Genomic DNA, 87018 nt, shown 5'->3' with positions numbered 1-87018 from the left:
CGTCAGGGACGCGCAGGGTCGGATGGCAGGCCGCCCGGCCAACGCCCCGGGTGCGGCGTTGCCTTACCCGGGCTACGGCGCTGTGTGTCGCGGCGCCGGTCGGCTGGAGTCGGCTCAGCCCGCCATCGCCCCCGGACGCGCCAGCCATGCTGCAATCACCAGCGCGCAGAACACGCCAGCGTTGATCCGCGGCGGCACGTAGGGCGAGAACAGGAACGCGATCGCGAGCCAGCCCAGCCCGGCCAGCAGCGCGAGCGCCAGCGGCGGCGTGGTCGCCAGCAGCGGCAGCGCGCGCGCCGCGACCATCAGCCCGAGCGCGCCGACCGCGACCTGACCCAGCGAGTACGCCGAGTGCAGGCCGTAGTACAGCAGCGTGGTCTGCGCACCGGGTGGATGCACGCCACGCACATGGTGCGAGACCACGTCGATCGCGAAATGCGCGATGCCGGTGAGCGTGAGCCAGCCGAAGGCGGTGTACACGAGCCACTTGTGCATGGACGTGCTCCGGTGCGGTCAGGCGTGCGTGACGTGGCGCAGGCGGGCGAACGGGGCGACGCCGCGCGCATCGGCGCCCTCGCGGGCCTCGTCGGCGACGCGCAGGCCGGTCAGCCGTTCCGACACTACCCACAGCCGCAGCGCGTGGCCCAGGTCCAGCGCGCGATCCGGCACGCGGGCCATGCTCGGCGCGCCGCGGGTCTCGCCGAAATAAGCGGGCCCGTAATACGCGCCGCCTTCGGCCTGCGGCGCGGTGGCCGCGAACAGCGTCGGCCAGGCGCCGTTGGCCGCGGGCTGGAACAGGAACCACAGCCAGCGCCGCGCGCGACCGGCCGCGCTGTCGGGGCCGGCGCCGTTGAGCAGCAGGTCGGTGCGCGAGATGCCGGGATGCGCGGCGATGCTGCGCAGGTTCCAGCCGAAGGCCTCGCTGCGGCGCTGCAGCTCCATCGCGAACACCAGGCAGGCGAGCTTGGACTGCGCATACGCGGCCATCGGCTGGTAGTCGCGTTCGCTCTGCAGGTCGTCGAAGTCGAAGCGGCCCTGGCGCGCGGCCACGCTCGACAGCGTCACCACGCGTGCGTCGGTGCTTCGCCGCAGCAGCGGAAGCAGCTGCGCGGTGAGCGCGAAGTGGCCGATGTGGTTGGTGCCGAACTGCAGCTCGAAGCCGTCCGCGGTGGTCCGGCGCTCGGGCGGGGTCATGACGCCGGCGTTGTTGACCAGCAGGTCGACGCTGTCGAGCGAGGCGCGCAGGCGCGCCGCGCAGGCCGCGACCGAGTCGAGGCGGGCGAGGTCGAGCGGGACGTAGTCGACGTCCGCGCCGGGCACGGCGTCGCGGATGCGGCGGGTGGCGTCTGCGCCCTTGCCCGCGTCGCGGCCGGCGACGGCGACGGTGGCACCGGCCTGTGCCAGCGCCAGCGCGGTCTCGAAGCCGAGGCCGCCGGTGCCGGTGACCACGGCGGTACGGCCGCGTTGCGAGGGAATGTCGTGTGGGGTCCAGCGGTCCATGGCGATGCTCCTGGGGGAAAGGTGAGGTCGCGCTCAGCGCGCGCCGGTGGGGAAGCGGGTGCCGGTCAGCTGCTCGGTGACCGCCCACAGGCGCGCGGCGACCTCGGCGTCCTGCGCCGCGGGCGGCACGGTGGCCAGGCCGAGCGGGCCGTTGACCTCCTGCGGACCGGTGGGGCCGTAGTACGCGCCGCCGACGGCCTCGGGCGCGGTCGCGGCGAACAGGGTCGGGATCGCGCCCTGCGCGGCGGTCTGGTAGTGCTCGCGCCGGCTGGCCCACTGCTGGCCCTGTTCGCTGTCCAGACCCGGCCCGCGCGCGACCAGTTCGGTCACCGCCACGCCCGGATGCGCGGCCAGGCTCTGCAGGCCCCAGCCGGCGGCGTCGCTGCGACGCTGCAGTTCGCGCGCGAACATCAGGCAGGCGAGCTTGGACTGCGCATAGGTCACCATCGGCTGGTAGCCGTTCTCGGCCTGCAGGTCGTCGAAGTCGATCCGCCCACGCAGCGCGGCGATGCTCGACAGCGTCACCACACGTGGGGCCTCGCTCCGCTGCAGCAGCGGCAGCAGTTCGGCGGTGAGCACGAAATGGCCGGCGTAGTTGATCGCGAACTGCGACTCCAGCCCGTCGGGCGAGCTGCCGCGCTCGGGCGGGGCCATGATCGCGGCGTTGTTGATCAGGCCGTCGACGCGCGGCAGCGATGCGCGCAGGCGTTCGCCCAGCGCACGCACCGTGGCCAGGTCGCCCAGGTCGACGGACTCGAACTGCACCTGCGCGTCCGGGTCTTCGGCGCGGATCTTCGCGATCGATTCGGCGCCGCGCTCGGGATTGCGGGCGACGATCACCACACGCGCGCCGGCGCCCGCCAGCGCCTTGGCGTCCTCGAAGCCCATGCCGCTGGTGCCGCCGGTGACGACGAAGATGCGACCGGCCTGCGACGGCATGTCGGCCGTCGACCAGTCGGGCTTTGGCGCGGCCTGTGCGCGGGCCGTGGTACTGGCGAACGCGGCCACGGCCACCAGGCTCAGTGCGGCCAGGCGCTGGCGCCACGCGGCGCCCGCATTGCGTGGCGCGCGCATGGCGAGGCGCTGATGCGCGGCGGAGAACGCGGGCGCGTGGCGCGCGAGGGTGGAGCGGGGGAAGGTCGGGGTCTGCATGTCGATGTCCTCGGGAACGGTGGGGAGGGGGCGCGGCGGGGCGCGTCAGGGATCGAGATGGAACTGGAGGAACGGCGCGATCCGGTCGATCGCCGGGTCGATGTAGTCGTCGCGGTGGTAGAGGTCGTAGTGGCCCGCGCCGGGGATCACCACCAGCGCCTTGTCCGGCCCGCGCGCGAGGCCGTACAGCGCCTGCCCGGTCTCGTACTGGCAGGTGCTGCCCTGGCGGCCGCCGACGATCACCATCAGCGGCTGCACCAGCAGGTCGGGCACCAGGTGGAAGGCGTCGAAACCGAGCATCGGCCCGACGCTGCGCAGCAGCAGCCGGTTGCTCGCGTTCGGGTGGCGGTGCGGCGATTCGCGGTAGAAGCGGATCGCCTCCAGCAGGTCGCGGTCGGTGATGCTTTCGCTGCCGGCGGCCTCGAGGCTGTCGGGGATCCAGCGCTCGCGCCGCTCGGCCGCGCCGCGTGCGGCGGCGGTGCGCGCGCGGCCCACCTCGGCCAGGCGCGCGTGCAGGCGGTCGCCGCGCAGCATCCGCCGGAACGCGCGGCCGACGTCGGTGCCGGCCACGGTCGCCACCGCCTTGAAGCGGTGCTCGGTCAGCGCCGCATTGACCGCGTACCCGCCGCCGGCGCAGACGCCGAGCACGGCGATGCGCGCCTCGTCGACGAACGGCAGCGTCACCAGGTGGTCGACCGCGCAGCGCAGGTCCTCGACCCGCATCGCCGGATCTTCCAGATCGCGCGGCTCGCCGCCGCTGCCGCCCTGGTGCGACGGATCGAACGTGATCGCGACGAAGCCGCGCGCGGCGAGCTTGCGCGCGTAGATGGCGCCGACCTGTTCCTTGACGCTGCTGCCGGGCGTGGAGAGAACGACCGCCGGCCAGCTGCGGTCCTGGTCGAAGTCCGGCGGCAGGTGCAGCTGCGCGGCGATGGCGGTCCCGCCGTTGCGGAAGCTGGCCTCGCGCATGTGGGTGGTCGCGGCGGCCATGTCAGAACCGCCGCCCGAAGCCGACGAACAGCCGGCCGCTGCGGTCGCTGTCGGGCTCCAGCAACGGGCTGGCGCGCAGTTCGGCGGGCAGGTGGGCGGCCTCGGCCGATGCGACCAGCTGCCAGGCCTCGCCCACCGGATGCATCCAGCTCACGCCGATGCGGTGCACGATCGCCGAGCCCGGCGCGTAGGCGGTCACGCCGCGTGCCACCTCCTCGTCGAGCGTGCCGTAGTAGTAGCCGGCGAGGTCGTCGGAGAGCAGGCTGCTGCCCAGGTTGGCGGTGAGCGCCGAGCGACCGATCAGCCAGGTGTAGCGGTAGTCGAGCGCGACTTCAAAGCCGTCGCTGGCATCGGTGACGTCGTGCACGGCCTGCAGCGACAGCGCGCCCCAGCCGCCGCCGTAGGTCGCGCGGACGCCGGCGTCGAGGCTGTCGTCGCGATCCTCGAGCAGCGTGGCGTCGACGCCGTTGGCCGCCAGTTCGCCGCGGCCGAGGTCGTCGATGTCGAAGCCGTCCAGGCGCAGCGAGACGATTGCGTCCAGCACGAACCCGCCCGACTGCACCAGGTGCACGCCGGCGGCGTCGCCGTGCACGAAGGCGCGCTGCCCTTCGTAGTCGAGCAGCGGCACCGGCCGCAGCCTTGAGCCCTCACCCGCATACGGGCTGTCGATGACGACGGCGCCGAGGCCCAGCGTCCATTCGCCGCGCGTGGACGGATCGGCGACGGGTGGCGCGGACTGGGCGGCCGCGGCCGCGGACAGGGCGAGGAGGACGAGGCCGGCGCTGCCGGCGATCGCGTGTCGGAACAGTGTCATGGGGAGTCCTGCAGTGGGGCCGCGGCGCCGCGCGTGCGGCGATGGGAGGCGGCGGGTGGGGGAAGCGGGGGAGCGGCGGCCGGAGCCGCGTGCCGCGCATGCGCGCGTCCGAGCCACAGGCCGAGCGCGGTCCAGGCGAAGGCCAGCGGCACGACCACGCCGACCAGCCCGCCGAGCGCGAAGCCCAGGCGCCCGAGCAGGCCTTCGACCTGCGCGCCCAGCACGTCGCCGCCGCGGTAGACGAAGGTGTCGATGGCGGCCTTGGCCTTGTAGGTGTCCTCGCGGTCGAGCACGGTGAACAGCGCCTCGCGCGCCGGCCGGGTGATGCCGCGCTGCATCGCGCGGTTGCCGGCCTCCAGCACGATCAGCACGACGAACGAGCCGTACGCCGCCAGTCCGACGAAGCCGACCGCGGTCGCGACCGGCAGCAGCGCCAGCGCGATGCCCAGGCCGAAGCGCTGGATCAGCCGGCCGGTCAGCGTGACCTGCAGCGCCAGCACCGCGATCTGGGTCCACATGTCGATGTTGCCGAGCACCGCGGCGCGCGCATCGGTATCGCCGGCCACCTCGGCGACCATCTGCAGCCGGGTGAAGTAGATGAAGGTCGCCATGACCGTCATCAGCAGCACGTAGCCGGCGATACCGGCGAGATAGGGCGAGCGGACAACCGCACGCAGCCCGGCCCAGGCGCTGCCGCCCACCGGTGCGTCGCGTTCGCTCGTCGAGGCGGCCTTGCGGTCGGGCAGCAGCCGCAGCAGCCACCACGCCAGCATCAGCGCCGCGAGCAGGAAGCCGCTGGCCACCAGCAGCAGCGCGGGCGTGCCCACTGCTTCGGCCAGGCGCGAGGTGAGCCACGGTCCGAAGATCGCGCCCAGGGTGCCGCCGACCGAGATCGGCGCGAACAGGCGCTTGCCCTGGTCGGCGTCGAAGCGTTCGGCCAGCAGCGCCCAGAACACCATGGTCGCGAACAGGTTGAACACGCTGAACCAGACGTAGAACGCCTGTCCGCTGCGCTCGCCGATCGCGCCGGGTGCGAACTGCAGCAGCGCCCAGAACGTGGCCAGCCCGATCGCGAAGAACCCGTAGGTCGCGCCCAGCAGCGGGAACCGGCGCAGCCGCGCGGCCAGCCACGCGAACACCGGATTGACCGCCAGCGTGACCACCGCGGTGCCGACGAACAGCCACCGCACCTGGTCCATGCCCTGCGCCATGCCCAGCGCGTCGCGCACCGGGCGCAGCAGCATCAGCGCGGTCAGCACGCAGAAGAAGAACAACGCCGCGACGGCCACGGCGGCCGCTTCGTCGCGGCGGATGTTCGCCAGCGACTGCAGCAGGCCGGTGCGCGCTGGCGATGACGGCGACGTCGCCATGTCAGTGCGACGCCCCGCGACGCACGGGATCCGATGCGGCGACTGCGGCGTGCGTGCATCGCGGGGTCGTGGCCGGATCGGTGGACGGATTCATCGTTGCGCTCCTCGATGCGTCAGTCGGCGGATGCGACCGTGGCGATGGAGTGCATGCTCGGCGCGGGCGATTAATTCGGGTTTAAGCGACACGCGGTTCGCACCCGCGGTCTTAAAACCGTTTTAATAGGCGCACCGCATGATTCCCGGCACCGCCTGCGCACAGCCCCCGATGGATGAGATCCTGCTGGTCGAAGACGACCATATGCTCGGGCGCGCGCTCACCGCGGCGCTGGCCCAGGAGGGCTGGCGCGTGGTGCATTGCGAGGACGCGAACGCCGCGCGTGCGGTGCTGATCGACCACGCCTTCGTCGCCGTGCTGCTCGACCTCGGCCTGCCGCAGGGCTCCGGGCTGGACGTGCTCGCCGCCATGCGCGCGCGCTACGACCCCACGCCGGTGATCGTTATCACCGCGCGCGACCAGCTCAGCGACCGCGTGCGCGGGCTTGATGCGGGCGCCGACGACTACATCGTCAAGCCGTTCCAGCGCGACGAGATGCTGGCGCGGCTGCGCGCGGTGCTGCGCCGCAGCCGCGGCGCGGTCACGCCGCTGCTGCACTGGCGCGACGTCGAGATCGACCCCGCCGCACGCGTGGTCACCCGCGCCGGCGAACGCGTCGCGCTGAGCGCGAACGAGCTGCGAATCCTGCTCACCCTGTTCGAGGCCCGCGGCCGCGTGCTCGGCCGCGAGCAGCTGCAGGCGCGGCTGTACGGCAGCGACGGCGGCGTGGGCAGCAACACGGTGGCCGTGTACGTGCACCAGCTGCGCCGCAAGCTGGGCGACGCGGTGGTGCTGACCGAGCACGGCCACGGCTACCGCGCGGGAGACGAAGCGTGATCCGCGCGCCACGGTCCCTGCGCACGCGGCTGCTGGCCGCGCTGGCGATCGTGCTGTTCACCGGCTGGGCCGGCTGGTTCGCGCTGCAGTACGTGCAGATGTCCAAGCGCCAGGTCGGCGACCTCGACGGCATGATCCGCAACGTCGCCGAGCAGATCCTGCAGTCGCTGCCCGAAGACATCACCGGTGCCGCGCAGCAGCCGCGACGTTTCGAGCTCGATCTCGAGGAGAAGACGGCGCTCGGCAAGTTCGACCTGCTCGCGTTCCAGGCCTGGGATCTGGATGCGCGCCGGCGGCTGGTGTCGTCGCGCTCGGCGCCCGCGCAGGCGATGGTGGACGATTTCGAGGACGGCTTCACCTCGCAGTCGATCGACGGCGTGCCGTGGCGCGTGTACTCGGTGCGCGACCTGCGCGGCGCCGTGCAGGTGCAGGTGGGTATTCCCGAGGCGGCGGTGCACCTCGAGATGCGCCGCTGGTTCCACACCAGCCTGGGCACCGCGCTGGCCCTGCTGCTGACGCTCGGCCTCGCGGTGTGGCTGGTGATCGAATGGTCGCTGCGGCCGGTGGCGCGGCTCGGCGAGGCGCTCAACACGCGCGCACCGCTGGATTTCGCCTCGCTGCCCGACGCCGGCCTGCCGAGCGAGGTCGTGCCGCTGGTGCAGGGCTTCAACCGGCTGCTCGAACGGCTGGCGCAGGCGCTGCAGCACGAGCGCGAGTTCCTCGGCGAGGCCGCGCACGAGCTGCGCACGCCGCTGGCCGCGCTGCTGGCGCAGGCGCAGGTGCTGCAGCACGCCGGCGACCGCGACGAGGCGCGTACCGCGCTGGCCGAACTGATCTCCGGCATCGAGCGCACCGCGCGGCTGGCGCAGCAGCTGCTGGACGCGGCGCGGGTGGAAGCCGGCGGCGGGGCGCGCGAGACGGACCTGGACCTGGCGCTGGTCGCCGGCATGGTCGCCGACGAGTTCGCGCAGGTCGCCACCCGCGAGGGCCGCGCACTGGAGCTCGACCTGCGCCACGCGCCGGTACGCGGCGACATCGACGACCTCGGCATCCTGGTGCGCAACCTGCTCGACAACGCGTTGCGTCATGGAGGGCCCGGTGCGCGCGTGCGCCTCACCACCGCGGTGGCGGTGGAAGAAGGAACGCGGATCGCCCTGCTGGCGGTGGCGGACGACGGCCCCGGCATCCCCGACGCGGACCGTGAGCGCGTGTTCGAACGCTTCTATCGCGGCGGCAACGGCCACCGCACGTCGGGCATCGGCATGGGCTTGTCGCTGGTGCAGCGCGTGGTCGCCGCGCATGGCGGCCAGGTGCGCTGCGTCGCCGGCATCGACGGGCGCGGCTGCGGCGTCGAGGTGCGGCTGCCGGTGCGCGCCGGGAGTTGAGGCGATCGGACTTCCGTATGCGCGCTGCAACGAGTTGACGGGGCGCGCACGCGATGGTGGGCAAGGTATCCCCGATGCCGAACCAGGTGGAGCCATGAAACGTTACATCGGCGCCGATGGCGACTCCGGCGTCGCCGCCTACGAGGCCGGACCCGGCTGGATCCTCGTGCGCTTCCACCACGGCGGCACCTACCGCTACGACGACACCCATCCCGGTCCCCTGCACGTGATGGAGATGCAGCGCCTCGCCGACGCCGGCGACGGCCTCAACACCTACATCAACCAGCACGTGCGCGACGACTACGCACAACGCATCGCGTAGCCCGGATAAGCCCGCAGGGCGCATCCGGGACGCGTCGCCCTGTCCGCGTCCGTCTCGCTTACTCCATCAACGCATCCAGCGCCCAGGTATCGAGGAACGCCACCACCCGCACGATCCTGCCGCCCTCGAGTTCCATGTGCCAGGCGTAGTGGTTGGTGTACGCGCTGCCGTCGTGCGCGCGGGCGGTGCCGCGCCAGACCACCACCACCGCGTCGCCCTGCGCCACCACGTGCTGCACCTCGGGCACGATCGGCGTGGCCAGGCGCGCGAGGATCGGGGCCACCGCGCGGTCCAGGAAGTCCTGCTTCGAGGTGTAGACGCCCGACACCGGGCTGCCGCCGGCCACCGTCCACTGCGCATCGTCGGCCAGCAGGTCGAACACGCTGCCGGTGCCGGCGCGCCAGGCGTCGAAGGCGGCGCGGATCGTTGCCTCGTTCTCCGCGGTGCGGGTGGTGGTGTCGCCTGGCGATGGTGCAACGGTGTTTGACGACGCAACGGTCGACGTTGTTCCGATGCGCTCAACCGGCTCCGCGTGGACTGAGGAGGCGAATGTGGACACCAGCAACGCGCCTGCCAGCAGCCATGCGCGCTGCACGCGCCCCCGTCCGCCTTCGGCACCTGTCCGGCCCGGTGCACCGCACCGGGCGTCCGGNNGACCTGCGCGGCAGTGCCGCGCAGGCAGGTCGCCCTCACCCCTCGTCAACGGGGTAAGGGAGAAGCCGAGTGTCGCGGCCTCGCCCCGCGCGCGCGCGGGCAAGGAACCATCGAAGACCGCTTCGCGGTGCAGCCCCCTCCCACGTTCACGGGTGATAGTTGGGGTGGGGGCCCGCCCGCCGCCACTCATGCCGGGCTCCTCACGTGGCGCACCACGATGTCGGTGGTGTCCACGTCCGCCGGCTGCGCGATCGCGTGCGCGATGGCGTTCGCGATCGCTTCGGGCTTCAGCGCGATCTGGCGGAACTCGTCGATCGCCTTCGCCGTCTCGGCGTGGGTGATGGTGCTGGCGAGTTCCGATTCCACCGCGCCCGGGTACACGCAGGTCACGCGCACGATGTCGCTTTCCATGCGCAGGCCTTCGGAGATCGCGCGCACCGCGTACTTGGTGGCGCAGTACACCGCCGCCGTCTTCATCACGAACAGGCCGGCGATCGAGGACACGTTCACCACGTGACCGCTGCCCTGGCGCTCCATCACCGGCAGCACCGCGGCGATGCCGTGCAGCACGCCGCGGATGTTCACGTCGATCATCGTGTCCCACTCGTCGGTCTTGAGCGCCGAGATCGGCGCCAGCGGCATCACGCCGGCGTTGTTCACCAGCACGTCGATGCGGCCGTAGCGCGCCAGCGCCACGTCGGCAAACGCCTGCACGTCATCGCGCGAGGTCACGTCCAGCGCACGCGCGAATGCCTTGCCGCCGTTTGCGTTGATCCCGGCGGCCAGTGCCTGCAGCCGGTCGGCGCGGCGCGCGCCCAGCACCACGGTGGCGCCGCGTTCGGCCAGCACGCGCGCCGTGGTCTCGCCGATGCCGCTGCTGGCGCCGGTGATCAGTACAACCTTGTCCTGTAGATCTTTCATCGTCGGTTCTCCTTCTTGTGTCGAGGAAGTCAGTGGCGGCGCGCGCACTGCGCGTCGCGCGGTGTATCGGCGTCGGCGCCGGTATCAGGTGTGGACCGGTGCCGCACCCTCCTGCCCGAGCGGCGCTCAGTCGGCGAGCACGCGATGGGCGTGCACCGATGGAAACGAGGGGTGAGCGCTCAGCGCGCGGTGCGAGGCGTCCCGGCGCCGGCGTCGCGTGGCGCGCCGGTGTCGGCATCGGGCGCCACCCGCCGCAGCACCATCCCGCCGTGGTGCAGCACGTCGGCCTCGACGAACACGCCGTCGGCGGTGAATCCGGTGTCGTCCACGTAGTCGATCCGGTTGCCGCTCACCGTGTAGCGGCCCTGGTAGGCGCTCTCGCGGGTGCCGCGCGCCTCGTCGTAGCGGCCGTTGGGCAGCAGTTCGTGGCGCACGTGCCGGTCCTCGGTGACCCACATGCCCACGTAGGGGTGCGGGGCCGAAGCGGGTTCGGCCGCGGAGGGTTCGGCGGCGCCCAACGCCCCGGCCAGCAGGGCCGAGACCACGGCGGCGGGGGTCTGGAAGTGCGGGGTGTTCGACATGGGGCTGTCTCCGTGGGGCGTGGAACACACCGTAGACAGCCACGACCGTCGAGAGAACCCGCCAAACGCTGGATGCATTGGTTAGACTCGCTAACCAATGGGCCCCGATCTCAACCTGCTGCGCATGTTCCTGGCCGTCGCCGAGACCGCCAGCTTCCGCGCCGCGGCCGATGCCCTGGGCGTCACCCGCTCGGCCGTCAGCCAAAGCATCCGCCGGCTCGAGGACGGCCTCGGCGTGGCCCTGGTGCAGCGCTCCACCCGCAGCGTGCGGCTGACCGAGGCCGGCGAGCGCCTGCACCGGCAGGTGGCCGGGCCGCTGCGCACCGTGGCCGGCGCACTGGAGGAAGCGGTGGACGACGGCCCGCCGCGTGGCCTTCTGCGGGTGCACGTGTCGTCGATCGCCGAGCGCTTCCTGTCCGGCCCGCTGGTGGCCGGCTTCGCGCAGGCGCATCCCGGCATCGTGCTCGACGTGACCGTCAGCGACGACCCGATCGACATCGTCGCCGCCGGCTTCGACGCCGGCGTGCGCCTGGGCGAGGTGATCGAACAGGACATGGTGGCCGTGCCGCTCACCGGCCCGCAGCGGCAGGTGGCCGTGGCCGCGCCCGCCTACGTCGAAGCGCACGGCATGCCCAAGCACCCGCGCGACCTCGTCCACCATCGCTGCATCGGCTGGCGCCCCGCGCCGGGCGTCGCGCCGTACCGATGGGAATTCAGCGAAGACGGCCGCGAGTACGACGTGGCCGTGGACCCGCAGGTCACCACCAACGACCTGCGCGTGATGCTGACCACCGCGCTGTCCGGCGGCGGCATCACCTTCGCCTTGGAGGAGAACGTGCGGCCGTGGGTGCAGTCGGGCCAGCTGCTGCCGATGCTGCAGGACTACCAGGCCCCGTTCGCCGGCTTCTTCCTGTACTTCCCCAGCCGCCACAACCAGCCGCGCAAGCTGCGCGCGCTGGTCAAACACGTGCGCAGCTTCCGCGAGCAGGAGTGACGGCAGACGGGAATTTGCCGTCTACGAAGGGATTCGCCGCTCAGGAAATGTCTGCCGCAGAATTTTCCTGAGAAAGCCGCCCCCGCCCGCTGCGCCTCATCGCGTCTGCGCACGCGCCGCGCGCACCCGCGCCTGCCGCTGCTGCTCGGCCACGCTCGCCCAGAACGCGAACCCGTGCAGCGAGGCGAAGCACAGCGCCAGCAGCGTCCAGGCCAGGTCGAGGTTGAGGTACACGTTCGCCGCCCGGTTGAGCCCGGCCCATTCCGACCGCCGCATTAGCCACGAGCCCTCGCCCAGCAGGCCATGCACCGCCTGCGCCACCGACGGCGAGCCCCAGCCGCCGCCCCGCACCAGCCCCACGACGCCCAGCCCCAGGCACGCGAAGAACGCCAGCGCCAGCGCGCCGCCCAGCCACGGCAGCACCGCGCCCATCCAGCGCGTGCGCGGCCACAGCTGCAGCGCGCCCAGTCCCCAGGCCAGCGCGAGCAGCAGCAAGGCGAACAGCAGGGACATCGGGACGCGGGCTCCATGGAACGCAGGCCCGACAGCATGGCGAGGCAGGGCGTGAGGCGGCATGAACGGCCGCGAGGCGCGAGCGAATCCGCGCATCACGCCCCCAAACAATTGCTGGTGCCCGAAAAGGGCATTATCCTGCCCGATATGGGCAACGGGCAAAAGGCAGGCATCAGCGAGGCGGCAGCGTTGTACGCCAGCGCCAGCTTGGCCGAAGCCCTGTTCACAGCCACCCAGCGCCGCGTGCTCGCCTGCCTGTTCGGCCAGGCGAGCCGCTCGTACAGCGTGAGCGAACTCATCCACACCACTGGGGCCGGCAGCGGCGCCGTGCAGCGCGAACTGGCGCGTCTGGCCGGCAGCGGCCTGCTCACGGTCGAGCGCGTCGGCAACCAGAAGCGCTACCGCGCCAACCCCGATTCACCGATCCACGACGAATTGGTGGCCATCACGCGCAAAACATTCGGCCTGGCCGAACCCCTGCGCGAAGCGCTGGCGCCGCTGCGCCCGCAGATCCGGGGCGCATTCGTCTACGGCTCGGTCGCCAAAGGCAGCGGTTCGGCCGGCAGCGACATCGACCTGCTGCTGGTCTCGGACGCGCTCACCTACGCCGATGCCATGGCCGCCTTGCACCCGCTGTCCGCGCAGCTGCGCCGCAGCGTCAACCCCACGCTCTACACCTGCGCCGACCTGCGCGAGCGCATCGAATCCGGCAACAGCTTCGTCACCCGCATGCTCGACCAGCCGCGCCTCTGGCTGATCGGAGGCGAGCATGACCTCGCCGCTTGAAAACCTCGCCGGCAGCGGCAAGTCGTTGTCCTTCGAGACGCCGGACGCGGCCGAGATCGCCGGCCTGCTGCGTTCCGGCCGCGCGCGCCTCGCCGACGCAGGCAACGCCGCCCTCTCGCTCGAAAGCCGTTTCGACCTGGCCTAGAAGCGCCGCCCATGCGCTGTGCCTGGCCGCCCTGCGCCCGCACGGCTATCGCGCGCAACATCGCTACATCGTGTTCCAGATGCTGCCGCACACGCTGGGACTGGGACTGGGACTGGGACTGGGACTGGGACTGGGACTGGGACCGGCGGTCTGGCGCGTCTTGGCCAAGGCCCACGACCAGCGCAACCTAGCCGAGGACGAGGGGCCACGTGGACATCGAACAGCGCCTGGTCGTCGACGTGAACGCGGCGTGCCAAGCCGTCGCCGCCCGGCTCGACGCGGCGCCCCACCCGCAGCCCTGAGCCTCAACGCCCCGGGTGGCCAGCCTGGCGCCGCTCCGCTGTACTTCCGCCCGGCCCGCCCGCGCGCTATGGTCGCCGCCACGCCTGACTGCCCACGCTGCGGCGTGGCGATGGTGGAGCGCACCAACCGATTCACCGCGGCGACGTTCTGGAGTTGTGCCAGCTTTCCCGTCTGTCGTCGGGCGTGTTGCCCACGTCGCAGCATGTCCATTCATCGCAGCCGTCAAGCGAATGGGAGCTGTGATGAAGACGCTGGCCATGCTGCTGGTCTTGGGCTTCGCAGGGTAAGGCAGGTACAGCCGCTTCCGTGCAAGCAGCGAACTTGCAGCGACGCCGATCGCTGCGACGGCATCATCTTGACTCGATCCGAGTATTCTCCACCTGCGCCTGCCGCCTTATCAGCTTTCGATGCCCACGGGGACATGCCTTCAGATCCCTTTCAGAACCGCCAGCCCGGCTCTCACTTCCTCGGGTCATCGGCGGCTCGCTCCCCCAGCACGCTGTCAACGGGTACCTCCCGCAGCTTGGGGGCCAAGTGCCGGCTTAATGCGGGCGCGAGGGTTCTCGCGAAAGTCGCCGTCATGTGGTGGGCATCACGCCAAGCGACAACATTTCCTACAATTGGGCTGCAGAACTCGCGATTACAGATTGCGTCTGACAGATCAATAAGCTTCACACTCGGATGGGCTTCTACCGCCAGGACCAGAGGATCAATCCTTCCAAATGCACGGCTTCTCTCGACCCGGCAATCCTCGGGAGACGATGTAGAACTCAGGCAGTCCGGCACCTGCACCGAGAATGAGGGAGTGTCCTTCAAAGCTACAACGTCGATTCCGATCTCCTCGAGTGACGCCCATACTCTGGTGAATGATGCTGCAAGCATTGCGCCACTCTGTTCCCGTGAGCCTGCGATCTTCGACAAAGAGGACTTAGAGTGAGCGAACAGCACAACGTCTGGCCTCTCGCGCCGCAACCACTCGATCACCTCCAACGACCAAGCCATGCAAGACCGATACTGTTCAAGGTCGTGATGGATCTCTAGATCGGTCACCGCACACGCCGATTTGGTGATCGCAACCAATCTGGCATCCGAATGCTCTGCGACGACTTGCAGCGCGGGAACCCAGTGAACGGCGTGGCTGTCGCCAACAATGACTAAGCGTGGGCCCTTCCTGTCCTGCCCATAAACGCATTCTTTCACCTCGTCTCTGAGAAGGCTCGCGATACAGCCGTCAGAGTATGGATCACCCTTGTCATCCTTCGCTAACAACGGATGAGGCCGCGGATCCGAGGCCTGAACGGTAAAGCCGTCTGTTAATGCCAGTGCCCCAGGATAGTTGCCCGCTTGCACCATTTTCGGAGGTCGCGATTTCTCATGCCTTTCGACTTGGTACTTGATAGACAGCCAGCAGAAAAGAGACAGCGCAATACATGCGGCAGCTAGCGCTACCGGCCTCCAGCGCCCACTAAGCACGTCCGGCCGGCGAAAAAAATCTTCAATAAGCTGCTTCGACTGATGTGCCAGCGCGAACGATACTCCTGCCACCACCACGCCATCGACCAAACCTAATGTTCGACCTACCATGGCCTGATAGAAGACAATCACTGGCCAGTGCCACAGGTATAGCGAATACGACAGATCGCCGATGTACTGCATCGGCCTGTTGGTCAACAGCCTCGACGACGACAAGATGCCATTCTGGCATCCCGCCGCAATCAACAGCGTGGCTCCCAATGTCGGCAAGAGTGCCGTGTAACCAGGAAAGGCGGTGTTCTCGTTGAAGGTAAAGGCGGCGGCTCCGATCATTGCCAGTCCCAGCCAGCCCAGAGCCACCCTGAGGCCTATCGTACCCCTCTCCCAGAAAGTGAAAACGGCGAGCGCTCCCCCTAGTGCTAGCTCCCATGCGCGGGTCGTCGTAGCAAAGTACGCTAACCCGGGAGACTTCGGAGTCAGGTATACCGAATAACAAAGCGAGGCAGCACCGATTACTACGATTATGGTGCGAAAAGTGACGCGAACAGTCGCTCTACTGCGGCGTAGCAGCGTGCCGAAAAGCAGAAAAAGAAGTGGCCATACGATGTAGTACTGTTCCTCGACGGACAAGGACCAGTAGTGCTGTAGAGGACTCGGTGCATTCTCGGCGGCGAGATAGTCGATGGCTTGTGCAGCAAGCCACCAGTTTTCAACGTACAGAGCGCTTGCGGCTATTTCGTTGGCGGCATCGTTCCACTGCGTCATCGGCAACAGTGAGATGCAGATCGCAACCGTCAAAAGAACGAGCGTCGCAGCTGGAAGGAGGCGCTTGATGCGTTTGGCGTAGAAGCCGAGGATGTCGATGCTGCCATGCTTCTCGGCCTGCCTGAGCAGGATACCAGTAATCAGAAATCCCGAGATTACGAAAAATACATCGACGCCAACGTATCCCCCTGGAAGCGCAGAGGGCCAGATGTGGAAAATAAGCACAGCCAGTACGGCAATCGCCCGGAGGCCTTGGATCTCCGGGCGGTAGTGGCTCACCTTCTTCTCAGGCTGGTAGCCAGCCAGATCTCTATTATTCATTCATTGCCTGCGTTAAATCTACCGAGAACCTGATCTCTCGCCTCTCCAGTCGCAGTTCGGCGTGGCGAGATCCCACCAGCATACTCATACGTTGATCCATTCCGCTCGAATGTTTCCCGAATTTGTTTCGTCAGAAGTTTCGTGACGGGCGGCTTAGCGCCGTGCTGGAACCGGATGATCGATCCGCGCACCATTAATGGACGTAACCGCCGACAGAACTGATTCCGACAATCTCTTCTTTCCATGCTGCATAGACCGGTTTGTCGGACAGGCAGATGGCTCGGCAGCCATACATGTCGGCTCGAACCAAAAACCAGTTACATCTGCAGCTCCCCAGATAATCTTTTGGCGTAGAGGCTAATTCAAACTGTTCGTTGTGCTCGCCATATATAGATTCTCCCCGACCGTCGGCACAGATTTTCGGCCAACGCCGAGACACGACAGCACCGTAAACTTCAGGCGTACGCGAGGATCCCCACCAAGGCAATTAGTACCGGCCAGCTGTGTCTGATCTACCCAAGGAAGAAGCCAAGGCAGGTCACCTTGAGTTTAACAGTTCAGTCAAGTCCATGAACTCTATCCCTTGACAGAGATGCTCCATCACCGTGTCCGTTGGGCTCACGCCGCCGCCGGCCGCACCTCGATCCCCAGCGCCGGCGCGATCATGCGCTTCGCCTCGTCCTCGCTCGACAGCGTCTTCCAGCCTGCGCGCGTCGGCCGGCCTCCCAGGTCCAAAGCTTGTGGCCGTTGATGCAGAGCTGCTTGTGCGTGGTCCCAAGCAGGGCGTCGGTCCGTGCGCGCGCAAGGAACGTCGCATCGGTCGGACCCTCGACGCCCCAGTCGATGCGCAGGTTGAAGCGCGCGGCTCGAGGCAGTCGATGGGCGCGCCCGGCTCGGCCTCCTCGATGTGGAAGCGGGATTTCCGGTCGATCACGTCATTCATGCGTCACACCGCGTCGACGTCACCGGCGTCGCCGCCGTCGCGCGCTTCCTGGAAAGCGTCGAACTGTTGCAGCGCCGCGTCCTCGTCGCCCGGGCTAATGACCAGGAGCAGTTGCCATACAGACGAAGGGGATGGGGGGAGTTGAGCCGACCTCGCGGATGGCGCGCTCCTGCATGCACAATGCATAGCCCCCGCACGATCAGGACGTGCCATGGACGTTGAAACTCTCCTCCGCGCAGCCCTTCGAGAAGCGGGCTACGGACCCGATGCCATCGGGTCGGCATTGCCGCGGATCATGCGCATCCTGCAGGCGGAGGATGTGCGCATCGAAGCCGGCCGCACGCTCTCGCGCAAGGAGCGCGAGTACGTGCGCGTGCAACTCGAGATGGGCGTCGACGTGTCGGAGATTGTGGCCGGCCTCAAGCGCTGAGCGTGTTGCCCGTCAGCCACCAGGCGTCACCTTCCGCGGTATGGCTCGCAGCCGATCCCATCGTTGTCGCGGTCCAGATGCGGCCCGTAACCCGGGTCCCCGCGATACACCGGCGCCGCGCCGGCCGCGCGGGCCTCGGTGCAGTTCGCAAAGGCGCGGCCCGCAGGCGCTTGCCCTGACGGGGCTGCCCGCGCAGGCGCGAAGGTGGCGGGCGCCACGTTCTGCCGCCGCGGCGCACTGGCGGCGGCGGGCCGGTGGCAGTGGTAATCGCCCGTCTTGCGGTTGGTGTGGCAGCCCTCGGCATTGAGGCCGCCACCATGCGCCCAGGCGGCGCCGGAACCGAGCAGCGCGATCAGCAGGGCCGCGGATGGCGCCGCGGCGCGCCCGTTACGGAATCTGGACACGTGCGCACGCATCGCAGCGCTTCGCCGGATCGACCTCGTAGGGCGCGGTCGGAATCGCCGGAGTCGCCATGGAGACCGGCTGCACCACGGGAACAGCGGTAGGCGCCGTCTGCGCGACGGCAGCCACGGGCTGCACGGCAGCCACCTGGTCGCCGCCGGGCGGGACATGGATCGCGATGCCGCTGCCCACCTTGACGAAAGTCGCGGCGCTGAAGCCCGATCCCCAGATGTGGCCGCCAGACGCGAACGCGTTGCCGAAGCCGACGCTGCCCGAATACTGGTCCTCCACACCCTGCAGCAGGATGCCGTTCGCGCCCAGGGCCGCGGCTTCGTCCCGAAGACGCTCGACCACCTTGTTGGTCTTCTGCTGCGAGGTGATCGCGAACGATGCGTTGTTGTTCGACTTCAGGACCGCGACGTTCTCGTAGACGGCCGGCGGCTGCAGGTACAGGCGCACTTCGCTGGGCGAGATGGCGGGGCGCTGCTGGCCGACCAGGATGTGCGAGCTGGTGCAACCGGACAGCGCGAGTAGCGCCAGCACGGCGATGGTGATGGACTTCATGGATCCTCCCCGGGATTCCGTTCCGCTGGCGAAGCCAGCGCCCCAGGTAACCAGCACGACTCGTGCCAGCCCGTTCAGGAACCGGGCGCACGTCGCCTGTAGGGCAAACTGCCCTGCGGGGGCACTAATGGTCGCGGCTGGGGGGAATGAAGGTTGCATCAGCCGAGTCGCGACATGTGTTGCAAGTGCGGGTTCGATGTGGGGCTTGTATGGGAGCCCCGACGATGACGCTCCGGTGGAGGAACCTGTCCGCTTTCTCCGGAACGAGCGATCGGAATAGACGCCACCGCGCAGCTTGAGCGACTCACGACAACTGATCCGGGCACTGCAAGCGTGTTCGCGCTGAACTCGGCACAGTCCGTTGGTCTATGACATCCGACACGTTCGCTAGAATGTTCGGCTTCGTCATCCTGTCCACCGCATTGTTCGAATGCAGTGAACCGCCTGAGAATCCGGAGCGCCAGCCTTGATCCATTCGTTGCTTTTCATCCGCCTCGTCTGCCTGTGCTGCCTCGCCTTCCTGAGCGGAGGCGCCTTCGCGCAATCTCCCGCGGTTCCGCCGAAGGACACGACCGCGTTCGTCCGCGTCAACGTGCTGCCGATGGATCGCGAACGCGTCCTGCGCGACCAGGTGGTGCTTGTCGAGGACGGGCACATCGCGGCGATCGGCCGCGCGCTGGCGGTGCCCGAAGGCGCGCGCATCGTCGATGGCGAAGGCAGCGCGTGGCTGCTGCCGGGACTGGCCGACATGCATAACCATGTCGACGGACTCCAGGATCTCGACCTGCAGCTCGCGCTCGGCATCACCACTACGCTGCACATGGGAGAGGCGCGCAACAGTTTCGTCGGCCGGACGCGCGCGGCGATCGCGAACGGCGAGCGGGCCGGGCCGAGGGCGTTCGTGGCGCTGGCGGTCGACGGTTCGCCGCGCTACGGCCATCTGGTGGTCGCGGACGTCGACGATGCCCGCGCCGCGGTGCGTGTCGCACGCAGCAACGGCTACGACTTCATCAAGGTCTACAACAACCTGCCTGCCGATGCATTCTCCGCCCTGCTCCAGGAGGCGCGCGTGCACGGCATTCCCGTGGTCGGGCACGGCGTCGCGGACGTCGGCCTGGAGCGCCAGCTGGAGTCCGGACAGGCGCTGGTGGCGCATGCGGAGGAGTTCTTCTATACGTTCTTCCCGCAGCCTGCCGGGGATGATCCGAACGCCGCACCGGACGACCGCGAGATCGAAGCGGCGATCGGGCTGCTGCGCCGGCACGGCACCGCCGTCGTGGCGGATCTCGTGACCTACGAGACCATCGCGCGCCAGTGGGGGCGACCGGACGTGGTGGATGCCTTCCTGCGGGCGCCGGAATCGCGCTATCTGCATCCGGCATTGCGCGTGTCGTGGCCGCTGCAGGGGTACGCGAGGCGCAGCGGCAGTCTCCAGGCGCGCGCGGGTTTCCTGCGGCGTTTCGTCAAGGCGATGGACGAAGCGGGCGTGCCGCTGCTGTCGGGCACCGATGCGCCGGATATCCCGGGACTGGTGCCCGGATTCGCGCTGCATCGCAACCTCGCCGCGCTGGTCGAGGCTGGGCTGAGCCCGCACGCCGCGCTGGCGACGGCCACGCGCGTTCCCGGCGACTTCATCCGCCGCACCAGGCCGGGGCTTCCAGCGTTCGGTGTCGTGGCCGAAGGCGCACGCGCCGATCTGCTGCTGGTGGCGGATGATCCGCTTGCGGACCTGTCGACGCTGGCATCCCCGATGGGGGTGATGGCGGATGGGCGCTGGTATCCGCGAGCCGATCTGGAGGCGCGCCGGGACAAGATCCGTGCTGCGTACGCGCAGGCGGCATCGACGGCACTCGATGCCTCGGCGGCGGATCGCTGAGGGGGAGGCTGTTTCCGGCCCCGATGTTCGACGACGGACGGGATCGATCCACGCGACGGGCGCCGCGGCGACGTCAGGCGTCCGCCGGCCGCACCTCGATCCCCAGCGCGGGGGCGATCGCGCGCATCGCCTCGTCGTCGCTCGACAGCGTCATCCAGCCGGCGCGCGCGTCGGTACCGGTCTCCCAGGTCCACAGCGTGTAGCCGTCGAGGCGCAGCTGCTCGTGCGCGGTCTCGAGCAGGGCGTCGATCGACACGCGCGCGAGGAAGGCCGCGTCGGTCGGATCCTCCACGCCCCAGTCGATGCGCAGGTTGAAGCGCGCGGCCAGCTCGACGAGGCAGTCGATCAGGGCGCCGGGCTCGCTCTCCTCGATGTGGAAGCCGGACTTCCAGTCGATCACGTCCTTCAGCAGCCACACCACGTCGACGTCCCCGGCATCGCCGCCGTCGAGCGCCTCCTGGAACGCGCCGAACTGCTGCAGCGCCGCGTCCTCGTCGCCGGGGTTGATGACCAGCAGCAGCTGCCACACCCAGGCCTCGTCGTTGGCATCGTCGTCGAGACCGGCGCGCTCGGGCTCGCCCGCGTAGTTGTCGTCGGGATCGAATTCTTCATCGGGCAGGGTCATGGCGTGCAGGTCCGCTGGGGTCTGGGATCGAAGGCCTGCCGGATCGGGCAGGCATGGGGTTGCGGCGCGCCCATGCTAAAGCGTCCGCCGCACGGACTCACCTCATGTGCGACGCACGCGTGTTCGATCTCGCTGGCCAGTCCGGGACGATCACCGCGCAGCGGATCATCCTGGATGCCGAGGCGTTCTTCCGCCCGCCCGAACAACGGATGGACCTGGGCACGGGGCAGTGGCTGGCGCAGCCGGTGAGTTGACCGGCAGAGGCCTGCCCACCCTGCGGCAGGCTGGAGACCGGGCGGTCCGACGGGAATGCGACCGCGACGCCCTGACGGACCGCCGGCGTTGTTATGCTGGCCGGCATCCGGCGATGGGGATCGCCCGGACGCACTCGGGGACATGTGGCATGCGAAGTGGGGGAATGCGCGTCGTGCTGCGCGCGGGCCTGGTGGTGTCCTGTCTGTTGGCGGGCTCTTACGCCGCCGCGCGAGAGGGCTCGCGGCTCGAGCAGGAGGTGGCCCATGTCGATAGCGCCACGGAAGCGGCCTACGTCGAGGTGCTGGCGCGCTACGCGCAGGCGACGGAGCCGGGTGCGGACGATGCGTCGCTGATCGTCGAGCGCTGCGAGTTCATCGAACGCTACTCCGATCCGGAAGCCGGGCGGTTCCTCGCCAGGAGCGAAGCCGATGCCGAAGCGTGCGAAGACAGCCTGGATGCGCTTGGGGACGCGCCCGAGGTCCTGGTCCATCGCTTCGAGCGCACCTGGGACGAGGACGCGCGGGAATCCGGAGAAGCCCTGCTGGCGCGTTCGGACACGTGGCCGATGCCGTTGCGGCGGCGGATGACCGCGGCTCTGGCCGAGCGTTACCGCTACGCGGACGACAAGCAGGGCCGGAGGGACGATCTGCTCGTCGCCGCTGCCGAGCTTGGCCACGGCGAACACGTCGGGCCGGCGGTGAAGGCGATGGTCGAGACCGGGGAGTATAGGCGTGCGACCGTCCTGCTCGAACGCGCCGGGCCTGCGACGGACGACTGGATCGCCTCGGAACGGGTGCGTGCGGCGCTGGCGATGCCGGACCGTGCAGTGTCGCTGCGCGAACTGCAACGCCACACGGCGGATGGTCGCGAGATCGTTCCCGCGTTGGCGGCGCTGGTCTACCTGCGCGCGGGCGACACGCAATCCGCCAAGGCCGCCATCGACGCGGCGAACGGTTTCGAGAACGAGGAACTGCGCGAGGCCAGGTTCAAGGTCGCGCTGGCCCGCGGGGACTTCGCCGCGGCCGCCGATGCCGTGCACATGAACGACATGGAACATCTCGCGCAGAATACCGGCCGGTTTCTCGCCTTGGTCCGGGTCTCGCCCGCGAGCGTGCTGCTGCCCGGCCTGTGGCTGTCGCTGGCGATCCTGTCTGCCTACCTGATCTTCTACCTGCTGTTACCCGGTCTGCTCCTGGTGCCGGTGCACTATCGGGGACTGGTTCGGCGCTGCGCCGGGCGTCCGCCGTCGCCGCTGTTCGAGCCGGTGGGGCTGCGTCACGCCTGGTTGGCGGCCATCGCATTCATGCTGGTACCGATGGTCGTGCTGGCCGTCATCGACCCCGAGGGCTTCGGCCCGGTGTTCGCGGAGGGCACCAATCCCGATCCTGCCCGACTGCTGCAATGGGTATCGATCTCGAATGCCGTCTCCCTCCTGTTGTTCGTTCCGATGTTCGCGACGTTGGCCCGGCTTGGGTGCTTCCATCCCGGAGCGCTGGCGACGGCGTGGTGGCGGATTCTCGTGGCGATCGCCGCGACGCTGGCGGTGGGCACCGCGCTGGCCGTCCTGCACCACGCGACCGGCGCGGACACCGTCACGCAGCAGGTCGAGATGGTGCAGCAGCTCGTCGACAGTGGCGACACGCCCTGGAAGGGCTCCTTCGCGCTGCTGGTGATCGCGGCTCTGGTGCCGATCTGGGAGGAATTCGCGTTCCGGGGCATGATCCTCGGTGGCATCGCACGACATATCGGTTTCGGCTGGGCCAACTTCCTGCAGGCGCTCGCGTTCGCCGCATGCCACATGGACTGGCCGCGCTTTCCCTACTACCTCGTCATGGGCCTCATGGCGGGCTGGCTGGTGAGATCAACCGGCAGCCTGGCCCCGGCCATTGCGATGCATATGGCGATCAACGCGCTGGCCTTCGCCCTGCAGCGCAGCTGATGACCACGTGGCGGCCTCGAACCGACATTGACATCGCACGAATCATTCACCAACATGGGTGAATGTTGAAACACGACGCCCGCGACAACGTGCTGATCGCCTTCGCCGATCCCACCCGGCGCGCGATCCTGGAGCGGCTCTCGCGCGGGGAGGCGCGGGTGACCGAGGTGGCGGCGCCGTTCGCGATCTCGCTCAATTCGGTGTCCAAGCACATCCGCATCCTGGAGCGGGCGCGGCTGGTGCGGCGCCGGCGGGTCGGCCGCGAGCACGTGCTGCGCATCAATCCGAAACCCATCGAGGACGCGGCGGCGTGGATGCGCACGCGCACCGAGCAATGGAGCGGCCGGCTGGAACGGCTGGCGCACCTCCTCGATGCCACCACCCCCGACTGAAGGAGTCCGCATGACCACGCCCATCCTGATCCGCGTGACCCACCGCTACGCGCATCCGCCCGAGCGCGTGTTCGATGCCTGGCTCGACCCCGCGACGACGGCGCGCTTCATGTTCTCCACCGACACCGGCACCCTGGTGCGCTGCGAGATCGACCCGCGCGTGGGCGGCCGTTTCGTGATGACCGACCGGCGCCCCGACGGCGATGTCGAGCACTGCGGGCGCTATCTCGAGATCGACCGCCCGCACCGGCTGGTGTTCACCTTCGGCATCCCCGCGGTGTCGCCGGACGAGGACCGCATCACCCTGGAGTTCCGCGCCGTCGACGGCGGCTGCGAGGTCACGCTCACCGACGAGATGGATCCGGCCTGGCGCGAGTACGAGGACAGCAGCCGCAAGGCCTGGGCGAAGATGCTGGCATCGCTGGAACAGACGCTGGACTGACGGATCCGGGGCCTGGCGCGATCAGACGCGTAGCCCGGATAAGGCCGCAGGCCGCATCCGGGGAGGCGGAGACATCGGAGCACGATCGAAGCACGATCGAAGGTCGCGTCGTTCTGCGGGCGGCGGCGCTCCGCTCTGCCGGAGCGGTGGCGCTCTTTGTGTGGCGTGGCAGCGGCACCCGGGTGCGCTTCGCTTACCCGGGCTACGGAACGGGCGCGCCTGGCCGGAACCCGAAGTCGCCGCATCCGGCAGGTGCGCCGTAAGGGTCCGCCTGTCGGTTCGTCGGCGCTTTTCGCGTTCAAGACGCCAGCACCCCGCACCTCGCGTGCCGTCCTGTTCCGGAGATCCCCGATGACGCACCTCCGCCCGCTGCGGCCCCTGTGGCTGCTTGCCCTGCTGGCCCCCTGCCTGTCCGTCGCCCAGCCGCCCGTGGCGAAGGTCGCGCCGGTGGTCGACGACTACTACGGCACGCAGGTCACCGACCCCTATCGCTGGATGGAGAGCGGCAAGGATCCGGACTGGCTGCCGTGGCTGAAGGCGCAGGGCGCGCATACGCAGTCGGTGTTCGCGGCGCTGCCGGGGCGGGCCTCGCTGCTGGCCGACGTGGCCGCGCGCTCGGGCGAACTGAGCAGCGTGGGCCGCAGCGAACTGGCAGGCGGCCGTGTGTTCCACGAGATCCGCGCCGCCGGCGAGCAGGACACCAAGCTGATGGTGCGCGAGGCCGACGGCAGCGTGCGCGTGCTGCTCGATCCCAGCCAGCTGCAGGGCGACGGCGAACAGGTACTCGACACCTGGTCGGCCGCACCCGACGGCATGCATGTGCTGGTGGCATTGTCGAAGCGCGGCACCGAGCATTCCACCCTGCGGGTGCTGGAGGTGGCCGGCGCGACCCTGCTGCCCGCGGCGATCCCGCATGCGATGGCGCTGGGCTGGACCGCGGACGGCCGCGCCTTCAGCTATCTCAAGTTCGTGGGCGAGCCGGGCACGCCCGGGTACTTCGTCGGCAACGAGCCGCGCCTGCACCGGCTGGGCGCGGACGCTACCGACGTGGTGCTGGCGCGCCGCGGCGAGGGCGGCATCGAGGCCGCGCCCACCCAGTTCCTGCCGGTGCTGTTCGATCCGGGCAGCGATACCGCGCTGGCGTTCGTGCGCGACGGCCGCAGCGAGATGGCCATGTACCGCGCCGATGCCGACGCGGCGATGACCGGCCAGGCGGAGTGGACCCGCTTCGCCGGATTCGATGACGTGGTGGTGGATGCCGTGCTGCACGGCGACCGCATGTTCCTACTCTCGAAGCGTGGCGCGTCCGGCGGCCGCGTGCTGGAGACCTCGGCTAGCGCGCCGGACCTGGCGCAGGCGCGCGCGCTGTCGCTGCCGGGAGATCCGGTGATCGAGTCGATCCTGCCCACCCGTGGCGGGCTGCTGGTGCGCACGCTGGAAGGCGCGGTGTCGGGCCTGTGGCGGATTGCCGAAGGGCAGGCGCCCGCGCGCATCGCCCTGCCGTTCGAAGGCCAGGTGTCGTGGCTGCGCGGCGACACGCAAGCAGGCCACGTGCTGGTGGCGATGACCGGCTGGTTCACGCCGCTCACCGTCTACCGCCTGGACCTGGACAGTGGGCGCATGGAAGACCTGTCCCTGGTGCCGGCGCCGCCGTTCGACACCGCGGGCTACGCCGCACGCCGCAGCGTGGCCACCGCGCGCGACGGCGTGCAGGTGCCCTACACGCTGGTCATGAAGAAAGTCGCCTCGCCCGATGCCGGCACGCCGGTACTGCTCGAGGCCTACGGCTCGTACGGCTATCCCGCCTCGCCGCGCTTCAACGCGCGCATGCTCGCCTTCCTCGATCGCGGCGGCGTGTACGCGGTGGCCAACGTGCGCGGCGGCGGCGAGTTCGGCCGCGACTGGCACTACGCTGGCAAGGCGGCGACAAAGGCCAACACCTGGCGCGATGCGATCGACGTGGCGGAGAAGCTGGTCGCCGATCGCATCGGATCATCCGCCACGATGACCCTGCTCGGCACCTCGGCCGGCGGCGTGATGCTGGGCGGCGCGATCAACGAACGGCCCGACCTGTTCAGCGGCGCGATCGCCAACGTCGGCTTCATGAATCCGATCCGCTACGTGTCCGAGCAGAACTACGCCGACATCGAGGAGTGGGGCGGGCCGATCGCCGATGCGCAGACGTTCCGCACCATGTTCGATCTCGATCCCTACCAGCACATCCGCGAAGGCGTGGACTATCCGGCGACGCTGGTGGTGAGCGGCCTCAACGATCCGCGCGCGGCCACCTTCCACAGCGCCAAGTACGCCGCACGCCTGGCCGCCGCCACCGCGAGCGACGAACCGGTCTTGCTGCGCATCGATTTCGAGGCCGGTCACGGCATGGGATCCAGCCGCAGCCAGCTCGACGAGGTGTGGACCGACATCTACGCGTTCGCGCTGTGGCAGGGCGGCCGGACCGAATTCCAGCCGCCTCCGGTTCGGGCGCCGTAGCGCGACGCGCGGCCTGCGAGGCTGGTGTGCCGCAGGCTGACGCAATCCCCGGATGCGGCCTGCGGCCTTATCCGGGCTACGCCGTGCGACGCCGTTGCGCGCATGGGCCGAACCGGCGTCGCGCCGGAATGCCCTCGGCGGCGGATCGCGGCGTGCCACCGAGGAGATCGTGCGGTTCGCGCACGTCGACCCTGGAACCCGGCGCGTCGGCGGACGCCGGTCAAGTCGTCAGTCGTCGACCGGCAGCGGCGCCCGCGGATCCACCAGCCCGGCCTCGCGCAGCTCGCGCCAGAAATCCGCGGGCACGGTTTCGGTGAGCGCGGCGCGGTCCTCGGCGATCCGGTCGGGCCGGCTGGCGCCGGGGATCACCGCTGCCACCGCCGGGTTGGCCAGCGCGAACTGCAGCCCGGCCGCCTTCATGCTGACGCCGTAGCGGTCGGCGATCGCCTTGATCCGCGCCACCTTGCCCAGGATGTGCGGCGGCGCGGGCGCGTATTCGAAGTTCGGGCCGCCCACCAGCACGCCGGAGCTGTAGGGGCCGCCCACCACGATGCCGAGCCCGCGTTCGGCCACTTTCGGCATCACCCGCTGCAGGGCGAGGTCGTGGTCGAGCAGGGTGTAGCGGCCGGCGAGCAGGAAGCCGTCGGGGCGCGGTTCGTCCAGGTCGAGCAGCAGTTCGATCGCCTCCACCTTGTTCACGCCCAGGCCCCAGGCCTGGATCACGCCTTCGTCGCGCAGCCGGTCGAGCGCGCGGAAGGCGCCGGTGCGGGCGCGTTCGAACTGGCCGATCCATTCGTCGCCGTAGAAATCCTGGGCCACGTCGTGCACCCAGGCGATCTCGATGCGGTCGGTGTGCAGGCGCTTGAGGCTGTCGTCGATCGAACGCAGGGTGGCGTCGTGCGAGTAGTCGTTGACCACGCGGTTGGGCCGGCCGTGTTCGAACAGGCCGCCCTTCTCGCCCTGGTCGCGCACGCCTTCTTCCGTCTCGTCCAGCACCAGCCGGCCAACCTTGGTGCTGATGACGTACTCGTCGCGCGGGCGCGCGGCCAGCATCTCGCCCAGGCGCAGTTCGGCCAGGCCGGCGCCGTAGAGGGGCGCGGTGTCGAAGTAGCGGATGCCGTCGTTCCAGGCGGCGTCGACCGTGGCGCGTGCTTCGTCTTCGGGAATGTCGCGGAACATGTTGCCCAGCGGCGCGGTACCGAAACCGATGCGCTGCGGCAGTAGGGTCTTGAGGGACATGGGGGGATCCTCGGACAGGGAGTGGAAAGAGGCGCTGGCACGCGCGCGATGCCGCCACGATGCCGCAACCGGCCTTCAGGCGATGTCATCGCGGGGCGGCGGGCTCCCTGACGGATCGCCTCAGGCGAACTCGCGCGCCGCCCAGTCGATGAAGGCGCGCAGCCGCGGCGACGGCAGGCGCGTGGGCGTATAGACGTGTCGACGGCGCCCTGCGCCAGCGTTCCATCGATTGTTCAGGAAACGCGAAGGGAGGAAGCGATCAACCGGATCCGTCAATGCGCTCGTCACCTGCCTCACCCGAGAGAAAACGCCGCAGCCAGTGCCGCCACCATGTGCGGTGCGGGCCGCCACGGACGACCCTGCCGGGCACGCGCAGTTCGACCTGGGTACCGGCGACGGCGCCGCGCCGGAACTCGAGCGTGGCGCCGATCCGCGTGGCGCGCTCGCGCATTCCAGACAGGCCCCAGTGGCCGGGTCGGAAGCCGACGGCGAGGATCTCCGGGTCCATGCCGCAGCCATCGTCGCGGATACAGAGCCGCAGTCCCTCGCCATGGCAGAGCTCGACATCGATCTGCCGCGCGCCCGCGTGGTGGAACGCATTGACGATCGCTTCGCGGGCGATGCCGAAGACCTCGTCGCGCACCAGCGGGTCGAGCGCTCTCGATTTCCCCTCGACGACGATGCGGAATGCTGGCATCGCATCGCCTCCGAGCCCGGCGCCAACCTCGGCGAGTGCGTGCGCGAGGTCGTCCACCGGCACGGCGGTGGCGCGCAGGCCCTGCACGCGGTCGCGGCCCTCCACCAGTACCTCGTCGGCCCGCTCGAGCGCGCGTTCCATGGCCAAGCGGGCCGGTTCGTGCGCCGGGAACCGTTCCATCGCCGACTGCACGCGCAGGATCAGGCCCTGGATGCCCTGCAGCAGCGTGTCGTGCAGTTCACGCGCGATCCGCTCGCGTTCCAGGTGTCGCTCTTCCAGGCGCGCCTGCAGGCGCGTCTCCATCACCCGCAGCCGGTACCGGTACAGCAGCCACAGCAGTCCGGCGCCCACGGCCATGCACAGCGCTATGAACCAGGCGGTCCGGTAGAACGGCGGCGGGATGCTGAAGTCGAGCGTGGCGCCTTCCTCGTTCCAGACGCCGTCCTCGTTGGCGGCGAGCACGTGGAACCGGTACTGCCCGGGACCCAGGTTGGTATAGACCGCCTCGCGGCGGGTGCCGGCGTCCTGCCAGTCTTCCTCGACGCCTTCGAGCCGGTAGCGGAACTTCACCCGTTCGGGAATCGACAGGCTCAAGGCGGTGTAGGCGATGCGCAGCTGGTGGGCGTCGACCGGGAGTTGCAGTGCCGGTCCGGGCGGCAGATGGCGGCCGTCCACGTCCACTGCGCGCAGCCGCACCGGTGGCGGAAGCGGGTTGCCGTGCAGGCGAGTCGGATCGATCCAGGCCAGGCCGTTGTCGGTGGCGAACCACAGCCGTCCGTCGCTGGCCTCCACTGCGGTGAAGCTCGGGCGATTCATCTGTGGCGCGCCGGGCAGGCCGTCCAGAAAGTCGAAACGGCGGTACTGCACGGCATGAGCGGGATCTGCGAGCAAGCGCCCGATCTCCGCGGCGGGAATGCGGACGACGCCTTGCGCCTCATTGAGCCACAGGTCTCCGGATGTGCTTTCCACCAGGCCGGAAATACTGCCGATCGGCTCGCTGCCGGCGGCAAGGACCGGATGGAAGCGCCCGCCGCGGAACAAGGCCAGCCCAAGCTCACCGCCGAACCACAGGTGTGGCCCTCGTCCGCCGATCACGGTCACACGGCCGATGCGCGGGCCAGTTCCGGGCGGGTAGGTGTATGCGTCCCTCCCCTCGATACGATGCAGGTGGTCGGGCGTCGTGCCCATCCAGACCCGACCCTGCGCGTCGTTGAATGCGGTGGTGGGCGCGCCGGCGGGAAAGTGGTCCGCCGGGGCGCCTCGCCAACGCCCGTCGCGGAAATGCACGAATCCGTGGCCAACGATGTCTACCCACAGTCCGCCGTCGCCATCGCCGTGCAGCGTGCGCGGTGCCCAGTCGCCCGGACGCACATCGCCGGGCGGATCCGACAGCGTCAGGCGATCCTCGTCCTGGCGCCATATGCCACTGTAGGATCCCCACCAGATCACCCCATGGCCGTCGCGGTGGGCGCTCAGGATGTTGCCGACTCCGGGTTGCGGGGTCAGGGCGTCGCCGCGAACGCGCAGCAGCGGAGTGGCTGAAGCACTGGCGGCCCAGATTTCCCCATCATCGCCAGCCATCAGGGTGAAGGTGCCATACCCGGCGGGGACAGCTACTGGCACGACGCCGCCGTGGCGGAAACGGTCGATGCCCTTGTCGGTCCCGAACCAGAGATTTCCCTCGCGATCCTCAAACGCGACGATCATCTGGTCCGAGGTCAGGCCGTCAGCCTGCGTGAACGCCTCTACCCTGGCGGCGGCCCCCGGCGCCTCGGGATGCCTCACCCGGTGCAGGCCACGGCCAAGTGTCGTGATCCACAGCCCGCCGTCACGGTCGAACACGATCGACTGCGAGCCCAGCCTGATCTCGTCGTCCTCGGCGAGGGGGGCGTCGTCCGCGAGCGCGAGTGGCCGCACCGAACGCGGTGTTTCTGCGATCCAGTGGCGACCGTCGCTGGCCTGGGCGATCTGAACCGCATAGTTGACGCGCTCGCCCGTGTCGCGAAAGATGCGCTCACCGCGCGGCAGGAACAGCAGCTTCTCGACGCTCGAGGCCCACAACGTGCCCGCGCGGTCGACGCCAAGCACCCGGGCACGTACGCCCTCCGGAAAGCCCTGCGCCGCACCCACGACTCGCCAGCGATCGCCCTCGCGCAGCGCCAGGCCCGCATTCGTGCCGGCCCAGAGGGTGCCGTGGTGGTCGCGCGCGAAGTCGAGCACCATGTCAGGGGGCAGCTGCTCCTCGCGAGTGTAGACCTGCAACACGTCGTCCTGGAGCAGCGCGAGCGCGCCGGTGCGAAAGCCGATCCACAGTCCGCCTTCGGGTGTCGCCAGCAAGGACACGACATAGGGCGACGGCAACGGCGTTCCGTCCGCCGGCACATAGCGTTCGAACGTGACGCCGTCGAAGCGGAACAGTCCGGTCGCCGCACCGATCCAGAGGTAGCCGTCGGCGGTCTGTGCCAGCGCCCAGACCTGGCTCGGCGCGCCATCGCGCGCGCGCCAGGCGGTGTGGTGCAACTGGTGGAGGCTGCGCTCGCGGTCGAGCGCATGCGTTTTCGCGGCGGGCAGTGCCAACGCGCAGGCGACCACCCACTGAAGGGTGACGCGGACCCACATGGTCGACAGACGACTCATCGCTGCCATCTCGCCCTTCGCCATCGACGGCGCCATGCACGAGGGATCGAGGTCCCCACCATCGTGCGAGGCTGGTCCGAACAGGATGCCTGCCAGGCCACTGGCGACTGACGTGCAGCGTCGGCCCGACCGCCCGTCCCGGGGCGTGCGATGACTTTACCCCATGTTCCCGCAAGGTGCGTCTGATGGCCGGCTGTCGCTTCGCACCGGCACGCCGGAAGAGGAACCGCTTGCCCGCGCATGTTCGATCGCGGTGGCCGCGGCCGAGGCCGACCATGGTCGCGGGAAGATCGAGGCGACGCGTCCGTGCCACAACGGGGATGGGCGGGCATGCCTCGCGGGCATCGGCAACGTCGCGGGGGCAACGTGTCGGCAGATGTCATTCCGTCGCGATTCTGTCGCGTCGCTAAACGCGTCCGGCGGCGGCGGTTGACCTTGCCGTCGCGTCAGACCCGATCTTTCCGCGCGGCGGGTCCCGCCCACACGCCATTTCGGCGTGAACCCTTCGCACATCCGGAAAACAACAAGAATGCGCAACAAGATTCTCGCAACCGCCCTCGCGTCCCTGCTCGCACCCGGCCTGGCCACCGCAGCCGAGCAATATGCCGACGACCTGTTGTACCTGCGCGTGGGCGCCGGCGCATCCGAAGTCGACTCGCAGTCCGATACCGGGACCGAGACGGCCTACTCGCTCGGCACCGGCTGGCGATTCGCGAAGCACTACAGTCTCGACCTCAACTACGACCGCCTCGGCAGCTGGGACCAGGCCGTCCCGGGCCTCGGCGGCCCGCTCGACGCGAAGTCGCGGACGTTCTCGCTCGGCCTTGGCGGCACGCTCGATTTCGGTCGCAGCGGATTCTTCGGCCAGGCCCGTGTCGGTGTCCACAGATGGCAGAACGAGTACGAGAACCTGGAGGCATCGTTCAAGGAAATGGGAACCGATCCGTTCTACTCGCTGGGCGTCGGCTACGATTTCGGCAAGAAGGCCGGCGTCATCCTCAGCTACGAACGCTTCATCGTGGACGGCGACAACCTGGGCGACGTGGATCGCCTGATGCTCGGTTTCGAGGTTCGCTAGGGCGAACGCGAACCGTCGGCGGATCGAGGCGGAGTTCTCGATCCGCGCACCGGCCGAATGCCGGTTGCCCGATGGCCGACGGCGCGGCGACCACATGGTGGCCCGCGTCGTCGCCCAGCAGCAGCGCAAGCAGCCTGCATCCGGCCTCCTCGTGCCCGGCGTCTCCCAGCATCGATTCGAGGGTCTCGCGCCTTTCCCGCATCCGGGTCTCGCAACGACGGAGTTCGGAGATCCGCTCTCCAAGCATCCTCGTGACGTCGGACCGCATCTGCGGGCCCATGCGCCAGAACCCCAGCAACCTGCGGATCGACTCGAGATCGAAGCCGAGTTGGCGCGCCCGATGCACGAACGTGAGCGTGCGCAGGTCCTGCTCGCTGAAGCGGCGATAGCCACCGGCGCCGCGCTGCGCGGGGCCGATGAGGCCCGAGGCTTCGTAGAGTCGGATCGCTCGCGCGGTCAGGCCGGTGCGACGGGAGGCTTCGCCGATGTGCATCGAGGAGCGGGGCATTGGGGAACTTCTGTTCTTCAGGGACGCATTTGCGTGGCCGCGCACGGCCGGGCGCGCGATCGCCCCGATCCATGCCGGCGCTGGAGGCCAAAGACATCCGGAGTGCGGACGATTGCCCGGGAGCGCGACCTGCGAAAGATGCGACCGCTGCGAATCCAGCGATCGCTGCGTTGCGCAGGACGTTTCGCCGACCTCGACAGCACCGGGATGCGAAGCGAGTCCGGCCGCAGGCAGACGTCTGCGGCCGGACGGCGAATCGGACCGCTCAGTTCCTGAGGAAGTCCAGCAGGTCCCGGTTGAGCCGGTCCTTGTGCGTGTCGGTGATGCCGTGCGGCCCGCCTTCGTAGACGATGACCTTGGCCTGCTTGACGTGGCGCGGCACCAGCCGGGCCGACATCGCCGGTGGCACGATCTGGTCGTCGCCGCCGTGGACCACCAGGGTCGGCACGTCGAACTTCGCAAGGTCTTCGCGGAAGTCGGTGGCCGAGAACGCCGCGATGGAATCGAAGGTGTTCTTGTGCCCGGCCTGCATGCCCTGCACCCAGAACGACTGGATCAGCGCCTGGTTGGGCGTCGCGCCGGGGCGGTTGTAGCCGAAGAACGGGCCCGAGGCGATGTCGAGGTAGAGCTGCGAGCGGTTCTCGAGCGACCCTTTGCGCAGGCCGTCGAAGTTCCCGATCGGCAGGCCGTCGGGGTTGCCGGCGGTCTTGAGCATCATCGGCGGCACCGCGCCCACCAGCACCGCCTTCTTCACCCGCCCGGTGCCGTGGCGGCCGATGTAGCGCGCGACTTCGCCGCCGCCGGTGGAGAAACCGACCAGGGTGACGTCGCGCAGGTCGAGCGCATTGATCACCGCGGCCAGGTCGTCGGCGTAGTGGTCCATGTCGTTGCCGTCCCAGGGCTGGCTGGAGCGGCCGTGGCCGCGACGGTCGTGCGCGACTACGCGATACCCCTGGTCGGCGAGGAACAGCATCTGCGATTCCCAGCTGTCCGAGTTCAGCGGCCAGCCGTGGCTGAAGGTGACGACCGGGCCCTCCTTGGGGCCCCAGTCCTTGTAGTAGAGGCGGACGTTGTCGTGGGTGACGATGTAATTGCCCTGGACGACGGCGGTGGCGGCCTGCGCGGCGGCGGCCGGTTGCGCGGCCTGTGCGGCGACGCCGGCCTGCAGGGCGAGGGCCAGCATGCTGGCAGCGAAGGTGCGGGTGATGGTGTTCATGGCGTGGTCTCCGGATGGGTGCGTGGATCGCGGGAATGGCCGATCAGTCGGCGATGGCCAGCGTCACGTCGATGTTTCCGCGCGTGGCGTTGGAGTAGGGACAGGTGGCGTGCGCCTCTTCCACCAGCGCGGACAACAGCTCGCGGTCGATGCCGGGGGCGGCGATGGTCAGCGCGGCCTCGAGGCCGAAGCCGGCGGCCGCCGGACCGATGCCGACCTTGCCGCTGACCGTCGTGGTCGACGGCAGCGCGACCTTGCGCTTGCCGGCCACGTACTTCAGTGCGCCGAGGAAGCAGGCCGAGTAGCCGGCGGCGAACAGCTGCTCGGGATTGGTGCCCGGGCCGCCCGGGCCACCCAGCTCCCGTGGGGTGGACAGGGCGACGTCGAGGACGCGGTCGGAGGACTGGGCGCGCCCGTCGCGACCGCCGGTGGCGGTGGCCGTGGCTGCGTAGAGGATCTTCTCGAGGGACATGGCGGTGGTTCCTGTGGATTGGGTGGGCCGGGCGGCGTGTCCGGTGAGGCGTACTCTGCGTGTCGGGCCCGTACGATTGGTGCTGTCCAGTCCTGAAAAGTTGACCAGGCTTCCGTCTGCGACCCCTTCTTCCATCGCCAGGCGCCTGGCCGCTCCGGAGCCTGTCCCGCGGGCCTCAGACCAGCCCGACCGGCAGGTTCGGCGTCGACACCACGCGATCGCCGACGACCCCGCCGTCCACGAACCGGACAGCGGCCTCGATGACCTGCGGCGCGTCGAGGATGCGGCGATGGCCCAGGCCCTGCGTGCTCAACAACCGCGCGCCGGGCCAGCAACGCGCGTACTGCTCGCCCTCGCCCCAGGGCACTTCCTCATCGGTGCAGTCGTGGATGACCAGCGCCGGCGTGGACAGGGCCGGCGCGTAGCGATGCGGTTGCAGGCCGAGCGGGTCGATGCCGGTCCGGTCGTGGAACTGCTGCAGCAACGGCTGCACCAGGCGGCCGGACAGGCCGATCAGGCGGGCGAACCGCTGCTTGGCCGCGCGCAGGTCGGCCGGTGGCGCGACCAGCACCACCCGTTGCGCGCGGAGCCCCCGCGAAAGGGCCAAGGCGACCGCGGCGGCGCCAAGCGAGTGGCCGATGACGGCCGCCAGTGCGGGGCGCGCGTCGTCGTGTCGAACGCCCGTGCCGGCAAGGTGGCGTTCCACGGCCGACACCGCGTCCACGAATCCCGCCAGGTCGTTGCGACGGCCGCTGCTGCGGCCGTGCCCGCGGTGGTCGAACGCGACCACGGCATACCCTGCCGCCCGCAGTGCCGGCAGCCAGGACATGAAGCGCTGCCCGAAACTGGACCAGCCGTGGACCAGCAGCACCGTCGGCTCGCGATCCGGATCTCCCCATCGATACAGCGCCAGCCGTTCGCCCTGCCAGGGCAGGAAGCGCAGTCCGGGCGGCGGCGCATGGGCCTGGGCCCGTGTCCGCGACGAGGCGGCCGGCGTGTCGAACAGCCGGTGCGCGCGGCGCACGGTCGCGGTCGGAAGCAGCCAGCTGCCGACCGCGAAGCCGGACCGCAGCAGCCGCCAGCGAATGCCCGCGTGCACGCTGGCCTGGACGCTGCGTGCGCGATGCGACGTCACGAGGCATCCCCGTGCGGTCGCCGGTCGTCAGAAGCGGTAGGCATCACCGTCCTCCGGCACCAGCGTCCAAGTCGCATCCAGGCCCTGCGAGCGGATGTAACGATGCAGGTCGTCGCGCGATTGCGTGGCGTGGTTCACCGCCTCCAGGTGCACGGCGACGATGGCCGCGTCGGGCGCCGCGCGTCGCGCGCGCGCCAGGTCGTCGCGCCCCATGATGATCGATCCATCGAGGCCCGCGATGCGGGCGTCGCCGGCGTTGAGCACGATCACGTCCGGCCGGTGCCGCGCGATCGCCGCCTCCACCTCGGGGTGCCAGGTGGTGTCACCCGCGACATAGACGCTCTTGTAGCCGTCGCGCTGGAACACCACGCCGGAGACCTTCCCGAGCGCTTCGCCCGCAGCCTGGATGTGCGTGTCGGTGCCGTGCTGGCCCCCGGTCCTGTACAGGCGCGTGCCCCGGAACACCGTGTCGTCGAACACGCGCACGTCGGTGAAGCCATCCGCCCGCACGCTGCGGGCGTCCGCCTCGTCCTGGACGAACACGGGGATCGACTTCGGCAGCCGCTCCCGCGCCACCGTGTCCCAATGGTCCGGGTGCAGGTGGGTGAGCACCACGGCATCCGCTTCCATGGCCTGCTCCAGCGACATCGGCAAACCCACGCGCGGGTAGCGCAGGTGGGCATCGTGCGTGCCCGCGATGCCCGGATAGGCCTCCGCCTCGGCGAGCATGGGATCGACCAGGAACACGGTGCCCGCGTACTCGATCCTCACGGTGGCACTGCGCACCAGCTGCAGGCCTACTCCGGTGGCCGCGTTGCCGGAAGCCGTCGCGGGCTGCGCAGCGGGCACCGTGCCGACGACGAGCGGGATCAGCGCGAAGACCGCGGCACAGGCGGTAACCGACGCGGCCGCCGTGGCATGGAGCAGCTGCCATCGAACGCGACTGGCCACGGCATCAATCTCCCTTCGCCTTCGACGCCGCCGATCGCGCGGCCTGATCGATCACGTCGGCCACGACCTGCGGCCGGGTCACGTAAACGGCGTGGCTCGCGGAGACCGGCGTGATCTCGGCCCCGATCCGACGCGCCATGTGCTGCAGCATCGCCTGGTCGAAGGCCTTGTCCTCGGTGGCGATCACCGCCCAGCTCGGCCGGCTGCGCCAGGCCGCGTGCTGCAGGCGGGTGGCGAACACCGCCATGTCGATCGGCACCTGCGAGGCCGCCAGGAACGCGACATCGGCATCGCTGGCATCGTGGGCGAAGCCGGCCTTGAACTTCGCCAGGCTCAGGTAGCCGAACCCGTCGGCCTGGGTCTCGATCACGAACTCCGGCGTGGCGGCGAAACCGGCGTACTGCTCGGCGGTGCTTTCGCCGGCATCGGGCGCCAGCGCGGACACGTAGACCAGGCCGACGACTTTGTCGTGCACGCCGGCTTCGGTGATCACGGTGCCGCCCCAGGAATGGCCGACGAGGATGGCCGGTCCGTCCTGGCGGTCGAGCGCGCGTCGGGTGGCGGCGACGTCGTCGGCCAGCGAGGTGAGCGGATTCTGGACGATGGTCACGCGGTAGCCGCGGTCGACCAGCAGGTCGTGCACGGCGCGCCATCCGGATCCGTCGGCGAAGGCGCCGTGCACCAGCACGACGTTGCGCGCGGCGTCCGCCGGCAGGCGTGCGGTGGGTGTGGCGGCACCGGCGGTGCCGGAGGCGGCGATGGCCAGCGTGGCCACGAGCAGTGACGGGAGTGCGATGTGCATGGGCTTCTCCTCGGGTGGGCGGATGGAGCGGCTCAGATGCGATGGGCCGCCTGGATGATCCCGGCCGCGCGTTCGCCGATGACCACGCACGGCGCCATGGTGTTGCCGCTGGGAACGTTGGGCATGATCGAAGCGTCGGCGATGCGCAGTCGGTCGATGCCGTGCACGCGCAGCCGGCCGTCGACCACCGACAGCGGGTCACGGCCCATCCGGGCGGTGCAGGCCTGGTGCCAGAAGGTGATCGCCGCGTTGCGCAGGTAGTGGTCCATGTCGGGCCCGGACAGGGCGCCGGGCATCGCCTCGCGTTTCAACAGCCGGCCGAAGGCCGGTGCGTGCGCGATCTCCCTGGCGATCTCCACGGTGGCGTGCGCGGCGCGGACGTCGTCCGGATGGGACAGCGTGTTGGCCTGGATCCGGACCGGGTCGTCCGGACCCGCGCCGGTCAGGTGCAGCGAGCCCCGGCTCTTGGGGTGGGACAGTCCCGCGAACACCATCCAGCCGTGTTCCGGTACGCCCATGTGCGAGGTTTCGGGCGTGGCCAGCGGGAACTCGAGCTGGCAGTGGAAGACGTCCGGCGCCGCCAGCGACGGATCCGTCTTCCAGTAGAGCGTGGCTTCCGAACCGCCGTGGCCCACTTCGACCGGCGCGCTGGATTCGAAGAGGCAGCCGAACGCCACGTGGTCCTGGTGGTTGTGTCCCACCCCCGGCAGGTGCCGGCGCACATGGATGCCGTGCGCGCGCAACTCGTCCTCCGGGCCGATGCCGGACTGCATCAGCACTCTGGGCGTGTTGATCGCGCCCAGCGACAGCACCACCTCGCGCTCGGCCATGAAGGCTTCGCGACGACCGCCGACGATGGCCTCCACGCCGACCACCGCGTTGCCTTCGAACAGCAGGCGGCTCACCTGCGCGTGCAGCAGCACGGTGAGGTTCGGCTGGTGGCGCCGCGGCCACACGTAGGCACGGAAGATCGAGGAGCGGCGACCGTCCTTGACGATCAGCTCGGTCAGCGCGGCACCGCCGCGGCCTTCCATCATCTCGCCATTGGGACTGTCGAAGATCGGCATGCCGATCGATGCCGCGGCCTCGACCATGGCGGTCGCCACCGGCTGCGGGTCGCGCGCGGTCTCGACGTGGACGGGCCCGCCGCTGCCGCGCCGTTCCGGGTCCGGCCGCCCCTGCCAGTCCTCGATGCGCCGGTACACCTCCAGCACCGAGCGATAGCTCCAGCCGTCGTCGCCCGACTCCTCGGCGAACTGGTCCCAGTCCGCCTGGTGGCCGCGCGACCACACCATCACGTTGATGCCGGAGCTGCCTCCGGCCACTTTTCCCATGTTGAGCGGAATCGCGCGGTTGTTCAGATGCGGGTTCGCTTCGGCCACGAACTGCCAGTCACGCTCGGAGCCGAGATTGAGCGGCCACTGCGCAGGCGTGAGCACTTCCGGTACGTCGTCGCCGCCACCGGCTTCGATCAGCAGCACGCGGACCTCGGGGTTCTCCGCCAGGCGACCGGCGAGCGCACTGCCGGCCGGCCCGGCGCCGCAGACGATGAAGTCGTAGTGGCGCTGCAGATGCGGTGTGTCGCCGGGAGAAAGCACGGGAGTGGAGATGATCGGCATGCGGGGGTCCGGTACGGATGGATGTGGAAGGCGTGCGTCCCTGCGCTCGCAGGTCGCAAGCGTCGACGTCGCGGCCGGCCGTGCAAGGCGCCGCGCTGGCGACGCGGCGCTGTCCAGCCGTGCGCCACGCACGCGCGTGCAACGGTGCGGTCAGGACGAGCGCACGAAGGCGAGCAGGTCCGCGTTGATCACGTCGGCGTTGATCGTGCACATGCCGTGGCCGAAGCCTTCGTAGACCTTGAGCGTGCCGTGGCGCAGCAGCTCCACCGCCAGCAACGCGGAATCCTCGATCGGAACGATCTGGTCGTCGTCGCCGTGCATGACCAGGGTGGGAACGTCGATCGCCTTCAGATCCTCGGTGAAGTCGGTTTCCGAGAACGCCCTGATGCAGTCGTACAACGGCTTGATGCCGCCCATCATTCCCTGTCGCCACCAGTTATCGGCGACACCCGGCAGCACCTCGGCGTCCGGCCGGTTGAATCCGTAGAACGGTCCTTCCGGCAGTTCCCGGAAGAACCCGGTGCGCCGGGTGAGGAGTGCAGTGCGGAACCCGTCGAACACCTCCAGCGGCAATCCGCCGGGATTCGCTTCCGTCTTCAGCATGATCGGAGGAACGGCGCCGATCAGCACCGCCTTCGCGACGCGGCCGCCGCTGCCGTAGCGCGCGACATAACGCGCGACCTCGCCGCCTCCGGTCGAGTGGCCGATGTGGACCGCGTCCTTCAGTTCCAGGTGGGCGGCGAGTGCCGCGACATCCGCGGCGTAGGTGTCCATCTCGTTGCCGTCCATGGTCTGGCTGGAACGTCCGTGCCCGCGCCGGTCGTGCGCGATGACGCGGTAGCCCTTGTCCAGGAAGAACATCAGCTGTGCGTCCCAGTCGTCGCTGGTCAACGGCCAGCCGTGATGGAACACGATCGGCTGCCCGGTGCCCCAGTCCTTGTAGAAGATTTCGGTGCCGTCTTCGACCTTGATCGTGCCCATGGCGCCTGCTCCTGTCGTGGTGGACCCGCGTGCGCATTGAAGCGGAAGCGGGACGGTGCGGAGTTCGAGCCGGTCCGGCTGTCGAACCCGTCGCGCTTGAAGCGGTGACGAACGTAGCGCGGATGCCGAACCGACCTGTCCGTCTCCGGATGATGCAAGTCGGCGATGCCTGCCTTGCCTGGGAATTCTGTGGAAAACGGCAGGCAAGCGGTATTCGATATTCATCGTACGAACGGCACGCCGGATGACGTATCGCGCACTACTCCGAACGGGTAATCGCGCGGGCTGTCCACAGGGCAATGCCGGTCGCGCCGCCCGCGGTTAGATTTCGCTTCGCTCCCGGTTCGGCCTGATGGTCCGCAAGGGCCGCCACCGGACCCATGCCGGCATGCGGATGACCGATTCGCGTACATGCAGCCGCGTGGAATGCAGGCGGCGCGCGAATGCCATGCCGCAACACGGCCGCACTTCCCTTTCCTGCCCCCAGAGATCACCAATGCATCAGCCATTGACCTTTACAAGCGCGGAACTCGATGCGAACGCCCACGACATCTTCCGTCGCTATCGACCGGTCACGCCGCTGCTCATGCGCGACGATGGCATCTATGTCGCCATCCGGGCCGGGGACGTGCAGCGTCTGTTCACCGATCCGCGAACGCGGCAGATGGAAACCGAAATCGCGCAGGTCAGGGGCGTGACCGATGGACCGCTGCTGGAGTTCCTGCAGCACACGATGGTCCTGAGCAATGGCATGGCGCATCGACAGCGACGCCTGCCGCTCGTGCAGGCGTTCGCGTCGCGCTTCATCCACGAGTTGCGACCGCACGTGCGCGCGATCGCGGAAGGCCTCATCGATGCGTGTCAGGGGGCTGGATCGATGGATTTCATCCAGGACTTCGCGAGCTGGCTGCCCGCGCATGTCATCTGCCGCATCCTGGGGATCCCGGACAGCGACATTCCCGGCTTCACCCGGAGCGTGTACAGCCTGTCGCGTGCTTTCAGTTCCACCTTCGCCCGCGGCGAAGTGCCGGCCATGCAGCAGGCGGCCGGCGAGCTCAAGGCCTATGTCGAAAGCCTGGTCGCGGAACGGCGCCGGCATCCGCGCGAGGACTTCATCAGCGCGTTCGTCGCGGCCTGCGACGCGTCCGGCACGCTGTCCCACGCCGAAGAGGTGGCGCAGTTGATGACCATCCTGCTGGCCGGCAGCGACACCACGCGCAGCGCACTGGCGATCCAGACGTCGCTGCTGCTGCAGCACCCGGAACAATGGCGCGCCGTCTGCCGCGATCCCGGCCTCGTGCCGGGCGCGGTGCTCGAATGCCTGCGCTACGAACCCGCGGTGGCCTCCGTGCCGCGCGTCACCCTGGAGGACATCGTGCTCGATGGCACGGTGCTGCCGGGTGGAAGGATCCTGTCCCTGTCGACGCTGTCGGCGCTGCGCGATCCCGCGCTCTACGCCGATCCCGATCGCCTCGACATCAGGCGCGCCGATCCGCCACGACGCCATCCCGTGTTCGGCGGCGGCGTACACCGCTGCCTGGGCGAGGCGCTGGCGAAGGTCGAGCTCGAGGAAGCCCTGGCGGCGCTGGCGCGACGGCTGCCGCACCTGGCGCTGGACGGCGATCCGGTGAGGGTCGAGGGCGGATTCGGGATCCGCACGGTGCGTGGCCTGCGCGTCAGGTGGGATCGCACCCGGACATAGACGTACGACTTCAGTCCGGGACGGCCCCCTCTTGAATCTCCCGGAGGCGAGGCGGTTACTCCAAAAGGGTAACCGGGCGCCTCGTCCACGGAGTATTGTCGGCGGCTGGGGCGATCGTTAACTTGGGCGCGTCACGTTTCGGACGCCTCGCCATGAACCAGCATTCCCCGCTGCTGTTCGTCCTGGTCGACGCGCGCCGTTGGCAGGAGTCCGCCGGACTTTCCGCGATCGATGCCGACGCCGGGATTGCCGTCGGGAACCCGGGACCGGAGTTCGTGGCTATGGGCGGCGGCGACAATCCACCCTGCGTGCTGGTGCGAGCCGCCGACCTGGAGGGCATCGAAGAACGATTCGGCGAGTGGATGCTGGCGACTGCAACCCGGTTCGCGGACGCGCAGGAGCGTTACGGGGGCCTGACACCGCGCGAGCGCCAGGCGCTTCCGCTCATCACCGATGGCCTGCTCAACAAGCAGGCTGCATCGGCGATGGGCATCAGCGAAGCGACGCTGCAGATCCACCGCAGGCGCATCATGGAAAAGATGGGTGCGCGCTCGTTCGCCGAACTGGTGCGCATTGCCGACGTGCTGGGCGTGTCGGCCGTCGGCGCACGCAGCCCACACGCACACGGGCCGACGCGGACGGGTGTAGCGCACCGCCGCACACCAAGCGTCGGTGACGGTGCGGCGTGATCCGTTTCGTGACGATCGCGGAGCACGTGCTACGCCTTGCGATGGTTCCGGTGCTCCTGCTGTCCTGCCTTGCGCCTGCATTCGCGCTGCCGCCCGATATCCCGCTCTCCCAGCTGCACCGGACCCAATGGACAATCCAGAACGGCGCGCCGAGCGGGATCATCCAACTGGTCCAGACCGACAGTGGATACATCTGGCTGGCGGCGAGCGGCCATCTGTTCCGCTTCGATGGTGTCGAATTCGAACGTATCCACCAGATCGGTGGATCGCCGCTGCCTTCTGCCCGGGTGCACCGGATGTGGGCGCGGCCGCAAGGCGGGCTATGGGTCAGCTACCAGTTCGGAGGCGCGACATTCATCGACGAAGATTCAACTCTCCGGAACTACTCCACGAGCGATGGACTTCCGCCCAATTCGGTAACGGCTTTCGCCGAAGGCGCCGATGGCCGCATGTGGGCCGGGACGACGCGAGGACTCTTCTGGCTGGAGGGTGGGCGCTGGAGGCCTGCGGACGATGGCTGGAACATCCCTCAGGTGCCCGTGGTCGACATGGTGCTGGATCCTGCAGGAACGCTATGGGTCCTTGCACCGGATTCACTCTACTTCCAGCGCAGCGGTGAGCGTAGGTTCGAGTTGGCGCTCCGGGAGCCAATGGATGCCTACTTCGTCCCGGCGCCGGATGGCCGCCTTTGGCTTGCGCGGACCGCGCACGGGCTGGCGGAACTGCGGGTTCCCGAGCCGGGCGGCAAGATGGTGCTCGAATGGCGGCCCGACGGGTCCGACAGCGGAGAGCCGGTGTCCTCGATCCTGGTTGACCGGGAGTCGAGCCTGTGGGTTTCCAATTGGAGCCGCGTCACGCGTGTTCCGCATTGGGGGGAGGGGGTCGGAGCGCGCCCCGGCACCGGACAGGCCGAAGACCATGCCGATCAGACCCGTTTGGTTGGCGAGTACTCGGGCATGTTGATGCAGGATCGCGAAGGCAATGTCTGGGCAACTTCCAGCGGAGGATTGACCAGATTTCGCGCGTCCGCGTTCGTGAGCATCGCGGTGGAGCGCACGGCATCCGGTAGCACGGCGCTCGCGGCCGCCGATGACGGATCGGTCTGGGTCAGCGACTACGAAGGCACGTTGCACCGACTGCAGAATGGAAAAACGCGTGAGACGCTGCAATCGCCACACGAGCCTTACGGCGTTCTGCATCTGGATCATGCCGGCACTCTATGGGTGGGTGGACCCAACGGTTCGATCTACCACCGACAGGGTGATCGATGGATCCAGTGGCAGCGAGCGGACACCGGTGGGGGTGATAGCGTCCAGGCCATGGCCAGCCAGGGCGATGGCACGCTATGGGTTTCCATCGTCCGGGTGGGCGTCTACCGCGTCGTCGGCAATCTCTGGACATTGTGGGGCGGGCTGGCCGACTTGCCGCGCGAGCCGGCGACGGCGATGGCGATGGATGCAGCCGGGCGCCTGTGGCTTGGCTACGTCGACAGCCGGATCGCGGTTGTCGACCAGGGCCGCGTGACCGTGTACGACGCTGCCGACGGTCTGAAGATCGGTGCCATACAAGTGCTTGCGGTGCGCGGCCGCCACACCTGGATAGGCGGTGAGAATGGACTGGCTCGATTCGACGGCCGACGTTTCCACAACGTCCTCGGCGCCGCGCCGCTTGCGTTCGGTAGCGTCAACGGCATTGTCGAGAGATCCCAGGGAGACGTCTGGCTGAACACGAGCGAGGGCGCGGTACACATTCCCTCGGCTGAGGCGCGGAAGGTTGCCGGGAACCCCGTACACCCGGTGGAGTTCCGGCTATTCGACCACCTCGACGGCATGCCGGGCGCGTTCGCGTCGCTCCGCCCGTGGCCGACCGCTGTCGAAAGTACCGACGGACGCCTGTGGTTCTCGACCAACGACGGCGTGGTATCGCTTGCGGCGCGAACTCCACCGCGTAACACCGTCGTTCCAGACGTCTACCTAAAGTCCATCACGGTGGATGGCCACCGCACGGACCTCGAGAGCCCGAGGACCTCCATCCTGCGGCTTCCCACTACTCCGCTTGTCATACAGATCGCATACACGGCGCCGAGCTTCACGATTCCGGAACGGGTGCAATTCCGGTACCGCCTTGAAGGTTCGGAGATGGGCTGGGAGGATGTGGGCACGCGGCGGGAGGCCTTTTTCACCGGCCTTCCACCAGGCAGGTATCGCTTCCATGTGATCGCAGCGAACGACTCGGGCCTCTGGAACGAAGCTGGGGCCGTCCTTGATTTCGTCGTTCCGCCCACCTTCCTCCAGTCGCGCACGTTCCTGGCGCTGTGCGTTGCCGCAGCAGGCGCAGCGCTCTGGCTACTGTTCGTGCTTCGCATGCGGCAGGTCAGGACCAAGCTGCAATGGCGGAGCGAGGCGCGCCTGCTCGAGCGCGAGCGCATCGCGCGCGACCTGCATGACACGTTCCTGCAGGGCGTCCAGGGCCTGATGCTGAGGTTCCAGTCCGCTGCCGAGCGCATTCCGCAAGGCGAGCCGGCCAGGGAGCTGATGGAGGATGCGCTGGATCGTGCCGATCGCGTGCTGGCCGATGGTCGCGACAAGGTGTCCGAGTTACGCGCCACGGTCAGCCTCAACCTGCCGGAGGCGCTGGCCATGGTCGGCAACGAGCTGTCGCGCGACTACGCAGTGGGCTTCCGCGCGCATGTCGAGGGCGACATCCGCACGCTGGAGCCACTGGTGCAGGAAGAGGCCTACCGCATCGGCGCGGAGGCACTGACCAACGCATTCCGGCACGCAGGGGCCACGCGCATCGCGGTGACCACGGTGTTCGGACGGCGCCAGCTGGAGGTCCGGGTGAGCGACGACGGCTGCGGGTTCGACCTGTCCAGCGTCCGCAAGGGACGCTGGGGCCTGAAAGGCATGCGCGAGCGCGCAGGGAAAATCCGTGGAAAGATCCACCTGTCGAGCAAGCCCGGTGCAGGCACCACGGTCGACCTGCATGTCCCGGCCAGGGTCGCCTATCGCAACGCCGGTGACAGGCGCCGGGGCTGGCGCAGGATTCTCGGCAGCCTGGACGGGGAGCACCGGAAATGACGCAGCCTGACGAGACGCCGCGCACCATCAGGGTCATGGCGGTCGACGACCATCCGCTGCTGCTGGACGGCATCAAGGCAGCATTGAGCGAACAGCCGGACATGGAGCTGGTCGCGGAGGCGATGAACGGCCGCGAAGCCGTCGACCTGTTCGGTGTCCATCGTCCGGACGTGACCCTGATGGACCTGCAGATGCCCGGCATGGGCGGGCTGGACGCGCTGCGTGAGATCCTGGGCGATTGGCCCGATGCGCGCATCGTGGTGCTGACCACGTATCGTGGCGACGCACAGGCCTTGAGCGCGCTCAAGAGCGGCGCCCGGGGTTTCATGCTCAAGGGCATGATGCGCAAGGAACTGCGCGACACCATCCGCGCCGTGCATGCCGGCCGGCGCGTCGTGCCCGCGGAGATCGCGATGGAACTCGCGCAACATGCCGGCGAGGACTGCCTGTCGCCGCGCGAGGTGGAGGTGCTGAAGGAACTCGCGCGCGGCAACGCGAACCGCGAGATCGCCGAGAGCCTGAAGGTCACCGAAGGCACGGTCAAGGCGCACATGAAGAGCATCTTCGCCAAGCTGGGCGCGAAGGATCGGACCCACGCGGTCCTGCTGGCACTCAAGCGCGGGATCCTCGAGGTGTGAGGCGGGCGGGGTCGGAGGCCCGGGTCGATTCCCGTGGGCGACCGACGCAACCTTCCGTCCCGCAGGAACCCGTGACTCCGCAGGTCGCGTGCCGCTTGCCATGAGCCCAGGCACGGAATCGTGGTGCGCCCGGCTTCGTACACCGTCTCCCGCCGCGACCGTCACACGATTTCCTGCCGCGGGCTTCGACCGCCTCAGGCCAACTCGCGCGCCGCCCAGTCGATGAACGCGCGCAGCCGCGGCGAGGGCAGGCGTGTGCGGGTATAGACGATGTTGACCGGGCTGGGCTTGGGCGGACAGGCCTCCAGCAACGCGACCAGCTGGCCCGAGGCGAAGTACGTATCGAGGTGGTAGCGCGGCGCCTGGATGAGGCCGAACCCGGCGAACGCTGCGCCCACGTACGAATCCGCGCCGCTCACCCGCACCCGCGTGGGCAGTGCGACTTCGCGCACGCGTCCTTCATGCTGGAATTCCAGTGGCAACAGGCCGCCGGTGGAGGTGGACTGGAAGCCCACCATCAGGTGTCCCGCCTGCAGCGCGTCGATGCTGTCGGGCGTGCCGTGGCGCGCGCAATAGTCCGGGGATGCGGCGGTCGCTTCCGCGAGTGCGGTGAGCCGTCGCGCGGCGAGGTCGCTGTCGCGCAGTTCGCCTACACGGATCGCGCAGTCCACGCCTTCGCGCACCAGGTCGACGTAGCGGTCGCCCTCGCTCACGTCCAGTTCGATCTCCGGGAAGCGCGACAGGAAGTCGGGCAGCCGCGGGAACAGGAAGTGGCGCGCCAGCGTGCCGTGCACCTCGATGCGCAGCGGGCCGCCGGGCGGCGAGTCGCGGAAGGCGCCTTCCGCATCCTCCACGTCGGCGATCAGTCGCAGGCAGCGGCCGTAGAACGCCTCGCCCTCGAGCGTGGGCGTGACCTGGCGCGTGGTCCGCTGCAGCAGGCGCACGCCCACGCGCGCCTCCAGCGCCTTGATCGCATCGGTGACCGTGGTCCGCGGCAGCCCGAGGTCGTCCGCCGCGCGGGTGAAGCTGCGGCGCTCCACGATCCGCGCGAACACGCGCATGGCGTCGATGCGATCCATTGTCCGGTAATCCGAATAGTGTTGCCGGAATATAGGGGATTATCCGGTTACCGTGAATGACTAGGGTGATCGCACCCCACCCGCACCTCCGTAAGCACGCTGTAAGTCGGCCCTGCCGACGATTGCGATCACCGCCGCCGGCAGCCTCCCCCGCACAGCTGCCTCCCGCTCGCTCGCAAGACAGCCGCCCGGAGCCGAACGTCCCGTTCTCGCCGGGGCCGGTCCGGCGGCTTGAGCCCTCCTCCCCCAAGGACCCCCCCATGGACAACACCTCCAAGCCTCCCCGCCCGGTCGCACTCGTCACCGGCAGCTCGCGCGGCATCGGCGCCGCGATCGCGCAGCGCCTGGCCGCCGATGGCCACGCCGTGGTCGTGAACTACGCCGGTCGCCGGGACGATGCCGAACGCGTCGTCGAGCGCATCGCCGACGCCGGTGGCGATGCCATCGCCCTGCAGGCCGACGTAGCCGATCCCGGCGCCGTGCGGCGCCTGTTCGACGCCACCGAGGCGCGCTTCGGCGGCATCGACGTGCTGGTCAACAACGCCGGCGTGATGCGCCTCGCGCCCATCGCCGACACCGACGACGACAGCTTCGACCGCATGGTCGCGATCAACCTCAAGGGCAGCTTCAACGCCCTGCGCGAGGCGATGAAGCGCCTCCGCGACGGCGGCCGCATCGTCAACCTCTCCACCAGCGTGATCGGCGTGAAGCTCGAGACCTACGGCGCCTACGCCGCGACCAAGGCCGCGGTGGAAACGCTCACCGCGATCGCGTCGAAGGAACTGCGCGGCCGTTCGATCACGGTCAACGCGGTCGCGCCGGGCCCGACCGGCACCGACCTGTTCCTCGACGGCAAGTCGCCCGAGCTGATCGAGCGCATGGCGAAGATGAACCCGCTCGAGCGCCTCGGCACGCCCGACGACATCGCGTCCGTCGTGTCCTTCCTCGCCAGCGCGCAGGGCAGCTGGATCAACGGCCAGGTCGTGCGCGCCAACGGCGGCATGGTCTGACAGGGGAGACAATGACATGAGCAGGATCATCCTGGTCACCGGCGCCTCGTCCGGATTCGGCGCCCTCACCGCGCGCCGCCTGGCCGCCGCGGGCCACACCGTCTACGCGAGCATGCGCGAGATCGACGGTCGCAATGCGCCGCAGGCCGCCGCGGCCGCGCGCCATGCGCAGGAACTGCGCGTCGACCTGCGCACGGTCGAACTCGACGTGCTGTCGCAGGACTCCGCGGACGCCGCCGTGCAGCGCATCCTCGACGAGGCCGGGCGCCTCGACGTGCTGGTGCACAACGCCGGGCACATGGTGTTCGGCCCCACCGAGGCGTTCACGCCGGAACAGTTCGTCGAACTCTACGAAGTCAACGTGGTCGGCACCCAGCGGGTCAACCGCGCGGCCCTGCCGCACCTGCGCGCGCAGCGCAACGGCCTGCTGGTGTGGGTGGGATCGAGCAGCACGCGCGGCGGCACGCCGCCGTACCTCGCGCCGTACTTCGCCGCCAAGGCGGCGATGGATTCGGTGGCCGTGTCGTATTCGACCGAGCTCTCGCGCTGGGGCATCGAGACCAGCATCGTGCTGCCGGGTGCGTATACACAGGGCACCAACCACTTCGCGCACGCGGGCACGCCCGCCGATGCAGACCGTGCCCGCGAGTACGACGAAGGACCGTACGCGGGACTGCCCAACCAGATCCTCGAGCGGCTGAAGGCGCTGGAGCCGGCCGATGCCGATGTCGCCGACGTCGCCGATGCGATCGCCCGCGTGGTCGACCTGCCGCATGGCAGGCGCCCGTTCCGCGTGCACGTCGATCCGAGCGAGGACGGCGCCGAAGCGGTCAACGCCGTGGGCGACCGCGTGCGTCGCGAGATGTACCGCAACCTCGGGCTGGAAAGCCTGCTCCGGCCCGCCGACCCCGCGTGACCGCCGCGAAGCGCGCGGCATGCCAGTCGATCGCCAGCCGCTTCGATCGCGTCGCGAACCCCTTGCTTCCCCCCAGCCAGGACAACACCCATGAGCCCTCCCCAAGCCTCCCACCGCGTGTTCTTCCTCACCACCCTCATCGCCGCCGCCGTCGCGTCGGTGGCCGCCGCGCTGAGCCTCTTGATCGGATTGCCGGTCTGGGCGATGTTCGTCGGCTGGATCGCGTTCTACACCCGCGGCCTCAGTACCCGCAGCACGTTCGAGAACCTGGGCTGCGTGGGCCTGGGCCTGGCGATTGGCCTGCTGGCCTCGCTCGCCGTGCCGCGCGTGGCGGCGATGACCGGGCCCGCCATCGCGCTGCCGCTGGTGGTGTTCGTGGTCGCGTTCCAGGTGGTGAGCCTGCGTGGCCTGCCGGCGATGAACAACCTGCTGGCCTACTTCCTCGGCCTGGTGACGTGGTTCGCCGCGCACCTCGAGCCGACCATCGCGAGCTTCGGGCATCTGTTCGCCGCGACCGCGATCGGATCGGCCGCCGGATGGATCGCGCATCGCCTGCCGGCGCTCACCGCGCAGACCGCGAAGCCGGCCTGAGGACGGCCGGCTGCACCCCACCACCACGGCTTGCGCGCGCTATGGGCAAGGGGCATCCGGGGCGCAACGCAGTCACGTGTTGCGCCGAGTCCCCGGATGCGGCCGATGGCCTTAACCGGGCTACGTCCGCTACACCCGCCACGCGGGCAGGGCGCTGTGTTGCGCGATCGCCTCGGCGGACACGCCGCCCCGCACCGGCACCAGAGGAGAAGACATCCATGCGCACCCTCCCAGCCGCACCAACCCTCGCCGTCGGACTGTTGTTCGCCGCCGCACTGTCCAGCCTTCCCGCCGCCGCACACACCTCCACCCGGCGCGTGCCGCGCGAGGAGATCGACGCCATCGTCACCTCGCGCGATTGAGTCGCCGGGCCGTCGTGCGGACCCGTCGCACCGGCTCGCCCCACCCGTTTCAGATCACAACCGGAGAACACGAAATGCGACACCATGCCTTGCCGAAACACCGTCTTTCCGCGATTTCGCCAGGATTTCTCGCCTTGCTGTGCATCGGCCTTGCAGGCTGCGTTTCCCCCGCCGAGCGACGGCAGGTAAACCTGCAGCAGGATGCGGGCACCTGCTCGGATTTCGGCGCGGAATACGGCTCGCCTGCCTACAGCGAGTGCATGCTTACGCAGCAGCGCCGACGGGACGTGCAGCAACGCGAGTCCCTCGAGCAGACCCGGCTGACGACCGAGATCGCCCGCGACGCCCAGATCATGGCCGATCGTGCGCGCAAGCAGCGCTGCGATCGCGATCCGGACCGGCGCGAGTGCAAGCGATGAACGCCCTGTGCGGTCGCGTCGACGCCGGCACGTCGCACCGTTTCGGACCCTGCAATCCTCGCCAACGCGTCCCGCGCTGGAAACAGGGGCCACGGTAACGGCCAACGGCACAGCCAACCCCTGATTCCGGGCTGGCATGGACAAGCCCTGGAGGCCGACCGGTTCGTCCCTTGCACCATCGTTCCAGCGTTGCCGCGCACTTTCGCACCTGCTCGCCGAACGACTGCGGCGCTTTCCCCCTTGTTCCATCCAACCTCCCTGGAGACCCCCATGACCACCATCACCCTGATCACCGGCGGCAGCCGCGGCCTCGGCCGCAGCACCGCGCTGGCCGTCGCCCGCAACGGCGGCGATGTCGTCGTCACCTATCGCAGCCAGGCCGAGGAGGCCGCGGCCGTGGTGGCCGAGATCGAAGCGCTGGGCCGTCGCGCCGTCGCGCTGCCGCTCGACACCGGCGAGGTCGCCACGTTCGAAGCCTTCGCAGGCAAGCTAGACGACGCGCTGCGCGACACCTGGCAACGCGACCGTTTCGACCACCTGGTCAACAACGCCGGCCATGGCCACATGGCGCCGTTCGACGAGACCACGGAAGAACAGTTCGACCGCCTGATCGACGTGCACGTCAAGGGCGTGTTCTTCCTGACCCAGGCGCTGCTGCCGCGGCTGGCCGACGACGGCCGCATCGTCAACCTGTCCAGCGGGCTGACCCGCTTCGCCTATCCCGGCTACGCGGCGTACGCGACGGCCAAGGGTGCGGTCGAGGTGTTCACGCGCTACCTGGCCAAGGAGCTCGGCGCGCGCGGCATCGCGGTGAACACCGTCGCGCCGGGCGCGATCGCGACCGATTTCGGCGGCGGCGTGGTGCGCGACAATGCCGAGGTCAACGCGCAGATCGCCGACGCCACCGCGCTGGGCCGCGCGGGCGTGCCCGACGACATCGGCCCGATGATCGCGTCGCTGCTGGGCGAGTCGAACCGCTGGGTCAACGCGCAGCGGATCGAAGTGTCGGGCGGACAGGGAATCTGAGGCTCGCGGGTGGTGCGCATCCCCGGGTCGCCGGTTGCGGCGGCGGGGATGCGCGCTCGCGACGCGTAGCCCGGATAAGGCCGAAGGCCGCATCCGGGATCACGGGGGCGGGGTCGATGCGAGGTCGCGGTTCCCCGGGTGCGCTTCGCTTACCCGGGCTACGGGTGGATCGGGCATCGCTTCATGGCGTAGCCCGGATAAGGCCGAAGGCCGCATCCGGGATCACGGGGCGGGGTGGATGCGAGGTGGCGGTTCCCCGGGTGCGCTGCGCTTACCCGGGCTACGGGTGGATCGGGCATCGCTTCATGGCGTAGACCGGATAAGGCCGAAGGCCGCATCCGGGATCACGGGGGCGGGGTGGATGCGAGGTGGCGATGCCCCGGGTGCGCTTCGCTTACCCGGGCTACGGGTGGATCGGGCATCGCTTCATGGCGCAGGACGTCGATCAGGAAGTCGAGTACCCGCGCGCCGCTTCCCGTCCCGACCAGGTCGGCCGCCGTCCTGCCGTCGAGCGCCGCGAGGGGGTCTTCGCGGTACCACCGACGTGCCTCGGATCGATCGGCGCACACCCGCGTCGCCGCCGACAGCACGCGGCGTTCGAACTCCTCGCGGCTCATTACGCATGCACCTGCGCTTCGGGGATCGAGACCACGAACCGGGCCCCACCACCGTCGGCGACCTCGGCCGTCACCGTCCACTGGTGCGCGAGGCAGATCTCGCTCACGATCGCCAGGCCAAGTCCGGCGCCGCTGGTGGTGGTGGAGGCCCGCCAGAAGCGTTCGAACAGATGCGCGCGATCGCCGGCCGCGATCCCCGTGCCCTGGTCGGCCACGGCAAAACCCGCAGGTGAGACCTCGAGGGTCACGCGGTTGCCCTTCGGCGTATGGCCGATCGCGTTCTCGAGCAGGTTCTTGAGCAGCACGAAGACCGCGCCGGCATCCGCATCCACCCGGGCTTCGCGCCCGTGGCGCTCGATCTGCAGGACCACGCCGCCCTTCTCCGCCACGCGCTTCATGTAGTCGCCCGCCTCCTGCGCGAGCGACCACAGCGACAGGCGCGCGAACCGGTAGTTGCGGTCCTCGCTGACCTCGGCCAGGTGCAGCAGCTGGTGGACCTGCCGGCCCATCAGCTCGGTGTCGTGCAGCATGGCGGCGCGGTCCATGCCCTCGCCCAGCTCGATCTCCGCGCGCAACAGGGTCAGCGGCGTCTTCAGCTCGTGCGCGGCGGTCGCCAGGAAATCCTGCTGCACGCGCAGGCCGTGTTCGAGCCTCTGCAACGCGAGGTTCAGCGCATCGATCAGCGGAATCATCTCCGACGGCATGCCCTCGGTGCGCAGCCGCGCCGACACCGTGCGCGGATTGATCCGCGCGGCCAGTTCCGAGGCCTGCTGCAGCGGCCCAACGGCGCGGCGGATCGTGAGGTAGATGACGATCGTGAAGACGCCCAGCGCGCCGAGCGCGGCCACGATCGCCGAATCGCGATAGAGGCTGCGCGCATGTTCGGCCAGGCGCTGTTCCATGCGGTGGCTGCGCGCGACCTGGATGACGTAGCCGCCGTCGTCGCCGGACACACGCCGCTCGGCCACCTGCAGCACCACCGGCGGGCCATCGCCCTGCAGTTCCACCCGGTCGCCGCCGGGCGGCATCCGTTCGAGCGCCTCGAGCGCGGGTCCCGGCGGGCTGTCGACGACGACCCGGCCGGTCGCATCCAGCACGCGGAAGGCGGTGTCGCGCCGCAGCGCGTCGTAGTCGCCGGCGAACCAGGTCCCGCCGATCTGCTGCGGGTCGAACTGGCCGGCGAGGATTTCCCGCTCGATGACCGTCAGGTCGTCGCGGTTTTCCTTGTGCACCTCGTAGTCGGTGCCGCGCAGATGCTCGAACGCGGCGAAGATCGCCATCGCCACAACACCCGCGGCGAGCATGCCGAGCAGCGCGGACAGCAGCAGCCGTCCGACCAGGCTAGGAGGCCGCATCGCGACGTCCCAGCGCGTAGCCATGCCCGCGGGTGTTGACCATTACCATGTCGGAGCCGATCGCGGCCAGTTTCCGCCGCAGGCGGTGCATGGCGACATCGAGCGCGTTGGGCGTCACCGCTTCACTGAGCCCCCAGGCCGCCTGCTCGAGGCTGCTGCGTCGCACGGTGCGTCCCTCGGCCTGCATCAGGCACACCACGATCTGCAGTTCCGCGGGCGACAGCGTCACCACTTCGTCGCCGCAGCACAGGCATCCGGCCTGTGGCACCACGCGCAGGTCCCCGAGGACGATCTCGCTGGGCTGCAGCGATGGCGCGCGGCGGAGCAGCGCGCGCACCCGCGCCACCAGCTCTTCCATCGCGAACGGCTTGGGCAGGTAGTCGTCGGCCCCGGCCTCGAGGCCATCGACGCGATCGCGCAGCGCATCGCGCGCGGTCAGCACCAGGCACGGGATCGCCCGCCCTGCCGCCCGCAGCCGCCGCACGAGGTCGAGGCCGTCGCCACCGGGCAGGCCGCGGTCGACGATCAACGCGCCGTAGTCGTGTTCGTTGAGCGGCCGCCATGCCGATTCCGCGGTCCCGAACACGTCGGACGGGATGCCTGCCGACAGCAGCCCGCGCGCGATCAGGCCGGCGATGCGTGCGTGGTCCTCGACGATGGCGACTCGATTCATCGCATTATCCGCTCAGAAACCGCGCGCCACGGCGATGAAGGCATGCGCCACCCCGCTCGTATCGCGTTCCAGCAAGGGGCTGTCGGTGAGTTCGTCCGGCAGGTGCTGGTACTGCAAACGGCCGATCATCCGCCACTTGCCGACCAGCGGACGCTGGAACACGACGCTCGCAGCCGGCACGAGGGCGGAGTCGGCCTGGTAGGCAGCGCCGCTGAAGGTTTCGGTCGACCGCACGCCGTAGTAGTAATCGGCCAGGTCCTCCGAGAGCCATCTCACGCCGATGCCGGGAATGATCGTCGTCCTGCCGATGCTCAGGCGATGAGTGTAGTCCAGGGCCAGTTCGTACCCGTCGCTGGTCCCGGTGACGTCGGCGACCGCACGCAGCGCCAGCGTGTTGCGTCCGAAGCGCCAGCCTGCGGCGAGTCCGGCATCCGCGCCGTCGTCGCGATCGACCAGTCGATCGATGTCCACGCCGTTGGCTGCCAGCTCGGCGCGGCCCAGGTCGTCCCGGTCCACGCCGTCGAGGCGCCCGGACACGATGGCGTCGAGCGCGAAGCGATCGGTCCTCAGCAGGTTGACGCCCAGCGTGTCGGCGCGCCAGAAGAACCGCTCGCCTTCATAGGTCACGTAGGGCAGCGGCCGCGTCCGCGTGCCTTCGCCGGCGTAGGGGCTGTCCACCACCGAGACGCCCAGCCCCAGGATCCATCGATCGTCTTCGCTGGTTTCGGCGATGGCGGGCCTTGCGCCGGTGGGCGTCTGCGCGCACACCGCGGCGGGCAGGAGCAGGGCGAGCGACAGTACTGTTCGGAACATGGGCGGGAACCTGTGGGGGAGGGCCCACCATGCTCGCCGCCGCGACTTACGCGGGACTTACGGGACCCCGCGGCCAGCCCTGCATGCCCTGCCCGAGCAGCCACGGACCGCCCGAGATCGCGACCGCGTTGGCGCTGAAATCGAACCAGCCCGACGTCGCCAGCCCTGCCACCACCAGGATGGCGACCACCGCGAATCCGATGCCCGCCTGCACCACGACGCCGAGCGGCAGCCAAGCGGGCCTGCCGAGCCGCCACAGCACCTGTGCGCGCACGATCGGGTGCCGCCGGATGTACACCAGCGCGAGCACGGTCGGCGACCACATCACGCAGAGGAACCCCGCCATCGCCGCAGGGTTGTCGGATCCGAACACCGCGATCGCGGCGATCTGCAGCGCCCGGCTCACGCCCAGCGCCAGCAGCACGTATGCACGATCGCGCGAGGCTTCATGAGCGTGGCGCTCGCGAAGCCGGTTTCGCGCCGGCCTCGCCGGTCATGCGGATTCTCCGCGCGGCGGTGGGTCGTCAGCGCCCGCGGCATGCCCGGCGGCGCGACGCAGCACCATGCCGCCATGGTGGAGGCTGTCGTCGATGAGCTCGCCGAAGGCGAAGAACCCGCTGTCGTCGAGGTATTCGATGCGCGCGCCGCGCAGTGCGTAGCGGCCGCGATACACGCCCGTCCGACTGCCGCGCGCCTCCTCGTAGCGGCCATCGGCGCACAGCACGAGGCGGACGAAACCGTCGTCGTTGGTCCAGGTGCCGACCACGCTGCCGGCGGCGATGGCGTCGTCGGCAGCGGTCGGCCCGGTGGAGGATCGCCGGTCCGGCAGGTGACCGCTTGCGTGGTGGTCCGTCGGCCTGCCGGCGGCGCTGGTGATCGGCGTGCTGCGCATCATGTCGGTGACTCGTGGGGGATGGCGGGTCGGTCGCTGCAGTCTTGGCGTCGCAGCCTTACGGGCCTCTTACGGATCGACGGCCATCTCCGGCACGCAGCCATGGCACTGCGCCCTCAGGCGTTGAAGCCGGCATCCACCGTGACCACCGATCCGGTCATGAACTGCGCGGCGGGACTGGCGAGGAAGGTCACCGCGGCGGCGATGTCGGCGGGCTGGCCGTAGCGGCCGAGCGCGGTCAGTCGGGTGTTGGGTTCCGCCCACTCGCCATCCGCCGGATTCTGGTCGGTATCGATCGGACCGGGCTGGATCAGGTTGACGGTGATGTCCTGCGGACCCAGTTCGCGCGCCAACCCGCGGTTGAAGGCCAGCAGTGCCGACTTCGACATCGAATAGATCGTCAGGCCCGGGTACGGCACGCGTTCGCCCAGGCACGAGCCGATGGTGATGATGCGGCCGCCCCGCGGCAGGTGCGGGATCGCGGCCTGCGCCGCCAGCACCGCCGCGCGCGCGTTGACGTCGAGCACGTCCTGGATCACGGACAGCTCCATCTCGACCAGTGGACCCGAGCGCGAGATGCCGACGTTGTTGACCAGGATGTCGAGGCCGCCGAGTCCCGCCACCGTGTCCGCGACCGAGCGCCGGATCGCGGCAGGGTCGCCGCTGTCGGCCTGGATCGACAGCGCGCGCCTGCCAGCCTGTTCGATCCCGCGCACCACGTCCGCGGCCCTGTCGGCCGATCGCAGCCAGGTGATGGCGACATCGGCGCCGCGAGCCGCGAGCGCCAGCGCGATGCCGGCGCCGATGCCGCGCGAGGCACCCGTCACCAGGGCGCGCTTGCCGAGCAGGTCGCGCGCGGCATCGGCGGGCCCGGTCGATCGGCTCGTCGATGGCGTCGCGGCCAGCGCCGGCACGGCCATGGCGGCCATGCCGGTGACCGCGCCCAGCATCACATTGCGTCGGCTGAGTCCTTGCAGGGAATCGGTGTGCATGTCGTTCTCCTTGGTGGGTGGCCGTCAAGGGCCGGTGTGGCAGGCGGACCTGCTGTTCGGTTTCGGGTTGGCCTACGTTGCGCGGACGCTGGATCGCGAGTCGGGGGGTGCGTCCGGACGCTGCGTCGAGGCATGGGTCGTGCAGCGCGTGTACAAGACCGGGACTGTCGAAGACGCCAGTGGATGTCGCGCGGGACGTGCTCGGACCTCGCCACCGGCGACGATGGCGTTTCGTGGTTCCTGCATGCCTGCGTGCGTCCGTCCGCCTCCGGCGAGCATCCACTCTCGTCGAGCAAGGCTTACGGGCGACTTTCCGCGCCCCTGGCCTCCGAGGCTCCTGCGGCGCCGGTCGAATGTCCCCGTTTCCCGGTTGCATGTCGTTCTCCGCTGATCGTGATCGTCGGTGCCCCGGTTGGCAGGTGAGCCCGTTCGGATCCGGGTGCGCCGAAGTCGCGCTGTCGCTGGCCGGAGTCGGCGGCGCGCTCGACCGCGGCGACCAGGCGGTGGTTGTGCAGCGCGTGGGCGAAGCCGGGCGTGTCGAAGCTGCCGGCGCGCAGGTCGCGCGCCAGGCTGGCGTAGACCTCGCCGACGTTGATGGCGGCGCCGTTCCAGAACGCCGCGGCGGTGGGGCCGACGCCTGAGGCGACCGGTGCGTCCGGCGCGGCGAAGTCCACGCCCGCCGACAACGACAGGTCGCCCACCTGCACGCCAGCGAGGTGGCTGCCGGTCAGCTTCAGCACCCCCTTCGAGCCGCGCACCTCCATCACGAAATGCGGATCGGACTCGACGCCGGCGAGCACCTGCACCGACATCGACGCACCCAGCGCAGTCCGTGCGACCAGGTCGACGTGGTCGGCGATCTCGCGCACCGAGGTGCCGCCGGTATCGACCAGTGCTACCTCCGGCCACAGCCGTTCGGTCCGCGCATCGAGCTCGGTGATGTCGCCGAGCACCGCCTCGACCACGTCCAGCACGTGGGCGGTGGTGATGGTCAGGAAGCTGGCGCCGGAGGCGGCCTTGTTGAAGTAGTCGTAGGCGGCGGGCGAGGTCGGCCCGTAGCCGAAGGTGGTCGCGCGCACGTTGGCCGACATCACCCTGCCGAGCCTGCCCGACGCGACGAGCTCTGCGGCGCGGCGCACCGACGGATTCATGCGTCCCTGCAAACCGATCGCGGTATGCAGGCCTCGCGCGGCCGACGCCATTTCGGCGGTCTGCTCCAGCGTGGCGCCGAGCGGCGATTCGCTGTACACGGCCTTGCCGGCGCGCAGCGCGGCGAGCACCAGTTCGCGATGCGCGGGGACTTTCACCGCGACGGTGACGATGTCGATGCCGTCGTCTTCGATGAGTCGATAGGGATCGGCGTACCAGCGCGAAGCGCCGAACGCTTCGGCCGCGGCGCTGGCGCTTTGCGCGCTTCGCGTGGCGACCGCGGCGAGGGCGAGCCCCGGTTGCGTCCGGATCGCGGGGACGTGGGACGCCCCGGCCCAGCTTGCCCTGGTATCGGCGCCGATGATGCCGACGCGTAGTGGTTGGGTGGACACGTGGATTGCTCCGGTTCGGTGGGGGGGAGGGATGGCGCGGAGCCGGGCGACGGAAACGCCCTCGACATCGCTGCTGCGATTCGTTTCAGGCGCGGCGGCCGTCCGACTGCGCCAGCAGCCAGCCCGGGTACTCGGCGGGCAACCGGCTGGCGGCATCGAGTTGCCCGAGTTCGTCGTCGTCCAGCCGCAGCTGCGTGGCGCGCACGTTGTCGGTCAGCTGTTCGACGCGCTTGGCGCCGAGCAGCACCGTGGTCACCACCGGCTGGTGCAGCAGCCAGGCGATGGCGACCTGGCCCGGCGTGGCCTCGTGGCGCTGCGCCACGGTGCGCAGCACGTCGATCAGGGGTTCGCCGCGCACGCGATCGATGGGCGGGAAATCGAGCTCCTCGAGCCTGCCGCCGGCGGCGTCGCCGCCGGAATATTTTCCGGTCAGGTAGCCACCGGCCAGCGGGCTCCAGACCATCAGCCCGACGCGCTCGGATGCCAGCATCGGCACCAGCTCGCGTTCCGCGTCGCGGCCGACCAGCGAGTAGTACGCCTGCAGCGAGACGATCGGCGCCAGGTTTCGGGCGCGACCGATCCCGAGCGCCTTCATCACCTGCTAGGCGGCCCAGTTCGACAGGCCGAGGTAACGCACGTCGCCGGCGCGCACCAGCGCGTCGAGCGCGTCGAGGGTCTCCTCGATCGGCGTGGCCGGGTCGAAGGCGTGGACCTGGTACAGGTCGATGTGCTGCAGGCCGAGCCGTTGCAGGCTGGCATGGCACTGCGCCAGCACGTGGCGCCGCGAACCGCCGCGCCGGTTCGGCCCTTCGCCCATCGCCGCGGCGACCTTGGTGGCGACCACCACGTCGTCCCGCGGCACCCCGAGGTTGTGCAGCGCGCGGCCGAGCATGGTCTCGCTGCGGCCGTCGGCATACACGTTCGCGGTGTCGAAGAAGTTGATGCCCGCATCCAGCGCCGAGCGCACCAGGGCGTCGGCCTCGTCCTGTCCGAGCTGGCCGACCTGGCCCCAGATCCCGTCGCTGCCGCCGAAGGTCATCGCGCCGAAACAGAGTTCGGAGACGAACAGTCCGCTGTTGCCCAGGGGGTGCATGCGCTTGGCGTTTCTCCAGGAAGCCTTTGTGGATGTCGCGACGTGCGGTTGGCGCCGGGAATCCCGGCAGCGCCTGCCGCCATCACCACGCCATCCACGCTACGCCGCAGATTGAGCTGGAGTAAGGCCTTAATCGGCACATGAGTGATAAGCGGAGGTTTACAATCTGGCGATGGATCCCGCCCTGCTGCCGTCGCTCGCCTGGTTCGCGCATGTCGCCCGCCATGGCAGCTTCACCCGCGCCGCGGAGGAGATGGGCGTGTCGCGCGCAGCGTTGTCGCAGAGCCTCAAGTCGCTGGAACGCCAGCTGGGCGTGCGCCTGCTGTACCGCACGACCCGGCACATGTCGCTGACCGAAGCGGGGCAGGCGCTGTTCGACACGCTGCGGCCGTCGCTGGCGGGCATCGAGCAGGCGGTGCAGGCGCTGGGAGAAGCGCAGGATGTGCCGTCTGGCCTCGTCCGCGTGAATACCTCGCGCCTGGCCGCGCGGGCGCTGATCGAGCCGCACCTGGCCGAGTTCCGCGACCGCCATCCGAAGGTCGCGCTGGAACTGGTGATGTCCGATTCGCTGTCGAACATCATCGCCGAGGGCTGCGATGCCGGCATCCGCCTCGGGCAGAGCCTCGCCGAACACATGGTGGCGGTGCCGATCAGTCCGGCATTGTCGATGGCGGTGGTCGGTGCGCCCGCGTATCTCGCGCGCCACGGCGTGCCGAAGGCGCCCGCGGACCTCGCCGCGCACGACTGCATCAACTACCGGTTCGCCGGCACCGGCGCGCTGCACGACTGGGAGTTCACCGCGCCGGGCCGCAAGGGCGGGCACTTCACCCAGGCGGTGACCGGGCGACTGGTCACCAACGACGACCAGTGCATGGTCCGCGCGGCGGCGCAGGGGCTCGGGCTGATGCAGATCGTCGATGTCGCGGTGCAGGCGGAGCTGGCCGACGGTCGCCTGGTCCGCGTGCTGCGCGACTGGACGCATCCGCTGTCGGCGTTCTACCTCTACGCGCCCTCGCGCGAGCAGATGCCGCGCAAGGTGCGCGCGCTGATCGACTTCCTGGTGGAGAGACGCGAGGCGATCTCACTCGTCTAGCGCGCATGCGACCGGTCGTCCTGGCGATGGCGCATCGCGTTCACGTTGTTCAGCCGGCCCGCAGGCCCGGCGCAATGCGGCATGCAGTGCGGACTGCGTGGCTTGGTAAGGGCGCGTGAGGCGGATGCAGGCGCTTGCGCACACGGCGCGAAGCCCGGCTGTGGTGTTCTCGGATCGCACCGCGCCATCCCGGCCGGTGGCCGACCGCCCATCCATCGCCTCCGGGTCATCCGCTGCGCCCGGGAGGGAGACTTGAATGAAGACCATCCACACCCTGGCCTCGACCACGCTCGCCGCCGCCATGGCGGCCGGCGCCGCGTTCGCGCAGCAGCCCACCACCACGCCGCCGACGGGACGGCCCGAGACGCAGCCGAACCCGGCCCTGACCCAGCCCACGCGACCGCTGACGCAGCCCGCGCGCCCGGTGGATCCGCCCACCCGCCCCGTGGTGCAGCCGACGCGCCCGGTGGATCGGCCCACGCGCCCGCTCGACCAGCCCGCGCGGCCGCTGTTGCAGCCCGCCCAGCCGCAGGTGCAGCCCAGCCGAGCCCCGGAGCAGCGTGGCCAGCCGCCCGGCATGGCCGTGCGCGACTACGGCAACGACCGGATGCCGGACTATGCGGAACTCAACGCGCGTGGCGACGGCAGCGTGACCCGCAACGACCTGTCGGCGCATTCGCAGCTGCTGGAACGCTTCGACGACATCGACACCGCTCCCGACGGCACGATCACCCGCGCCGAATACGAAGCCTGGAAGGCGAAGACGAGGAGCCGCGACATGGCGCGTCCGCAGGACCAGGACTGATCCTGCACCCGCGTCATCCCGTCCGCGAGGACGAGACGCGCGCGGGAGGACCGACACGCGCGGGACCGGCGGACACTCAGCGGTAGGCGCCCGGCCCGCGCCAGACGACCTCGCCCTGGCGGTACACCTGCTGCACGCTGATCACCTCGCGTGCGTCGCCGATCGCGTCGAGTTCGGGCGAATCGGGCGGCAGCTGGCGACAAGGTCCCGACTCGCGCTTGAGCGCGGTTTCCAGCGGACAGACCATCAGGTTGCGGGTGCCCGGTAGCGGGATGAACAGCTCGGTCATGCCCTGCGCCTGCCATTCGCGCAGGCGGCGCTCGCTGCGGGTGTCGTACACCACCTGGTAGCCGGCGACCTCCAGGCTCGGCTCGGATGTGGACGCGGTGCCCCGGCTGCGGCCGCTGTCGATCGCGGACGTACGCGCGGGGCCGGCATTGACCGGCGCGGATTCCTGCACCGCCATGCCGGGCGGCTGGCCCCAGGTGTGGCCACGACGCCGGCTGGCGGGCGGCGGCGCGGCTGCGGGGCTCGGTGCGCTCTGCCGCGGCGCGGTACGCGGAATACGCGGCGGCACGCGCGCGTCGGATGCGCTGTCCGCGGTGGGCGGCACCGGGTCCTCGGCGATCGGTACCGGCGTGGTCTGCACGCGCGAGGCCGCGGGCGCCGCCTCGGACGGCGCGCTCGAAGGCGGCGTGTCGCTGGGCGCGGGACTGGGGACGGGCGTGCCGTCGCCGATGTACTCGACCTGCACCGGACTGCCGCCGGCCGGATCGCCTTCGGGCGAGGTCATGGTGATCGGCGGCGCCAGCAGCGCGACCAGCACGCACAGCACGTGCAGCAGGGCGCTGCCCAGCGCGGCGAGCCAGGGCTGCAGGCGTTCGATCCGGCGATCGGCGTCGGCCCCGGTGCGGGGCGGCGCCGGACTCATGCCGCCGGAGGGCCGGCGGGCGGGCGGGACGTCATGGGAACGGAGTGGACGGCGTGGGGTGCCGCATCGTAACGCGTCGCGGCGCGCCGGCGTGGCGGCCGAGGATGCACGGGCGTTTCGATGCGGGCCGTCGGCGGCTGTATCGCAGCGGCGACGGGCCGGCCGGTCCCGGCAGCGTGGACCGCAGCGGGGTGCCCGACGCTAGCGGGGCCGTTCGGCCTCCGCGTCGCGGCGCGCGTCGTCGCGGTCGCGGCGTGCGTCGTCGACGGTCCGGTCGCGCGCCTGGCGTCCGCGGGCGAAGGCGGCGTCGCGTTCCGCGCGGGCCGGCTCGACGATGCGTGCGCGCCGTGCACGCGCCTGGTCGATGGCGTACCGGCGCTGTCCGGGCGTGGCGCGTCCGGCATTGGCGTCGTCCGAGGCCGCGGCGACGATCGCGTTGAACTCGCGCGAGGCCTTGTCCACCAGGCAGTTGAAGCGTGCCGAATGCGTGTCGACGGTGCGGTTGAACGCGTTCGACGCCGTGCCGATGCGGCAGTTGAAGCGCGCGTTCAACGCAGCCAGGCGCTGCTGGAACACGCGCAGCAGGGCGTCGCGGTCGCGCGCGGCCAGGTACTCGCCACCGCCGGCGCTCGCCACCTCGCGCAGCTGCCGTTCGGCGGCGGCATCGACGTCGAAGCCGATCACGTTCACCACCACGCCGATGTCCGACGTGCGCAGCGCGCGCGCCGCGGCGGCCGGGTCGCCGTCACAGGTCTCGATGCCGTCGGACACGAGATAGACCACGTTGCCCTCCGCAGTCGCACCACCCTGACCGAAATCACGCGCGGCGGCCTGCAGCGAGCCGGCGATCGGCGTGAACCCGCTCGGCCGGAACGCGCGCACGGCGGCTTCGAACGCGGCGGGATCGCGTGGTGCGAACGGCAGCACCAGATCGCTGGCGCGGCAGGATCCGGGCTTGTCCTGCTCGCGGTTGCCGCCGCGGTGCCCGTACACGCGCAGCGCCACCTGCACGTCGCCTTCCAGCCGCGACGCGAAGGCGAGCAGGGCGTCCTGCGCGATCGCCAGCTTGGGCCGGCCGTCGAGCCGCCCGGCCATCGAACCCGAGGCATCGAGCATCAGCAGGATGCGCCGCGGCGCGGGGGCGGCGCCGGGCAGGTCGACATCCGGGCAGGCCCCCGCCTGCGGCGAATCGGCCTGCGGACACAGGCCGATGTCCTCGCCATGCTCGGCCACCAGCGCCGCGTAGTAGGCCTGCAGCGATCCATCGCGCGCGCCCACGGTCGCGCGTGCGCGGCTCGCCGCCGCATCGGTGTCGCCGCCTGCGACGTCCGGCTCCCGCGTGCACGCGACGGTCGCCAGCACCAGCAGCAAGGCAGTCGCGATGCGGACAGGCAGGGCCATGGCGGGATGCGTCCTCATGGGCATCCCGCAGTCTGCGGTACGGCGGGACAGGGTGGCGTCAACGCCTCCACCGCCGCGAATGCGCGGGCGACGGCCATGCATCGCGGCGCGTCGGGTCGCTCGACCGCCGGGCGGTGCGGGTCCGGTCGAGACGGCGCGCCGCACGCCGGCCAGCGTGCACCACGCGATGTTCCGCGGGCGGCTACTCGCCCAGGCGGAAGTCGGAGACCGCGCGATCGACCAGCGCGACATCCTCGAACACCGTCGCATTGCCTTCGCCCAGCGGCGACTGCGAGCTCAGCCCGAGCCACAGCCGGTCGGGATACGCGTTGCGGTACAGGCGCACGAGTTGCCACTGCCGGCGGTCGGGCGAGTAGTAGAAACCGATCGTCGTCGCGTCGGAGGAGATCTTCATGTAGACCGCGTCACCGGTCACGACGTCGTGGTTGTTGTCGTCCGAGGTGCCTTCCGTGCGCACGGTGACCATCCGGGTGAGCCGGCGTTCGTCGCGCTCGAGCGCCATCTTCAGCCACGAGGTCCCGCTGGCCCACACGTACAGCGTGCCGGCGTCGTAGGTCTCGTGCAATGTCGGCCGCACGCGCGCGGTGAAGGTGAAGGGGCGGGTGTTGTCGATCTCCGTCAGCAGCATCGGCGCGGTGAGCGTGACCTGCTGTCCGTCAGGATGCCGGAAATTGTCGCGCCGCGCCGGACTGCGCAGTTCCAGCCGGCCGGCCTCGAGCGTATGCAACTCCTGTGCACCGTTCGCCGCGCGCGTGAAGCGGAGGCCGTCCTGGTCGATATCGACGGATGCGGTGTCGACCCCGTCCGCGGCCATCGCGCTCATGGCGAGGAACACGGCGACCAGCGTGGATGCGAGGCGTGCGTGCATGGCAGTGTCCTGGCGTGGGTCGCGTCGCGCCCCCGTCCGGAGGCGCGCAGGCGCAGCCTAGCAGGCCGGCACGGGCGCCGTGGCCGGTACATCACGAGCGCGGGTCAGAAGATCAGCATCAGCAGGCCGATCACGACGGCGAGGCCGATCAGGAAGATGACGAAGGCGCTCTTGCCCAGGAACTTGATCATTGCGGACACCATATGTGGGTACGCAAACCACCATACCCGCAGCGCCGCCCACGCATCGTGAAGCAAGGCGCAGCGGCATCGCTTTCTTGCAGCGACGCGCTCGACCCGGGCAGTGCTGTAGGTCGGTTACGGGACGACGTCGCCATGATTGGAGACGTTGCGTCCTCTACCCCGGGTGCGCTTCGCTTACCCGGGCTACGTGGCGGTCGCGTGTAGCCCGGATAAGGCCGCAGGCCGCATCCGGGAAGAACGTCGCCATGATGGTGAGGGTGATGCGTGGGGTGCCCAAACCCCGGGTGCGCTTCGCTTACCCGGGCTACGCAAGGGACGAGGGACCGGCACGAGAAAGGAGGCGACCGAAGCCGCCTCCCTGGACACGCGGACCAGACGAGGAGTCCGCGTGGTACTGCCCGGCGCGGTGCCGCCTGGCACCGACAAGGACACCGCATGAACGCGTTACGGCATCAGCACCGTGTCGATCACGTGGATCACGCCATTGCTGCCGCGCAGATCCGCGGTGGTGACGGTGGAGGTGTTGCCCTTGGCGTCGGTGAGCGTGACGGTGCCGCCGTCGGCGCGGGCGGTCAGCGTGCCGCCCTGCACGGTCGTCAGCGTGGCGCTGCCGCCGCCGGCCTCGATCTGCTGCGTCAGCGCGGCGGCGTCGACGTTGCCCGACACCACGTGGTAGGTCAGCACGCCGCTGAGGTCGTCCTTCGCCGCCGGCTCGAGCAGGCCGTCGACGGTGCCCGCGGGCAGCTTGTCGAATGCGGCGTTGGTCGGCGCGAACACGGTGAACGGTCCGGCGCCCTTGAGCGTGTCGACCAGGCCGGCCGCCTGTACGGCAGTGACCAGGGTGCTGTGATCCGGTGAACCGGAGGCGAGATCGACGATGTCGCCGCTGGCCGCAGCATCCATCGCCGGCGCCTGCGCGGAATAGTCGGTCGGGGCGGTGGCCGCGTCGGTAGCGGCGGCGTCATCGGTCATTGGCGCGGTCTGGGCGTCGGCCGCAGCGGTGTCGGTGGTGGCGGTGTCGTTCTGGCAGGCGCTGAGCGCGACGGCGCCCATCAGGGCAAGGGTGAGGACGTGAAGCTTCATGGGGACGGTTCCTTCTGGACACTGGAAAGAGGGAGGCGGCGCTTGCGCGGCTACCCGTAGATGGCGCGGTGCAGGATCGTTCCAGTGCTGCCGCGACTGGTGCGACACGACACCGCGTAGTGGTGGGCCGGAACGCGGCGCGCGATCGATATCGATCGACGCGTCGCGGCGAACAAAACCGGGATCGAAGCGACATGTCCGGTGAAGGACAGGACCACTCCGACCCCGGTGCACCAACCGCGTGCGAAGGTCCCGGGCAGGGGGCCGCGCGGTACGCGGTCCGGCCCGTGAACGCAGGCGTCAGGCGCGCAGCGGAATCAACGGTGGGCCTGGGCGCGTACTTCGCCGGCGCTGCCGGCGCGCATCAGCGGCACGATCTGCCACAGGGCCGACAGGCCGACCAGCACGTACACGACGCGGGCGAGCGGCGCGTCCTGGCCGCCGAAGATCGTGGCGACGAGGTCGAACTGGAAGGCGCCGACCAGGCCCCAGTTGATGCCGCCGACGATGATGAGTGCGAGGGTGATGATGTTGAGGGCTTTCATGGAATGTCTCCTGGGTGCGGGGAGTAGGTGTGGGGTGCGCGTGTGCCGGCCGATCAGCCGTCCGGCATCAGGACCTTGTCGATCACATGGATCACGCCGTTGCTGGCGGCCACGTCCGCGGTGACGACGTTGGCGCCATCGACCGTTACGCCACTGCCGGCGGTGGCGATGTCGACGCTGCCGCCCTGCACCGTGGTCGCTTCGTCCAGCGTGACGACGGTGGACGCCGGATAGCGGCCCGGGACGACGTGGTAGGTGAGGATGGCGACCAGCTGGTCCTTGTTCTCGGGCTTGAGCAGGTTCTCCACCGTGCCCGCGGGCAGCGCCGCGAACGCCTCGTCGGTGGGCGCGAACACCGTAAACGGACCGGCGCCCTTGAGCGTGTCGACCAGGCCGGCGGCCTGGAGCGCGGCGGCGAGGGTAGTGAACTGCCCGGCGGCCACGGCGGTGTCGACGATATCGGCCTGCGCCTGGGGAGCGGCGGCCTCGGTGGCCGCCGGCTGGGCGGCAAGCGCGAGCGGCGCGGACAGGCCGAGCGCCAGCGCGGCGACCAGGCGACGCAGGCCAGGGGACGTATGGAATGACTTGGACATGGGTGACTCCGGATTTAGGGTGCGGCGCCAGTCTCTGCCGGCCCCTGTTATGCTGTCGTCCAATCAGTCCTTGTACGTAGGTTGTACATTCCCTGACATGTTCCCGGTCAAGGCCGCCGCCGAACTCAGCGGGCTCACTCCCGAAACCCTGCGCGCCTGGGAGCGCCGGCACGGCGCCGTGGTGCCGCATCGCGACGAACAGGGGCGGCGGCTGTACGACCCGGCGATGGTCGACCGCCTCACCCGCCTGCACCGGCTGACCGATCGCGGCCACCCGATCCGCGACCTCGCCGGTCTCGACGACGCGGCGCTCGATCGAATGCTCGAGGAACGCCGTCATGCCGGCTATGGCGGTGTGGACGTGCTGCCCGAGCGCATGCTCGATGCGATCGCCGACTACCGGGTGGACGTGTTCGACCGCGAGCTCTCGGTGGCGATCGCAACCCTGCCTACCTCGGTACTGGTGGCGCGGGTGGTGATGCCGCTGTTGCGCGAGGTGGGCGTGCGCTGGGCCGACGGCCGGCTGGCGATCGCGCAGGAGCGCCTGGTCAGCAGCCTGCTGCGCACGCGCCTGCTGTCGGTGCTCAACCAGCATCCGCGCGAACAGCGGCCGCGGGTGCTGTTCGCCACCCTGCCGGGCGAACCGCACGAACTGGGCCTGCTGGGCGCGGCGCTGTACGCGCACGATGCGGGGGCGCCGGTGCTGTATCTGGGCACCGAACTGCCCGCCGTGGAACTGGCGCGCGTGTCGGAGCGCCTCGGCGCTGCGGCGGTGGCGCTCAGTTCGATCGATCCGGGGCATGCGCCCGCTGCGCTGGCGCAGCTGCGCCTGCTCGACGACGCGCTCGCGTCGGGCGTCCCGGTCTGGCTGGGCGGCGCCAACGCGCGCTACCTGGCCGAAGCGCTGGCGATCGAGCGCGTCCAGGCCATCACCGATCCAGCCGCCCTGGCGCGCCTGATCCAGCGCCGCTTCGCGACCGTGCGCGCGCGCCCGACTGCCACGTTCCAGTCCTGAAGTGTCGCGAGGCGGGTGTTCCGCGTCGGCCAGCCAGCAGGCGCGACGCGAGGGCGGAATGCGTGGCGCCTTGCTCGCACATGCGCGGGCACGGCGCATCGGTCGCGTGATGGAGGCGCGTGATGCGGCGCAGCCGACCAGCGCGCGTCGACTGTCTGCATGACCCACGAGACGTCGCGCCCGGCGGCCGCATCAGCCTCGACATCCCGGATTCAAAACGTTCACGCCAACGCGGCAAAGCTGAGGCTGGATTCAGTCCCGCCTGCGGACTGCACGCGGCATTGATCGCCGATGGCCGATAGTGGGGATCACATCTCGAGGAGCCACACGATGAGTACCGAAAAGAAGATCCAGCACAGCCTCAACGACCTGATCGAAATCGCGCGCGACGGCGGCGAGTTCTACACCGAGGCGGCCGGCAAGGTGAAGGATCCGGAGCTCGCTGCGCTGTTCAACCAGATGGCGGGCCACAAGCGCGAGATCGTCACCGCCCTGAGCGCCGACGTGGCCGCGACCGGTGGCAATCCGGCCGACCACGGCACCATGGTGGGTTCGATGCAGCAGATGTACGGCAAGATGCGCGCCGCGCTGGGCGACACGAACTACGGCTACGTCGCCGAGCTCGAGGAATCGGAAGACCGTCTGCTCAAGGCGTTCAAGGAAACGGTGTCGGACGACGACACGCCTGCCGAGGCGCGCATCTCCGCCGAGCGCCTGCTGCCGCGGGTGGTCCAGTGCCACGACATCATGCGCAACCGCAAGCACGCGATGAAGGCGGCGAGCTGATCGGATGAAGCCGGCAAGCTGACCGAAGATGCCGATGCGTGACTGATCAAAGCCCCGGTGCGAACCGGGGCTTTCTTGCGTCCTGGCCTCTTCCCGCGCGCGGATGCTATGCGGCGATCCGCGATCCCGCGATCCGGACTATGGATCGGTCCGGCCCAGGGCGACGTCGAGCGCGCGATCCTCTGCATCCAGCGCCGCGATGGCGTCCGCACGTTCGTCGACGAACCGGTCGGCCACGCCGCGCTGGACGGCCGCGGAATTGCTGCTGAAATGCGCCAGCTCGCCGTTGGCATCGACCCGCCCGCGCTCGTCGTAGACCGCGTCGATCACCGCGCGATCGAAACCCGCATCCCAGTCCTGCACGCCCGCCGCGCGCACCTCGCGCACCGCGTCGGCAATGATGTTGCTGCGCGGGCCATGCTGTACCGCAGTCGACCAGGCCACGTTCTGCAGCGCGCGCGAATGCTGCGCCAGGTCCACGCCCGCGGTGGCGATGCCGCCATCCACGCCGGCCACCGTGGTGCGTTGCTCCACGCGCGCGGCCTGCGGGTCGTAGTGCGTGCGTTCGATGTAGTCGTGCTGCGCCTGCTGGAAGGCGGCGGGTTCGCGCGCGGCCACGTCGCGCCAGGCCTGGGTGAAGGCCGGCGTGCCGGCGCGCAGTCCCGCGAAGTCGGCGGCCCACTGCGCCCCTTCCGTGGCGAGGAATTCCTGCGGCCGCCCGGCCGCGGTCGACAGCTGGTAGCTGCCGTAGGACACCCCGCCGATGTCGCCGCGGCCGGTCGACACGGTCCCCGGTCCGCGGTTCCCGGTTTCGTACTGCGCCGACAGCGACCCGATCTCCGGCTTGTCGACCGGCGGCGCGACGCTGATGGTCTGCCCGGGCTGCACCGTCTCGGGGTTGGCGATGTCGTTGGCGATGGCGAGCTCGCGCACGGTGGTGCCGAACGCCGTCGCCACGTCCTGCAGCGTCTGCCCCGGCTGCATCGAATAGCACACCGGACCGGACAGGCCGATCGGCGTGCCGCTCGCGATCGCGTCGGCGACCGCGCGCTGCGCGGCGGGATTGTCGAACGCGGTCGCGTCGAGGGCATCGAAGGCCCGCGAGGTGGCACCGGCCGACGTGGCCTGCGTATGGCCCTGCACGTCGGATGCGGAATCGCGACTGCCCGTACCGCCGACGCCGTTGCTGCTGTCCATGGCTCGTGTTCCGCACGCGTGGACGGACAGCAATAGCGCAGCGCGCGGCCACTCACATCCTCGGGGCGACCCCAGTGCGCGTGCGCTCAGTCACGGTTCCAGCAGGCGGCCGGCAGCGGCGGGCAGTCCAGGAACAGCGACGGTGTCGCGGTGCGCCGGTAGCTGCCGGCCATCACGGTCGCCATCGCGCAGTGTGCGAATGCCCCCTGCAGACGGGCGGTGTCCCCCTGCAGCTGCAGTTCGACGCGTGGGCCGTCCACCAGGTCGCCGGCCTCGAGCCCGCCCAGGTCGCTGTCGAACGGCTGCAGCGCGGCATCGATGCGATCGCCCGCCAGCGGCCCCTCCGCCACCGCCCGGCAATCCGCGCCCACGCCGGCGCCGTCGCGCGGATCGCCGCCGCCGTGCACCTCGATGCGGTACTCGCCGGGCCGTCCGGGCAGCGCCACAACGCGCAGCTCCGAGACCAGCGGCGCCGCCATGGCGTAGACGCCTTCGGGCGACGGCGCAGGCGCCGATGCAGGCGATGGCGTCTGTGCGGGGGCGGACGCCTGTGGGGACTCGGACGGATCCAGCGCGCGTCCGGAGTCCGCCGGCGCGACCGCCTGCGTACGCGCTTCGCAGGCGGCCAGCAGCAGGACGAGCACGCAGGACGCCCCGATCAGGGGGGCGGCGAATGCGGCGCGTGTGCAGGAACCGGTCAGGGCCATGCGAGTCTCCGGAGCGTGGATCCGGCAACGATAGCGCGCCGCGTTCGCGCAGGCCGTGAGCGGCACGCCATGGCGGCCTGCCAGCCGGGAGTGTCGTGGTCCCGCCTCCGGGGGCATGCATCCCTGCTTCCCGATGCGTGCCCGTAGCGCTCCGCATTCCCGGCGCGAGTCTTCTCGTCCCCGCATCCACGGAAGCGTGGATCTTCGACTTCAGCGCGGGTGTGTTCCTTCCGCCGCTTGCGGGGCATTGCGCCCTTCACGAGTGGAAGGTGCCGGAGGCGGATGGGGGCGCGCCACAGGCGCGCGCATGGTGGGATGCGTCGGATCATCCCGGATGCGGCCTGCGGCCTTATCCGGGCTACGGACCGCACGGCAGTGCCGTGCGAGCGGCCGTTCCTCACCCCGCCAGCAGCCGGTTCATGCGCTGCACGAAGGCGGCCGGATCGACAAGCGGGGCGCCGGCCGCGAGTTCGGCCTGTTCCAGCAGCAGGTGGGCGAGGTCGCCGGCGCGTGCGTCGTCGTGCTCGCCGAGCAGCTTCTGCAGCAGCGGGTGGCGCGGATTCACTTCCAGCACAGGCTTGCTGCCCGGCACGTCCTGGCCGGCCTCGCGCAGCAGGCGCGCCAGGTGCGGCGCCATCTCGTACTCGGCCAGCGCCAGGCAGGCGGGCGAGTCGGTCAGTCGCGCCGACACGCGCACGTCCTCGACCCGCTCGCCGAGCAGCGCCTTGATGCGCTCGATCAGGGGCGCTGCCGCCTGCGCGGCCTCGGCCTGCGTCGCCTTCTCCGCCTCGTCCAGCGGCAGCTCGCCCTTGGCGACGTGGCGCAGCGGCTTGCCGGCGTATTCGCGCAGGTGGCCGAGCATCCACTCGTCGATGCGATCGGACATCAGCAGCACTTCGATGCCGCGGGCGCGGAAGGCCTCCAGCTGCGGACTGCCGGCCGCGGCGCGGTAGCCGTCGGCGGTGACGTACCAGATCGCATCCTGGCCTTCGGCCATGCGGCCGACGTAGTCGTCCAGCGACACCGTCTGCGCCTCGCCTTCGCCCCTGGTGGACGCGAAGCGCAACAGCTTCGCGATCCGCTCGCGATTGCCGGCGTCCTCGACGATGCCTTCCTTGAGCGTGTTGCCGAAGGCCTTGATGAAGGCGGCGAACGTCTCCGGCTCGTCGCGCGAGAGTTTCTCGATCAGGTCCAGCACGCGCTTGACGCAGGCGCCCCTGATGCGCTCGAGCTGGCGGTTGTGCTGCAGCAGTTCGCGGCTGACGTTGAGCGGCAGGTCGTCGGCATCCACCACGCCGCGCACGAAGCGCAGGTAGTGGGGCAGCAGCTCCTCGGCCGCGTCCATGATGAAGACGCGCTTGATGTAGAGCTTGAGCCCCTTGCGCTCGTCGCGCCCGCCCATCATCAGGTCGAACGGCGGCTGCGAAGGCAGGTACAGCAGGGTGGTGAAGCTCTGGCTGCCTTCGACCCGGTTGTGCGACCAGGCCGCGGCGTCGTTGAAGTCGTGGCCGAGCGACTTGTAGAAGTTCTGGTATTCCTCGTCGCTGATCTCGCTCCTGGGCCGGGTCCACAGGGCGGAGGCGTCGTTCGCGGTCTCCCACTCCGGCGCGGCGTCGGCTTCGGCCTCGTCGCCGTCTTCCTGTGCGGGCGCCTCCCTGGGCATCCGGATCGGGAAGGCGACGTGGTCGGAGTACTTGCGCACCAGCGCGCGCAGCTTCCAGCCATCGAGGAACTCGTCCTCGCCCTCCTTCAGGTGCAGCACGACCGTGGTGCCGCGCTGGTCGAGCGTGGCGGGTTCGAGCGTGTACTCGCCGCGGCCGTCGCTCTCCCACTTCACTCCGGTCTCCGGGGCCTCGCCGGCGCGGCGGGTGAGCACGGTGACGCGGTCGGCGACTACGAATGCGGAGTAGAAGCCCACGCCGAACTGGCCGATCAGCCGCGCGTCCGCCTTCTGCTCGCTGCCCAGGGTTTCGAGGAAACGGCGGGTGCCGGAGCTGGCGATGCTGCCGATGTTGGCCACCACTTCGTCGCGGCTCATGCCGATGCCGGTATCGCGGATGGTGATGGTGCGCGCGGCCGTGTCCCAGCTGACGTCGATGTGCAGCTCGGCGTCGCCCGACAGCAGCCCTGGGCTGGCGATGGCCTCGAAGCGCAGCTTGTCGCAGGCGTCGGAGGCGTTGGAGATCAGCTCGCGCAGGAAGATCTCCTTGTGCGAGTACAGCGAATGCGTGACCAGGTGCAGCACCTGGGCGACTTCGGCTTCGAACTTGCGGGTTTCGGTGGCGGTGGCGTCGGTCATGGACCCTTCCCTTGCATGGCCAGGCAGGCCGCGGATATGCGTGCGGCGGCGGCGATTTCAAGCGCGGGTGGACCGGAGGCGGAGGCGGAACCGGCCCGGTTGCCCTCGCCGGGCAGCCGCGGAACGCGTTCCGGAGCGCCGCAGGCCGGTGCTATCGTCCGCGCATGGGCAAGGCCACCGCCGGCATCCGCTTCAAGGCGACGTTGCAGCGTCCGGCGCAGCCGAAAGGCGCGGCGTGGCGGTTCCTGGTGCTGCCCGCCGCGGCCAGCGCGAAGCTGCCCACCCGCAGCATGGTCACCGTCGAGGGCACGTTCGAACGCCAGCCGTTCCAGGCCACGCTGGAGCCGGACGGCGCGGGCAGCCACTGGCTCAAGGTCGACAGGACGCTGTGGGAGGCCGCGGCCGTCGGGGCCGGCGACACGGTCGAGCTGGAGGTCGCGCCGGTCGCGCGCGAGCCCGAGCCGACGGTGCCGGCGGACCTGCGCCGCGCGCTGGCCGCGCATCCGGACGCACTGGCGACGTGGAAGGACATTACCGCGGTCGCACGGCGCGACTGGATCCACTGGATCACCTCGGGCAAGAAGGCCGAGACGCGGGTGAAGCGCATCGCCACCGCTTGCGACAAGCTCGCCTCCGGCATGCGCCGCGCCTGTTGCTTCGACCGCTCGGGCATGTACAGCAAGGGAAGCATGGGCGCGCCGGAGCCGGCGGAGTAGCCGGCGCTTGACGGACGGCGCGCGCGGAGGGATCGTCCGCTGGCGCGCCGGGGCCGCGCGGGGGATGGGGACATGCGCGTTGACTGGAAGCTGCGGCTGGCCATCGGCCTGCTGGTGTCGTGCATGGCGGGCGTGGTGCCCGCGTCGCCCAGGGTGGGCGAGCCGGCACCGGTCGACCTGCTGGGAACCACGCCCGAAGGCGAACAGGTGCGCGTGAGCGCGCACGCCGGCAAGGTGGTGGTGGTGAGTTTCTGGGCGTCGTGGTGCGGCTACTGCCGGCGCCAGTTCGCCCTGCTGGACCACCTGCAGGCCGAGGTCGGTACAGATCGCCTGCGTGTGGTGGTGGTGAACTTCAAGGAAGGCGTCCCCGAGTACCGCAGCGTCCGTCACGCATTGCGCAAGTCGCCGGTGACCTGGACCCACGATCGGGATGGCGGGCTGTCCGAAGCGTTCGGGGTCGCGTCGGTGCCGCACATGTTCGTCTTCGACCAGGCCGGGCGCCTGGCGGCGATCCGGCGCGGTTATTCGGAGGCGTCCGCGGCCGAGACCATCGGCCTGCTCAACGCGCTGCTCGCGACGCCGGCGGCACCCGGCGTGCCCGCGACGGAGCCGGAACCGGAACGGGTGCCCGATCCGTCCGTGGACACGCCCGTGGCCGCGGCACCGGCGCCCGTTCCGTAGCCCGCACCCGGGCGACGCAGCCGCCTGCCGCGCGGCCCGTCACTCCGCCCGGGCCGGCGCGCCGGTGTGCGGCGTGTGGATCAGCGCCGCCAGGTCGAAACCGCGCTGGCGGGCGATCGCGAGGTAGTGATCGCGCGTGGTGGCGTCGAGCGTGGGCGTGCGCGACAGCAGCCACAGGTACTTGCGGTCCGGGCTGCCCACCAGCGACACGCTGTAGTCCGGCGCCAGCGCGAGGATCCAGTAGTCTCCCTTCGTGAACGGAATCCAGCGCAGGCCCTGCGGCAGGAAGCTCACTTCCAGCCGGCTGCCGCTCTCGTCCACCGCGTCCGCTTCGCCGGTCGTCTCTTCGACTTCGCCGTTGCGGCGCATCCGGTTGCGGACCGCCACCTTGCCGTCGTCCTGCAGCGCGTAGTGGGCCGAGATGTCGTAGTGGGCCGAGATGTCGGTGGCGTCTTCGGGTTCGAAGCGCATCGGCAGGCGCGCGATCTCGTACCAGGTGCCCATGTAGCGCGCGAGATCGACGTGGGCGACGGTGGCGGGTGCCTGGTGGTCTGACATGCGGTGGCCCTGGGCGTGTCGCGGATGGACGCGCAGGTATAGGCGCGCACGGGTGAAGTGGCCGTCGCGGTCGCAGCCTTGCGGCTGCAGCGGCGACGGGCGGATCCCGCGCACGCGTCCAGTCCGGCGGCGGCGGCCGCCCTACGCCGTGGCGTAGCGCTCCACCAGCGCGACCGCAGCTTCGCAGCCGTGCTCGCGCTGCATGCGCGCACCGAGCAGGGCGGCGTGCCGACGCGCGCCCTCGCCGCGGGCGAAGTCGATCGCCTCGGACAGGCGCGCTGCGGTGATCGTGCCGCCCCTGAGCGCGTGGCGCATCACCCCGGCCTGGCGCAGGCGCGCGTTCCAGAAGAACTGGTCGCCGGCGAAGGGCACGATCACCGAAGGGATGCCGGCGCGACACGCCGAGTGGGTGGTGCCGGAACCGCCGTGGTGGATCGCCAGCGCGGTGCGCGGCAGCAGCCAGTCGTGCGGCACGTGTCCGACCGGATGGAAGTTGCCGGGCAGCCGCGTGGCATCGATCCCGCTCCAGCCCGGATGGAACAGCGCGCGTCTGCCGCCGACCGCGCCGACCACCGCCTCCACCAGGCGTGCATCGTCGAATCCGGCCATGCTGCCGAAGCCGACGTAGACCGGCGGCTCGCCGGCGTCGAGGAAGGCGAGCAGGTCCGCATCGGGGGTGTAAGTTGCCGCAAGCGGCGGAATCCACTGCCCGCACACGTGGGCGTTGCCGGGCCAGTCGGCCGGAGGCGGCACGAGCGAGGGCGAGATGCCGTAGAGCATCGGATGGTCGGTCCACAGTCGCCTGCGCGGCGGCAGGCCCGCGGCGCGGCGCGCGCGGTTGGTCGCGCCGCGGAACAGCCGCCAGCTGAGCTGGCCGAACAGCCGGTGGCTGGCGGCGTTGAACGCGCGCGGCGGCGCCAGCGGCAGGAACGGCGAGGGAAACGCGGCCGTGGGCGAGATCGGGATCAGCATCGCGCCGATCGCCGGCACGCCCAGCGCCTCGGCCGCCGACAGTCCGGCGAACGCGGCCAGCCCGGACACCACCACCGCGTCGCAGCCACGCCCTGCGTCGATCGCCTGCGCCAGCCAGTCGCCCGTGTGGCGACGCGTGAGCGCCGACAGGTTGCGGGTGATTGCGCGCATCGCGCCCTCGGCGGCAATCGCGCCGCGGATGTCGCCGGCCAGTGCGTCGCAGGGCAGGCCGAGGGCCTGCGCGCTGCCGAGCGCGGAGGCGTCGGCCAGCAGGCGCGCCTCGTGCCCGGCCTGTCGCAGCGCGTGACCGAGCGCGGCCAGCGGGCGGGTATCGCCCTCGGTGCCGTAGGTGAGCAGCAGGATCCTCATCGTTCCCGCGCTACAGCGGCCACACGCGCAGCAGCAGCGGGATCGACACCACCAGCACCACCAGCTGCACCGGCAATCCGAGCCGCCAGTAGTCGCTGAAGCGGAAGCCGCCGGGCCCGAGGATCAGGGTGTTGTTCTGATGCCCGATCGGGGTCAGGAACGCGCACGAGGCGCCGATGGCCACCGCCATCAGGTAGGGATCGGGATCGACCCCGAGCGTGGTGGCGGCCCCCACCGCGATCGGGCACATCACCGCGGCGGTGGCGGCGTTGTTCATCAGGTCCGACAGGGTCATGGTCACCACCATCACCAGCACCAGGCCGAGCACCGGGTGGCCCTGGGCCACCGAGTCGAACAGCCCGCGCGCCAGCAGGTCGGCGGTGCCGGTGGATTCCATTGCGCCGGCCACCGGGATCAGCGCCGCCAGCAGCACGATCACCGGCCAGTCCACCGCCTCGTACACCTCGCGCGGCGGCACCGTGCGCAGCGCCATCGAGGCCACCACGCCGAGCGCGAACGCCACCGCCGCGGGCAGCAGGCCGAACGCGGTGAGTGCGATCGCGGCCGCCAGCACCAGGCTGGCGGTGATCGCCTTGCGCCGGTCGGGCATGCGCAGCGCACGTTCGGCCAGCGGGACCGCGCCGAACTGGGCGGCGAAGCCGGAGATCGCGGCCTGCGTGCCCTGCACCAGCAGCAGGTCGCCTTCCTGGAAGCGCTGCGAACGCAGTCGCCGCCGCGAACGGATGCCGGCGCGCGAGATCGCGAGCACGTTGATGCCGTGGTGGGTGCGCAGGTCGAGTTCGGTCGCCGAGCGGCCCGACAGTCCGGAGCCGGGCAGCACCACGATTTCCTGCAGCACGATCTCCTCATGCGGCGTGCGCCCGGGGTCGCGGGCCCTGGGGCCGTCGTCGTCCCCGGCGCCGTCGTCCTCGTCGTTCGCGTCTTCCGCCGACGCCCTCCGGACGTCGCGCGACCGGTCCGCCTCCGCGTCGCCGCCGCGGCGCTCCCGCAGGCGCGTCGTGGAATCGGTGACGGTGACCGGCGCAGGCGCCCGGCCTTCGTCACGCGCGTGCGCGCCATGGTCCCCGCGCGCGTCACCGGGCGCGTCGCTGTCGGCGTCGTCGGTGTCGTCCCTGTCCTGGGGCGGCGGCACGTCCTCCTCCAGTTTCAGCCCCAGCTCGGAGAGCAGGTTGGACAGCGCCTCGGCATCGGCCTCGATCACCAGCACGTCGCCGGCCCGCACCACACGCGAGGGATGCGGCGCGTGCACCCGGAATTCGGCCTGCACGATGCCCAGCACCTGCGCATCGTGCTGGTCGAGCGAGCGCTCGATCTCGGACAGGGTCCTGCCCACCGCGCGCGCGCCTTCGGGCACGCGCACCTCGGTCAGGTACGCGCCGGGATCGAAGCCCTCGGCCGCCGCCTCGCGCCGCACCGGCACCAGCTTCCAGCCCCCCAGCACGATCAGCAGGACGCCCGCGCCCGCGACCGCCACGCCGACCGGGCTGAAATCGAACATCGCGAACGGCGCCTCGCCGGTCGATGCGCGGTAGCCGGACACGATGAGGTTCGGCGGCGTGCCGATCAGCGTGGTCATGCCGCCCAGGATCGAGCCGAACGCCAGCGGCATCAGCACCTGGCCCGGCGCGAGCTTGCGCTTGCGCGCGATCTGCAGCGCCACCGGCATCAGCAGCGCCAGCGCGCCGACATTGTTCATGAAGCCCGACAGCACCGCCGCCAGCGCGGTGAGCGCGGCGATCGACAGCATCGGACCGGCCTTGGCCGGCAACGCCACGCGCGCCAGCGCATCCACCGCGCCGGACGTCTGCAGGCCGCGACTGAGCACCAGCACGCAGGCCACGGTGATCACCGCCGGATGCCCGAAACCGGCGAACGCCTGTTCCGGTGCCACCACCCCGGCCAGCACACAGGCCATCAGCGCGCCGCCGGCGACCAGGTCGTGGCGCCACCGGCCCCACAGGAAGGCGGCCACGGTGGACGCGAGGATGGCGATGATCAGGATCTGATCGGTCTGCATGCGGAGCCCGCGTCCGGGAGACCCGACAGGGTAGCGGGCGCGTGCGAATGCCTCGTCACGACGGGGCGGCAGACGCGGGGTCGCGGCCGGCGTCGTCCTCGGCCCCGGGGGACATCGTGTCGGCGTGGACGGGCGCCGGTGTCGGGGACGTGCCGGCGGCGGGCGCATCGGCCCCCGGCTCGCGCGAGAGGTCCGCACGCAGTCGCGGCAACGACTGCGGGTGATGCTGCGACAGGTAATCGATCATGCGCTCGCGCACCACGCACCGCAGGTCGAACAGGTCGCCGGAATTGCGGGAACTCACCAGCAGCCGCACCTGCACGGTCTGCTCGGAGGTTTCCGTGACCTGGGCCACGCACACGCGTCCGTCCCAGCGCGGATCCTCCTCGCAGATCCTTTGCAATTGCGCGCGCACCTCGGCCATGGGCGTGCGGTAGTCCAGCCACAGGAACGCGGTGCCGAGCAGCTCGGCGCTGGTGCGGGTCCAGTTCTGGAACGGGTGCTCGATGAACCACTGCAGCGGCACCACCATGCGTCGCTCGTCCCAGATCCGCACCACCACGTAGGTCGCGGTGATCTCCTCGATGCGTCCCCATTCGCCTTCCACGATCACCACGTCGTCGAGCCGGATCGGCTGCGCCAGCGCGATCTGCAGGCCGGCGATCAGGTTGCCGAACACCGGCTTGGCGGCGATGCCCGCGACCAGGCCGATGATGCCGGCCGAGGCCAGCAGGGTGGCGCCGACCTGGCGGATCGCAGGGAAGGTCATCAGCGCCAGCGAGATGCCGATCAGCGCGATCGCGCCCTGGATTACGCGTGCGATGACGCGGGTCTGGGTCTGGACCCGGCGCGCGGCGAGGTTGTCCTCGATGTCGACCGGATGCTCGCGCAGGATCCGCGCCTCGACCGCGCCCACCGCGCGTACCGCCAGCCAGGTCACGCACAGCAGCACGCCGATGCCGAGCCAGTGCCTGGCCTGCGCGATGGCCCCGGCGGACAGCGGCGTGGCCTCCACTGCCAGGATCAGGAACAACAGCGGAAGCGCCAGCGCCGCGGGCACCGCGATCACCTGCACCACCCGCGCGGGCAGCGAATCGCGCGACTTCGCGCGCGCCCGCCGGGCCACGTACAGCAGCGCGTGGCGCACGATCAGGCCGAGCACCAGCGCCACCGCCAGCGGCCAGGCGATCGCGGTCAGCTGTGGCCAGTCCAGGGTGCGCACCCGTATCCGATTCCTCGCGGTGAAGCACGCAGGATGCCAATCCCGACGTGCATGGCATGTCGATCATGTCCCGCACGCACCCATCCCCGTATGGCGCCCGTTCCGCATCGGCGTGTTCCAGGCTTGCGGCGGCGCGGGACGTACCGGGCTACCCGCGGATGCGTTAGCGTGGGCGCGGACACTCTCCCCGGGACCCGCCATGCGCAGTGCCATCCATGCCACCTTCGGCGAACCGGCGGACGTGGTCGCCGCCGGTGACGCGCCCGTGCCCGAGCCCGGCCCAGGTGAGATCCGCGTGCGCATGGCGCTGGCACCGATCCACAACCACGACCTGTGGACCATCCGCGGCCAGTACGGCTGGAAGCCCACCCTGCCGGCGATCGGTGGCAGCGAGGCCTGCGGCACGATCGACGCGCTCGGCGCCGGCGTGGAGGGCCTGGCCGTGGGCCAGCGCGTCAACATCGCGGCCGCGCACGGCACCTGGGCCGAGTACTTCGTCGCGCCGGCCGCGCTGGCGGTGCCGCTGCCAGACGCCGTCGACGATGCGGTCGGCGCGCAGCTCGTGGCGATGCCGCTGAGCGCGCTGATGCTGCTCGACTCGCTCGAACTCGAGTCCGGGCAGTGGATCGTGCAGAACGCGGCCAATGGCGCGGTCGGCAAGGCGCTGGCGATGCTCGCCGCCGCACGCGGCGTGCGCGTGCTCAGCCTGGTCCGGCGCGAAGCGGGCGTGGATGAGCTCGCGGAGGTCGGCGTCGGTGACGCGATCGCCTGCACCGGCGACGACTGGCGCGAGCGCGCCCGGTCGCTGGTCGGCAAGGCGCGTGCGCGCGTCGCGATCGATTCGGTCGGCGGCGCGGCGACCGCCGACCTGGTCGGCCTGCTCGGCGACGGCGGCACCCTGGTGAGCTTCGGCGCGATGGGCGGCGAGCCGATGCACGTGCCGTCGGGCGAGGTGATCTTCCGCGACCTGGTGGTGCGCGGGTTCTGGGGCAGCCGCACCGGCCGCGCACTGCCCGCGGACGTGCGCCGCCGCCTGGTGGGCGAACTGCTGCAGCGCGCAGCCAGCGGCGAACTGCGGCTGCCGGTGGACGCAGTCGTCCCGCTCGACCAGGCGCCGCAGGCGATGGCCGCGAGCCAGCGCCCCGGTCGCGGCGGCAAGGTGCTGCTGCGGCCCTGACGGCGCCGCGAGGTGCTGCGTCACGGCCACCATGCGATCGTCGAACTGGCGGGGGAACTGGCCGGCGATGTCCACCTTGCGCTCGATGCTGCCCGGGATCGCCGGCGCGAGTTCACCCCGGCATTGTTCGAACCCGCGTGCGCGTAGCGCGACTGGCTCGCCGCGTGCGGCTGCCGCTACAGCCGCGCCACGCGGAACCTGCGTCCCTTGATCCTGCCTTCGCGCAATCCCGCGAGGGCCTCTGCCGCCCGCGCGCGTGCGACGGCGACGTAGCTGCGCGTCGCGAATACGTCGATCCGTCCGATGGCGTCCTTGTGCAGGCCGGCCGCGCCGGTCAGCGCCCCGACGATGTCGCCGGGGCGCAGCTTGTCGCTGCGGCCGGCATCGATGCGCAGCGTGGCCATCGCGGCGGCCGGCACGTTCGCGGCCCTGCCCGCAAGCGGCTGCAGCTTCTCCCAGCGCAGCGGCCGGCCCTGGCGTTCCTCGATCGCGGTCGCGCGCGGCAGCTCGCGCGGCGTGCACAGGCTCAGCGCCAGGCCGGGGCGCCCGGCGCGGCCGGTGCGGCCGATGCGGTGCAGGTAGGTGTCGGCGTCGGTGGGCAGCTCGTAGTTGACTACTGCGGAGAGGTCCTCGACGTCGAGCCCGCGCGCGGCGACGTCGCTGGCGACCAGCACGCTGCAGCTGCGGTTGGCGAACCGCACCAGCACTTCGTCGCGGTCGCGCTGCTCCATGTCGCCATGCAGGGCCAGCGCGGAGAAGCCGTAGTGGTCGAGCGAACCGACCACCTCGGCGGTATCGGCGCGGGTGTTGCAGAACACCACCGCCGATTCCGGCCGGTAACGCAACAGCAACGCGGCCAGCAGCGGCGCGCGGCGCGCGGGCTCGACCTCGAAGAACAGCTGCTCGATCGAGGCCGGCTGCGCGCCGCCGTCGATGCTCACTTCCAGCGCATCGCGCAGCATCGCGTTGCCCAGCGCGCGGATCGCGTCGGGGTAGGTGGCCGAGAACAGCAGGCCCTGGCGATCCTTCGGCGTGCGCCTGACGATATCGCGGATCGCGTCCTCGAATCCCATGTCGAGCATCCGGTCGGCCTCGTCGAGCACCAGCGTGCGAACGCCGCCCAGGTGCAGCGCCTGCTTCTTCGCCAGTTCCTGGATCCGCCCGGGGGTGCCGACCACGACCTGCGGCGGATGCACCAGCGAGGCCAGCTGCGGGCCGAGCGGGATGCCGCCGCATAGGATCGATACCTTGAGGTTGGGAATGCCAACGGCCAGCCTGCGCAGCTGCTTGCCGACCTGGTCGGCGAGTTCGCGCGTGGGGCACAGCACCAGCGCCTGCGTGCCCGGGCGCGAATCGTCGAGCCGATGCAGCAGCCCGAGCCCGAACGCGGCGGTCTTGCCGCTGCCGGTCGGCGCCTGGGCGATGAGGTCGCGGCCGTCGAGGATCGCGGGCAGCGCCTGCGCCTGGACCGGCGTCATCGCCGTGTAGCCGAGTGCGTCGACCCCCTGCAGCAGCGCAGGCGACAGCGGAAGTTGCGCGAAGGCGTGCGGCGTGGTCATGCGCGCATGATCGCAGGTCGCGCAGGAAGTCGACGAACGCACGCCCCTTCGGCGGCTGTCCGGATCCCGGCGCCGACGCGCTGCTAGCGGGCAGTCGCGGGCAGTTCCATGCCCGGGGTGAACCAGAACGGGATGAAGTACTCGCGGCGCCGCAACCTGCCCGAGTCCCCGCCCTCGGCATTCCAGAGCAGGCGCAGGTCGTGCCGACCGGGCGCGAGCCCGGACACGTCGAGGTAGCCGACCAGCCCACGCAAGCCCAGGTCGCGCCGTTCCATCGGCACGAACCCGTCGAGCGGGACCGGCTGCCCGTCGAGCGTCGCGGTCCACAAGGTACCCACGCACGTCACCGCCAGGCGCGCGGCGTCGGGGCCACTGGCTGCGTTGCGGCCACGTTCCAGCCCGCGGCAGCGTTCACGCGCCAGCGCGTTGTCACGCTGCGGCTGGTGCGGGATGAACAGCCGCAGATGGGCCTCGCTGATCCGGTCCGATGGAATCATCGGATAGCGCAACAGCACGTCATGCTCCGAACGCAGCGATTCGTAGTGCGCAGTGAGCATGCCGTGCTCGACCGCCTCGCCGGTCACCAAGTCGTAGCGGTCGACCATCGCCAGCCGCAGCGAGCCGGCGATCTGGAGCGAGCCGAAGATGCTGGTGGCCATGATCACCACCATGTACGCCACGATGAAGCCGTTCCCGTGCAGATTGCTCTGCAGGGTGAGCTGCACCGGCATGATGAGCCGCTGCGGCACCAGGACGCCGAGGACCCGCAACAGCGCACGCACGATGCGTTCGAGCACCGGCGAGGCCTGGGCCCGCGCCTGCCGCCGAGCGATCAGCTTCTCGAGCACGACCGGCACCAGTCCGGCGACGATGAACAGCACGTAGCCCGCGAACAGCAGCAGGTTCGTGACTCGCGCGCTGTCGTCGAACAGCGCGCCGATCGCGCCACCGAGCAGGATCGTGGCCACCGCGAGCACACCCACCCACACGATCGCCAGCGCAATCAGGATCGTCATCGCGAACAGGATCGAGGCAGCGCGGTCGACGCGGTCGATCGCCTGCCCCAGATCACCGACCCGGCGCTGGTAGAAGGCCCGCGATACCGGCCCCATGAGCGGTACGCGGTCCCAGCGGATGCCGTCCGGAAACGTGGACTTGAGCCCGATCAGCCCGACCCAGTAGCCGCGGATCGCAAGGTGGACGACGAATGCGGTGCCGAGGGTGTAGCTCAGTCCGGACACCACCAGGAAGCCGAACCAAAGCGCGTACAGGAACACGCCCTCGACGTGCACCGCGTTCGCCGCCCAGGCATCGAACACGCGCCCCGGTACGGTCAGCAGCGCGAACGCGAGCAGGCCGGAGACGATCAGCTCGAGTTCGTCGGTGCGTTCGCGCAGGCGTTCGAACGCGACACGCGTCGCCGGCGCCTGCGCACCGGTGGCTTGCGGAGCATCCTCCTGCATGGATTGCATACGGCGCAGCGTCCCCTGGCGAGCGATCGCCAGTCTATCGGTCGCCGACGCCGGATGCAGGGGCCGGCTCAGCCCGCGGTGACGGTCTCCAGGATCCGCTTGCCGGCGGCGATGTCCTCGGCCTGCGCTGGATCGTTCGCCTCCTCGTGCGCGCCGCCCTCGGCGGTGCAACGCGCCGCCATCAGCGGGCACTGCGCGGCCATGTAGTCGATCTCCAGGTTGAGGCGTTCGAGCAGGAAGTCGACGAACGCGCGCACCTTGGGCGACTGGCCGTGGCCGCGCGGGAACACGGCGTTGAACTCGTATTCGCCGCCGGTCCAGCCGGCCAGCACGCGCTTGACCACGCCGTGTTCCACCATCGGCTTGACCATCACGTCGGCGCCGATCACCAGGCCCTCGCCGCACAGCAGGGCACCCTTGAGCGCGGCCGGATCATTGGCCACCAGGATTGGATTGACCGGGAACTGCTGCGCGCCGTTGCCGTCGTCGAGGGTCCAGGCGTAGCCGTTGCCGTGGCGGTGCTTGGGCATCGCCAGCGTGCGGTGGTGGGGCAGTTCGTCCGGATGCAGCGGCTCGCCGTAGCGCTCGATGTACGCGGCGCCGGCGAACACCTGGGTGCGCAGGCTGCCGAGCCGGCGCGCGACCAGGCTCGAATCGGGCAGCGGCCCGAGGCGCAGCGCGACGTCGATCTCGCCGGCGATCAGGTCCACCGGTTCGTTCGACAGCATCATCTCCACCCGCACCTCCGGATGGCGCATGTGGAACTCGCCCAGCAGCGGCGCGATCTTGTCGATGCCGATCGAGTACGGCGCGGTGAAGCGCAGCCAGCCGCGCGGGCCGGCCTGCAGCTGGCCGACCGCGCTCTCGGCCTCGCTCAGGTCGCGCGCGATGCGCTGCGAGTGTTCGTAATAGACGTTGCCGGCTTCGGTGAGGCCGAGCTTGCGCGTCGTGCGGTGCAGCAGCTGCGCGCCCAGGCGCGACTCGAGCTCCTGCACCTTGCGGCTGACCGTGGTCTTGGGCAGGCGCAGCGACTTCGCCGCACCGACGAAGCTGCCGTGCTCGACCACCTTGACGAAGATCAGGGTGTCGTTGAGATCGTGAGACATGCGTGCCTCCGGGGGAATTGGGGGAAAAGGCGATTGGCCCACCTGCTGGACAATTATTCCCTTGATTGGGGACTAATCAAGTCCTGATTGCAGGCGCAATCTAGGCGCCGTTCCCGCCGATGGAGCGCCACCATGCGCACCGCCCCCCGCCGCCACCTGTCCTATGCCAGCCTCGTGCTGCTGCTGGCCGCCGACGTGCTCGCGCTGGCCGCGCTCGTTCTGAATCAATGGCTTGCCGTCGGGCAGGGATGGGCCTGGCTGCTCGCCGCGGGCCTCACGGCCGCCGCCCTGCCGGGCCTGCTGTGGCTGGTCGACCGGGTGTTCCAGGCCGCGCGCCGGGCCGCCGAGGTCACGATTTCGGGAGGGACTTTCCCATGAACGGGATAATCGATTCCGGAACAATGACGCCCGTCCTGGTCGTGCTGGGCGCGAACGGGGTGGTCGGGCGCGGCGTGGCCGAGGCCGCGGTGGCGGCCGGACGCCCGGTGGTGGCGGTCGGCCTGGATGACGCGGGCCGCGCCGGAATCCGCGAGCGCCACCCCGGCGCCGACCTGATCGCGCTGCCGGCCGCCATCGCCAGCGATGCCGATGCCGCCGCGCTCGCGCGCGAACTGCGGGCGCTTGGCCGCTCCTTCGACGGCGTGGTCGCCAGCCTGGCCGGCAGCCATCCCTGCGGGCGGCTGATGGACGAACCGGCCGACGTGCTGCAGCGCGCGCTGGACCAGGACCTGCTGCCGCACCTGTTCGCCGCACGCCACCTGTTGCCGCTGCTCGGCGATGCTGCCGCCGGCTACGTGCTGGTCGGCGGCCCGGGCAGCCGCTACCCCTGGGCCGGCTACGGCCATTGTTCGATCGCCGCCGCGGCGCTGCGGATGATGGCGCGCGTGCTGCACGACGAGGCCGCACGCCACGGCCAGCGCGTCCAGCTGCTGTCGCTGGACGCGCCGGTCGGCGCGGCCCGTGCCGGCGGCGACGCGCAGACCGAAGCGGACAAGGCGCTCGCGGTGGGCCGCCGCGCGCTGTCGATGCTCGACGCGGCGCGCCGCGGACGGCCGTCGCCGATCGTCGACTACACCGCCACCTTGACCCCCGAGGTCATCGCCGCCGCCCCCCCGCGTGCGCGATCGTCGTCCCCGGGCGCCGCGCGCGGGCGCACCGCCACCCCGGACAGCCTGCTGCCCGCGCGCGACCTGCACGCCGCGCGCGCGCTGCTCGATGCCATCGCCTTCCCCACTTCGCCAGGAAACCTCCATGACGAACATTGCTGATCTCTCCACCGGGCGTGCCGTGCGCACCGTTCGCCTGATCCCCCTGCTGCTCGCCGCCGCGCTCGCGGTGGCCTGCAGCAGCGAAGCCGCCCCCGGCGACGGCGCCCCGCCGCCGCCGGAGGTGAGCGTCGCCGAAGTGGTCGCCAGGCCGGTGACGCAGTGGGACGACTTCACCGGACGCATCAGCGCGGTGGAGACCGTCGAACTGCGCCCGCGCGTGAGCGGCTACGTGCTGCGCGTGGCCTACGACGAGGGCGAGGAAGTCGACAAGGGCGACCTGCTGTTCGAGATCGACCCGCGCCCCTACCGCGCGGCGCTCGACCAGGCCCAGGCCGAGCTCGAGCGCGCGCGCAGCGAGGCCCGCCTGGCCGCCGCGCAGAACACCCGCGCCAAGGCGCTGGTCGAGGCGCGCGCGATCTCGCGCGAGGAGTTCGAGACCCGCAACGCCGCCACCGCCCAGGGTGACGCCGCGGTGCGCGCGGCGCAGGCCGCGGTCGCCGCGGCACGCCTGGACCTGCAGTTCACCCAGGTGCGCTCGCCCATCGACGGCCGCGCCGGCCGCGCGCTGGTCACCACCGGCAACCTCGCCCAGGCCGACGCCACCCTGCTCACCACGGTGGTCTCGCAGGATCCGGTGCACGTGCACTTCGAGGCCGACGAGCAGACCTGGCTGCGCTACAGCCGGCTTGCGCAGCAGGGCGAGCGCGCCACCACCGAGAATCCGGTGCGCGTGGGCCTCGCCGGCGAGGACGGCTACCCGCACGCGGGCAGCGTGGATTTCATCGACAACCAGGTCGATCCCGCCACCGGCACCATCCGCGCCCGCGCGGTGCTGCGCAATCCGCAGCGGCTGTTCACGCCGGGGCTGTTCGCGCGCGTGCAGCTGGAGGGCAGCGCCGAGTTCGATGCGCTGCTGGTGGACGACAAGGCGGTGCTCACCGACCAGGACCGCAAGTACGTCTACGTGCTGGGCGAAGGCGACACCGCGCAGCGGCGCGACGTGCAGCTCGGGCGCGCGGTCGACGGCCTGCGCGTGGTGCAGTCGGGCCTGGAGCCCGGCGACCGCGTGATCGTCAACGGCGTGCAGAAGGTGTTCATGCCGGGCATGCCGGTGGCGCCGAAGGAGGTGGCGATGGAAACGCCCCCGGCCGCGGCGCCGCAGGTGGCGATGTCCACGCCGCCGGCATCGCCCGGTCCGACCGAGTGATCCGCCGCTGACGGGCGGCGGC

The 87018-nt window shown here is 70.3% G+C and carries 84 protein-coding genes and 1 pseudogene; 34 read left to right on the top strand and 51 right to left on the bottom strand.

Annotation, left to right across the window (positions count from 1 at the left end):
- Positions 1-114: 114 nt before the first annotated feature.
- Genes QFW81_RS02795 through QFW81_RS02770 form a run of 6 tightly spaced genes read right to left on the bottom strand, consistent with a single transcriptional unit; the run spans position 115 to position 5826 of the window.
- Positions 115-495, bottom strand: coding sequence for a hypothetical protein (locus QFW81_RS02795; protein WP_280577039.1), 381 nt, complete (start codon positions 493-495; stop codon positions 115-117).
- A gap of 18 nt (positions 496-513) precedes the next feature.
- A complete protein-coding gene (locus QFW81_RS02790) occupies positions 514-1500 on the bottom strand; it encodes an SDR family oxidoreductase (protein ID WP_280577038.1) in 987 nt (328 codons plus the stop codon).
- 33 nt (positions 1501-1533) lie between these two features.
- Positions 1534-2652, bottom strand: coding sequence for an SDR family oxidoreductase (locus tag QFW81_RS02785; RefSeq protein ID WP_280577037.1), 1119 nt, complete (start codon positions 2650-2652; stop codon positions 1534-1536).
- 45 nt (positions 2653-2697) lie between these two features.
- Positions 2698-3642 carry an alpha/beta hydrolase gene (locus QFW81_RS02780; protein ID WP_280577036.1) on the bottom strand — a complete coding sequence of 315 codons (945 nt, stop codon included), beginning with the start codon at positions 3640-3642 and terminating at the stop codon, positions 2698-2700.
- 1 nt (position 3643) lies between these two features.
- Entirely contained in the window at positions 3644-4456 is an 813-nt protein-coding gene (locus tag QFW81_RS02775) for a MipA/OmpV family protein (RefSeq protein WP_280577035.1), read from the bottom strand.
- Positions 4453-5826 carry an NTP/NDP exchange transporter gene (locus QFW81_RS02770; RefSeq protein ID WP_280577034.1) on the bottom strand — a complete coding sequence of 458 codons (1374 nt, stop codon included), beginning with the start codon at positions 5824-5826 and terminating at the stop codon, positions 4453-4455. Before QFW81_RS02770 ends, QFW81_RS02775 begins: the two co-directional genes overlap by 4 nt.
- Positions 5827-6091: 265 nt before the next feature.
- Between QFW81_RS02770 and QFW81_RS02765 the strand changes: the two genes are divergently transcribed.
- The 3 genes from QFW81_RS02765 (at position 6092) to QFW81_RS02755 (ending at position 8464) form a co-directional block, all read left to right on the top strand.
- A complete protein-coding gene (locus QFW81_RS02765; RefSeq protein ID WP_280577033.1) occupies positions 6092-6757 on the top strand; it encodes a response regulator transcription factor in 666 nt (221 codons plus the stop codon).
- A complete protein-coding gene (locus QFW81_RS02760) occupies positions 6754-8142 on the top strand; it encodes a sensor histidine kinase (RefSeq protein WP_280577032.1) in 1389 nt (462 codons plus the stop codon). Before QFW81_RS02765 ends, QFW81_RS02760 begins: the two co-directional genes overlap by 4 nt.
- 94 nt (positions 8143-8236) lie before the next feature.
- Positions 8237-8464: a hypothetical protein gene (locus QFW81_RS02755; protein WP_280577031.1), complete on the top strand. Its 228-nt coding sequence runs from the start codon at positions 8237-8239 to the stop codon at positions 8462-8464.
- A 58-nt stretch (positions 8465-8522) separates the two neighbouring features.
- Here QFW81_RS02755 and QFW81_RS02750 read toward each other — a convergent pair whose 3' ends face one another.
- From QFW81_RS02750 to QFW81_RS02740, 3 genes are all read right to left on the bottom strand, one after another.
- The gene (locus QFW81_RS02750; protein WP_280577030.1) at positions 8523-9059 is read right to left on the bottom strand and encodes a nuclear transport factor 2 family protein; all 537 of its coding nucleotides are present in this window, start codon (positions 9057-9059) and stop codon (positions 8523-8525) included.
- A gap of 245 nt (positions 9060-9304) precedes the next feature.
- Positions 9305-10039, bottom strand: a complete 735-nt coding sequence (locus QFW81_RS02745; RefSeq protein WP_280577029.1) for an SDR family oxidoreductase — start codon at positions 10037-10039, stop codon at positions 9305-9307.
- Positions 10040-10218: 179 nt separating this feature from the next.
- Positions 10219-10620 (bottom strand): Atu4866 domain-containing protein, encoded by a 402-nt coding sequence (locus tag QFW81_RS02740; RefSeq protein ID WP_280577028.1) that lies wholly within the window; start codon positions 10618-10620, stop codon positions 10219-10221.
- 97 nt (positions 10621-10717) lie between these two features.
- On the opposite strand from QFW81_RS02740, the gene QFW81_RS02735 reads away from it, so the two are divergent.
- A complete protein-coding gene (locus QFW81_RS02735) occupies positions 10718-11614 on the top strand; it encodes a LysR family transcriptional regulator (RefSeq protein ID WP_280577027.1) in 897 nt (298 codons plus the stop codon).
- Positions 11615-11710: 96 nt separating this feature from the next.
- Here the strand turns inward: QFW81_RS02735 and QFW81_RS02730 are convergent, their stop codons facing one another.
- Positions 11711-12127, bottom strand: a complete 417-nt coding sequence (locus QFW81_RS02730; RefSeq protein WP_280577026.1) for a hypothetical protein — start codon at positions 12125-12127, stop codon at positions 11711-11713.
- A 15-nt stretch (positions 12128-12142) separates the two neighbouring features.
- Between QFW81_RS02730 and QFW81_RS02725 the strand changes: the two genes are divergently transcribed.
- The gene (locus QFW81_RS02725) at positions 12143-12913 is read left to right on the top strand and encodes a nucleotidyltransferase domain-containing protein (RefSeq protein WP_280577025.1); all 771 of its coding nucleotides are present in this window, start codon (positions 12143-12145) and stop codon (positions 12911-12913) included.
- On the top strand, positions 12897-13058 hold the full coding sequence (locus tag QFW81_RS02720) for a hypothetical protein (RefSeq protein WP_280577024.1): 162 nt from the start codon (positions 12897-12899) through the stop codon (positions 13056-13058). The genes QFW81_RS02725 and QFW81_RS02720 overlap by 17 nt, the downstream gene beginning before the upstream one ends.
- 762 nt (positions 13059-13820) lie before the next feature.
- On the opposite strand, the gene QFW81_RS02715 is transcribed toward QFW81_RS02720, so the two are convergent.
- Complete coding sequence (locus QFW81_RS02715; protein WP_280577023.1) at positions 13821-15878, bottom strand: acyltransferase family protein; 2058 nt, start codon at positions 15876-15878, stop codon at positions 13821-13823.
- A gap of 1280 nt (positions 15879-17158) precedes the next feature.
- Between QFW81_RS02715 and QFW81_RS02710 the strand changes: the two genes are divergently transcribed.
- On the top strand, positions 17159-17293 hold the full coding sequence (locus QFW81_RS02710; protein WP_280577022.1) for a hypothetical protein: 135 nt from the start codon (positions 17159-17161) through the stop codon (positions 17291-17293).
- Between the two features lie 26 nt (positions 17294-17319).
- Here the strand turns inward: QFW81_RS02710 and QFW81_RS02705 are convergent, their stop codons facing one another.
- Complete coding sequence (locus tag QFW81_RS02705) at positions 17320-17709, bottom strand: excalibur calcium-binding domain-containing protein (protein ID WP_280577021.1); 390 nt, start codon at positions 17707-17709, stop codon at positions 17320-17322.
- Positions 17681-18259: a hypothetical protein gene (locus tag QFW81_RS02700; RefSeq protein WP_280577020.1), complete on the bottom strand. Its 579-nt coding sequence runs from the start codon at positions 18257-18259 to the stop codon at positions 17681-17683. The genes QFW81_RS02705 and QFW81_RS02700 overlap by 29 nt, the downstream gene beginning before the upstream one ends.
- 466 nt (positions 18260-18725) lie before the next feature.
- On the opposite strand from QFW81_RS02700, the gene QFW81_RS02695 reads away from it, so the two are divergent.
- Positions 18726-20135 (top strand): amidohydrolase family protein, encoded by a 1410-nt coding sequence (locus QFW81_RS02695; protein WP_280577019.1) that lies wholly within the window; start codon positions 18726-18728, stop codon positions 20133-20135.
- A 73-nt stretch (positions 20136-20208) separates the two neighbouring features.
- On the opposite strand, the gene QFW81_RS02690 is transcribed toward QFW81_RS02695, so the two are convergent.
- Positions 20209-20760 (bottom strand): DUF6630 family protein, encoded by a 552-nt coding sequence (locus tag QFW81_RS02690; protein WP_280577018.1) that lies wholly within the window; start codon positions 20758-20760, stop codon positions 20209-20211.
- Between the two features lie 104 nt (positions 20761-20864).
- On the opposite strand from QFW81_RS02690, the gene QFW81_RS02685 reads away from it, so the two are divergent.
- The 5 genes from QFW81_RS02685 to QFW81_RS02665 all read left to right on the top strand — a co-directional run bounded on the left by QFW81_RS02685 (position 20865) and on the right by QFW81_RS02665 (position 26281).
- Positions 20865-21014: a hypothetical protein gene (locus QFW81_RS02685; protein WP_280577017.1), complete on the top strand. Its 150-nt coding sequence runs from the start codon at positions 20865-20867 to the stop codon at positions 21012-21014.
- A 164-nt stretch (positions 21015-21178) separates the two neighbouring features.
- Positions 21179-22954 carry a type II CAAX endopeptidase family protein gene (locus tag QFW81_RS02680; RefSeq protein ID WP_280577016.1) on the top strand — a complete coding sequence of 592 codons (1776 nt, stop codon included), beginning with the start codon at positions 21179-21181 and terminating at the stop codon, positions 22952-22954.
- Positions 22955-23016: 62 nt separating this feature from the next.
- Entirely contained in the window at positions 23017-23346 is a 330-nt protein-coding gene (locus tag QFW81_RS02675) for a metalloregulator ArsR/SmtB family transcription factor (RefSeq protein ID WP_280577015.1), read from the top strand.
- A 10-nt stretch (positions 23347-23356) separates the two neighbouring features.
- Positions 23357-23788: an SRPBCC family protein gene (locus QFW81_RS02670; RefSeq protein ID WP_280577014.1), complete on the top strand. Its 432-nt coding sequence runs from the start codon at positions 23357-23359 to the stop codon at positions 23786-23788.
- Between the two features lie 351 nt (positions 23789-24139).
- Positions 24140-26281, top strand: a complete 2142-nt coding sequence (locus QFW81_RS02665) for a prolyl oligopeptidase family serine peptidase (protein WP_280577013.1) — start codon at positions 24140-24142, stop codon at positions 26279-26281.
- A gap of 228 nt (positions 26282-26509) precedes the next feature.
- On the opposite strand, the gene QFW81_RS02660 is transcribed toward QFW81_RS02665, so the two are convergent.
- Together QFW81_RS02660 and QFW81_RS02655 are read right to left on the bottom strand one after the other, a co-directional pair.
- A complete protein-coding gene (locus QFW81_RS02660; protein WP_280577012.1) occupies positions 26510-27520 on the bottom strand; it encodes an aldo/keto reductase in 1011 nt (336 codons plus the stop codon).
- A gap of 259 nt (positions 27521-27779) precedes the next feature.
- Positions 27780-30890 (bottom strand): sensor histidine kinase, encoded by a 3111-nt coding sequence (locus QFW81_RS02655; RefSeq protein ID WP_280577011.1) that lies wholly within the window; start codon positions 30888-30890, stop codon positions 27780-27782.
- Between the two features lie 493 nt (positions 30891-31383).
- On the opposite strand from QFW81_RS02655, the gene QFW81_RS02650 reads away from it, so the two are divergent.
- On the top strand, positions 31384-31932 hold the full coding sequence (locus QFW81_RS02650) for an outer membrane beta-barrel protein (protein WP_280577010.1): 549 nt from the start codon (positions 31384-31386) through the stop codon (positions 31930-31932).
- On the opposite strand, the gene QFW81_RS02645 is transcribed toward QFW81_RS02650, so the two are convergent.
- The 8 genes from QFW81_RS02645 to QFW81_RS02610 all read right to left on the bottom strand — a co-directional run bounded on the left by QFW81_RS02645 (position 31868) and on the right by QFW81_RS02610 (position 39616).
- The gene (locus QFW81_RS02645) at positions 31868-32440 is read right to left on the bottom strand and encodes a MerR family transcriptional regulator (protein WP_280577009.1); all 573 of its coding nucleotides are present in this window, start codon (positions 32438-32440) and stop codon (positions 31868-31870) included. The genes QFW81_RS02650 and QFW81_RS02645 overlap by 65 nt on opposite strands.
- Before the next feature lie 265 nt (positions 32441-32705).
- Positions 32706-33656: an alpha/beta fold hydrolase gene (locus QFW81_RS02640; protein WP_280577008.1), complete on the bottom strand. Its 951-nt coding sequence runs from the start codon at positions 33654-33656 to the stop codon at positions 32706-32708.
- Between the two features lie 43 nt (positions 33657-33699).
- Positions 33700-34128 carry an organic hydroperoxide resistance protein gene (locus tag QFW81_RS02635; RefSeq protein ID WP_280577007.1) on the bottom strand — a complete coding sequence of 143 codons (429 nt, stop codon included), beginning with the start codon at positions 34126-34128 and terminating at the stop codon, positions 33700-33702.
- 175 nt (positions 34129-34303) lie between these two features.
- Positions 34304-35263, bottom strand: a complete 960-nt coding sequence (locus tag QFW81_RS02630) for an alpha/beta hydrolase (RefSeq protein ID WP_280577006.1) — start codon at positions 35261-35263, stop codon at positions 34304-34306.
- 27 nt (positions 35264-35290) lie between these two features.
- On the bottom strand, positions 35291-36214 hold the full coding sequence (locus QFW81_RS02625; protein ID WP_280577005.1) for an MBL fold metallo-hydrolase: 924 nt from the start codon (positions 36212-36214) through the stop codon (positions 35291-35293).
- A 4-nt stretch (positions 36215-36218) separates the two neighbouring features.
- On the bottom strand, positions 36219-37016 hold the full coding sequence (locus tag QFW81_RS02620) for an alpha/beta fold hydrolase (RefSeq protein ID WP_280577004.1): 798 nt from the start codon (positions 37014-37016) through the stop codon (positions 36219-36221).
- Between the two features lie 32 nt (positions 37017-37048).
- Complete coding sequence (locus QFW81_RS02615) at positions 37049-38635, bottom strand: GMC family oxidoreductase (RefSeq protein WP_280577003.1); 1587 nt, start codon at positions 38633-38635, stop codon at positions 37049-37051.
- Between the two features lie 150 nt (positions 38636-38785).
- Positions 38786-39616 carry an alpha/beta fold hydrolase gene (locus tag QFW81_RS02610; RefSeq protein ID WP_280577002.1) on the bottom strand — a complete coding sequence of 277 codons (831 nt, stop codon included), beginning with the start codon at positions 39614-39616 and terminating at the stop codon, positions 38786-38788.
- 496 nt (positions 39617-40112) lie between these two features.
- Between QFW81_RS02610 and QFW81_RS02605 the strand changes: the two genes are divergently transcribed.
- The 4 genes from QFW81_RS02605 to QFW81_RS02590 all read left to right on the top strand — a co-directional run bounded on the left by QFW81_RS02605 (position 40113) and on the right by QFW81_RS02590 (position 45725).
- The gene (locus tag QFW81_RS02605; protein ID WP_280577001.1) at positions 40113-41318 is read left to right on the top strand and encodes a cytochrome P450; all 1206 of its coding nucleotides are present in this window, start codon (positions 40113-40115) and stop codon (positions 41316-41318) included.
- Positions 41319-41470: 152 nt separating this feature from the next.
- A complete protein-coding gene (locus tag QFW81_RS02600; RefSeq protein WP_280577000.1) occupies positions 41471-42007 on the top strand; it encodes a LuxR C-terminal-related transcriptional regulator in 537 nt (178 codons plus the stop codon).
- On the top strand, positions 42004-45087 hold the full coding sequence (locus tag QFW81_RS02595) for a sensor histidine kinase (RefSeq protein ID WP_280576999.1): 3084 nt from the start codon (positions 42004-42006) through the stop codon (positions 45085-45087). The genes QFW81_RS02600 and QFW81_RS02595 overlap by 4 nt, the downstream gene beginning before the upstream one ends.
- On the top strand, positions 45084-45725 hold the full coding sequence (locus QFW81_RS02590; RefSeq protein WP_280576998.1) for a response regulator transcription factor: 642 nt from the start codon (positions 45084-45086) through the stop codon (positions 45723-45725). Before QFW81_RS02595 ends, QFW81_RS02590 begins: the two co-directional genes overlap by 4 nt.
- 194 nt (positions 45726-45919) lie before the next feature.
- Here the strand turns inward: QFW81_RS02590 and QFW81_RS02585 are convergent, their stop codons facing one another.
- The gene (locus QFW81_RS02585; protein WP_280576997.1) at positions 45920-46804 is read right to left on the bottom strand and encodes a LysR family transcriptional regulator; all 885 of its coding nucleotides are present in this window, start codon (positions 46802-46804) and stop codon (positions 45920-45922) included.
- Positions 46805-47064: 260 nt separating this feature from the next.
- Here QFW81_RS02585 and QFW81_RS02580 point away from each other — a divergent pair, with 260 nt between their 5' ends.
- The 6 genes from QFW81_RS02580 (at position 47065) to QFW81_RS02555 (ending at position 51128) form a co-directional block, all read left to right on the top strand.
- Positions 47065-47814, top strand: coding sequence for an SDR family oxidoreductase (locus tag QFW81_RS02580; protein WP_280576996.1), 750 nt, complete (start codon positions 47065-47067; stop codon positions 47812-47814).
- Positions 47815-47830: 16 nt separating this feature from the next.
- Positions 47831-48730, top strand: a complete 900-nt coding sequence (locus QFW81_RS02575) for an SDR family oxidoreductase (protein ID WP_280576995.1) — start codon at positions 47831-47833, stop codon at positions 48728-48730.
- Positions 48731-48820: 90 nt separating this feature from the next.
- The gene (locus tag QFW81_RS02570) at positions 48821-49321 is read left to right on the top strand and encodes a DUF1097 domain-containing protein (RefSeq protein WP_280576994.1); all 501 of its coding nucleotides are present in this window, start codon (positions 48821-48823) and stop codon (positions 49319-49321) included.
- A 218-nt stretch (positions 49322-49539) separates the two neighbouring features.
- The gene (locus tag QFW81_RS02565) at positions 49540-49683 is read left to right on the top strand and encodes a hypothetical protein (RefSeq protein ID WP_280576993.1); all 144 of its coding nucleotides are present in this window, start codon (positions 49540-49542) and stop codon (positions 49681-49683) included.
- 74 nt (positions 49684-49757) lie between these two features.
- On the top strand, positions 49758-50102 hold the full coding sequence (locus QFW81_RS02560) for a hypothetical protein (RefSeq protein WP_280576992.1): 345 nt from the start codon (positions 49758-49760) through the stop codon (positions 50100-50102).
- 270 nt (positions 50103-50372) lie between these two features.
- A complete protein-coding gene (locus QFW81_RS02555) occupies positions 50373-51128 on the top strand; it encodes an SDR family NAD(P)-dependent oxidoreductase (protein WP_280576991.1) in 756 nt (251 codons plus the stop codon).
- Positions 51129-51472: 344 nt separating this feature from the next.
- Here QFW81_RS02555 and QFW81_RS02550 read toward each other — a convergent pair whose 3' ends face one another.
- From QFW81_RS02550 to QFW81_RS02510, 9 genes and pseudogenes are all read right to left on the bottom strand, one after another.
- Entirely contained in the window at positions 51473-51745 is a 273-nt protein-coding gene (locus QFW81_RS02550) for an antitoxin Xre/MbcA/ParS toxin-binding domain-containing protein (protein ID WP_280576990.1), read from the bottom strand.
- Entirely contained in the window at positions 51745-53124 is a 1380-nt protein-coding gene (locus QFW81_RS02545) for a sensor histidine kinase (RefSeq protein ID WP_280576989.1), read from the bottom strand. The genes QFW81_RS02550 and QFW81_RS02545 overlap by 1 nt, the downstream gene beginning before the upstream one ends.
- Positions 53087-53773 (bottom strand): response regulator transcription factor, encoded by a 687-nt coding sequence (locus QFW81_RS02540; protein ID WP_280576988.1) that lies wholly within the window; start codon positions 53771-53773, stop codon positions 53087-53089. The genes QFW81_RS02545 and QFW81_RS02540 overlap by 38 nt, the downstream gene beginning before the upstream one ends.
- A 12-nt stretch (positions 53774-53785) precedes the next feature.
- Complete coding sequence (locus QFW81_RS02535) at positions 53786-54586, bottom strand: MipA/OmpV family protein (protein ID WP_280576987.1); 801 nt, start codon at positions 54584-54586, stop codon at positions 53786-53788.
- 46 nt (positions 54587-54632) lie between these two features.
- Complete coding sequence (locus tag QFW81_RS02530) at positions 54633-55010, bottom strand: hypothetical protein (protein WP_280576986.1); 378 nt, start codon at positions 55008-55010, stop codon at positions 54633-54635.
- A gap of 69 nt (positions 55011-55079) precedes the next feature.
- Positions 55080-55481, bottom strand: a complete 402-nt coding sequence (locus QFW81_RS02525; protein ID WP_280576985.1) for an Atu4866 domain-containing protein — start codon at positions 55479-55481, stop codon at positions 55080-55082.
- 113 nt (positions 55482-55594) lie between these two features.
- Entirely contained in the window at positions 55595-56470 is an 876-nt protein-coding gene (locus QFW81_RS02520; RefSeq protein WP_280576984.1) for an SDR family NAD(P)-dependent oxidoreductase, read from the bottom strand.
- Positions 56471-56769: 299 nt separating this feature from the next.
- Positions 56770-58011, bottom strand: a complete 1242-nt coding sequence (locus QFW81_RS02515) for a Gfo/Idh/MocA family protein (RefSeq protein WP_280576983.1) — start codon at positions 58009-58011, stop codon at positions 56770-56772.
- A gap of 85 nt (positions 58012-58096) precedes the next feature.
- Positions 58097-59104, bottom strand: a pseudogene (locus tag QFW81_RS02510) (aldo/keto reductase).
- Positions 59105-59276: 172 nt separating this feature from the next.
- Here QFW81_RS02510 and QFW81_RS02505 point away from each other — a divergent pair.
- Positions 59277-60197 carry a LysR family transcriptional regulator gene (locus tag QFW81_RS02505; RefSeq protein ID WP_280576982.1) on the top strand — a complete coding sequence of 307 codons (921 nt, stop codon included), beginning with the start codon at positions 59277-59279 and terminating at the stop codon, positions 60195-60197.
- 256 nt (positions 60198-60453) lie between these two features.
- Positions 60454-61002: a hypothetical protein gene (locus tag QFW81_RS02500; RefSeq protein WP_280576981.1), complete on the top strand. Its 549-nt coding sequence runs from the start codon at positions 60454-60456 to the stop codon at positions 61000-61002.
- 76 nt (positions 61003-61078) lie between these two features.
- On the opposite strand, the gene QFW81_RS02495 is transcribed toward QFW81_RS02500, so the two are convergent.
- From QFW81_RS02495 to QFW81_RS02470, 7 genes are all read right to left on the bottom strand, one after another.
- A complete protein-coding gene (locus QFW81_RS02495; protein WP_280576980.1) occupies positions 61079-61933 on the bottom strand; it encodes a type II toxin-antitoxin system RelE/ParE family toxin in 855 nt (284 codons plus the stop codon).
- A gap of 201 nt (positions 61934-62134) precedes the next feature.
- Positions 62135-63334: a vWA domain-containing protein gene (locus tag QFW81_RS02490; RefSeq protein WP_280576979.1), complete on the bottom strand. Its 1200-nt coding sequence runs from the start codon at positions 63332-63334 to the stop codon at positions 62135-62137.
- A 202-nt stretch (positions 63335-63536) separates the two neighbouring features.
- A complete protein-coding gene (locus QFW81_RS02485) occupies positions 63537-64223 on the bottom strand; it encodes a DUF1349 domain-containing protein (protein ID WP_280576978.1) in 687 nt (228 codons plus the stop codon).
- Positions 64224-64327: 104 nt separating this feature from the next.
- Positions 64328-64414: a small membrane protein YohP gene (locus tag QFW81_RS17755; RefSeq protein WP_486624484.1), complete on the bottom strand. Its 87-nt coding sequence runs from the start codon at positions 64412-64414 to the stop codon at positions 64328-64330.
- 456 nt (positions 64415-64870) lie between these two features.
- Complete coding sequence (locus tag QFW81_RS02480) at positions 64871-65398, bottom strand: fasciclin domain-containing protein (protein WP_425603954.1); 528 nt, start codon at positions 65396-65398, stop codon at positions 64871-64873.
- Positions 65399-65826: 428 nt separating this feature from the next.
- Entirely contained in the window at positions 65827-66054 is a 228-nt protein-coding gene (locus QFW81_RS02475; RefSeq protein ID WP_280576976.1) for a DUF378 domain-containing protein, read from the bottom strand.
- Between the two features lie 53 nt (positions 66055-66107).
- The gene (locus tag QFW81_RS02470) at positions 66108-66647 is read right to left on the bottom strand and encodes a fasciclin domain-containing protein (RefSeq protein ID WP_280576975.1); all 540 of its coding nucleotides are present in this window, start codon (positions 66645-66647) and stop codon (positions 66108-66110) included.
- A 97-nt stretch (positions 66648-66744) separates the two neighbouring features.
- Between QFW81_RS02470 and QFW81_RS02465 the strand changes: the two genes are divergently transcribed.
- Together QFW81_RS02465 and QFW81_RS02460 are read left to right on the top strand one after the other, a co-directional pair.
- Positions 66745-67662, top strand: a complete 918-nt coding sequence (locus tag QFW81_RS02465; RefSeq protein ID WP_280576974.1) for a MerR family transcriptional regulator — start codon at positions 66745-66747, stop codon at positions 67660-67662.
- 330 nt (positions 67663-67992) lie between these two features.
- Positions 67993-68448 carry a PA2169 family four-helix-bundle protein gene (locus tag QFW81_RS02460; protein ID WP_280576973.1) on the top strand — a complete coding sequence of 152 codons (456 nt, stop codon included), beginning with the start codon at positions 67993-67995 and terminating at the stop codon, positions 68446-68448.
- Positions 68449-68586: 138 nt separating this feature from the next.
- Here the strand turns inward: QFW81_RS02460 and QFW81_RS02455 are convergent, their stop codons facing one another.
- The 3 genes from QFW81_RS02455 to htpG all read right to left on the bottom strand — a co-directional run bounded on the left by QFW81_RS02455 (position 68587) and on the right by htpG (position 72651).
- Complete coding sequence (locus QFW81_RS02455; RefSeq protein ID WP_280576972.1) at positions 68587-69645, bottom strand: LysM peptidoglycan-binding domain-containing protein; 1059 nt, start codon at positions 69643-69645, stop codon at positions 68587-68589.
- Positions 69646-69731: 86 nt separating this feature from the next.
- The gene (locus QFW81_RS02450) at positions 69732-70352 is read right to left on the bottom strand and encodes a hypothetical protein (protein WP_280576971.1); all 621 of its coding nucleotides are present in this window, start codon (positions 70350-70352) and stop codon (positions 69732-69734) included.
- Between the two features lie 397 nt (positions 70353-70749).
- The gene (gene htpG, locus QFW81_RS02445; protein WP_280576970.1) at positions 70750-72651 is read right to left on the bottom strand and encodes a molecular chaperone HtpG; all 1902 of its coding nucleotides are present in this window, start codon (positions 72649-72651) and stop codon (positions 70750-70752) included.
- A 164-nt stretch (positions 72652-72815) separates the two neighbouring features.
- Here htpG and QFW81_RS02440 point away from each other — a divergent pair, with 164 nt between their 5' ends.
- Entirely contained in the window at positions 72816-73367 is a 552-nt protein-coding gene (locus tag QFW81_RS02440; RefSeq protein WP_280576969.1) for a YdeI/OmpD-associated family protein, read from the top strand.
- A gap of 72 nt (positions 73368-73439) precedes the next feature.
- Positions 73440-74048 carry a TlpA family protein disulfide reductase gene (locus QFW81_RS02435; RefSeq protein ID WP_280576968.1) on the top strand — a complete coding sequence of 203 codons (609 nt, stop codon included), beginning with the start codon at positions 73440-73442 and terminating at the stop codon, positions 74046-74048.
- 39 nt (positions 74049-74087) lie between these two features.
- Here the strand turns inward: QFW81_RS02435 and QFW81_RS02430 are convergent, their stop codons facing one another.
- The 4 genes from QFW81_RS02430 to QFW81_RS02415 form a co-directional block, all read right to left on the bottom strand.
- Entirely contained in the window at positions 74088-74606 is a 519-nt protein-coding gene (locus QFW81_RS02430; protein WP_280576967.1) for a lipocalin family protein, read from the bottom strand.
- 141 nt (positions 74607-74747) lie between these two features.
- Positions 74748-75947, bottom strand: a complete 1200-nt coding sequence (locus QFW81_RS02425; RefSeq protein WP_280576966.1) for a glycosyltransferase — start codon at positions 75945-75947, stop codon at positions 74748-74750.
- A 10-nt stretch (positions 75948-75957) separates the two neighbouring features.
- A complete protein-coding gene (locus tag QFW81_RS02420; RefSeq protein WP_280576965.1) occupies positions 75958-77985 on the bottom strand; it encodes an SLC13 family permease in 2028 nt (675 codons plus the stop codon).
- Positions 77986-78040: 55 nt separating this feature from the next.
- Positions 78041-79207 (bottom strand): mechanosensitive ion channel family protein, encoded by a 1167-nt coding sequence (locus QFW81_RS02415; RefSeq protein ID WP_280576964.1) that lies wholly within the window; start codon positions 79205-79207, stop codon positions 78041-78043.
- Between the two features lie 199 nt (positions 79208-79406).
- On the opposite strand from QFW81_RS02415, the gene QFW81_RS02410 reads away from it, so the two are divergent.
- On the top strand, positions 79407-80384 hold the full coding sequence (locus tag QFW81_RS02410; RefSeq protein WP_280576963.1) for a zinc-binding dehydrogenase: 978 nt from the start codon (positions 79407-79409) through the stop codon (positions 80382-80384).
- A gap of 176 nt (positions 80385-80560) precedes the next feature.
- Here QFW81_RS02410 and dbpA read toward each other — a convergent pair whose 3' ends face one another.
- From dbpA to QFW81_RS02395, 3 genes are all read right to left on the bottom strand, one after another.
- Positions 80561-81943, bottom strand: a complete 1383-nt coding sequence (gene dbpA / locus QFW81_RS02405) for an ATP-dependent RNA helicase DbpA (protein ID WP_280576962.1) — start codon at positions 81941-81943, stop codon at positions 80561-80563.
- Positions 81944-82026: 83 nt separating this feature from the next.
- Positions 82027-83415, bottom strand: a complete 1389-nt coding sequence (locus tag QFW81_RS02400) for a hypothetical protein (protein WP_280576961.1) — start codon at positions 83413-83415, stop codon at positions 82027-82029.
- A 68-nt stretch (positions 83416-83483) separates the two neighbouring features.
- Positions 83484-84521, bottom strand: a complete 1038-nt coding sequence (locus QFW81_RS02395) for a LysR family transcriptional regulator (RefSeq protein WP_280576960.1) — start codon at positions 84519-84521, stop codon at positions 83484-83486.
- A 132-nt stretch (positions 84522-84653) separates the two neighbouring features.
- Between QFW81_RS02395 and QFW81_RS02390 the strand changes: the two genes are divergently transcribed.
- The 3 genes from QFW81_RS02390 to QFW81_RS02380 are packed head-to-tail and all read left to right on the top strand — an operon-like array spanning position 84654 to position 86996.
- Positions 84654-84899, top strand: coding sequence for a hypothetical protein (locus QFW81_RS02390; RefSeq protein WP_280576959.1), 246 nt, complete (start codon positions 84654-84656; stop codon positions 84897-84899).
- A gap of 23 nt (positions 84900-84922) precedes the next feature.
- A complete protein-coding gene (locus tag QFW81_RS02385) occupies positions 84923-85789 on the top strand; it encodes an SDR family oxidoreductase (RefSeq protein WP_280576958.1) in 867 nt (288 codons plus the stop codon).
- Positions 85773-86996 (top strand): efflux RND transporter periplasmic adaptor subunit, encoded by a 1224-nt coding sequence (locus tag QFW81_RS02380; RefSeq protein WP_280576957.1) that lies wholly within the window; start codon positions 85773-85775, stop codon positions 86994-86996. Before QFW81_RS02385 ends, QFW81_RS02380 begins: the two co-directional genes overlap by 17 nt.
- Positions 86997-87018: the final 22 nt, after the last annotated feature.

Source organism: Luteimonas kalidii (assembly GCF_029887935.1).
GTDB classification, from domain to species: domain Bacteria; phylum Pseudomonadota; class Gammaproteobacteria; order Xanthomonadales; family Xanthomonadaceae; genus Luteimonas; species Luteimonas kalidii.
The sequence above is the reverse complement of the archived record's forward strand: the minus strand, read 5'-3'. Positions and strand labels throughout refer to the sequence as shown.

Excerpts from the sequence above, each read along its gene's own strand:
- QFW81_RS02495 (WP_280576980.1), bottom strand. The coding sequence starts at position 61,933 with ATGAGTCCGGCGCCGCCCCGCACCGGGGCCGACGCCGATCGCCGGATC.
- QFW81_RS02720 (WP_280577024.1), top strand. The coding sequence starts at position 12,897 with ATGACCTCGCCGCTTGAAAACCTCGCCGGCAGCGGCAAGTCGTTGTCC.
- QFW81_RS02700 (WP_280577020.1), bottom strand. The coding sequence starts at position 18,259 with ATGAAGTCCATCACCATCGCCGTGCTGGCGCTACTCGCGCTGTCCGGT.
- QFW81_RS02765 (WP_280577033.1), top strand. The coding sequence starts at position 6,092 with ATGGATGAGATCCTGCTGGTCGAAGACGACCATATGCTCGGGCGCGCG.
- QFW81_RS02615 (WP_280577003.1), bottom strand. The coding sequence starts at position 38,635 with ATGCCGATCATCTCCACTCCCGTGCTTTCTCCCGGCGACACACCGCAT.
- QFW81_RS02500 (WP_280576981.1), top strand. The coding sequence starts at position 60,454 with ATGAAGACCATCCACACCCTGGCCTCGACCACGCTCGCCGCCGCCATG.
- QFW81_RS02480 (WP_425603954.1), bottom strand. The coding sequence starts at position 65,398 with ATGACCGATGACGCCGCCGCTACCGACGCGGCCACCGCCCCGACCGAC.
- QFW81_RS02770 (WP_280577034.1), bottom strand. The coding sequence starts at position 5,826 with ATGGCGACGTCGCCGTCATCGCCAGCGCGCACCGGCCTGCTGCAGTCG.
- QFW81_RS02475 (WP_280576976.1), bottom strand. The coding sequence starts at position 66,054 with ATGAAAGCCCTCAACATCATCACCCTCGCACTCATCATCGTCGGCGGC.
- QFW81_RS02390 (WP_280576959.1), top strand. The coding sequence starts at position 84,654 with ATGCGCACCGCCCCCCGCCGCCACCTGTCCTATGCCAGCCTCGTGCTG.
- QFW81_RS02650 (WP_280577010.1), top strand. The coding sequence starts at position 31,384 with ATGCGCAACAAGATTCTCGCAACCGCCCTCGCGTCCCTGCTCGCACCC.
- QFW81_RS02400 (WP_280576961.1), bottom strand. The coding sequence starts at position 83,415 with ATGCAATCCATGCAGGAGGATGCTCCGCAAGCCACCGGTGCGCAGGCG.
- QFW81_RS02435 (WP_280576968.1), top strand. The coding sequence starts at position 73,440 with ATGCGCGTTGACTGGAAGCTGCGGCTGGCCATCGGCCTGCTGGTGTCG.
- QFW81_RS02685 (WP_280577017.1), top strand. The coding sequence starts at position 20,865 with ATGTGCGACGCACGCGTGTTCGATCTCGCTGGCCAGTCCGGGACGATC.
- QFW81_RS02490 (WP_280576979.1), bottom strand. The coding sequence starts at position 63,334 with ATGGCCCTGCCTGTCCGCATCGCGACTGCCTTGCTGCTGGTGCTGGCG.
- QFW81_RS02620 (WP_280577004.1), bottom strand. The coding sequence starts at position 37,016 with ATGCACATCGCACTCCCGTCACTGCTCGTGGCCACGCTGGCCATCGCC.
- QFW81_RS02610 (WP_280577002.1), bottom strand. The coding sequence starts at position 39,616 with ATGGGCACGATCAAGGTCGAAGACGGCACCGAAATCTTCTACAAGGAC.
- QFW81_RS02725 (WP_280577025.1), top strand. The coding sequence starts at position 12,143 with ATGGAACGCAGGCCCGACAGCATGGCGAGGCAGGGCGTGAGGCGGCAT.
- QFW81_RS02585 (WP_280576997.1), bottom strand. The coding sequence starts at position 46,804 with ATGGATCGCATCGACGCCATGCGCGTGTTCGCGCGGATCGTGGAGCGC.
- QFW81_RS02755 (WP_280577031.1), top strand. The coding sequence starts at position 8,237 with ATGAAACGTTACATCGGCGCCGATGGCGACTCCGGCGTCGCCGCCTAC.
- QFW81_RS02525 (WP_280576985.1), bottom strand. The coding sequence starts at position 55,481 with ATGATGCGCAGCACGCCGATCACCAGCGCCGCCGGCAGGCCGACGGAC.
- QFW81_RS02555 (WP_280576991.1), top strand. The coding sequence starts at position 50,373 with ATGACCACCATCACCCTGATCACCGGCGGCAGCCGCGGCCTCGGCCGC.
- dbpA (WP_280576962.1), bottom strand. The coding sequence starts at position 81,943 with ATGACCACGCCGCACGCCTTCGCGCAACTTCCGCTGTCGCCTGCGCTG.
- QFW81_RS02705 (WP_280577021.1), bottom strand. The coding sequence starts at position 17,709 with ATGCGTGCGCACGTGTCCAGATTCCGTAACGGGCGCGCCGCGGCGCCA.
- QFW81_RS02385 (WP_280576958.1), top strand. The coding sequence starts at position 84,923 with ATGACGCCCGTCCTGGTCGTGCTGGGCGCGAACGGGGTGGTCGGGCGC.
- QFW81_RS02455 (WP_280576972.1), bottom strand. The coding sequence starts at position 69,645 with ATGGACAGCAGCAACGGCGTCGGCGGTACGGGCAGTCGCGATTCCGCA.
- QFW81_RS02420 (WP_280576965.1), bottom strand. The coding sequence starts at position 77,985 with ATGCAGACCGATCAGATCCTGATCATCGCCATCCTCGCGTCCACCGTG.
- QFW81_RS17755 (WP_486624484.1), bottom strand. The coding sequence starts at position 64,414 with ATGATCAAGTTCCTGGGCAAGAGCGCCTTCGTCATCTTCCTGATCGGC.
- QFW81_RS02730 (WP_280577026.1), bottom strand. The coding sequence starts at position 12,127 with ATGTCCCTGCTGTTCGCCTTGCTGCTGCTCGCGCTGGCCTGGGGACTG.
- QFW81_RS02565 (WP_280576993.1), top strand. The coding sequence starts at position 49,540 with ATGCGCACCCTCCCAGCCGCACCAACCCTCGCCGTCGGACTGTTGTTC.
- QFW81_RS02410 (WP_280576963.1), top strand. The coding sequence starts at position 79,407 with ATGCGCAGTGCCATCCATGCCACCTTCGGCGAACCGGCGGACGTGGTC.
- QFW81_RS02380 (WP_280576957.1), top strand. The coding sequence starts at position 85,773 with ATGACGAACATTGCTGATCTCTCCACCGGGCGTGCCGTGCGCACCGTT.
- QFW81_RS02640 (WP_280577008.1), bottom strand. The coding sequence starts at position 33,656 with ATGAACACCATCACCCGCACCTTCGCTGCCAGCATGCTGGCCCTCGCC.
- QFW81_RS02485 (WP_280576978.1), bottom strand. The coding sequence starts at position 64,223 with ATGCACGCACGCCTCGCATCCACGCTGGTCGCCGTGTTCCTCGCCATG.
- QFW81_RS02505 (WP_280576982.1), top strand. The coding sequence starts at position 59,277 with ATGGATCCCGCCCTGCTGCCGTCGCTCGCCTGGTTCGCGCATGTCGCC.
- QFW81_RS02660 (WP_280577012.1), bottom strand. The coding sequence starts at position 27,520 with ATGTCCCTCAAGACCCTACTGCCGCAGCGCATCGGTTTCGGTACCGCG.
- QFW81_RS02465 (WP_280576974.1), top strand. The coding sequence starts at position 66,745 with ATGTTCCCGGTCAAGGCCGCCGCCGAACTCAGCGGGCTCACTCCCGAA.
- QFW81_RS02540 (WP_280576988.1), bottom strand. The coding sequence starts at position 53,773 with ATGAATCGAGTCGCCATCGTCGAGGACCACGCACGCATCGCCGGCCTG.
- QFW81_RS02735 (WP_280577027.1), top strand. The coding sequence starts at position 10,718 with ATGGGCCCCGATCTCAACCTGCTGCGCATGTTCCTGGCCGTCGCCGAG.
- QFW81_RS02670 (WP_280577014.1), top strand. The coding sequence starts at position 23,357 with ATGACCACGCCCATCCTGATCCGCGTGACCCACCGCTACGCGCATCCG.
- QFW81_RS02550 (WP_280576990.1), bottom strand. The coding sequence starts at position 51,745 with ATGAGCCGCGAGGAGTTCGAACGCCGCGTGCTGTCGGCGGCGACGCGG.
- QFW81_RS02470 (WP_280576975.1), bottom strand. The coding sequence starts at position 66,647 with ATGTCCAAGTCATTCCATACGTCCCCTGGCCTGCGTCGCCTGGTCGCC.
- QFW81_RS02460 (WP_280576973.1), top strand. The coding sequence starts at position 67,993 with ATGAGTACCGAAAAGAAGATCCAGCACAGCCTCAACGACCTGATCGAA.
- QFW81_RS02430 (WP_280576967.1), bottom strand. The coding sequence starts at position 74,606 with ATGTCAGACCACCAGGCACCCGCCACCGTCGCCCACGTCGATCTCGCG.
- QFW81_RS02645 (WP_280577009.1), bottom strand. The coding sequence starts at position 32,440 with ATGCCCCGCTCCTCGATGCACATCGGCGAAGCCTCCCGTCGCACCGGC.
- QFW81_RS02690 (WP_280577018.1), bottom strand. The coding sequence starts at position 20,760 with ATGACCCTGCCCGATGAAGAATTCGATCCCGACGACAACTACGCGGGC.
- QFW81_RS02520 (WP_280576984.1), bottom strand. The coding sequence starts at position 56,470 with ATGCACACCGATTCCCTGCAAGGACTCAGCCGACGCAATGTGATGCTG.
- QFW81_RS02605 (WP_280577001.1), top strand. The coding sequence starts at position 40,113 with ATGCATCAGCCATTGACCTTTACAAGCGCGGAACTCGATGCGAACGCC.
- QFW81_RS02780 (WP_280577036.1), bottom strand. The coding sequence starts at position 3,642 with ATGGCCGCCGCGACCACCCACATGCGCGAGGCCAGCTTCCGCAACGGC.
- QFW81_RS02570 (WP_280576994.1), top strand. The coding sequence starts at position 48,821 with ATGAGCCCTCCCCAAGCCTCCCACCGCGTGTTCTTCCTCACCACCCTC.
- QFW81_RS02575 (WP_280576995.1), top strand. The coding sequence starts at position 47,831 with ATGAGCAGGATCATCCTGGTCACCGGCGCCTCGTCCGGATTCGGCGCC.
- QFW81_RS02425 (WP_280576966.1), bottom strand. The coding sequence starts at position 75,947 with ATGAGGATCCTGCTGCTCACCTACGGCACCGAGGGCGATACCCGCCCG.
- QFW81_RS02785 (WP_280577037.1), bottom strand. The coding sequence starts at position 2,652 with ATGCAGACCCCGACCTTCCCCCGCTCCACCCTCGCGCGCCACGCGCCC.
- QFW81_RS02745 (WP_280577029.1), bottom strand. The coding sequence starts at position 10,039 with ATGAAAGATCTACAGGACAAGGTTGTACTGATCACCGGCGCCAGCAGC.
- QFW81_RS02580 (WP_280576996.1), top strand. The coding sequence starts at position 47,065 with ATGGACAACACCTCCAAGCCTCCCCGCCCGGTCGCACTCGTCACCGGC.
- QFW81_RS02665 (WP_280577013.1), top strand. The coding sequence starts at position 24,140 with ATGACGCACCTCCGCCCGCTGCGGCCCCTGTGGCTGCTTGCCCTGCTG.
- QFW81_RS02740 (WP_280577028.1), bottom strand. The coding sequence starts at position 10,620 with ATGTCGAACACCCCGCACTTCCAGACCCCCGCCGCCGTGGTCTCGGCC.
- QFW81_RS02450 (WP_280576971.1), bottom strand. The coding sequence starts at position 70,352 with ATGGCCCTGACCGGTTCCTGCACACGCGCCGCATTCGCCGCCCCCCTG.
- QFW81_RS02795 (WP_280577039.1), bottom strand. The coding sequence starts at position 495 with ATGCACAAGTGGCTCGTGTACACCGCCTTCGGCTGGCTCACGCTCACC.
- QFW81_RS02675 (WP_280577015.1), top strand. The coding sequence starts at position 23,017 with ATGTTGAAACACGACGCCCGCGACAACGTGCTGATCGCCTTCGCCGAT.
- QFW81_RS02680 (WP_280577016.1), top strand. The coding sequence starts at position 21,179 with ATGCGCGTCGTGCTGCGCGCGGGCCTGGTGGTGTCCTGTCTGTTGGCG.
- QFW81_RS02790 (WP_280577038.1), bottom strand. The coding sequence starts at position 1,500 with ATGGACCGCTGGACCCCACACGACATTCCCTCGCAACGCGGCCGTACC.
- QFW81_RS02535 (WP_280576987.1), bottom strand. The coding sequence starts at position 54,586 with ATGTTCCGAACAGTACTGTCGCTCGCCCTGCTCCTGCCCGCCGCGGTG.
- QFW81_RS02545 (WP_280576989.1), bottom strand. The coding sequence starts at position 53,124 with ATGGCTACGCGCTGGGACGTCGCGATGCGGCCTCCTAGCCTGGTCGGA.
- QFW81_RS02655 (WP_280577011.1), bottom strand. The coding sequence starts at position 30,890 with ATGGCGCCGTCGATGGCGAAGGGCGAGATGGCAGCGATGAGTCGTCTG.
- QFW81_RS02590 (WP_280576998.1), top strand. The coding sequence starts at position 45,084 with ATGACGCAGCCTGACGAGACGCCGCGCACCATCAGGGTCATGGCGGTC.
- QFW81_RS02560 (WP_280576992.1), top strand. The coding sequence starts at position 49,758 with ATGCGACACCATGCCTTGCCGAAACACCGTCTTTCCGCGATTTCGCCA.
- htpG (WP_280576970.1), bottom strand. The coding sequence starts at position 72,651 with ATGACCGACGCCACCGCCACCGAAACCCGCAAGTTCGAAGCCGAAGTC.
- QFW81_RS02775 (WP_280577035.1), bottom strand. The coding sequence starts at position 4,456 with ATGACACTGTTCCGACACGCGATCGCCGGCAGCGCCGGCCTCGTCCTC.
- QFW81_RS02395 (WP_280576960.1), bottom strand. The coding sequence starts at position 84,521 with ATGTCTCACGATCTCAACGACACCCTGATCTTCGTCAAGGTGGTCGAG.
- QFW81_RS02635 (WP_280577007.1), bottom strand. The coding sequence starts at position 34,128 with ATGTCCCTCGAGAAGATCCTCTACGCAGCCACGGCCACCGCCACCGGC.
- QFW81_RS02710 (WP_280577022.1), top strand. The coding sequence starts at position 17,159 with ATGCGCATCCTGCAGGCGGAGGATGTGCGCATCGAAGCCGGCCGCACG.
- QFW81_RS02440 (WP_280576969.1), top strand. The coding sequence starts at position 72,816 with ATGGGCAAGGCCACCGCCGGCATCCGCTTCAAGGCGACGTTGCAGCGT.
- QFW81_RS02600 (WP_280577000.1), top strand. The coding sequence starts at position 41,471 with ATGAACCAGCATTCCCCGCTGCTGTTCGTCCTGGTCGACGCGCGCCGT.